Here is a 115,343-nt window from a genome sequence, read left to right as displayed (position 1 = left end):
GACAATTGCGAGCCCTATGCGCTGTCGGAAGCCATTCACGGCTACTCCTCCGCGGACGGCCTGCGGGTTCTCGATATCGGGTGCGGCAACGGATACGTGCTCTATCAGTATGCGCGCCACGGCGCCTCCGTCGCCGGCGTCGACCTGACAAAGACGGCGGTCGAACTCAGTCGCAAGCGATTTGAGCTCGGCGGCTTGAAAGGTGAGTTCCTGCAAGTCGATGGCAACAAGCTTCCATTTCCGGACGGTCACTTCGATATCGTCTGCTCCATGGGTGTACTGCACCACGTGTCGGATCCACGTCCGATGGTCGAGGAGATTTTCCGGGTCCTGCGGCCGGGTGGCCGACTGATCGTGATGCTTTATTACCGCCACAGCTGGAAGAACCTGGTGTTGCTGCGATTGCGGCGCCTGTTTGACCCGCACTATCGCGGCAGGACCCAGCAGGAAGCGCTGAATATGAATGACGGGGATGCGTGCCCGCTTGCACTCGTCTACAGCCGCCGCGAGGCGGCCGCGCTGTTCTCGCGATTTTCGCAGTTCGAATTCATGCTGACGCAGTTGAGCTGGCGCCAGCTTTTCATTCTGCCTCCGCTGATCAAGTTGGCCGAACGCGTTCTGCCGCCTTCAAGTACGTGCTGGCCGTCGCGGGTCTTGGGCTGGAATTTGAATATCAAGGCGGTCAAACCGCCGACGACACAAGGAGTGCTTTGATGAGCAGTCAGACGTTCTCTGGCGCAAATGTTCTGGTTGTCGGAGGAGCCGGATTTGTCGGCTCGAACCTTGTGCGCCTGATCCGTGAGCAGAAGCCCGCACGGATCACCATTGTCGACAACCTGTTATCGGCCGACATCTCGAATGTACCGGAAGGCGATGACATCGACTTTCGCCTCGGATCGATTGCCGATGATGCGGTCCTGCAGAAACTCCCGGGCGATCTCGATTTCGTCTTTCATCTCGCCTGCTATCACGGCAATCAGTCCTCGATCGCCGATCCGCTGGCCGATCACGCCAACAACACGCTGACGACGCTGAAGCTGTTCGAGCGGTTGAAGGACATGTCCTCATTGCGCAAGGTGGTTTACGCCGCAGCGGGTTGCGCGGTTGCGGAGAAAACCTTCGATGGCGCGACGGCGACGACCGAGGACGCGCCCGTGTCCCTGTTCCACGATAGCCCGTACTCGATCTCGAAGCTGGTCGGCGAGATGTATGGCAACTACTATTTCACGCGTCACAAGCTGCCGTTCGTGAAGGCGCGGTTCCAGAATGTCTATGGACCCGGCGAAATTCTGGGCGCAGGGCGTTGGCGCGGCACCGTCCACACCGTCTGGCGCAACGTGACGCCGACTTTCATCTGGAAGGCCCTGCATGGCGAGGCGCTGCCGGTCGAAAACGGCGGCATTGCGTCGCGTGACTTCATCTTTGTTGAAGACATGGCGCGAGGGCTGATGGCCTGCGCGCTCAGGGGTGAGCCCGGCGAGATCTATAATCTGGCATCCGGGGCGGAGACGACGATCCGGGAGCTGGCCGAGCGCATCAACGCCCTGACCGGAAATCCGACGCCCATTGCCCTTGCGCCGGCGCGCGACTGGGATCGCTCCGGGCAGCGGTTCGGCGATCCGTCCAAGGCGGCAAAGCAACTCGGCTTCAAAGCCGATGTCGCCCACGAGGAGGGGCTTGCGACAACGATCGCCTGGACCAAGGCGCGCAAGGAAAAGATCCTCGGCTGCATGAAGCAGCACGAGCGTTTCATTCCACAAGTGAAGGCCTACACTTGACAATCAAAGCACTCACGATCGTCGGAGCCCGGCCCCAGTTCATAAAGGCGGCTGCGGTCAGCCGCGCCATCCGCGAGACCGACGGCCTCGAAGAGGTGATGGTGCATACCGGCCAGCACTTCGACACGGACATGTCGGATGTCTTCTTTGAGGAACTCGACATTCCCGCACCACGGCACCGCTTGAACATCAATGGCGGCGGGCATGGTGAGATGACCGGCCGCATGCTGGCGGCGATCGAGCCTGTGCTGATCGAGGAGAAGCCGGATTGGGTCGTGGTTTACGGCGACACCAACTCGACGCTCGCCGGTGCACTCGCGGCGGCCAAGCTTCATATCCCGATCGCACATGTCGAGGCGGGCCTGCGATCCTTCAATCGGCGGATGCCCGAGGAGGTCAATCGGGTGCTGACCGATCACCTCGCCGCGCTGCAACTTTGTCCGACCAGCGCCGCGGTAGAGAACCTCGCCAACGAAGGAATCCGGCAAGGCGTGCATCGGATCGGCGACGTGATGTTTGACGCGACTTTGTTCGCGACCGAGCGCGCAGAAGCCGGTTCGAAAATCCTGTCAGAGCTCGACTTGACGCCGAAGAATTACAGCGTCGCGACAGTGCATCGTGCCGAAAACACCAACGAGCCTGCCAATCTTCGCGAGGTCGTTGGTTTCCTGCAGCAACAGGCAAAGCGTTATCCGGTCGTCCTGCCGATCCATCCGCGAACGCGCCAGACCGCACTGCGCATGGGTATCGATTTCGACGGTCTCAAGGTGATTGGTCCTGTCGGCTATCTCGACATGGCAAAGCTGCTGCATGGCGCCTGCGAAGTCTTCACCGACTCCGGCGGTCTGCAGAAAGAGGCCTATTTTCACCGCGTTCCCTGCACGACGTTGCGGGACGAGACCGAGTGGATCGAGACCATCGCGCACGGCTGGAATCGCCTCTGGAAAGGCGCGGATTTTGGCGAGCGCAGTGCGATCGACGAGTATGGCGACGGACGCGCTGCGTTCCGCATTGCTGAGCTGCTTAAGAGCTAGGCGTCGTGGTCCTTCGGGATAGCCGCATGCGCGTGCTGGTCGGGTACGCGCAATACACCGACAGGCTGTCTTACTACGATGATTGGCTTGACGCATTCATCCAGGCGCCGCAGTTCGATGTCCTGGGTGTCAACGTCGCGGATCCCGCAGCAGGGGATAAACTGCAACGGCAGTTGCGCGAGGTCGACGCAGTGGTCCTGCTGCATTCGACCAATGGCGATACCACCGGCTATATCGAGCCGCACATCGAGGCGTTGGCGGGCCGCGCCGTCCCGCTGCTGACATTCGTCGGCAATGAGGTCAGCCTCCCGGGCTCGCCGATCGCTGAAAAAAGACGGCTGTTCGCCGCGCTCAAGCCGGAATTTGTTGCCACTCAACTTCTGATTGAGTCGGGGCGATTCCTGTTCGGCGATGTCGCGACCCGGGACGTGGTCGCGATCCCGCATGCGCTCAATCCATCCGTGTTCCGGTCGGGCAGGGCGGCCGGTGCGAGACGGCTTGATATCGGAGCGCGGGCGGTCCGCTACCTTCCTCACCTCGGCGACGACGATCGCAACCGGCTGATGCAGTGGTTTGCGGCAAACGGAGCGGCGCGCGGCCTGCAGGTCGACATCTCGGACCAACGGCTCAACCGCGAGGGGTGGGCCAACTATCTGAATGATTGCAGGGGAACCGTCTCGACCGAAGCCGGAACCTGGTTCCTCGAACGGGACGACGCGACCGTCAATGCGATCCGCGACTATGTGCTCTCGACGCGAAAGGGATTTGTGCTTCGCAACGATTCGGCGCTACGGAATCTGGGCCACAAGATGCCGTGGTGGCTCAAATCGATCGCGCGCCGTGTGATGCGACGAGGTCCTGTGCGGCATGAAGCTCTTGTCAATGAACAACTGGACTACACCGATATCTTCGAACGCTTCTTCGCCGACCGGGCGCGGCCGCTCCATCATGGCAAATGCATCAGCTCTCGGCATTTCGACGCCGCCGGCACCAAGACCTGCCAGATCATGTTTCGCGGCCGTTTCAATGACATCCTCAAGGCGGACGAGCACTATCTCGCGCTCGATCCGGATTTTTCAAACATCGATGCCGTGCTCGCTGTCTTCAATGATCCATCCAGGCGGCAACGCATCGCCGACGCAGCGTTCGAATTGGTGAGCACGCAACACACCTATCAGCAGCGGGTGCAGCAGGTCTATGACCTGCTTGCAGAGACGGCCTAGGCGCATCATCGGCATGTGCGGGATTTCCGGCATTCTCAGGCGCAACGGCGCCAGCCAGGGCGGCCTCGGCGATTGCATCGAGCGGATGACGGCTGCGCTCGCGCACCGCGGGCCCGATGCGGCTAGCCGGTGGATCGACGATGTAGCCGGTATCGGTTTCGGTCATCGCCGGCTCTCGGTGCTGGACCTGAGCGCCGCCGGCGCCCAGCCAATGCAGAGCGATTGCGGCCGCCTGACTGTCACGTTCAACGGGGAAATCTACAATCATCTCGATATCCGGGCCGAGTTGGAGAAGAGCGGAGCCGCGCCGAACTGGCGTGGGCATTCGGACACCGAAACGGTGCTGTACGCCATCCGCCTTTGGGGCGTCGCCGACGCGCTACGCCGCTTCAACGGCATGTTTGCCTTTGCGCTGTGGGATGCCCGCGATCAGTCGTTGACGCTTTGCCGCGACCGGTTTGGCGAAAAGCCTCTCTTCTACGGCTGGATCGGTTCCGACCTGGTGTTTGCGTCCGAATTGAAGGCCTTTGCTGCGCATCCAGGCTGGAGGCCGTCGGTCGACAAGGCAGCCTTGACGGCCTTCATGCGCTATTCCTACGTGCCGGCGCCATGGACGATCTGGCGGGGTTTTCGAAAACTCAACCCCGGTTCGCATGTCACCTTCACGCCTGCGGCTGCGTCCGGCGACCTGCCGCAGCCGGAATCGTACTGGTCGATGCGGGGGTGCGTACTCGCAGGACGACAGGAGCGCTACGCCGACGCGGGAGAGGCGGTAGCCGAGCTGGAGCGCCTGCTATCGCAAGCGGTCATGCGACAATTGCTGTCGGATGTTCCCGTCGGTGCATTTCTTTCCGGCGGAATCGATTCCTCGACGGTGGTGGCGCTGTTGCAGAAGCAATCGACTCGTCCGGTCAAGACTTTCTCGATTGGGTTCGCCGAGGCTTCATTCAATGAGGCGGCACATGCGAGCCGCATCGCCCGTCACCTCGGGACCGATCATACGGAGCTGACCGTCAGCCCTGCCGACGCGATCGGCATAGTCCCGAAACTGGCCGCCATGTATGATGAGCCCTTTGCGGATTCGTCGCAGATCCCAACGCATTTGGTGGCCGCGCTCGCCAGGAGAAGCGTGACGGTCGCACTGTCCGGCGATGGTGGCGACGAGCTGTTCGGCGGGTATAACCGCCATGTTTGGGCCACCCGAATGCATGCCGGCTTTTCCTCGCTGCCTTCGGCGGCCAGGAGAGCAGTGAAGGGTGCGATCGATCTTGTCGCACCGGAGCCGGCCAACACGATCGGAAATCTCGTCGGCAAGATCGGTCCCGAGCGCTACCGCACGCTTCGCGTGGGCGATCTCATGGCCAAGGTCGGACGCATTGCGGGAGCGGCAACCCCGGATGAAATGTATCGCTTGCTGTGTTCCGTGGAAGATCGTCCCGACAGCGTCGTTGTAGGCGGCATGGAGCGCGCAAGCTGGTTTGCCGAGGAGATGAATGAACTCTCCGAGCCAATCGACGCACTCGACCAGATGACGCTGGCGGACGCGCTCAGCTATCTGAGTGACGATGTGCTGCAGAAGGTTGACCGGGCGGCCATGGCGGTCAGCCTCGAAACCCGCGTGCCGTTTCTTGACCGGGACGTCGCGGAATTCAGTTGCCGCGTGCCGCCGTCAATGAAGGTCCGTGACGGTCAGGGCAAGTGGCTCGTCCGCCAGTTGCTCGATCGCCATGTGCCCCGAGAGCTGATCGATCGGCCAAAAACGGGCTTTTCCATCCCGCTCGATCAGTGGCTTCGTGGTCCGCTGAGGGAGTGGGCATCCGATCTGCTGGCAACCGAGAATCTCGGCCAGCGGGGCTGGTTCAATGCCAGGCGCGTCGGCGACGTCTGGGCTGACCATCTAAAAGGCCGGCGCAATCACGGGTCTTGGCTGTGGAATGTGCTAATGGCACAGTCATGGGCTGGCGCATGGTGCCGCTAACCCGCGAAGCCTTATTCGATGGCCGCAGGGATGGGATCCTTGCTGCGATCCGCCTTCTCCGGACCTGCGATCCAGATCAACCCACCGATCGCGCCCGCGACAAACGCCGTCACGCCGGTCAACAGGGACACCATCGTTCCGTCCGATTGCACCAAGCCGGCATATCCGAAAGCAACCATCATGGTTGCCTCGCGCAGGCCCCAGCCGGCAATGGAGATCGGAAGCATGGTGATCAACACTATCGGAGGAACCAGCAGGAAGACCTGCTCGAAATCGGCACTGGCAAGGATGGCGCGCGCCGCGCACCAGGCCACGACCGTCGTCGCCACGTGGACGGCAAGCGAGAGCACGACGATTTTCGGGCCGGTGCTGCGGCTGAACAGAACCCGATTTGCGATGACCGCGCATGCATGCACGTGCTTTGTCGGCCACCATGTCTTCAACCATTGCCACTGCAGGCGGCCTAGAATGAGAAACCCGAGGCCGGCCGTGATGGCAAGGGCATCAACCACGACGAGCGCTAAGCGGCCCTGATGGTTTGCGATCAGTTGGTAGCTCCAAGGCAGGCTCACCACGACTACCAAGGCAAGGGCGATCAGGCCGACCGCGCGGTCCACCAGGATGGAATAGGTAGCAAAGCGCCAGCCGGCGCCGGTACGGTGAACCAGCCACAGGCGCATCGCGTCGCCACCGATCGTCGACGGCAGCGTCTGATTGAAGAATGTACCAATCATGTTGTAGCGGAATGCCTGGACGAGGCCAAGCGGCGCGTTGCAAAAGCGGGAGATTTCCTGCCATCGCAGCGAGCCCAGCAAAATCTGGAAGATGAGCACAGCAACGGCAAGCGCCATCCAGGCGAAGAACCAGCCGGCGCCGCTTTGCAGGAAGCGCACGCGGACCTCGCCGAAATCGATGCTGCGGAGCGCGAAATAGAGCAGCAGCCCCGAAATCAGGATTCGTGCAGAAAAGGACAGAAAACCGCGCATTCTGGGCCAGGCTGGGGCTTTTGGGAGAGGCAGGGCGACGCTCAAAGTTAGACGTGTATTAGGGCCTAGGACGCGGACTAGCAATACCGTCTCCTTTGCTATTGCGATCGTTGCGCCCCAGAGGCTAAGAAGCCTCGACCGTTCAGGAGGAAGATTTCGGTGAAGCATGGGCGCAAGATCGCCGTCGTCGGGCTGGGTTATGTCGGATTACCGGTTGCGGTATCATTTGCGCGATCCGGCACCCCGGTGGTCGGCTTTGACATCGACAAGGAGCGCGTTGTCGAATTGAAGCAGGGCAATGACAGGACGCGCGAAGTGGAAGCTGATGAACTGAGTCACAGCTCACTCCTGTTCACGAGCGATCCCGCAGCACTCAAGCAATCTGACTTCTACGTCGTGACCGTACCGACGCCGATCGATGAAGCCCGCCGACCGGATCTGCGCGCGATGATTTCGGCATCGCGTTCGGTGGGTAGCGTACTGAAGAAGGGTGACATCGTCGTATACGAATCCACCGTATACCCTGGCGCCGTGGAGGAGGACTGCCTTCCCGTCCTCGAACAGGTTTCGAGCCTGAAGGCGGGTACGGATTTTGCGGTCGGCTATTCCCCGGAGCGGATCAATCCTGGCGACAAGCAGCACCGTTTCGAGACGATCATCAAGGTCGTGTCCGCGCAGGACGCCGAAACGCTGGACATCATCGCGGCTGTCTACGGGTCGGTCGTGACCGCCGGCGTTCACCGGGCGCCGTCCATCAAAGTGGCCGAAGCCGCTAAGGTGATCGAGAATACCCAACGCGATCTGAACATCGCCTTCATGAACGAACTGTCGTTGATCTTCCAGGCGCTCAACATCGACACGGCGGACGTGCTCGCGGCGGCGCGCACCAAGTGGAACTTCATGCCGTTCCAGCCCGGGCTCGTCGGCGGCCACTGCATCGGCGTCGATCCGTACTACCTGACGTTCCGCGCCGAGAAGGCTGGCTATCATCCCGAGGTCATCCTGGCCGGCCGGCGGATCAACGACGGCATGGGGCAGCGCGTGGCGCGCGAATGTGTCCGCCGCCTGTTGCTGCGGAAAACCCATGGCGGCGTGGTCACGGTGCTCGGCCTGACGTTCAAGGAGAACGTGCCCGATACGCGCAATTCGAAGGTAATCGATATCGTCCGCGAGCTTCAGTCGTTCGGCCTGACTGTCCAGCTCCACGATCCGATGGCTGACGCCGCCGATGCAAAGCACGAATATGACGTCGCACTGACCGAGTTCGATGCCCTGCAACCCGCCGATGCTATCGTGCTCGCCGTTGCGCACGACCTCTATATCGACGGGGGCTGGTCGTTGATCCAGCGGCTGCTCCGCGGCGGCAGCGGCATTGTGCTGGACGTGAAGACCAGGCTCGATCGCGCGTCGAAGCCCGCCGATATCGAGCTGTGGCGACTGTGAGATCGGGGAACTGATGCCGACAGATGCAGTACTGGTGACTGGCGCCGCCGGCTTCGTCGGATTTCACGTGGCCGAGCGACTGCTGTCCGAAGGACGCAATGTCGTCGGTTTAGACAGCATCAACGACTATTACGATCCGAAGCTGAAAGACGCGCGGCTCGATCGTCTCAAGCAACATGCCAATTTCACGTTCGTGAAGCTTGATCTCACTGATCGGGGTGGCGTCAAGGCGCTGTTCGAACAGCACCGCTTTGCGTACGTGGTGCACCTCGCCGCCCAGGCCGGCGTGCGCTACTCGATCGATCACCCGCACGCCTATGTCGACTCCAATATCGAGGGGTTCATCAACGTGCTTGAGGGCTGCCGGCATCATGGCGGCCGGCACCTGCTGTTTGCGTCCTCGTCATCGGTCTACGGCGCGAACAGCAAGCTGCCGTTTTCCGTGCACGACAACGTCGATCATCCGATCAGCCTCTATGCGGCCTCAAAGAAGGCCAACGAGCTGATGGCGCATACCTACAGCCATCTCTACCGATTGCCGACCACGGGCCTGCGCTTTTTCACGGTCTATGGCCCATGGGGCAGGCCCGACATGGCGATATTCCTTTTCGCAAAGGCGATCATTGAAGGGCAGCCGATCAAGCTTTTTAACCATGGCCAGATGCGGCGGGACTTCACCTATGTTGATGACGTCGCGCATGCCATTGTTCGCGTTCTTGGCCGCCCGCCCAAAGGCAACTCGGCTTGGAATTCCGAATCACCCGATCCAAGTTCGAGCGCGGCGCCCTGGAAAATTTACAATGTCGGTAACAATCGGCCCGAAGATCTGATGCACGTCGTATCGGTGCTCGAGAAGGCACTGGGAAAATCGGCAAAGCGAGAGCTGCTGCCGATGCAGCCGGGCGATGTTCCTGCAACCTATGCCGATATCGAGGACCTCGCTAGCGACATCGGCTTCAGGCCATCCACGACGATCGAGGAGGGCGTCGGCCGCTTCGTCAAATGGTATCGTGACTATCACGGGATCTGAGCCCGGCAGGCGCCCATGACCCGATGAATCATTTCTCTGATTATGTGCGGCGGTGCCGGAACGCGGTTGTGGCCGGCCTCGCGCGAGGTTCGGCCGAAGCAATTTCTGCCCCTTTTCGGTAAGCGCTCGACTTTCCGGGCGCTCTGACGCGCGTTTCGGACGCCGCGCTATCTACGCGCCCGATCATCATCAGCAATGCGGCCTAATCGCTTCCTGTGCTAAAACAACTCGCCGAGATCGGCGCAGAGGCCGACGTTCCGCTGGAGTCGGCGCGGCGAAATTCCGGTTCCGCCATTGTGGTGCGCGACTCCGCGCGCGTCACCGTGAACGGCGGTCTGGCCAGGTCGGAAGGGACACCTGCTCGCCGGCAGTCTGCTGTGGTGGTCTGCCGCTAACCGCTCGTCTTCCGCTTGAGCCGAGAAGTGGAGGTCGCCTCAGAACTCGCGGACGCGGTCGATCACCTCGTCCAGCTGCGCGCGGGTGATCTCGGCAAACATCGGCAGAGACAGGATCTGCCCTTGGTCGTTCGACGCATGCGGAAACTGTTCCGCGCGATAATTGAAGCGGCTATAGGCTTCGAGCAGCGGCAAGGCGGTCGGGTAGTGGATCGCGGTCTGTATGCCATGCGCGTTCAGATGCGCGGCGAGCGCGTCGCGCCGCGGATGCTTGACCGTGTAGAGATGATAGACGTGGCTGCGGTCGGGCGCGGTCTGCGGCACTGTCACGTCCTCGATCTGATTGAGGCCCTCCTCGTAGACCTTCGCGGCATCCTGCCGTCCCTTGGTCCAACCCGGAAGATGCGGCAGCTTGGCCGAAAGGATCGCCGCCTGCATGCCGTCGAGGCGGCTGTTGATGCCCTCGATCGGGTGCTGATGTTTTACGAGCCCGCCGTGTCGCGCCAGCTTGGTCATGTGTTCGGCCAGTCGCGCATCGTTGGTCACGACGGCGCCGGCATCGCCCATCGCGCCGAGATTCTTGCCGGGATAGAACGAATAGGTCGCGATCGCACCAAAAGTGCCAACCTGCTGGCCTTTGTAACGCGCCAGGTGCGCCTGCGCGCAATCCTCGATAATCCAGAGCTTGTGCTTGCGCGCGATTGCCATGATCGCGTCCATGTCGGCGGGCTGGCCGTAGAGATGCACCGGGATGATGCCGACGGTGCGCGGCGTGATCGCGGCCTCGATCGCGGCCGGATCGATCGTGAAGGTCACCCCGTCAGTGTCGCAGAACACGACGGTCGCACCTGCATGAGTGATCATCGCCGAAGTCGATACCCACGAGTGCGCCGTGGTGATGACCTCGTCGCCCGGCTGGACGTCGAGCGCCTTCATGGCGAGATAGAGCGCATCAGTCCCGTTGGCGCAGGACACGCAGTGCTTGACGTCGACAGCATCTGCAAAGGCCTTCTCGAAGGCGTCGACATAGGCGCCGCGAATGAACGAACTATCGCGGATCACGCCGGCGATGGCAGCATCGATCTCGCCCTTGATCGTCTGATACTGCATGTTGAGGTCAGCAAATGGTACCGGCATCGTCGTTCCTATCGCTTCGGCTTCAGAAGGGGGCCGGGGTTTCCCGCATGAACTCCGCTAGCTTCCGTGATGTCGTTTGTCACCCTTCACACGCGCGCCGCAGTCCACGTCGCGGATTCCGACCTTGAGCCGTTCCCGTTCGTCACGCGACGACACCGAGACGGCTGCGGCGCGGCGTGAAGCGCAGAGGTACTTCCTGCCCCGTTTCAATGGATTCGTAGAGCGCGGAAATCAGTTCCAGGCTCTTGCGGCCCTCGAGCCCATCAACCAGCGCCGCGCGCTGGTTGGTCAGGCAATCAATGACATGCTGATAATATGCCTGGTGACCGAAGCCGTAGACATTCGGCGGGTTGACCGAAAACTTCTCGATCACGTCCTTGTCGGAGGCAAGCTCGTCGACAAAGCGCCAATGCCGGATCTGGTTGACCGCGAAGCCTGCGATCTCGACCGTTCCTTTTTCGCCGAGGATCGAAAGCGAGCCCTCGAGATCGGTCGGGCGTATCGCAGTTGTGGCCTCGATGATACCGAGTGCGCCGTTCTTGAACTTTAGCGTGGCGACGGCAGTGTCCTCGGTCTCGATCTTGACGAGCGCTGTCGTCGAACGTGCGTGCACACTCACCACGTCGCCGAAAAACCATTCCAGCATGTCGATGTGATGGCTCGCCTGGTTTGTCAGCACGCCGCCGTCATAGGCCCAGGTGCCGCGCCATGCGTCCTGATCGTAATAGTGCTGGTCGCGGCACCAGCGAACGCGCACGGTGCCGAGCACGAGCTTGCCGAACCGGCCGGCCTCCAGCGCCTCGCGCGCCTTGACCACGGGAACGTTGAAGCGGTTCTGCTTGACGATGAACAGCTTGACGCCGGCCTCGTCGCAGGCGCGGATCATGTCGTCGGCGTCCTGCAGCCGCAACGCCATCGGCTTCTCCACCACGACATGCTTGCCGGCTTTCGCACAGGCGATGACGTGCTGCGGATGCATACCGCTCGGGGTCAGCACTGCGACCGCATCGATGTCCTTCCGCACCAGGAACTCGTCGATATCAGTGTGCGCCGGCACGCCGAACTTACCGGCGATAGCCTCGGCGCGCGCGGGAACGGAATCGCAGACGGCTACGAGCGAGGCGCCGTGGATCTGGCCGCCACCCAGGAGATCGGAGTGACGCTTGGCAATGCGCCCGCAGCCCAGTAAGCCGAACCTGATCATCAACGCTTCCTTTGGCCGTCGCCGTTCGGCGGGTAGAAATGGCGGGAACCGCTGGCGGTATAGACCAATGTTGCCCTCAAGCAAACCCCGCAAATACCCCTTGATCAACTGCTTTTTGACGAGGCGCTAGGAGCTCTATTCTCATTCTTGCGACCTGCGCGCGACTGCTATTTCTGCTAGCAGTTCGTTTTGGAGTCGGTCACTCCGTGATGTTCATTTGCTATCACCAGTATTGCTGGGGCCGATCGCAGCCGATCGGGCCAAAATGGCGCAGTGCCGGTGGAAATCGTTGCTAGCCGGCCGCAAGGCCGCCGGAGCCGGTCGTATGGGGGGCGGCACCTTGATTGAAGCGGATCGATGCTTTCGCGTCAGCCTCGATCGCCTGAACGAAATAAACATTGAAATCCCCGGGAAGGCCGTTAGCATTCGACTGGGTGGCCTTTTTCGTTTTAACGTCCCGTAGCTCGCGAAAAAGCGGCTGATGCACGGCGGTCCTGGCAAAAGGTCTAAACCCCATTGATGAGCGCAAGAGGGATGACGGTATCCCGACCTTTGGTGGAATGGAAGCGACGCAAGCTAATGGAAGCCTGGGCGCCTACTGCGAGCCAAGATCTGCTGGTAGGGTCGTGCCGATACGGTGGAAGGCCAATACGTTAAGGTCTTCAGTTTCGAAGCGGCCTCTTGAGCCCCTTGGGCCGCCTCCAGCCAGATTTGGCTTACAAACTTGCCTAATGCACGTGCCCGAGTCTCCGTTGTCGGACAGTCCGGTATGCTCTAACACACCGGGTAAGCACCACGCCGATCGATTTTTGCGAGTTGACATATGCCCGCCGTCGCTACCCCACCATCGAACTCGTCCACATCGCCGCACAAAGAAGCCATCCGCAAACTTCACGACGAGCTTGCGCCGGAACGCAATCGCTGGCTTCGCAAGGCGGCATTCTTCCATAGCGAGGACCTTCTCTATCTCAAGTTTCTCATTCCAACTGGCAGCCGGATTCTCGAACTCGGCTGCGGTACCGGACATCTCTTAGCTGCCCTGAAGCCTTCCCACGGCGTCGGTGTCGACATAAGTTCCGGAATGATTGAGCAGGCTCGCCAATCCTATCCTGATTTGACCTTCCTTCAGGGCGACATCGAAGACCCAACATTCATCAACTCGCTGTCGGGGCCATTCGATGTCATTTTGATAATGGATACGCTTGGCGTGCTTGGCGACTGCCAACAAACATTCGCCAACCTTCATCAGCTATGCGGCCGCGAGACACGATTGATCGTGGTGTATTTCTCGCATCTCTGGAAGCCAATCCTCAAGCTTGCGGAACTCGTTCGGTTACGTAAACCCCAACCGCCACAGAATGTGTTTTCGCCGCAGGCCGTCCATGATCTCGTGGCGTTGGCTGACTTTGAAGCAGTCAAAGCCGAGTTAAGGATGTTGTCACCGTTATGGCTGCTGGGTATTGGACGTTTTCTGAACAGATTTGTCGCGCCGGTTCCTGGACTTCGCTCTTTGTGCTTGCGGCATTACACGGTCTGCCGCTCGCTTGTTAACAAGGATGACGGAATCCATTCGGCGACGGTCGTCGTCCCGGCGCGCAATGAGCGCGGCAATATCGAGCAAGCGGTGCTCCGCATTCCGCAATTTTGCGACGATATCGAAATCATTTTCGTTGAGGGGCACTCTCGGGACGGCACGTGGGAAGAGATTCAGCGCGTCATGTCCGCCTATCCCCAACACAACATCAAGGCAATGCGCCAGCCCGGGAAAGGCAAGGCCGACGCTGTTTTCGCGGCCTTCGATGTCGCACAGGGCGATGTGTTGATGATCCTCGACGCCGATCTCACCATGCCCCCGGAACAACTCCCCAAATTCTGGGAAGCAATCCGATCGGGAAAGGGCGAGTACATTAACGGCTCACGCCTCATCTATCAGATGGAGGACGAGGCGATGCAATTCCTCAACCTTATCGCCAACAAGCTTTTCTCTATTATCTTTACGTGGCTGCTATCCCAAAGATTCACTGATACTCTGTGCGGCACCAAGGTGCTCCGCCGCAGTGACTACGAGAAGCTCAAGGCGGGTCGCGCTTACTTTGGTGATTTCGACCCCTTTGGAGACTTCGATATCATTTTCGGCGCATCGAAACTTGGCTTAAAGGTAGTGGAAATCCCAATTCGCTACGCCAACCGCACCTATGGCGAAACTCAGATTTCGCGGTTCCGGCATGGTGTTTTGCTGCTCCGGATGGTGGCTTTCGCGTTCTTTCGAATCAAAGCATTGTAGTCCCAAATGTCTGACGCTTTAGACAGCTATCGTTCGGCCTGGAACACAAAGCCGGTTCTCCGCTTGGTGTACGATGACTTTTACAACCGGATCGCGGGCATGTGCCGACCGGGAACCACGATTGAAATCGGCAGTGGCATCGGCAATTTGAAGGAAAAAATTGGAAATGTAATTTCCACCGACATTCAGTTCGCGCCTTGGCTTGATTGCGTCATGGATGCTCAAACCCTGCCGTTCGCGGCAAAGACTGCCGACAATATCGTCATGGTGGATGTCCTGCATCATGTTGAGTATCCCACCGCTTTCTTTGCCGAGGCAGACCGCGTATTGCGTCCGGGCGGACGGATCATCATGGTCGAACCCGCAATCACTTGGGGGAGCAGCGCCTTTTACCGGCTCTTGCATCACGAACCGGTAGTGATGTCTGCCGATCCGCTCATTGTCGGCGCGCCGGATCCTAAACGGGATCCTTATGCAGCCAACCAAGCCATCCCAACACTTCTTGCGACGCGGGACCGCGAGCGATTCCATCGCCAATTTCCAAGGCTACGGATCGACCGCGTTGACTGGTTTTCCCTGCTCGCATACCCGCTGACCGGCGGCTTCAAGCCTTGGAGCCTTGTATCCGAAGCGGCCGCTAGACGGCTGCTCCGAGCCGAACGGGCCATTGAGCCGCTGATCGGACGGGCGTTGGCTTTCCGAATGATGCTGGTGGTTGAAAAAAGCGATACCGCCGGTGACTAGAGGTCAGAGCCACACTTGCTTGCAATCAGATTTTTCTAGGCCTTGGCAATGACATTGATGCTGGCCCCATCGCGTGTGGAGTTCGTAATCTCGTCGATACCCAACTCGCGCCAAGCAGTATCCCGCTCATCATAAAAGCGGTATCCAAGCGGGATGAAAAAGCTAAACAGTTCGCGCAATGATTTTCCGTGCTCTTCCAGGACGTATGGCGCAATTTCCATCACGAATACCGGCCGATCACGGCTCAGCATTTTCTCGGCTCCAGCAAGCACTTCGCATTCGTATCCATCTACGTCGAGCTTGACGAGCGAAACCCGCAAGTCGCCATTCTCGGCAAGCAATCCATCCAGACTACGCGTCGGCAAGCCATCGGTTGGCATCGGTTGGCCAAGGTGCTTTTGATGGAAATCCTTACCGCCGGTTAGCGGCCAGCTTGAATAGATTTTTGCCGGAGCTGAATCGGCATTGGCCGGTCCGACAAAGCACTGGACCGCGGTCACCCGCTCGGGCAGACCCGGATTGAGCGAGAGATTGCGCTGTAGCTTACGAAACGCGAAAGTTGTCGGTTCGAACGCAAAAACCCGACCTTCGGGTCCGATCAAGCGCGCCATATGTAAAGTATGCGCGCCCACATTCGCGCCAATATCAAGTACGGTTGTCCCGGGCCTGACCAGTCGCGTGAGCGCTTTCGAAGTGGACGGCTCGTACCTTCCAAGGTAGATGGCGAAGTCGATGCCTTCGGCCAGATCCAGTTCGAAACGATTGCCGTTCCGATTCACGATGCAGCGGTCAGATTGTCCAACGACAGCGCGCGCCCCGCGCACGAAGCGGTAAGCAATTTTTGCAAGCGCGATTTTTTGCTTGGTTTTCATGAGTTACGGCGCCCGGTCGAAAGAAACATTGTACCTTGCGCTTCTAGAGCCGACTTTGATTTGCGAGGCGGCCATAAGTGCTCGGTTGGTGCGAAAGCTCGATCGTGAATATTCCATACACTGCCCCCTCATTTGCATAGCGGTTCAAAAGCAGATGCGATGTCTTTGGCGAGATAGCCATTGGCTTGAATGCAAATTTCTTCCTTCGGTGTTGTCCCATCCACCATTCCTGCAATAACGTTCTGCTTGGTCGTTGCCACCGCGACGATCACCGCCATCGCGATCACTGCCATCCGCGCGACGCACGAAACGGCGACGCTTCGAAGTTGCGCCAGCGCCACTCCGAACGCCAGCAGAATCCACGGATCAACAAAAATCGAATAGACAGATGCAAAGGCGCCGTAACGAATATTGTCAATCCCGACCAGCAAAGATGTGAATGAAAGCAACAGAAGAAGTTGCCACGTCACCTGCCAGCGACGGTAGATGGCAAGGATGACCGCGCTGCCTGCGGTTATCCAGAACAGCAATCGATACGGTGATCCGAGCGGATTGCCGCCGAACCACTCCGCCACGATATGCTTGCCGATCGCCGACACTATTGCCGTCGCGGCAGAGCCGAGCTGGTTCGGATCAGGTGTTCGGACATCCTTCTGGACCAAAAAAGCCGTCATGTGCTCGATGGGATTGGCATCGATTGGGAATAGCGCGGGATGCGGGCGGATAAACAGCAGCGACAATCCCACTCCAAATCCAAAGCAAACGAAGGCGGCCCCGATATTGGTTTGGCGAGAATCGACAGAAAACCACCGGCCATAGACCATCATACAGAGCGTGCAGTAGGCGATGATTGCTGGGATGTATGCATAACTAAGCGGCCCCAGTTTTCCGACCGCCAACAGGAACGCTATCCAGGCCGGCGCCACGAGCACAAGAAGGGCCGCTTGCAATTTATAAAGTTTGGCCGTGCTCCATTCGCGGGCTACTCCCTCGCCGGTCAGGTATGGCCTGCCGAACACGACCGCGAGCGCCGGAATCGCAAATAGCGTGAAAATGGCATGCACTTTGGTATTGTAGGACAGACTAGCCAACAGCCCCGCCAGTCCGAGCAAAAGATGGGTGTTCCAGCCTGGCAATCGGCCAGCGAGGTAGAGGGCAACAAACGTCAGCCATAGGAAAAACGTCGCCAACAATTCCGTGCGAAGAACGATGGTCTGAGCAGACAGGCCTTGGCTAAAAGCAAACATAAGCCCAACAAGCAATGCCGCAAACCAATCATGGGTAACGCGCCAAACTGTCAGGAAGAACGCCGTCGAGAAAGCCAGACCCGTAACAAGACTGAACAAGCGTCCAACGTTCACCAAATCTGCGAAGGCAGCGAGTTGATCCGGCGATGTACGCAAGGCGGATAGATTATAGATCGGTACCGCGTTTACGAGGTAAGCGAGTCGATAGACGACCGACAACAACGAGTAATAGATATAGCCATGGTGCGCTGTGTCGCCCTGTGCGAGACCATCAGCTAACAACAGCGCCTGATAGCTGAATACGATGTCGGCATCCGGGTGAGAGAACGGGGCTCCGCCCCAGCGTTGATAATATGGGACGACCAGGGTGGCGATTGTGACTGCAAGCACTCCGGCCGCAGCTTTCGCCATCTTGGCCGCGGTCGGAGCGAGCATTAACGTGGCCTCCAGCTCATTCAAAAAGGGTGCGTCGGCTGAATAACAATGATTGGCATTCAACACCACCCCTGACGCATCTCGGGTAAAAAAACCTGCGGTTCGAGCGGATTCGTTGATTGGGCGTCATTCTTCGGTGGCAAGTCTATCCGGGACAAATTCGCCTGCAAGCTAGGGCTCGCCGCAGCCTTTGGTAGCAGTCGCCAGACTTGACTATTCGGATCACAACTGTCTCTGCTAATTCATTGATGGATTAGGACAGGTATTCAAATGGGAATGCTCCGTGATGCGGCCCGCCGACTGCCGGCGCCGGTCAAGCAGCTCATCCGCTCTGCATTGCCGGTTCCGCCCGCAACACCCGCGGAGCCGGCTCAGCCGGCGAAAGAGGACAAGACCCGTACTTACGTTGCTGCCGGAGCAGCGCCGACCCACAGTATCCACAACCTTGGGCCTCTCTCCGCCTTGTGGTTGCGAGAGACCATCGCGGCCTATAGCAACGGCTCTGAGGCCCAGCAGAACGCCACCAGCGTGGCCGTCTTCAATGAGGTCTCAAAGTACCCCGGCGGCGCCGGCGATATCCTGACGCCCTACGTTAAAGCCAGGTACGGCAAGCACCCGTTGTACAGGCAAATAGCCGCCGCCCATATGCTTGGGACCGGTGACCATCGCGCGGCGTTCGATGCGCTGCAGGCCTTGGCCATCGACCGCAAGACACCGTTTGATGCAGCGATGGCGGCGTGGCCGTTGATGAGACCGGCGGGCCGTGAGCGAGAAGCGCTCGACTACCTTGACCGGCAATGCGAGATTTTCCCCGATGATCTCGTCTTGCGCGTCCATCTGGCGACCGCGCTTTATTGCACCCGACAGACCGCACGCGCGACGGATGAAATCACCCGCATCAAGGACGGGCTGGACGCGGTCCTGTCCGACGGCTACGGGCAGCACCTTGTTGAACTGCGTGCCGAACTCGACAAGGCGCTGCGCGACAAGACCATCTATCGCCGCTTCAACTTCGATGAGACTTCGTACCGCGAGGATCTGATCGACAACCACTGGGAGCCCTACTTCCATTGGATGACGACCCAGAGCGAACACGTCATGTTCGGCTGGCTCAACCGGTTCTTCGCGAACAAGCTTGCCGACCTCGGTAGCGGGATCGATGAGGTCTACAATTTTGGCGTGATGTGTGCCCAGCCGGATTCCGAGGCCGCCACGAAATTGCCGGGCACCAAATTCATCGGCGTAGACCGGCAGCGAACCACGGCCGCGCTCAACAAACTTGCTTATCCACTCCCAAACATGACGTTCTTCGGCGACGAGATCGAGAACGTCTTGGCGAGGCTGGCAATCGGCCCGACGCGCTCGTTGTTTCACGCGCGCACCACAACCCTTTGCTACCCGGAGAAGGTGCGCCAGCTCTATCGGACGTGCGCTGCAAAGGGCTTCAGGCGAATCGGGCTGTTCGAAAACATCGCGCTCAGTCACGACAGCTATCGCTTCTATGACATGGGCGGCGACATCGAGAACGCCTCGACGATCTACAAGAGCGACCAGTTCATCCACGACTATCGGGTGCTGTTGGAAGAGGCTGGCTACCGGATCACGAAGGAAGAGCGGATGTTCTCACCGCTCATCACGCCATTCAGTGAGATAGATTTGGGCTCCGTTCATGTGTATCTGGAAGCAGAGTTGAACTCGTGAGCGTATCGTTTGCGTTCAATTACGGCGCTAATTCCCTCTTTCTGGGAGGCGGCAGCCAGGCTGCCTTGGCGGTGGGGCACTTAGCCAAGGCGGCAAAGGCGCAGACGGCGTTCTGATCATCCAGTACGCGCGTTGATCTTGCAGCGCTTGAACCGCTGCTGCGGGGTTGGTGCACGCTGTTCATCGCCGATAGGACTGGTAGGCAATTTCTAAAGTCAGGACCTACTTCGTCACTAGCGCGTACAGATCGAGCCCGACCCAAGGACCTAGCATTTCCACCCTCAGGCGGCGAGGAATGCGGTCAAAATACCGATGTTCACCCATGTTTGTTCGAAAGACGTCGCATCGGGAGAATTCGGCAAGCATCTTGGTCAGCACCGCCTTTGAGACCATGGCGGTTTCCGGTGCGGACTCGCCGGCGGCGTTCGTGTCGTACTGTGAGGCTCCCTGCCTGCTCAGGTGCAGCGGCGCACTGCCAGCAAGTGCATATCGGAACGTGGTGATCGGGAACTTGATCCAACGAATATAGTTCGTCGCGTCATAGACCATGATCGTCGCGCGACCGCCGGGCTTGAGAACGCGCCGGACTTCATTGATGCCACGCTGCAGGTTACCCGTGTGATGAAGGCAACCGATCGTCACAACATGATCGAAGGTGTTGTCCGGGAAGGGAATGTCAAGCGCTGAGCCTTCGATAGCCCGCCCTGGCAAGTGCGCTATATCGAGCCGATGATTGACCCAATGAACGGGCCCGCTCGCTATGTCGAGTCCGGAATAGTCGGTACCGGATGCAGCGAGCCGTTGCGAGACGGACCCGTAACCGAGTCCGATTTCAAGCACCTTCTTGCCAGCGAGCTCGCTGAAAGGAATGAAGCGGTCGAGGTAATAGTAAAAGCCGAAAAACCAGTCGTCGTATTTCTGGAGGGTTTCGGAGTCATGGCCGCGGAGCCCAAGACGGGTTGCGGCAACCGATCCGCATAACTCGTCCCAGAATTTCCGGTTGCTGACATCGATGGTTGCCTGGCTGCCCGTCATAAGGCCCAACGTAGAGCCGCAATCAAAAGATGGTCAAGATAGAAAGATTCGCAAATCCGGGCGCCGGGCTGTTTCGGAGCTTCGCAGGAGAGTAGGGCGCCAATCTCAGGCGGGCGTAACGGAGCCACCTATTTGACCGCGGTCATGTAGATGTCGAGGCCGCCGATGCGCGGCCAGCAGGTGAGCAGGAGGTCATTGCGCGTGCGACGCTGGAACGGCCAGTCCGTGGTTATGTTCTGGCGGATCGCCTTGAAGCTTCCGAAGCGGCGGCACATGTGCCGCAGCGAGGTAACCGAAACGACATCGAGATGCGGGGCGACCTCGCCGGCCAAATTGGCGTCATAGATGCCGCGGTCCTTCGGTCGCGTGTCGAACGCGCCGCGGTGCCCGAATCGTTCACTCAACCACAGCCCAGCCGTCGCGCGCGGAGCGTCGTGCCAACGCCGGAACGAATAGGCGTTGTACACCATGACGATCAGCCGTCCGCCGGGGCGCAGCATCCGGTAACACTCGTCGATTCCTTTCGCCAGATCTCCGGTGTGATGGAGGCACCCAATCGTCACTATCATATCAAAACGATCGTCTGGAAATGGAGCGGAGAGAACAGATCCCTGTTGCGCCGTCTGGTCTCGCCCAATCTGCCGCAGCCGATCGTTTGCCATCGCGACCGGGCCGAGCGCGATGTCGAGGCCGGTGTAAGTCCCGCTCCGTTCCGCGAGGCGCTGGGCCACCGTTCCGTAGCCGAGGCCAATCTCAAGTACGTCCTTGTCGCCCACTTCATGGAACGGGATCAGCAGCGGCAGATACGGATAGTGGCCGAAGAACCAGTCGTCGAACCGCTTGAGTGAGGCTTGCGAGCTATCCGTGACGCCGAGCTGCTTCGCCATCTCCGAGCCGCACAGCTCGTCCCAAAAGCGGGCGTTTTTCTCGTCCAAGGCAGCTACCGACATACTTCTAGGATGGCATATTGGTTGCTGTCGCGTCAATTGACGGCGTGCGTCAAATGCGTTCGCGCTCACCTTCGATCTCCCGGAACTTGCAGCCAAGATCCGGCGGGTCCGGGAGCCTGGACAACGCAACGTCCACAAGCAGGCCGATCGTCCAGGCGCGATCGGCGATTCGTAACGCCGGTTTTCCAACTCGCTGGTGAGGACGGTTACACGAGGTGGAATTCAGACGGGATGAACTTGAACCCGTCGATATGCACGCCCGCCATATCTGCAGCCAGTACGTCGAAGGCCTCGTGAACCGCAGGGCCTGCATGAGGGCTGACGAGAAGATCAAATTGCCTGATCAGCGCTGCATTTCCATCTATTGCTGCGGGCGTGGCAAGATTGGAGAAGTGGAAGCTGTCAGACGCGACCGTGGCGGCGGGAGCCGAGTAGTTGACCTGAGAAGTCGTCACGTTTCCGGCCGCGTTCTTGTAGGTCACGGTTGTGGTCCACGAGAACAGATCATGCGGGTCGTAGTTATAAATGATCTGGCTGCCGTCGCGCTGGACGTAAGTCACGCTGGTTCGGCTGCCGGTGTCGTCGAAATTCCAAACGATGCTGCTGTAGCTGTGTTGTCCGAGAACGTCGTACTCGTACAGCACCGATGAGTTGTCAGCATATTGGTATATAACCGTGGTGCGGCGATTCTGCGCATCCAGTTCCCAGATATCAGCCAACGTCGATGTTTGGCTTCCCACCGAATAGTCATAGATCTTGTGGGTTCCATCATCGAAATCATAGGTGATGGAGATCGGTCGATAGGGATTGTTGTAATAGTGAACCTGGATGTCGGCATAGCGCTCTTGATTAGTTACGTCAAAGTCGATCGCACGATGCGTGCCATCGTCATTATTATAAGTTACCGACGTGGTGCGACCTTGCGTATCGACGATCGTCACGAGATCGGTCCAGGCGTAGCGATTGAGTGGATCGTATTGATGTAAATTCTTCGCTCCGCTGTCGTAGACGGTGTTGATTTCGTAGATTCTGTTCTGATCGTCCAGAATGGTTGTGATTGATGACCAGGGATTGTTGCCGGAGTCGGTCTGGACGACGGCATGGGTTGACGGCGGGATGAGCTGGGCGCCGGTATACGTGCCGTCGGAAAACTGAAAATACTCGATGCTGATGGCCGTGTCCGTGCCATCGGGCGATCCGGCCCGCGCGTCGGTCAGCGTGATGGTGCCATTCTGGTTGAACGTGGCCAGATATTGTAAGCTTGTTCCGGACAAGATGAGCGTATCGGTCCCAGCGCCGCCATCGATGACGTTGTTGGCGCCATTCTCATAGATGATGTCGTTGCCGCCGCCGCCGATGGCGTTTTCGATGATGGTGCTAAGTGCGATCGAAACATTCTTCGTCAGCGCGCCGACGTTGGAGAAGGTCCCGGGACGAAGGTCGATGAGCTGGTTGGAGGAATAGCCGGACAAGTCCAGCGTGTCGTTGCCGCCGCCATCCCAGATCGAGAACACAACCTGCTGGGTCGAAGAGGTGAGCTGGAAGGCCGCATCGGCATTACTATGGAACCCGTAGGTCGTGCCGCCGGTGGCAAAACTGGTGTTGGCGCCGTAAAGCCTCTGGATGGCAGCGATGTCGTCGAGCAGCGGAGTCGAGGCATAGACCGTTTGACCGTTGTAGACGTGGTTCGCTCCCGTGTTGAAGGCATTGAAATAGCTCATCACGCTGTACTGCCGGGTATCCTCCACATATTGCGCGCTGTTGCCATAGGTGATGGTCTGGCCGGGCCCGGCGTTGTAATCTCCGGGGTGCTCGAGCCCCAGCGCATGGCCAATCTCATGGATTATCGTAATGAGATCGTATGAGCCGGGGCGCAGGTTGGTCGTGCTTTGATAGGCCGTGTTAAGCCAGACATCGCCTTGGAAGCTGGTGGCGCTCTGATTGTTCGACGATGGGTAATAGGCGAACGCCTGCGCACCGTCGGTCGTCGAACGATAGTTGCCGAACAGGATCGTCGCGCTGTTGGTGTAACCCCCGGCGTTGACCTCCGTGAACGAGATATTCGCGACGTTCGACCACATTCGCATGGTGGATTCGACGGCGGCCATTTCCTGGGCGGTGAACAGGCTGAAGGTGCCTGCTTCGTTACTGGACGAGTTATAGGTTGGGGCGCTGGCGCGGAAGCCGAAGGTGATTGGTCCGACGGCGGTCCCCAACGATCCGCTGCCCCAGTGGAGATTGTCACGGGTGATCCGCGCCCCAGCCTGTGTCGGATCGAGATTTGCAGTCGGAGCAAAGCTACTGACGCCGCCGTCAGTTGCGGCGGCCACATGGAGGGGGTTGCCGCATTGTTCGCACATCTAGGTTGCTATCCTAGCCCAACGAGGCCGAAAACCGCAGTGCCACATTACCACACCGAACTTTTTGTTTGCGTCGATATTCGCTCGCTTGGCTCGGACCGGAAGTGGGCAAGGTCACTGGAGCAAGTGTGCGAACCGTTATTTTCTCAGGGCGCGGTATCGAAACCATTAACGCGAGCTGGTCGATTCAATCGAGTATTCGAGGTGGAACGGCGGGGCGGCGTGACTTCACCTGCGTCAATGACGTCGCGCGAACCACCGTTCGCCTACTGGGTGGTCCGCCCCAGGGGGCCCGGTCTGGAATTCCGAAGCGCCCGATTCAAGCTTGAGCGCGACGCCGTGGGAAATCATAATATCGGCAACAATCGGCCGAAGGCATCTTGCACGTGGTAACGAGCGGCGCTGGGAAATCGGCAAAGCTGGAACTGCTGCCGATGCATCCGGCCAAAGATCCCGCTCGCGACGTTGGGTTCAGGCCATTCACGACGATCGAGGAGGGCGTCGCCCGCTTCGATGTCGTGACTATCCAGAATCTGAGCCCGGTAGGCGCCCATGACTCGACGAATCAGCCTCTGATCATGTGCGGCGGTACCGGAATGCGGTTGTGGCCGGCCTCGCGCGAGGTTCGGCCGAAGCAGTTTCGGCCGCTGCACGGCAAGCGCTCGACCTGTTCAGGACACTCTGACGCGCGTTTCGGATGCCGCGCCGTTTGCGCGCCCGATCTATGCGCCTACATCTTCCGTTTACGACGCCAACACCAAATTGCCATTTTCGGTCGATGACAAAGCGGAACATCCGGTGAGTCTCTATGCAGCGACGAAAAAGGCCGATGAATTGGTGCCGAATTCCTGGAGCCATCTGTAGTGGGGTCCGGTGAAGGGAATTACGGTTTTTTTACCCCGTTTGGGCCGGGGAGCCGGCTGGATATGGCGATTCTTCCTGTTTACAAAGGCGATTATGGCAGGCACGCCGATCAAACTCTTTAACCATGGCAAGATGCAGCGCGACTTGACCTATGTCGACGAGTGACGCATGGCATATTGCGGCTGATCGATTACGTGCCCGGGAATGCCGAGGTCGGCGGCGCGCCTGTGCGAATCTACAATATCGGCAACAACCGGCCGGAAGGCCTCTTGCTCGTCGTGGCGGTTCTGGAGAAGGCGATGCGCCGCGCGGCGACAAAAGAGATGTTACCGACGCAGCCCGGAGATGTGCTGGCGACCTATGCCGATATCGACGATCTCATGCGCGACGTCGATTTTCGGCCGCAGACATCGATCGAAGACGGTATAGCCAAATTTGTCGCCTGGTATCGCGACCACTACGAAGCTTGAGGCACCGATGAACCGACGAATCATTCCCCTGATCATGTGCGGCGGCGCCGGGACCCGGCTGTGGCCGGCCTCGCGCGAGGTTCACCCCAAGCAATTCCTGCCGCTGTTCGGAACGCGCTCGACGTTCCAGGACACCTTGATACGGGTTTCCGACGCGGCGCTGTTCGAGCGTCCTGTCATCATTACCAACAACGCCTATCGCTTCATGGTGCTCGAGCAACTGGCGGAGATCGGCCTGGAGGCCGACGTGCTGCTGGAGCCGATGCGGCGCGATTCCGGGCCTGCGATCGCGGCCGGCGCCGCCTTCGCGCAGACGCGCGACAAGGATGCGATCATTCTGGCGCTGGCGGCCGATCACGTCGTGCGCGACACCGCAGCCTTCGTCGCCGCCTGCCGCGAGGGGCTTAACGCTGCGCAAGCCGGGCACATCGTGACCTTCGGCGTGCAGCCCGAGCGTCCCGCCACCGAATACGGCTACATCAGCCCCGGCGATGTCATCTCGGGACAGGTTCGCGCGGTCGCAAAATTCGTCGAGAAGCCCGACGCGGAAACGGCGGCGGGCTATGTCAAATCGGGCTACCTCTGGAACAGCGGCAATTTCATGTTCCGCGCCGCGGTGCTGCTCGACGAGTACCGCAAGGTCGATACCGCCAGCGTTCAGGCCGTCGCCGATTCCGTCGCCAACGCCGGCAGCGACCTCGGCTTCATCAAGCTCGATACCGATACGTTCGCTTCCGCCAAGTCGATCTCGATCGACTATGCGGTGATGGAGAAGACCTCGCGTACCGCCGTGGTGCCGGTCGCCTGCGGCTGGTCCGATGTCGGCTCCTGGCATGCGGTGTGGGAATTGTCCGACAAGGACGGGCAGGGCAATGCCGCGCGCGGCGCCGCCGTGTTCGAGGATTCACGCAATTGCAACGTGACGACCGACCGTGCGCTGGTCGCGCTCGAAGGCGTCGATGACCTCGTGGTGGTCGCAACGCAGGACGCGGTGCTGGTGTCCAGGCAAAAGGACGCCAACGGATTGAAGCGGCTGGTCGCGACATTGAAGAACGTGGCGCCGCAAGTGACCGAGGACCATATCAAGGTGCACCGGCCCTGGGGCTCCTATCAGTCGGTCGACAATGGCGAGCGTCACCAGGTCAAGCGCATCATCGTCAAGCCGGGCGGGCGGCTCTCGCTGCAGAAGCACCATCACCGTTCCGAGCACTGGATCGTGGTGCGGGGCGCCGCGCGCGTCACCGTCAACGAACTGGTCAAGACCGTGCACGAGAACGAATCGATCTACATCCCGATCGGCGCGGTGCACCGGCTGGAGAATCCCGGCAAGATCCAGCTGGAGCTGATCGAGGTGCAGACCGGCAGCTATTTCGGCGAGGATGACATCATCCGCATCGAGGATGACTATCAGCGCACGTAGTCTAGGCGGGAGGACGACAGCTCGCGAGATCGCATTCCCCTTGCGCGCGGAGACCGCCGCATTGGTCATCGATGCCGGCATCACAGCCCAGGCCAGTCTGCCATCAGGAACACGGCCGCCACCAGGCGGTGGTGCGGATCCAAGGCAAAACAACCCGTGCCACTACCCGTGCGCGACCATTACATGGCGCACGGCCGTGTAGTCTTCCAATGCGTAGAGCGACATGTCCTTGCCGTAACCCGACTGTTTGACCCCGCCATGCGGCATCTCGTTGGTCAGCATGAAATGTGTGTTGATCCAGGTGCAGCCATATTGCAGCCGAGCCGCCGTCGCCATTGCGCGTCCCACGTCCTTCGTCCATACCGACGAGGCCAGCCCATAGTCGCTGTCATTGGCCCAAGCGACCGCATCATCGACTTCTGTGAACCGCGTCACCGACACCACCGGCCCAAAGACTTCACGCCGCACGATCTCGTCGTTTTGCAGTGCGCCCGCGACGACGGTCGGCTGGTAGTAGAAGCCGTTGCCCCCACCGACCTTGCCGCCGGTCGTGATGGCGACATGTTTGAGTTCCGACGCACGCTCGACAAAGCTTGCGACACGATAGAGCTGACGCTGAGAGATCAAGGGGCCAATCTCGTTTTCGGTGTCGTCCGCGCGATCGTACTTGATCGTTGAAACGGCAGACGAGAGATCCGCAACCAGCTTGTCGTAAATCCCCTTGCCGGCATAGATGCGGCAGGCGGCTGTGCAATCCTGGCCGGCATTGTAGTAGCCGAAGGCGCGCAATCCGGTCACCACCGCCGCGAGATCGGCATCGTCGAAAACGATGACGGGGGCTTTGCCGCCAAGCTCCAGATGTGTGCGCTTCACCGACTTTGCCGCCGCCTGCAACACCTTCTTGCCGGTTGCGACGTCGCCCGTGATCGAGATCATGTTGACCTTGGGGTGGTTGATCAGCGCGTTGCCGACCGTCTCGCCGCGCCCGAGCACGACGTTGACCACACCTTCGGGCAAGATGTCTGCCAGGACTTTGGCTAGTTTGAGCGCTGTCAGCGGCGTCTGCTCGGAGGGCTTGAACACCACCGTATTGCCTCCGGCGATGGCTGGCGCGAGCTTCCAGGCCATCATCATCAGCGGATAATTCCACGGCGCGATGGATGCGACGATGCCGATCGGGTCGCGGCGGATCATCGACGTGAAGCCTGGGAGATATTCTCCGGCGATTGCCCCGGGCATGGTACGGACTGCGCCGGCGAAGAACCGGTAGCAGTCGACGATCGCGGGCAGTTCGTCGTTGAGCACGGCGTTGATCGGTTTGCCGCAGTTGAGCGCCTCGAGCTTGGCAAACTCGCTAGCCTCCGCCTCGATACGGTCGGCGATGCGCAAGAGATAGGCCGATCGCTGTGCAGGTGTCGTGCGCGACCAGGTCGCAAACGCTTTCTCGGCGGAAAGGATTGCGGCCTCGATCTGCTGCAGCGAGGCCTCGGGCATCTGCAGCACAATCTCTCCGGTGCGCGGATTGAAGATCGGCTCTTCGGTTTCGGCTCCCTTTTCGAGCTTCGAGCCGATCAGCATCGACATATCCATGGCCCAGTCTCCTTTCTGCATTTTTTATTTGCCCGCGCCCGAGACTTGATCGCCCTCGCGCGTCACGTAGTAGGCGGCGACGATCGGGATCAGCGTCACGAGCACCACAACCATCGCCACCACGTTCGTGACCGGCCGCTGACGCGGCCGCACGAGTTCTTCCAGCATCCAAATCGGCAGTGTCTGTTGCTGCCCAGCCGTGAAGGTGGTGACAATCACCTCGTCAAACGACAGCGCAAAGGCCAACATCCCGCCCGCGAGCAGCGCCGTACCGATATTCGGCAGAACGACATGGCGGAACGTCTGAAAGCCGTCGGCGCCGAGATCGTACGATGCCTCGATCAGCGAGCCGGACGTGCGGCGGAAGCGCGCGACCGCGTTATTGTAGACGACGACCACGCAGAACGTGGCGTGGCCGAGCACGATGGTCCACGTTGAGAACGGAATATCCATCAGCGAGAAGGCCGACCGCAACGAGATACCGGTGATGATGCCGGGCAACGCGATCGGCAGGATGATGAGGAGTGATATGACCTCGCGGCCGAAAAAGCGCGAGCCGCTCACCGCAGCAGCGCACAATGTTCCGAGCACGATCGCGATCAGGGTTGCGATCGCCGCGACTTTCACGGACACCGTCAGCGCCTCCCAAACGTCGGGCCGATTCCAGGTTACCCCGAGCCACTGTGTCGTAAAGCCGGGCGGCGGCCATTGGTAGGTTTTGTCTTCAGTGGTGAATGCGTACACAAAGATCAGGAGAATCGGCATGTGCAAGAACAGAAGGCCGCAGGCGGTCGCCACCTTCAGCCCGAACGGCGCGGATGCTTCGCGATCAGATCGCATCGAACGCCCCCATGCGCTTGGCCATCCACAGATAGAGGCCCATGACCACGATCGGCACGACAGTGAATGCGGCGGCGAGCGGGATGTTTCCGGCTGTTCCCTGATGGGCGTAGACAGCCTGTCCGATGAACAGGTGCGAGGTGCCGATGATTTTCGGAATGATATAGTCGCCAAGCGTCAGAGAGAACGTAAAGATCGATCCTGCGGCGACGCCCGGCAACGCCAGCGGGAAGATCACGTTCCAGAAACTACGCCCTGGCGAGGCTCCCAGATCGGCCGACGCCTCGATGAGGCTCACGGGAATGCGCTCAATTGACGCCTGGATTGGCAAGATCATGAAAGGCAGCCAGACATAGACGAAAACGATGAACGTGCCCGTGGACGACACCGACAACGAGTTGCCGCCGACGATCGGCAGCGCCAGCCAGGCCTCGAGCAGGCCCGTCAGGTGCAGCTTTGCAAGAGCCCAGTTGAGAATGCCTTCCTTGGCGAGGATGAGTTTCCAGGCATAGATCTTGACCAGATAGCTCGACCACAGCGGCAGCATGATTCCGAGATAGAACAATGCCTTCCACTTGCCGCGGGCGTACCGGGCCGCATAGTAGGCGATTGGAAACGCGACGACGGCGGACGCGATCGTCACCAGCGTGGCCATCACGACGGTACGAATCATGATGTCCAGGTTGGAGGGCTGCAGCAGTTCGCCGTAGGTTTTCAGCGTGAACTCACGCTTGATCATCCCCGAATATTCATCGATCGCGAAGAAGCTCTGCAGCAGAAGCGCAAACAGCGAGCCGAGGTAGACAATGCCGAGCCACAGAACCGGCGGCAGAAGCATGAGAAACAGCAGCAGCTTCGGCTTGCGCCAGAACAGATCGGACAGGGCGCCCAGCACGCCGTTGCGCGCGGCGAGAACCGCCGGCGGGCTCCGATCGCTCAGCGCAACCGAATCGCTCATGCGTCGGCCTCCATCACATGGAGTGCGTTGGCGCCAAAGGAAAGGACGACGTCCGCTCCCTGCTCTGGCACGGTCACGCCGGCCGGTACCGTCGCATGCAGCCGCAATCCTTCCGCGTCCAATCCGAGGCGCGTCGCCGCGCCGATATAGCTCACCGACACCACGCGCGCCGGGATGCCTGTGCCGTTGGTCTGGGTGCTCACGCGGATCGCCTCCGGCCTTAGGCTTCCCCAGCCGTCACGCTGGCAATGCCGTTTGACGAAGTCCGGAGGCACAACATTGGAGGAGCCGACGAAATCGGCCACGAACCGGGAAGCCGGGCGAGTGTAGATGTCCTGCGGCGTGCCCACTTGCATGATGCGGCCATCGTTGAAGACTGCGACGCGATCCGCCATCGACAGAGCTTCGCCCTGGTCATGCGTCACGAAGATGAAAGTGATCCCGAGCGATTTCTGCAGTGCCTTCAGCTCTTCCTGCATGTTCTCGCGCAGTTTCAGGTCGAGCGCGCCAAGCGGTTCGTCCAGCAGCAGCACCTTGGGTCGGTTGATGAGCGCACGCGCGAGTGCAACGCGCTGGCGTTGCCCTCCGGAAAGCTGCCCAGGCTTACGTGTGCCGTAGCCCGGCAGGCGGACGAGCGCCAGCGCGTCCTCCGCAATCCGTATCCGCTCTGTCTTGGAGACACCTTTCACCTTCAGTCCGTAGGCCACATTGTCCAGCACATTCATATGCGGGAACAGTGCGTAGTCCTGGAACACGGTGTTGACGTTGCGCCGATACGGCGGAACGCCCTCGGCGCGTTCGCCGAAGATCGAAATGGCGCCCGCGGTTGGCTGTTCGAAACCAGCGATGAGGCGAAGACAGGTGGTTTTACCCGACCCGGATGGCCCGAGCATGGCGAAGAACTCACCGGGCTGTACCTCCAGGTCGACCTGGTCGACCGCTTTAACGCTGCCGAAATGGCGCGATACCTTCTCGAATGAAACGGCGGCGATCATGCTTTGCCCGCGTTGCTTGTATGATCCGGCGCTCGGCCTATGGCGCCCGTCGGTGGCCAGCACGCGCTTGTGATCTCGTGGCCAGTCGCGGCAACCCTTGAGGGTTCGTCGCGCCTGGCCACCTTTGCCGCGGAGCACCGCGGCATCAGGCTTCAACGCCCTCCGATGACGCCGATGTAGTCCGAGACCCAGCGGTAGTAGGGCACGCACTTGTCGTCCTGCGTCGCGCATTTCGTTGTTGGCGTCGTCCAGAAGCGAACCTTCGAGAAGTTGTCGAAGCCGTTTGTCGAGCAGCCCTCTTTGGTCTGCATTCCGCGTCCGTCCGTGCACGCCGCCGGAACCGCCGGATTGGCTCCGAACCAGGCCGAGAGGTCGCTCTGCAGGTTGGATGCAAGCGAATGCTCAATCCACATGTATGAGCAGTTCGGATTACGTGAGTCGACGTGCATCATGGTCGTGTCGGCCCACCCGGTGACACCCTCGTCCGGGATCGACGATGCGATTGGTTGATTCTGGCTCTTGAGCAGGTTGACCTGGAATGGCCACGAGCCCGACGCGACAACGCCTTCGTTCTTGAAATCGTCGATTTGGATGAAGGCATCGTGCCAATACCGGCCGACCAGCTTGCGCTGTGCGCGCAAGAGTTCGAGCGAGGCCTTGTACTGCGCTTCGTTCAGCTCATAAGGGCTCTTGATGCCAAGATCGGGCTTGTGCGTCATGAGATAGAGCGCCGCGTCTGCAATGTGGATGGGGCCGTCATAGGCCTGAACGCGCCCCTTGTTCGGTTTGCCATCCGGCAGCGCCATCTCCTCGAATACCACCTTCCAGCTCTTCGGCGGGTCCTTGAAGACTTTGGTGCTGTACATCAGAACGTTCGGCCCCCACATGTAGGGAACGCCGTAGTGCACGCCGTCGACAGTATGCCAAGGCGCCTTCTTGAGGCGATCGTCGACCGTTCCCCAGCTCTTGATGAGGCTGATATTGATCGGTTGCACCCGCTTGCCGGCAACGAGCCGCAATGAGGCGTCGCCGGATGCGGTCACGAGGTCGAAGCCGCCTTCATTCATCAACGCCACCATCTCGTCGGAGGTGTTGGCGGTCTTTACATTGACCTTGCAACCGGAAGCTTGTTCGAATTTTGTAACCCAGTCGAACTTCTTGTCAGTCTCGCCGCGCTCGATATAGCCCGGCCAGGCGACGATGGTGAGTTGCCCTTCGGCCTTCCCGATTTCCTTGATTTGCGCCGCGGACGGATTTGCAAACGCCAGCGCCAACGTAACGCCACTCAGCAATGCGAGTTTCGACTTCATCAACACCTCCCAGGTCCAGGCGGCTGCATTCTCGAGGCAGCACGGTCCTCGCACGGAGCGTGTCGGCAAATGGAACCTTTCGCAAATTCATTTATCAGGGGGCCGGTTTCGCTTTTTCCGATAACGCGCCGTCATGGTCGCTGCCGTGCGCCGCGCTGGCCCTGCGCTATACCTATGAAATCGCGCGCGTTTTGCGTGAGACCTGACCCGCGCCGCCACGTCATGCCGATTTGAACGACCGGCAGGGAGCCGGAGACGTCGCGCGACTCGATGCGATCGCCTTCCAGAGACCAGGGCCGGTAGACAAGATCGGGCAGCAGTGCGAGTCCGGCGCCCGTGGCGACCAGGCTGCGCACCGCCTCGACGGATCGCGTGCGGAAAGCAACCTTGGGGCGGCTTCCGAATGCGGCGAGCAGTTTGCCCGTATTCTCCTCCACCTCATCGATTGTCAGCATGATAAGGGGCTCGGAGATAATGTCTGCAAGCGCGATGCTGTCGGCGCTTGCAAGTGGATGTCCGAGCGGCAGCCACAAACGATAGGGCGAGACTTCGACGATCTCGGCGTCGATGGCGAGGCGGTCGCGCAGGTTGGACACCACCATGACGGCAACATCCAGCTCGCCGCCGATCAGGAGGTGCTCGAGGTAGTCGCCGTTGTCTTCGATGGCGTGGACCTCGACCGACGGAAACGCACGGCGATAGCGCGCCAGAAGATCCGAGAGCACGTAGCCGGCGACGAGCGAGGTAACGCCGAGCTGCAGGCGGCCACCGCGGTTCGAAGCTTGCTCGGAGAAGCTCCTGCGTGCATCGGAGATATCAGTCAGGATGCGCGTCGCGTGGCGCAGCAGCTGATGGCCCTTGTGGGTGATGGACAGGCCGCGCGGATGACGCTCAAACAGCTTGACGTTGAGATCGGCCTCCAGCTCCTTGATCGCCTCGGTGACGGACGATTGCGAGATCGACAGCGCTTGCGCGGCATGGGAAACCGTGCCGGCCTCGGCCACCGCGACAAAGAACTGGAGCTGTCTGATCGTGAAGGCCATGACGGGATTAAGCACCAATATTGCCGCGGAAGAAAGCTCCAGCCGCGAGCGGCAGATCGACGACCACAGCATCAATGCGAGGAATGGCGCCATGCTCTGGTTAGCCAAAGCTGTCTGACCATAGGGAAGCGGGCTGACCACGAAGTCCATCGTGGCGCCTGAGAAAACCGTCAAAGAGCAAAAAAAGGCGTGATCGAGAAAGCGGGTTTATCGTCCCTAGTGCAAACTTGGTTCTGATCGAAGCAGAACCGAAGGACTACTGAACGTCCCGCACGACGCGAAAACCGTTGGCGAAATAGCGCACGTCGAGATCGTAGCGGTAACGCGCCGCCGACGTGACCGTATTGGCCTTGTTGGCGAACGATCCGCCGCGCAGCACGCGCTGACGGCATTGTCCTTGCGTCCAGGCGGAGCCGTCCTTGGGCGCATTCTTGTAATTGTCGTTCCAGCAGTCCTCGACCCATTCGTAAACGTTTCCGGATGTGTCGTAGAGCCCGAAGCCGTTTGGCCGGTAGGATCCGGTCCGCATCGTCCGGCGCAGCGAGTCGCCGCAATTGTCGCAATTGGCGTTCGACTTGCCGACTTCTTTGCCCCACCAGTAGGTGGTCGTGGTGCCGGCGCGCGCCGCATATTCCCACTCGGCCTCGCTCGGCAGGCGGTAGTTGCGGCCGGTCTTCTGCGTCAGCCATAGAACAAACGCCTTGGCGTCCTCCCAGCTCACGTCGATGACCGGCTGATCGCCGCGACCCCAGCCGCGATCGTCCGGCCGGTGCCTGCATTTGCCGTCCGAGACGCACGCATCCCACTCGGCGAAACTGGTTTCGCGCCGTTCGATCGCGAAGTTCTTGGCGATGGTGACCCGGTGCGGCGGTCCCTCGTACGGGTTGTCCTTGCCGCCCATGTCAAACTCGCCTGATGGCACCACCACCATTTCCGGGCAATCCGGACAGTCGCGGAACAGCTCGCCGGGTTCGGGCGGCGCTGCCGACTGGGCGGCGGCCGGTCCGGCAGCGAACAGAAATATCAAAAAAGCAAAAAATCTGAACATCGTACCCTCGGCCTCAATTGCGCCGGTCGTCTTGCGCACCGCCCGTGGTCCATCGTGCCCGCAACACTCCATAAAATCAAAAGTCGCAGTGTCGCTATCGTCAGTTAGTTTTATGGTAATATAATACTCCCGCTCGCCTGATCCCTTCTGCAAATCGATGAGAGCTTGTGCGCAGGGCGTGGTCGGCCCGCGGCAGGGGACGATATTCAATAGGTTAAATCCAGTGTACTATTTCACAGACGTATTACAGTTCTTGAGTTATTTGAGATTTTGGCCGCCGGCCCGTCCTGATTTTAGGAGGCGTGTGTGTTCTCGAAAGTATCGACCGGAATTGCTGTTTCGCTTTTGATGCTGGCAGGAACGATCGGAACGAGCCACGGACAGCAAAAGCCGGTTGGCGGTCCTAATCCATCGCCCCCCGGTGCGGCGGTTTACTTTGTTGGTCTTAAGGATGGTCAGACGGTACCGACCACCTTCACCGTGAATTTTGGCCTCAAGGGCATGGGCGTCGCGCCCGCCGGCTCCGACAAGGCGAACGCCGGACACCACCATTTGCTGATCGACACCGAGCTGCCGTCGCTCGATCAGCCGATACCGAGCGACTTCAATCATCTGCATTTTGGCGCGGGGCAAACCGAGGCCGAAGTGACCTTGCCGGAAGGCGAACACACGCTGCAGCTGGTGCTGGGCGACAAGGACCACATTCCCAATACGATCCCGCTGATTTCCGAGCGCATCAAGATTCGCGTGGTTGCGGCCGCTGCGATGCCCGCGGCGTCGACTGCGGCGGCGGCGCCCGCCACGACCACACCCGCCAGCACGGGCCGCAAAAAATCTCCTGATGGGGCCAAGGTATATTTCGTCTTTCCGAAGAACCGCGGCTACGTCACGCCGACGCCGGTCATCCGTTTCGGCCTGATCGGCATGGGCGTTGCACCCGCCGGCTTCGAGAAGGTCAACACCGGTCACCACCATCTGTTGATCGATACCGACGTGCCGAACCTCGATCTGCCGATTCCAGCCGACTTCAATCATCTGCATTTCGGCGCCGGCCAGACCGAAGCCAAGATCACGCTGCCGCTCGGCAAGCATACCCTGCGATTGCTGCTGGCCGACGAGCTCCACATCCCGCACGATCCGCCTTTGCTGTCGGAACCGATCACCGTCACGGTCACCGCCAGCGGCCGTCCGCCTGCAAAGAAGAAGTATCGCAAATATCGTCGCTACTACTAAAGGGGGGCAGTTCCGGAGCCTGATATGAGCACACGTCGTCCGATCTGGATTGCAGCTCTGTATAGTCTCGTGCTGCTGACCTGTTCGATCAGCGTTGCGAAGGCTGACCGGCGCGTTGCGCTGGTGGTAGGCAACTCGAACTACAGCAATGCGAGCCTGTTCCTGGCCAATCCGAAGAACGACGCCACGGACGTTGCCGCGGCACTCCGCGGGGTCGGTTTCGAAGTGTTGCAGGCGATCGACGCCAACAAGCGCGACCTCGACCTGAACATGGCCAAGTTCGCGAGGCTGGCGATCGACGCGGACGCCGCGCTGTTCTATTACGCCGGCCATGCCGTGCAGTATCAGGGCCGCAACTACCTGATGCCGACCGACGCCGAAGTCGAGGACGAGATCAGCTTCCGTTACCAGATGACGCCGCTCGACGACGTGCGCGCCGCGCTCGACCGCGGCGACGGCGTCAAGATCGTGATCCTCGATGCGTGCCGCAACAATCCGGTCGTCAACGCGCTTCGCCGCAAGAAGAAGTCCGGCGACAGCCGCGCCGTCGATGCGGTGCGCGGCGGGCTCGCCAAGATCGACAAGGCCCAAGGCATGGTGGTGGCCTATTCCACCGCGGCGGATGAAGTCGCCGCCGACGGCGATGGCCGCAACAGCCCGTTCACCAGCGCCTTCCTGAAGCGGCTCAAGGAGCCCGGCCTCGAAATCGAACAATTGTTCCGCCGCGTCGCCGCCGACGTCAACGCCCAGACCGGCGGCCGCCAGCGCCCGGAAACCTATGTGTCGCTGCTGAGCAATTACTATCTCAACCAGACCGACCGGATCGCGTTCGACAAGATCAAGGACTCGCCCGATCCCGCCGTGCTGCAGGACTTCATCGCCAAGTTCTCGACGTCGAGTTACGTGCCCGAGGCGCAAAACCGCATCCAGCGCATCGAGGCCGCCATTCGCGAACGCCAGAACCAGGAGGCCCGGCAACGCGAAGCGGCAAGGCTTGCGGAAGAACAGCGCAAGGCCGAACGCGAAGCCGCGCTGCGCAAACTGGCCGAGCAGGAAGAGGCGCTGCGCAAGCAGGAGACCCTTCGCGCGCAGGCGGCAGCCGAGAAAGTCCGCAAGGAGCGCGAGGCCGCCCAGGCGCAGGAAGAGCAGCGCTTGCGGCTCGTGGCCGAAAAAGAGCGCAAGGAGCGGGAAGCTGCAAAGGCCCAGGAAGAGCAGCGCGTGAAGCTCGCGGCCGAGCGGGAACGCAAGCTGCGTGAAGAGGCTGCGCAATTGCTGGCCGAGCAGGCCCGGACCAAGATCGCCGCCATCGACCGGAAGGAGCCGACCAGTCCGTCGCTCGCCGGCATATCGACCGACATCCGGACGCTGCCGCCGCCGACTGAGGCCGCGCCGTCGTTTGCCGACCCCTGTGATCGCGACGGGGCGATGCTGGCGCAGTTGCGCAGCAACCCGTCGCTCGAGGCGGTCACCGAATTGGAGCGGAGCCTGAGCTGCGAGAAATTGCGTGCCCAGATCCTGCGGTTGCGGGAAAGCCTGTCGGCGGTCGCCAATGTGGCGCCGGCCATCGCTGCCCAGAGCAAGCCGATCGTGGAAAAAACTGCGCCGCCGCCGGCCGTGGTTATTGCGCCGCCGCCGCCGGCTGCGCCGAAACAGGAAGCTGCCCCGAAGCCGCCGGAACCGCCGAAGGTTGCCGTTGCGACTGTCGCGCCGGCACCCGAATGCAAAAAGGACGAAGCCAGGCTTGCCAAGATCCGCGCCAACCCCTCGCACGCCGATCTGGCCGCGCTGGAGCGTGACCTCGGCTGCGAGCGGTTGCGCCCGCAAATCGTGCGCTTGCGCGAGAGCCTGCCCAAGGAATCGGCGAAGGAGGCGACGAAACCGGACGAGCCGGCGGTTGCCGCTAATCCGCCAACCCTTCAATCCGCTCAGTCCGCGCCATCAGGGGCGAAGCCGGCGCAGCCCGCGCCGATTGTCCAGGTCCGAAGCTGTGACGAGGAGAGGGCCACCTTGGCCAAGCTGCGCGCCAGCCAGTCACGCGAGGATGTGGTTCGATTCGAGCGCGAACTCGCCTGCGAGCAGTTGCGGCCTCAGGTCATCCGGCTGCGGGAAAGCCTGTCCGGCGGTTAGTCCGGACGGGCTCCCACAGCCCTCGGCCAAGCACTTAATTCCTCCATATTGCGGTGGCCTAAGCCCCCTATGAGCCCCGCCAATGCGCCTCTGTCGGTGTTCTCCGGGCTGTAACTCTTTGAATCAAAACGTGTCCGGATAGAGAGGATGGCGTTCGCCACATTTGTGGCGGCGTGCTAGAGAACCGCCGGGGCAATACTGGGGGATTGGTTTGTTGGGGTCTACAATATGAGTTCCAAAGGGTCCGGGTCGGATACGAAAGCCGGCGCCACGCCTGAATTGCGCGTTGGCGTGATCGGTGCCGGCGTGATGGGCAGCAACCATGCCCGCGTGCTGGCGGGGCTGCCTGGCGTCAGGCTGGTCGGCATCGTCGATCCGCTGCCGGAACACCGCGCGCGCGCCACCGAATTCGCAGGCTGCCGTGCTTTCGAAAGCCTCGAAGAATTGCTGGCCGAGGGCGTCGATGCGGTCACGATCGCGGCCCCGACCCATCTGCATCATGAGGTCGCGCTCGCCTGCATCGCGCGCAAGATCCATATTCTGGTCGAGAAGCCGATTGCGCCCACGGTCGAGGAGGGGCGGGACATCGTCGACGCCGCGCAGCGCGCCGGGGTCACGCTGATGGTCGGCCATGTCGAGCGCTTCAATCCGGCGGTCGCGGCGATCAAGCAGGCGATCTCGGGCGAGGACATCCTTTCCATCGGCATCACGAGGGTCGGGCCGTTTCCGCCGCGGATGTCGAATGTCGGCGTCGTCATCGATCTGGCCGTGCACGATATCGACCTGATCCGCTGGTTCACCGAATCCGACATCGTCGAGGTGCAGCCGCAGCTCTCCAGCGCGATCGCCGAGCGCGAGGACATCGCGCTGCTGCAGTTCCGCACCGCCTCGGGCGTGCTCGCCCATATCAACACCAACTGGCTGACGCCGTTCAAGGCGCGCAACGTCACGGTCGCGACCCGCGGCAAATATGTGATGGGCGACCTGCTCACGCGTCAGGTGACGGAGTGCTTCGGCTTCAAGCCCGACGGCAGCTATTCGATGCGTCATCTGCCGGTCGGCCATGACGAGCCGCTGCGCGCCGAACTGATCGCGTTCCTCGATGCCGTCCGGTCAGGCAATGTGCCGGCTGTTACCGGCGACGAGGGTGTGGCCAGCCTCGAAATCGCGATCCGCTGCCTCGAAGCGCCGGCCCGGCCCGCGGCTTCCTCCGCGCGCAAGGGTCCACGCCGCGTCGCCGGCTGATCTTGACCGGCAGCCAGTCGGACCAATCAATAAGAGGGTTACATGAACCAACATATGCCAGCCCAATCCATCGCGTTCACTGACATCGTCGCGCAGCGGCGCAGTCTTGGAAGCCGCATCGACGATGCCGTTGCGCGGGTATTGGAGCATTGCCAATTCATCAATGGGCCGGAAGTCGCCCGTCTGGAGGCAGATCTCGCGGCTTACTGTGGCGCGAAGCACGTGGTGGCGTGCGCGAGCGGAACGGATGCATTGCTCATGGTGCTGCTCGCCAGGAAAGTTGGCCCAGGCGACGCCGTGTTTTGCCCGTCTTTTACCTTCTGTGCGACGGGGGAAGTCGTTGCACTTCTCGGCGCGACCCCGGTTTTCGTCGACGTAAACGAAGAGACATTCAACATCGACATCGCTTCGTTGAAGGACGGGATTTCTGTCGCGAAGAAAATGGGACTCAAGCCAAGGGCAATCATTCCGGTCGATCTGTTCGGGCAGCCGGCCGACCATGACGCGCTTGCCGAGGTCGCCGAAGCAGAGAAATTGTTCGTCCTCGATGATGCTGCCCAGAGCTTTGGCGCATCGTACAAGGGACAACCGCTGGGGACGTTCGGTCTTGCAACCGCGACCAGCTTCTTTCCCGCCAAGCCGCTGGGCTGCTATGGCGATGGAGGCGCGATCTTTACCGATGATGCCGAACTGGCGGAGACATTGCGAAGCGTACGCGTGCACGGCCAGGGGTCCGACAAGTACGACAACGTCAGACTCGGGCTGACGGCGCGAATCGATACGATTCAGGCGGCGATCCTGATTGAAAAGCTGAAGATATTTCCCGGCGAGATCGCGGCCCGGGACGCTGTTGCCAAGCGCTACAATGCGGGGCTGGGCAATATGGTGATCGTGCCTCGCGTGCAGCAGAACTGCACCTCGGTATGGGCGCAATACACGGTTCGCCTTCCAGGCGGCGGTCGCGATGAGGTAGCCAGCGCGCTCAAAGCGCAGGGCATTCCGACAGCGATCTATTATCCGAAGTCGTTGCACCAGCAGACGGCCTATCGCAACTTCCCGGTGGCCGAAGCTGGCCTGGCGGTCAGCGAGAGGCTTTCCGGCGAAGTGCTCAGCCTGCCGATGCACGCCTATCTGGATGAAGCGACGCAGGACCGGGTCATCGCAGCGGTGCGCGGCGCGGTTTCTGCCTGAGTTGGCGCGATAGCATTCGCGTGAAGAAGGCGCGTCGATACAAATATAGTTCTCGGTTCTGATGCAATCAGAACCGAATATGCGCTAGAAGCGGCTCATGCTTGGGCGCATTTTCACCGTCGGCGGCTATACGCTTCTTTCGCGCGTGACCGGTTTTGCGCGCGACATCATGCTCGCGGCGATCCTCGGTGCCGGGCCGGTCGCGGACGCGTTCTTCGTGGCGCTGCGGCTGCCCAATCATTTTCGCGCCATCTTCGCCGAAGGCGCCTTCAACGCCGCGTTCGTGCCGGCCTATGCCCATCTTCACGGGCAGAACGCAACCTCGGCAAAATTGTTCGCCGATCGCATCTTCACGCTGTTGTTCGGCGCCCAGATCGTGCTGCTCGTGCTGGCGTGGCTGTTCATGCCGCAGGTGATCGGCCTCCTGGCGCCGGGATTCTCCGACGATCCGGCGCGCGGCGAACTGGCGATTGCGCTGACGCGGATCACCTTTCCATATTTGCTGCTGATCACGCTGGTGACGCTTTACGGCGGCATGCTCAACGTCATGCATCGCTTTGCCAGCGCGGCGGCGGCGCCGATCTTTCTCAATCTGTCGATGATGGCGACATTGGCGCTGGCCGCGTTCTTTCCGGGCGCCGGCTATGCCGCCGCGTGGGGCGTGCTGATCGCCGGCATCCTCGAATTCCTGCTGCTGGCGGGCGATGCGGCAAAGAACGGCATCCTGCCGAAATTCAGCATGCCCCGGCTCGATAACGACGTCCGCGCCTTCTTCCGCGCGCTGGGGCCGGCGACCATCGGCTCGATGGGAACGCAGGTGGCGCTGTTCGCCGACACCATCATCGCGACGTTTCTCGCCGCCGGCGCGTTGTCGGCGCTGTATTATGCCGACCGCCTCAACCAGTTGCCGATCGGCGTGATCGGGATCGCGATCGGCACGGTGCTGCTACCGGAAATGTCGCGGCGGTTGACGGCGCAAGACCATGCCGGGGCCGCCAAGGCGCAGCGGCGGGCGTTCAATTTCACGCTGTTGTTTTCGATACCGTTCGTCGCCGCGTTCCTCACGGTGCCTGACGTGATCATGCGCGCGATGTTCGCGCGCGGCGCGTTCTCGAAAGCCGATGCCGCGGCGGCGGGCGCGACACTGGCGGCTTATGCCGTCGGCCTCATTCCCTTCGTGATGATCCGCAGCGCGGTCGCCACCTTCTATGCCCGCAAGGACACCGCGACGCCGGTCAAGGCAGCGCTGACCGGCGTTGCCGTCAACGTCGCCCTGAAAGTCGCGCTGATGGGGTCGCTCGCCCAGATCGGCCTCGCGCTCGCCACCGCGATCGGCGCCTGGGTCAATCTGCTGCTGGTACTCGGTTTTGCGGTGCGAAGAGGATTTCTCGAGCTGGACCGCGAGTGGCTCAGATCGCTCGCCAAGTTCGCGATATCCGGCGTCGTGCTTGCTGCAGCCCTTTGGCTGACCGCGTATTTCGCCAACATTTATTTCGCGCAATTGAGCTCATTCCGCGACGAGCTCGCATTGCTGTTACTTATGGTCAGCGGCATCTTTGTCTATGGTGTTTCGATCCTCGTCCTGTTCGGCAGAGGCTGGATTTTCTCGCTGATCCGCGGCTAAACCCGTTTGCGCTTGCCGGCGAACCACGCCAATATGGCGCGAATACCAATCAGGCTATTGGAGATACGATGGCAGCTCCCATCAAGTTCGGCGTCGGTCATAGCGTCCGCCGCAAGGAAGACGATGCGCTCATTCGCGGCAAGGGCCGCTACACTGACGACGTCTCGCCGTCTTCCGCGATGCATGCGCTGATGCTGCGCTCGCCGCATGCGCATGCGAAGTTCACCATCAACGTCACCAAGGCCCGCGGCATGCCCGGGGTCGGCGCGGTCCTGATCGCCGACGACGTCAAGGATCTCGGCGATCTGCCCTGCCTGTTCAATTTCGAAGTCGATCCGTTTACCGGACCTCCGTACCCGATCCTCGCCAGGGATGAAGTCCGCCACGTCGGCGATTCCATCGCCTTCGTGGTCGCCGACACCATCGACCATGCCCGCGATGCGATCGAGGCGATCGAGGTCAACTGGACGCCGCTGCCGGCGGTGGTCGGCCTCGTCAACGCCGTCAAGAAAGGCGCGCCGCAGGTCTGGCCCAATCACGCCGGCAACTTGCTGTTCGACGTGCCGATCGGCGACAAGGCGGCAACCGAGGCTGTGTTTGCAAAAGCGCATGCGGTCGCCGAAGTGTCGATCGTCAATCCGCGCGTCATCACCAACTTCATGGAAACGCGCGCCGCGGTCGCCGAATACGACGCCAAGAAGGATCATCTGACGCTGACGATTGGCAGCCAGGGCAGCCATCGCCTGCGCGAGATCATCGGCGGGATGGTGCTCAAGATGCCGCTGGAAAAGATGCGCGTGATCTGCCCCGACGTCGGCGGCGGCTTCGGCACCAAGCTGTTTCCTTACCGCGAATATGCGCTGATCTCGGTCGCGGCGAAACGGCTGAAGAAGACCATCAAATGGACCGCCGACCGCTCCGATCACTTCGTGGGTGACGCGCAGGGGCGCGACAACGTTACGGTCGCGAAGATGGCGCTCGCCGAGGACGGCAAGTTCCTGGCGATGGACGTCGACCTGATGGGCGACATGGGCGCGTATCTGTCGACCTTCGGTCCCTACATTCCGCATGGCGGCGCCGGCATGCTGCCCGGCCTCTACGATATCCAGACCTTCCACTGCCGTGTCCGCACCGTGTTCACCAACACCGTGCCGGTCGATGCCTATCGCGGTGCGGGCCGCCCCGAGGCGGCTTACGTGATCGAGCGGCTGGTGGACGCCTGCGCACGCAAACTCGGCATGACGCCCGATGCGATCAGGCGCAAGAATTTCATCCCGCCGAAGGCCCTGCCATACAAGACCGTGACCGGCAAGGTTTACGACTCCGGCGATTTCACCGCGCATATGAAGCGCGCGATGGAAGTCGCCAACTGGAAGGAGTTTCCCAAGCGCGCCAAGGCCGCCAAGAAGGCCGGGCTGGTGCGCGGCATTGGCCTTGCAAGCTATGTCGAGATCTGCGGCACCATGGGCGACGAGACCGCCAATGTGGCGCTCGATCCCAATGGCGACGTCACCATCCTGATCGGCACCCAGTCGAGCGGGCAGGGCCATCAGACCGCCTATGCGCAGTTGATCGCCGAACAGTTCGGGCTGCCGCCCGAGCGCGTGCACATCGTGCAGGGCGACACCGATAGAGTTGCCACCGGCCTTGGCACCGGCGGTTCGGCCTCGATCCCGACCGGCGGCGTCAGCGTGCAGCGTGCGGCCCACGACCTCGGCGGCAAGTTGAAGGAGATCGCGGCCGAAGCACTGGAAACCAGCGCTGCCGACCTCGAGATCAGCGACGGCCGAATCCGGATCGCCGGCACCGACCGCTCGGTGAGCTTCGCCGATCTGGCGAAACGTCCTGATGTCGATCCGTCAAAGCTGAATGCGAGTGCGACCTTCAACCAGGCCGACGGCACCTATCCGAACGGCACCCATCTGGCCGAAGTCGAGATCGATCCGGCCACCGGCATCATCAAGATCGTCAACTACGTCATCGTCGACGATTTCGGGGTGACGCTCAATCCGCTGCTGCTCGCCGGCCAGGTCCATGGCGGCGCGATGCAGGGGATCGGCCAGGCCCTGATGGAGCAGGCGGTATTCGGCAGCGACGGCCAGCTCGTCACCGGGACCTTCATGGATTATGCGATGCCGCGCGCGGCCGACGGCCCGTCCTTCCACTTCGAGACCCACAACGTTCCCTGCACCACCAATCCGCTCGGCGTGAAGGGCGCGGGCGAGGCCGGTGCGATCGGCTCCTGCCCGGCGGTGGTCAATGCGATCGTCGAGGGGCTGTGGCGCGAATACGAGATCGACCACATCGACATGCCGGCGACCGCCGAGCGGGTCTGGATCGCCATCCGGGAGGCACAGCGCCGGCATAACCTCTGATATTTTGTCGCAGCTGGAATGATTCTAAGTTTATGGTGTTATGAGGCCTGGGCGCGGTCCGTGGGGACCGCGCGCTGGTTTGTGTCATAAACAAAGGGATATGGCGAATGAAACGGGTTTTGGTGGTTGCAGGAGCGCTTTTGCTCAGTGTCGGCGCCGTTATGGCACAGCAGGACGTGGTCAAGAAGGACCAGGACGTCATGAAGGCCACCGGCCGGGCCTTGGGCGGCGTGCTGTCGCCGATGTTCAAGGGCGAGAAGCCCTATGATCAGGCCGCCGTCGATGGGGCGATCAAGACGCTCGAAGATACCGCAAAGAACCTGCCGACCATGTTTCCGGCGAGCACCAAGGGCCTGAAGGCCGACGGCGACTACAGCGCCTCGCCCAAGATCTGGGAAGACAAGGCCGGCTTCGATGCCAAGATCGCAGACTTCGCCAAGGCGGTGAGCGATGCCAAGGCCAAGATCAAGGATGCCGATACACTGAAGGCGAATTTTCCCGGGATCGGCAAGGCATGCGGCGGTTGCCACGAGACCTACCGCGTCAAGAACAGCTAGGCTTTCGGTTGGATCAGACAGGAAGAGGCGGGACGCGTGACGTGTCCGGCCTCTTTCTTTATTCGCCGGCGCGCTCATCAATTCGGTGTGACGCCTGCTACATCGCCTCGGTGTGAAGCTTGCTTCATCACCGTGAGTTGTCGAAACTTCATGGAAGCTTCCGGCCCAAATTGCGTACATACTGGCCGCCATACTGCAACGACCGATGACGGATTGGTGAATGCTGAAACGACTGTTCCTTCTGGCCGTTTTGGCCGCCATCGCCGGGCTTGGCATTTTCTGGTGGCTGACCATACCGGCGGTGGTCGGTGCGAGTTCATTGCCAATCTACACACCTAACCTCGCCAACGGTCTCACAGCGTTCAATGCCGGCGGATGTTCGTCCTGCCACGCCGTGCCGAACCAGCCCGATCGGCTCAAGCTCGGCGGTGGATTGCCGATTCCGTCCCCGTTCGGCACCTTCAACGTTCCCAATATCTCGTCCGATCCCAACGACGGCATCGGCCGATGGAGCGAGGCCGATTTCGTCACCGCCATGCTCAAGGGCACGTCGCCGTCAGGCTTCCATTATTTTCCGGCGTTTCCCTACGCCTCATATGAGCACGCGAAGGTCGAGGACATCAGGGACCTCTTTGCCTATCTGAAGACGTTGGCGCCGGTGGCCGGCAAGGCGCGCGACCATGACGTGCCGTTTCCGTTCAACATCCGCCGCAATGTCGGGGTGTGGAAATTCCTGTTCACGGACGGCAAGCCGTTCACGCCGGACGCCAGCAAATCCGCGCAATGGAATCGCGGCGCCTATCTCGTCAACAGCCTCGGTCATTGTGCGGAGTGCCACAGCCCGCGCAATTTCCTCGGCGGCATCATCGACGCGCAGCGTTTTGCCGGCGGGCCAAATCCGGAAGGCGAGGGCTGGGTGCCCAACATCACGCAGAAGCGGATGTCGGACTGGAGCGCGAAGGATTTCGCCTACTTCCTCGAGAGCGGGATGACGCCGGAGGGCGACACCGCCGGCGGCTCGATGGCGCGCGTGATCCGCAACACCTCGCAATTATCGCCGGAGGACCGCACCGCGATGGCGGAATATCTGAAATCGCTGCCCCCGGTAGAGGGACCGCCGCGGCCGAAGAAGCCGGAGAAGTCCTGACGCGTTTCTCGATGCGAAGTGGCAATTGCATCCGCGAGCGAGCTGCGCTCCCTCTCCCGCTCTTGCGGGGGAGGGCTGGGGTGGGGGTCTATCCACACGACGCAATCCCCGAGTGGAGAGAGCCCCCACCCGGCGCTATGCGCCGACCTCCCCCGCAAGCGGGAGAGGTGACTGAGCCAACCGCGATACCGGTGACATTACATCACTCGAACGTATTGACCATGCCGGCCTTGGCGAGCGCGGCCTTGCGTGCGGCCATCCACTCCTCGGTGAGTTTTGCCGGATCGGAAGCCGGGCTGCCCTTCATGTAGTCGGTCCACGCCGCGATCAGGACTTCCTGCCGCTTGAGCAGTGCGTTGTTGTGCTTCTCCTGGTCGTCGCTCCAGGCGCCCACCTCTTTGAGCGCCTTGACCGCGCCCTTGTGCGTCGGCACCGCCCAGTTCTTTGCCTGCGCCTTCACCGCAAGCCCGCTGGCGCCGGGCGCGTTGTCCTTGAAGCCGTCATAGCCGTCGATCATCGCCTTGGTCAGCATGTAGACCTCGTCTTCGGACTGGCTGCCATAGACGCTGTAGATCGGATACGGATAGGTGCCGACCTCGACCGGCTTTTCCTTGGAAAATTCGCCTGCGCCGCAGGTTGCCTTGTGCTCGGTGAAATACGGGCCGACCTTGCGCATGCGCTCCCATCCTGCCTTGTCGGAGAATGGCATCGCGGGCCAGGTGATGCCGCGCGGCGATGTCTGCAGCTCCTTGGCGGGCCCTGAGATCGTCGAACCGAATACCGCATCGGTGTCGTTGTTGATGATGCCTTTCCACATCGCGTTGTTGCCCGCGAACTCGACGATCTTGACGTCTTTTGCCGTCAGATTGGCGAACGCCAGCACGGCAAGCGCATTCTGGTTGAGCGCGGGAGAACCGACCACGAAGCCGATACGCTTGCCTTTCAGGTCGGCATACGTCTTGACGCCGAGGTCGGCGGCGACCGCCAGCGAAAGGCCGTTGCAGTCGATCGAGCTCAGCGTGATCTGGATCGGCTGCGGTCCCCATTCCCGGGTGGCGAATTCGAACACGCCTTCCTGGGCGAAAAAGACCCCGACGCCCATCGCCGAGATGCTGGCGCGGTTGAGGCGCAGCGGTTGCAGGCGGGCGACGTCGTTGCCGGCGGGCAGCACGCGCGCATCCGAGCCATACTTGTCCTTGAACATCTTGCCGACGGCAACCGTGATGTTGAAGCCGGAGGTGCCCGTGTCATACGCGGTCATCGTCACGTTGGGCGGCAGTTTCACCTGTGCGACCGCCGTCGATGCCGCGACCGCGGTTCCGGTCAGCGCGATGGCCGCAAGCATCATCTTCGGATTGATCATTCATCCCTCCCGTTGCGGCTGACGTTGCAGCCTTGAGACGCTTGTCGCCGATGTTTCCTTGCCCGCGAGCGGACGTCAGCTGGAAACAGGCACTGCGGTTTGGCGCGAATGCTCGCGGATTTCCGCGCTTACTGCAAGGCAGAAGCAGGGGGTACCGATCCGCGTCAGCTTGACGCGTTGCGTTGTCCGAAACGGCGGAGGGTGGCGGCAGGTCCTGATTTGAACCAACTCGCCGTGCCAGTCATTCGCGACCAGATCGAGCCCGCGCCTTTGCACTGATTTCGCGTGGCAACGTTCTAGTCGGAAAGAAAGCGCACCGATCGGGTGGCGATCGCGACGGTCACGGCGGTGCCCACCTCGTGCAGCGCGTCGCCGGCGTGGAAAGGACAATCGACCGCGATATCTGCCGAGCCGGCCCGCACGCCATAGCGCACGCTGGCGCCGAGGAATTCGCGGTAGGTTACCGTGCCGTCGGCGATCGTCCTGTCCGGTCCTGCGCTTTGGCCCGCACCGACGATCGCGCAATCCTGCGGCCGAAACACCATGCGTGCACCCGGGGCCACTTTCCGGTCCGCAGCAATCGGTATCTTCGGGCCGCCGGCCACCTCAAAGGCGCGCGAGACGCCGTCGCCGATCACGCGGCCTTCGACAATGTTGGCCGTGCCGAGAAAATTCGCCACGAACAAATTGGCCGGCTGTTCGTAAAGGTCTTTCGGCGTGCCGACCTGCTGAATGACGCCCTGATTCATCACCGCGATCCGGTCGCAAACCGTGTTGGCCTCTTCCTGGTCGTGGGTGACGAAGATGGTGGTGAGTCCCAGCCGTTGCTGCAGTTCGCGCAGCTCGCGGCGGACCTGTACGCGCAGCTTGGCATCGAGATTGGACAGGGGTTCATCGAGCAGCAGGAGCTTCGGTTCGACCGCGATGGTGCGCGCCAGCGCCACGCGCTGTTGCTGCCCGCCGGAGAGCTGCGCCGGGCGGCGTTGATCGAGGCCGGTGAGTCCGACGAGTTCAAGTGCGGCCGCGACCCGCGGGCCGATCTCGGCGCGCGGCACGCGCTTTTCCTCGAGGCCGAACGCGACATTGCGCGCCACCGTCATATGCGGCCACAGCGCATAGGACTGGAACACCATGCCGATGTCGCGCTTCCATGGTGGCAGAGCGGAGATATCCTTCTCTCCGACCAGCACGCGGCCACTGTCGGCATGGTTGAAGCCGGCGATCAGCCGCAGCAGCGTGGTCTTGCCGCAGCCGGAGGGACCGAGAAACGCAAAGAACTCGCCGGGGCGGATGTCGAGATCGATCGACTTCAAGACGTGATTGTCGCCATAGGACAGATTGACCTGTTCGATCCGAACCCCGACGGCCGGTACGGCGAGCGCTCGATTGGCGGTTGCGGCCGTCATGGTGCTGATAATCCCGACATGAAAATCAATGTCCTGCTTGCGGCATGGCGCGCCCACGCTCGATCACGAAATGCGACAGGACCGTGCAGACCGCGACCAGCAGCACGGCGATGACCCCCAGTGCGGCGCCGGGGCCGCGGCCCGCCGCCGATTGCATCAGCACGTACAGGCCATAGGCCAGCGGCGCATCGGAGTTGGATTGCACCAGCATCAGCGTCGCCGACAGTTCGACGGCGGCGGTAGCAAAGCTTGTGACGAAGCCGGCCAGCATGCCGCCCATCATCAGCGGCGTCACGATCCGGCGCACGGTGCGCAGCTTGGTGGCGCCGAGATTTTCGGCGGCTTCTTCCAGCGATACCGATATCTGCTGCAGCGCTGCGTAGCAGGCGCGCAGCGCATAGGGCAGGCGGCGGATCGCCAGCGCCAGCACGATCACGATCCACAGCGAGGCCAGCGGCGTGCCATCCCACAGTTTCACGCCGTAAAACGCCCGCAAATAACCGATGCCGAGCACGATGCCGGGGACGGCCAGCGCGGCCGAGGCCGCCCAGTCCAGCGCGTCGCGCCCGATCAGTCTGGTGCGCAACACCAGATAGGCGATTGCCGTGCCGAGCACGACGTCGATCAGCCCGGCCAACGAGGCATAGATCAGCGTGTTCTTGATGTAGAGCGAGCTCTCGCCGAAAATTCGCGCGTAATGCGCCATTGTATAGCCGTCCGGCAGCGGCGAGAACGACCACACGGTCGAGAACGACAGCAGCAGCAGGCCGGCATGCGGCGCCAGCACCAGCAGCAGGATCAGCATCACCGTCAGATAGGCGAGCACGCTTTCATACGGCCGCAATTTGCGCCGGGCGAGCCCGCCGCCGCCGCGCTGCACGGTCGAGTAGTCGATGCCGCGGGTCGCCAGCGCCGAGAGTGCCATCGCCGCGACGGAGGCCACGATCAGCACCACCGCGATCACATAGCCCATGGGATCGGCGATCCCGATCGAGGTGACGCGCAGATAGGCCTGCGGCGCCAACATGTCCTTGACGTTCAAAAGCAGCGGCGTGGCGAGATCGTCGAACACCTTGACGAACACCAGCGAGGCGCCGGCGATATAGCCGGGCATCGCAAGCGGAAACACGATGCGGCGGAACAGGCGAAATCCGGACGAGCCGAGATTTTGCGCGGCTTCCTCCATCGAGGCGTCGATGTTGCGCAGCGCCGCCGAGAGGTTGATCAGGATGAACGGAAAATAATGGATCGACTGCACGAAGATGACGCCGTTCAGTCCCTCCATGAACGGGATCTTGAAGCCGAACCAATCATCCAGCAGCAGGTTGACGCTGCCGTTGCGGCCGAAAAACAGCTGCATCGCCACCGCGCCGACGAATGGCGGCATGATCAGCGGCAGAAATCCCAGCGTCTGGATCAGCGCCGTGCCGCGAAAGGCAAAGCGCGAGGTGATGTAGGCGAGCGGCAGCGCCAGGATCGATGCTCCAACCACGGCCATCGCCGAGACGTAGAACGAATTCCAGAATGAACGCAGGAACAAGTCAGTGCGGAAGAAATCGGCGAAATTGACCAAAGTAAACGCGCCGCCGCCCTTTTCGGTGAACGCAACATAGATCACGGTAGCGGACGGCCACACCAGAAACAGCGCGAGAAAAACCGCAATACCGAGCGCCAGCGCGATCTGCCCCGGCGTTGCGGAAAGCCTTGCGCGTGCACGCCCGGTAGGGAGGGCGAGGCTCATGGGCGGTGTCCCCACAACGTCGCCCCGGCGAACGCCGGGACCCATAGCCACTGGCGTCTGTGTTTGAAGAAGGTCGCTGACACCGAAGTTTCACAGCGAGGCCGCGGCGTATGGGTCCCGGCCTTCGCCGGGACGACGCTGAGAGGGCGCCCAAGTATCACTTCGCCAGCTTCGCCGCTTCCTCGGCTTTGGCCTGCGCTTGCGCGTAGCGTTCCTTGGCGAAAACAGCCCATTGTTGTTCCAGTTCGGCCTGCCGCGCGCCTTTCTGCTTGCCGCCGGTGAATGCGCTTGCCGTCTCCTTGGCGGAGGCTGCGGTTTCATCGACCGGCATTGCGGCGATCAACTCGCGCGCCTGCGTGATGAGCGCGCGGGCTTGCGCATTGTCCTTCCTGGCAAGCGCGGCTTCAGCCTCGTGGATCGCCTTGGTTGCGGCCTTCAGCGAATCGAGCTGGAACGAAATCAGCTGGTCGAACAGCACGTCGACGACATCGTTGCGCGCTTCGGACTTGGCGACGTCGAACTTGATCATCGCGTTCAGCCGCGGATCCTTGAAGGGGTTCGGGTAGTCCGCCGGCGCCTTGGCATAGACGTCGGGATTGACGGGGAGGCGGCGGATGCCCGGCTCGAACAGCACTTGCTGCCCGGCCGGCGAGAGCAGGAATTCCACGAAAGCTTCGGCCGCCGCCTTGTTCGGCGCGTTGGCGACGATGCCGACATTGGCCGGCACGATCGTCGTCACCGTCGGATAGATGAACTTCACGGGGAAGCCCGAGGCCTGCGCCGAGAACGCGAAGAAGTCGATCACGATGCCGTAGCCGACCTGCCCGGAATTGACCGCTTCCGGCACCCCGAACGAGCGCTCGGTGATGTTGCGGAAATTGCCGGCCATCGCCTTGATGGTGCCCCACCCCTTGGCCCAGCCTTCGCCCTGCAGCACGGCTTCGACGGTCAGGTGCGTGGTGCCGGAACGCGAGGGGGCGGCGATCGAGACATGGTCGTAATAAACCGGCTTGGCGAGATCCTGCCATTCCCTGGGATCGGGCAGCTTGTTGGCCTTCACGTAGCGCTCGTTCCACATGATGCCGTAGCCGGACGCGGCAAAGCCGAAATAGAAACCGGCGGGATCGTTGATGGGAAATTGTCCGATCTTCTCGGGAATGCCTGATGCCCTGGGCGTGTATTTCTGCAGCAGCCCCTTGCCCTTGAGCACCTCGAACGCATCGGGCGCCGAAGCCCAGAACAGATCGACCTGGTTGCCGGACCTGGTTTCCTCCAGATATTTCACGCCGGCATTGGTGTTTCGGTTCTGCACTTCCAGCGTCACGCCCGGCGTCGCCGTCTCAAACGCCTTCTTGACGGGGTCGGTGACGTCCTTGGCGAAGGAGGTGACGACCGTGACCTTGCCGGCGGGCGCCTGCGCGAACGCCGCGGTCGAGACCAGCGCTGCGCAAAGCGACAGCATCAACAGCCGATGCATCATGTTTCCCCGTTTGCTTGTTCTTGTCGTTGCCGGTGGCCGCGGAAGCGGGCGGGGGCCTAGCTGCCGCCGAACGCCTTGAAGGTGATGATGGTGTGGGTGTCCTGGATGCCGGGAATGACCTGCACCTTCTCGTTGACGAAATGGCCGATGTCGGTGGCGTTGTCGACGTAGAACTTGACCAGCAGGTCGTAATCGCCGGCGGTGGAATAGATCTCCGAGGCGATCTCGGCTTCCGCGAGCGCATTGGCGACCGCATAGGACTGGCCGAGCTTGCATTTGAACTGGACGAAGAAGGGAACCATGGTGTGTCTCCGAAAATGTTGCTCTCAATATAGCGTTTTCGAGCGAAGTGGATACCGGTTCACGCCAGGAAAACGCGTCAGAATCAGAAGGCCAAAAATGCGCCGCCGTGGCAAGCCAACTTGCTGGGAATAGCGGGCCGCGCTAGGACAGTTTATGGCTCCGAACTCTCCCATTCCACGAGGCAGGTGATGACGCCGATCGCGCTGACCATCGCCGGCTCCGATTCGTCCGGCGGCGCCGGAATCCAGGCCGACCTGAAGACGTTTGCCGCGCTCGGCGTCTATGGCGCCTCTGTGATCACGGCGCTGACGGCGCAGAACACGACCGGCGTCAGCGGCATCCATCAGGTGCCGGCGGAGTTCATCACCGCCCAGATCGATGCGGTATTTTCCGATCTCGCCGTCGGCGCGGTCAAGATCGGCATGGTGGCGCAGCCCGCCAGCATCGATGCCATCGTCGCGGGGCTGACGCGCTGGTCGCCGAAGCATGTCGTGCTGGATCCCGTGATGGTCGCGACATCAGGCGATCGCCTGCTGGCTGCGGAAGCCGTCGATGCGCTGCGCACCAGGCTCATTCCGCTCGCCTCGGTCATCACGCCCAATCTGCCGGAAGCCGCGGCCCTGCTCGATGAGCCGATTGCGACGGACGAAGCCGCGGTCGAGAATCAGGGCAAGCGGTTGCTGGCGATGGGCTGCCGCGCGGTGCTGATCAAGGGCGGTCACGGGCAGGGCGCCGAGAGCACCGACTATTTTATCGACGCCGGGAAGACCATCACGTTGGCAGCACCGCGCGTCGCCACCAAAAACACCCACGGCACCGGCTGCTCGCTGTCGTCGGCGATTGCGTCGGGCCTCGCGAAGGGCGAGGACATGGAGACCGCCGTCCGCAACGCCAAGGCCTGGATCAGCGCGGCGATATCAGCCGCGGACCGCTTCAGCGTCGGCCGCGGGCACGGCCCGGTGCATCATTTTCACAAATATTACTGAAGCTGTTTGAGTGAGTAGCCCGCATCAGCGCAGCGACATGCGGGTATCTGTGGCATCGCTGCTCTCATCCGGGCTGCATCCTCAGTCGCTGTCTTTCTTCATCTTGGCAATCAGCGGGCCGAGCAAGTTCGAAAAATCATCGCTCCACGGGGCTTGACCAGGCGCAGGCTTCTCGACGTCCCAATCCTGCAGCAATCCAAGGTCGATATCATTCCGCGCCAGCACCATGACCGTCGAGAACTTTATCATCGGGTCAAGGTTCGGCACCTCATCCTCATCATACAGCCGGGCGATCAATCCTTCGCTCGCCGCCGCGGTCGCGGCAACGACGCCGGATAGATCGAGATGATTATTGGATATGTGTGTCACGATAATGCCGTCTGGCGTGAGGCGGGACAGGTAGATCCGCAGCGCTTCCCGGGTCAATAAATGCACCGGAATGGAATCGGACGAGAAGGCATCGACGATAATGAGATCGTAACGGGCGTCGGTGGCATTGGCGAGCGTGAGGCGGGCATCGCCCAGGATGATGTTTGTCTCGGGTTTGCAATCGCGCAGGAAAGTGAAGCGGGCCGGGTCTTTGGCGATGCGGATGATATCCGCGTCAATTTCATAATAGTCGAGACGATCCTGTGGCCTCGCGAGGCAGGCGATCGAGCCTGCTCCCAGCCCGATCACGGCGATCCGGGCAGGGCCGTTTTTCTTGTTCTGCACGGCATCGACCGCTTCGGCGATCGGCGAGTCCGGATGATAGTACGTCGAAAGCACCGGCCTGCCGGTCACGGGTTTGCCGTCGTCCGTCGTGAGCCGCTGGGCGCCGTGTAATTCCATGCCGTGACGCAGCGCGCGGAAGCGGCCATCCTCGGTCACCTCGATCTTGTGAACCCCGAAAAAGCTGCGCACGGTCTCGAGATGCCGCACGTTCGGCGGATAGGCCCGCGTCACGATGAAAGCGGCGGCAAACAGCGCGGCGAGCCGGAGCGACGAGGAACTCGAGAACAGGGCGCCCGCCACCAGAAGCATGACGGCTGCCCATACCATCCAGTTCGCGACGGGCAGAACCGCAAAACCCTCGCGGAATCCCGGCAAGCTTGCCAGCAGCACAAGCGCGACAAAGCCAGCCACCAGACTGGCTTCCCTTGGCTTCGGCCACGAAACCACCGGGCGCGCCAGCGCAGCTGCGACAATCAGAATCGGGTATTCCGCGATCCAGGAGAAAATCTTCGGCGCGATCAGCCCTGAGAAGATTCCCCCGAGCACGCCGCCCAGCGACATGCAGAAATAGAACCGCGTGAGATAGGCCGGCTGCGGCCGCGTCGCCGCCACCAGGCCGTGACAGATCATCGCCGTGACGAAGAACGTCAGCAGATGCAGCCCGACATCGACGACGAGCCATGTGCGGATTTCGAGCGCCAGCGTCAGCACGATCAAGGCCAGCAGCGCCGGCTGCGCCTTCATCCAGGTCGCCTGCGCGATATGGTTTCGCTCGCTGAACACCAGGATGAAGCTGATCAGATAGAGCGACAGCGGCAGCACCCACAAAAACGGCGCCGCGGCAATATCGGTGGTGATGTGCGTCGTCACGGCAATCATCAGCGCCGACGGCACGAAGGCAAGCGCCACCCAGTAAACCATTCGTCCCAGTGCAGGCGCCGCCGCCGTTGCCTGCGCCTGCGCCTGCGAAACGGGATTGTCGTGGTCGCGATTGAAAAACACCAGGCTTCCGCACAGCGCGATCAGGGCAACCAGCAGGTAGTAGCCGTAGCGCCACACGCCATTCTGAAAGCTCAGCGTCGAGAGCGGCTCCGCCAGCAATGGGTAGGCGAACAACGCCAGCAGGCTGCCGACATTGCTCGCCGAGTAGAGAAAATAAGGATTGCTCGCTTGAGCAAGACCGGAGCGGGCAAACCATGCCTGCAGCAGCGGACCGTTGGCGGACAGCGCGAAGAACGGAAAGCCAAGCGAGACCGCAAACATACCGAGCAGGAAAAGCTCCTCGTGATCGGCGGGCGGCTGGTCCCAGCCATTCGCGACCGAGAGCGGGACGAATACGGCCCCTCCCAGCATCACGCACAGATGGATCGCGAGTGCCCATCGGCCCCGCACCAGCCGTGTCAGCAAATCGGCATAGGCGTAGCCCACCAGCAGCACGCCCTGGAAAAACACCATCGCCACCGACCACACCGATGGCGAACCGCCAAATCGCGGCAGCACCATTTTCGTAAACAAGGGCTGCACGGCAAACAGCAGCGTGGCGCTGAGAAAAATAGCGGCGGTGTAGAGCGCAATGACCAGGGTCGAACGGCTGGCCGAGGCGGTCACAAGCGCCGGTTTGACGTGATCGGCCATGTAAATGCTTGGTTATCGAGCGCCGCTTTTGCCGGGGCAATCTCGAAGGAATGGATCAAGTATGAAATAGAAACCGGGGAGATCAAAGGGTTAATCGGCAGCCAAAGCGTGCCTCCGCGCTGCCCCAACGACGGCAGAAAGGCACCGGCCAATCGACCGTTTTGTGCCTCATTGCTGGCGCACCGTCGATGCCGTGCAGAGCGGCCAGGCGCCCCGGCTTTCCTTGTCCGAATGGCCCATTGGCGGGACCATGCCCGGCACCTATAATTCGCCGCCTGTAATTCAAGTGAATCGCGACGCCGCCAACGTGCGGACCAGCCGCAAATATCCGGGAGAGAAATGCCGTGAGACAAAAAAACCTGCGCTACGCCATATTGACCGTTCTGGCGGGCCTTTCCATTGCCGCAAATTCGGCCCAGGCCCAGACATGGCCGGATAAGCCGATCACGTTCGTGGTGCCGTTCGCGGCCGGTGGCGGCACCGACGCTTTCGCGCGCCCGCTCGCAGCCCAGCTCGACACCCAGCTTGGCAAGCGCGTGCTGGTCGAAAACCGCGCCGGCGCCGGCGGCACGGTGGGCGCCTCCGCAGCGTCCAAGGCCGCCCCCGATGGCTACACCTTCTTCATGGGCGCGGCGCATCACGCTATTGCACCCTCGCTCTATCCCAACCTCGACTACGACATCGAGAAGGATTTTGTCGCGGTTGCGCTGATCGCGCGTCCGCCGCAGGTGATCGTGGTCAATCCCGACAAGGTCGCCGCCAAGACGCTTGCCGAATTCATCGCGTTCAACAAAGCGAACCCGGGCCAGTTGAACTACGGCTCCGCCGGCGCCGGCACCACGCATCATCTCGCGGGCGAGTTGTTCAAGATCCTGACCAAGACCAACCTCCAGCACGTGCCCTATCGCGGGGCGGGACCTGCGATGCAGGATCTGATCGCCGGCCACGTGCCTGTCGTGTTCGACGGCATGGGCTCGTCGGCCGCGCCGATCAGGGCCGGGCAGCTGCGCGCGCTCGCGGTCGCCGCCCCGAAGCGGGTGGCGGCTTTCCCCGACCTTCCCACCGCCAAGGAAGCCGGTCTGCCTGATTTTGAAGTGGCGACCTGGTACGGCCTGTTCGCGCCGAAGAACACGCCGCCGGCGATCGTCGAACGCATGATCAAGGAGCTGCGGCAGGCGATGCAGGTGGCTGCGATCAAGGAGGCCTGGGAGCGCAACGGCTCTGATGTCCCTGATGTCACGGGCCCTGCATTCGCGAGGATGGTGTCAGACGAAGTCGTGCGCTGGCGGAAGGTCGTGAAAGAGGCCAATGTGAAGCTGGACTAACGAGCGTTTCCCTTGCTCCTTTCCTTGGCTCCAATGCGGGCACCGTTGAACGGTGCCCGCCCGCCCGCCGTGGATGGCGCGGTGCGCGGAAGTAGCGCTTCCACGCATCCCCCAAAGTTCGCTAAGATGAGGACTGAAGGCTGCGGAGGCCTCGCTGCCCCGCGCCAATACATCTGCAATTCCAGGGAGTGATCACATGAAACGCCGTACGTTCCTCAAAGGCGGCGCCGTGGCCGGCGCGACGACGCTGGTTGCGGCACCCGCGATCGCGCAAGCCGCGCCCGAGATCAAGTGGCGTTTGACCTCGAGCTTTCCAAAGTCGCTCGAGACCATCTACGGCACGGCGCAGACCTTTGCCAAATACGTTGCTGACGCCACCGACAACAAATTCCAGATCCAGACCTTTGCGGCCGGCGAGATCGTGCCCGGCCTGCAGGCGCTCGATGCCGTGAGCACCGCGACCGTCGAGATGGCGCAGACCCCGCTCTATTTCTACATCGGCAAGGAGCCGGCGCTCACCTACGCCACCGGCGCGCCGTTCGGCATGAACCATCGCCATCAGCATTCCTGGTGGACGTTCGGCGGCGGCGCTGATCTCTGCAACGAGGCGCTGAAGCCGTTCAAGGCGCATGCGATCCTGTGCGGCAACTCCGGTACGCAAATGGGCGGCTGGTTCCGCAAGGAGATCAAGACCGTCGATGATCTCAAGGGCCTCAAATTCCGCATCGCCGGCATGGGCGGCCATGTGCTCGCAAAGCTCGGCATCGTGCCGCAGCAGATCGCCGGCGGCGACGTCTATTCGGCGCTCGAGAAAGGCTCGATCGATGCCGCCGAGTTCGTCGGTCCTTACGACGACGAGAAGCTCGGCTTCTACAAGGTAGCAAAATACTATTATTACCCCGGCTGGTGGGAAGGCGGGGCCATGCTCCACATGATCGTCAACGACGAAAAGTGGAATGCGCTCCCCAAGCAATACCAGGCAGTGCTCAGCCAGGCCGGCGCGGCGGCGGGCGCGTGGATGATCGAAAAATACGACAGCGTCAATCCGGCCGCCCTGAAGCGGCTGATCGCGGGCGGCGCCGAACTGCGCGCGTTCCCGCAACCGGTCATGGAGGCCTGCTACACCGCCACGCAGGACCATCTGAACGAAATCGCCGAGAAGAGCCCGCTCTTCAAGAAGACCAAAGAGAGCCACGACGCCTACATGAAGGAAGTGCTGTTCTATACGCAGATCGCGGAGAACTATTACGACAACTATCTGCTCAGCAAGATGCGCAGGGGCTGAGTGCGGGCGCGCGCTCGTCCTGTGAATCCGGATTATTGGTGCGCCGGTGAGCAGGTCCATTCGCCTGACAACTAAAGGGACTGGGAACGATTCTCCGTTCCGGGCGTCGATCTTCGACGTGCCGTGGAGAACTCCGATGATCGACGAAGGTATCGATGCAAAGCTAAACCAGGCCAAGGAGGCCGTTCAGGCGGCTACTCAAACGGTCAAGGAAACTACTCAATCGGTTGCCGACGCCATCGAAGCAGGCCGGCAACCGGGTGCGCCTCTTGACCGCTTGGCTCGCTGGGCTCGAGAAGCGCCCCTGCACGCCGTCACTGTCGCGTTCTTGGTCGGTGTTCTGCTTGGGCGTCGCCGTGGGTAATAGACACTGCGCCTTTCCTCGGTCGATCGCGCAAGTTGGGTGGCGACCTCGGCGACCGCCTCTCGACGATGAACCGGTGAGCTGCCCAATCCGCGCGCGGGGAAGGCTCACTCTGCTCAAGGATTGCATCGTCAGGACCAAGGTCTCTGAAAGCAGCGACGAAGGGCGAGCAATGTCCAAGCCTCGGGCTTCCCGCATCTGCCCCCGACGCGCGCCGACGACGATCGATAAAATTTTACGCAAATTGATAAGTGGCGAACAACCGCTCCGGCAAAAACCGGGCGATGTTAAACCCGGTCTTTATCGCGCACGTGCATCCTCCTGCAAAAGGAGGCGCGAAAAGCGATGCCCATTTTTCAGTATTTTTACGTCGTAGGATCGGCACTGTTCGTATTGTTGTTTGTTTCCGATGCTTGCCTGCGCGACAGCGAGAGCGATTCACGCTTCGACGGGTCGCTCTATCAAAGCGCCATCTACGCACCCCGAGCGGTGGAAACCCTCACCGAGCCGCGCTTCACGCAGGATGCGACGCCGGCCGACCGCGTCCGGGAAGTGTTTGCCCAGTTCGTGCCCAACGAAGGCAAGCGCAGCAAGCGCTACTCTTCGGCGGCGACGCGCGGGACGTAGAATCTTCCGCGCGCGTAACGCGGTGCGCGCGATCCAATCACGCGCACCGACGCAACAGCTATCGTCAGGCCACGGCCTCGATCGCATTGCCGTTGACGCGTGTCTCGTCCTTCAAATTATCGACCGTCACGTGGGTGTCGTACCAGGTCAGGCGAGGGCGCGCCCCGAAGCGTTTGGTCAATTCCGCCACGCGTTCCTCCGTGAACCAGGCTTCCGCCGATTGGCGGCTGTCCCAGAGATAGACGCCGCCGGTACCGGTTTCGCCGTTCAGGTAGTCCTTGCGGATCAAACCTTTTGTGGAGAGGCCGCGGTAGGTCGGCGCGCTCGACGTGCCGCCCGTGATTGCCTGTTCCTCGGTTCGCTTCGGCAGGTCGAACTGAACGACAACGATGCAATTGGCCATGGCGGTTTCCTCAGGTGCGGTTGAGCGGATGGGGTAGCGGCAGGTGCAGTCCGCGCGCTTGCAGTTTAACCTAGTTGCCGAGCTTGATGCCGGCGTCCTTGATCACTTTTGCCCATTCGGGCGTCTCCTTCCTGATGACGGCCGCAAACTCCGCCGGCGTATTGCCGACCATCTCAAGCCCGAGTTCGTCGAATTTCCTGCGCACCTCCGGCAGCGCCAGCGCCTTGACGGTTTCGCCGTGCAGCTTGTCGATAACGTCCTGTGGCGTGCCTGCCGGCGCGAGCAGGCCGAACCACGGCACCGCCTCGAAACCGGGAAATCCGGATTCCGCCATCGTCGGCAGGTCGGGCGCCAGCGCCGAGCGCTTGACCGAGGTGATGGCCAGCGCGCGTAATTTGCCTTCCTTCGCCAGCGGCACCACGTTCACGATATTGGCGAACGACATCGCGATGCGGTTGGCGAGCAGGTCGGGCATCAGCGCCGTGGTGCCACGATAGGGGACCGACGCGATGTCGACATGCGCCATGTATTTGAACAGTTCGGCGCCGAGATGCTGCGACGTGCCGACGCCGGCATGGCCATAGGAGAGTTTGCCGGGCTGCGCCTTGGCGAGATCAACCAGTTCGGCCACCGTCTTGACCGGCACCTCGGGCGGAACGGCGAGCACGTTCGCCGCGATGAACACCTGCGAGATCGGCGCAAAATCCTTGACCGGGTCGAACGGCAGCTTGTCATACAGGCTCGGATTGATGACGAGCGCCGAGTTGCCGCCCATCAGCAGCGTGGTGCCGTCGGCGGCTGCCTTGGCGACGCGTTCGGTGGCGATGTTGCTGCCGGCGCCTTGCAGGTTCTCGACCACGAACGGCGTGCCCCAGACCTCGGCAAACCGTTCGGCCAGAATGCGCGCCGCAAGGTCCGGTGCGGTGCCGGGCGTGAAGCCCACCAGGATCTTCACCGGCTTGCTCGGATAGCTGGACTGCGCCGATGCCGCCTGCGCCGTCAGCAGCACCAGCAGCGCGGCGGACAGGCTCGCTACGAACTTCATCGTTTCCTCTCTCGTCCTGCATGCCGGTTTGCGCGGTCATTGCCGCAGGATCTGGAGGAAGTGTGACAGCAGCAGCCGCTGCCGACAAGTCGCCCGCATGAGCGGATGCGATATGCGGCGGGGATGCGACACAAGACCCGGATATCGCGTTGCTCATCCGGGCTACATGCCACACGAACGGTCGGCTCCCTCCCCCCTTGCGGGGGAGGGCGGGGGAGAGGGGTTCACTCGGGCAGTCCCGATGACGCCACCCCTCTCCCTAACCCTCTCCCGCAAGGGGAGAGGGAACGGAGAGAGCGCGGCAAATTGGCGCGACGGGCAAATCAGTTCCGATTTTCGGAAATCATGTCAAGCCCCAGAATAAAAAATATTTCTGTTTACCGGAAGTAAAATCAAGTGCATATGTTTGGCCATCCCGTCCCACTTAGAGGGCGTCGGCCGTCGTCACGGACGTTGGACGGGTTGCGGTGGACGCTGGTTTGCGCTGAGACGATGGCGCGGACGGGCGTACGGCAAAACCGTGTGGTCCTGGCACCCGTCGCCGGCGTCAAGCTGTCGGAGAAGCGTGAGCGGAAACGATAGCGACGGAGTCAACCAAGAACTCCTCTCCGGGGAGAGCACGGCATAAGCCGTAAAGCCATTGCGCAGGGAAGGCCGGGTGTTCCCCGCTGCCCTGTATGCTCGTGTGCAGCCTACTTAGTGCTAACCGCACACGGGACCGCGGGTGCAGCGCGCACCCGGTCTTCCCTGCGCCCTCATTTTCGGGGGCAAGGAAATTTCTGGCAAAGCTCGGGCGCGATGCGCCGCGAGAATGCGGACGTGCATCTAATAGGGCGACATGCGGCCACACATTCGCTGTCGTCCCGGCCTTGAGCCGGGACCCATACGCCGCGGCCCATCAATTGGAGCGCTGGCGTTAGAGACCTTCTGCAAACAACATCCGCCGCGGCGTATGGGTCCCGGCGTTCGCCGGGACGACGAACCAAATAGGCGATCCGATTGTACGCATCCGGGCGATGACCGTAAATCCACGTGACTTGCCGTCGTTTCCCTGTCGCATCGCGCTGCTATCCGCTTTTGCAGGGGCGCGTCATCGATTCGCGTGGGGCTATCAGTCGCGTCGGTTGTCATCGCCCTGTCACAGGGATCTGTTAGGTGCACGGCATGGGTAGTGACTCCTCGAGTGAAGAGAGCCCGGAGCGGCGCTTTCGCACTTTGTTTATCTCCGACGTCCATCTCGGAGCCCGCGGCTCGCAAGCCGACCGGTTGCTGGACTTCCTCAAAAGCCACGACGCCGACACCATCTATCTCGTCGGCGATATCGTCGACGGCTGGGCGCTGAAGTCCAACTGGTACTGGCCGCAATCGCACAACGACTTCGTGCAGAAAATGCTGCGCAAGGCGCGCAAGGGCGCCAAGGTCGTCTACGTGCCGGGCAATCACGACGAGTTCCTGCGCAACTATTACGGCACCCATTTCGGCGGCATCGACGTGGTGGAAAACACCATTCATGAGGGCGCCGACGGCAAGCGCTATCTCGTGATCCACGGCGACATCTTCGATCTCGTGGTGCAGAACGCGCGCTGGCTCGCCCATCTCGGCGACAAGGCCTATGATTTCGCCATTCAGATGAATCGGCTGGTCAACTTCTTCCGGCGCATGTTCGGCGTGCCCTATTGGTCGCTGTCGCAATGGGCGAAGCTGAAGGTCAAGAACGCGGTGAATTATATCGGCGCGTTCGAAAAGACCCTGGCCGGCGAAGCGCGGCGTCATGGCGCCGATGGCGTGATCTGCGGCCATATCCACTACGCCACCATCCGTGACGAGCACGGCATCCGCTACATGAACTGCGGCGACTGGGTCGAAAGCTGCACCGCGCTGGTCGAGCACGAGGACGGCCGGTTCGAAATCATCACCTGGGCTGATCCGCAGCGCCGGCTGGCGCCGGTTCCCCGCGTCGCGGCGCGCGCCGCATGACGCATATCCTGGTCGCGACCGATGCGTGGCATCCCCAGGTTAACGGGGTGGTGCGGACGCTGACCATGATGGCGGAGGCCGCCAAAGGCTTCGGCGTCGATGTCAGCTTCCTGACGCCGCAATCGTTTCGCACCTTTGCGATGCCGAGCTATCCGGATTTGCAGCTCGCGCTGCCTTACCCGGCGAAGATCGCGGCGCTGATCGAAGCGGCCAAGCCCGACAGCATTCACATCGCGACCGAAGGTCCGATCGGCTTGCTGGTTCGACGCTATTGCCGCAAGCACGGGCTGCCGTTCACCACGAGCTTCCACACGCGCTTTCCGGAATACGTCTCGGCGCGCTCGCCGATTCCGGAAAAATGGGTCTGGCGCGCGCTGCGCTGGTTTCACCGGCCGAGCCAGGCGGTGATGGCGGCAACACCGGCGCTGGCAGCTGAATTGCGCCAGCGCGGATTTCGCAATGTGGTGCTGTGGTCGCGCGGCGTCGACACCTCGCTGTTTCATCCGCGCACCGCCGACCTCTGTCTGCCGCAGCCGGTGTTCCTCAGTGTCGGCCGCGTCGCGGTCGAAAAGAACCTCGAGGCATTCCTCGACCTCGATCTGCCCGGTACCAAGCTTGTTGTCGGCGATGGCCCGGCCCGTGCGGCGCTGGAGCGGAAGTATCCGGATGCCGTGTTCCTGGGCTCCCGGCACGGCGAGGAACTGGCGGAGATTTATGCGGCCGCCGACATCTTCGTGTTCCCCAGCAAGACCGACACCTTTGGCCTGGTGCTGCTGGAAGCGCTCGCCAGCGGCGTGCCTGTTGCCGCGTTTCCGGTCACCGGTCCCCGCGACGTGATCGGTGCGGCGCCGGTCGGCGTCCTCAGCGAGGATTTGCGTACCGCCTGCCTGGAGGCGCTGCAGATCCCGCGGCAGGCCTGCGTGGAGTTCGCCGCCGGCCACACCTGGCAGGCCTCGGCGCGGGTTTTTGTCGACCATGCGCTCAATGTCCGGGCCTTGGGGCCCGAAGGCGAGGTGGTCGAGTTTGTGGAAGACCCGCATTTCGCCGCCTGACTTCACCGGATTGCGTCTTGCCCGCCCATCCACGGACGCGATACAAAGTGGTCATGACGGATCAAGCCTCGATGGTACCGATTGGTGCCGCAGATATCGATGCGGCGGCGCGGGTGGTTGCGCCCTTTGCGGTGCGAACGCCGCTGCTGTCGTTCCCGGTTCTCAACGAACGCGTCGGAACCAAGGTCTTTCTCAAGCCGGAGATGCTGCAGCGGACCGGTTCTTTCAAGTTCCGCGGCGCCTTCAACAAGCTCGCCTCGATCCCGCAGGCCGAACGCGGCGGTGGTGTGGTCGCGTTCTCGTCCGGCAACCACGCCCAGGGCGTGGCGGCGGCGGCGCAGATCCTCAACATGCAGGCGACCATCGTGATGCCCAAGGACTCGCCGCTGACCAAGCGCGAGCGCACCAAGGGCTATGGCGCCGAAGTCGTGCTCTATGACCGCGACAAGGAAGATCGCGAGGCGATCTCCAGGGACATCGCGAGCAAGCGCGGCGCGACCCTGGTGCGTCCCTATGACGATCCCTTCGTGATCGCGGGGCAGGGCACGGCGGGCCGCGAGATCGCGGAGGATATGACCGCGCTCGGCCTGACGCCCGACATCGTGGTGGCGCCGGCCTCCGGCGGCGGGCTGATCGCGGGCGTTGCGACGGCCATCAAGGCGCGCTTTCCGCAATCGACGCTGATTGTCGCCGAACCCGAGGGCTATGACGATCACGGCCTCTCGCTGCGCGCTGGCCATCGCGAAGCCCATCATGCGGCCGATCGCACCATCTGCGACGCGCTGATGGCCGCGATCCCCGGCGTGATGACGTTCTCGATCAACAGCAAGCTGCTGGCCCAGGGCGTGGTTGCCTCCGACGCGGAGGTCGGGGCGGCGGTGGCGTATGCCTATCGGGAACTGAAGCTGGTGGTCGAACCCGGCGGCGCCGTCGGCCTCGCCGCCTTGCTGGCCGGCCGGATCGATGTACGCGGCAAGAACGTCGTCATCGTTCTCTCCGGTGGCAATGTTGACGCCGACCTGTTCGCCAAGCTGGTCGCCTGACTGGGTGCGGCAGGACGCCGCAGGTCGCGACGGCTCAGCCCGGCCCGGTAGCGAGAACCGCCAAATCCCGTGATTCCCGAGTGCTTGCGCATTAGTCCAACCGGTGGCCGGGCCGGAGTCCAACCCATTGCTGTGGTAGTGTTGCACCGCAGGTACACGCGAGTTCCCCAAACGAAGGTAAATTGTTCCCACTGAGGAACAGTTGAACGAACCTTGTGGGGCTTGGAATGAATATCCGGAAGAGCGGTCTGTGGATCACCGCGACGGCGCTCGGCGCGATGATCCCGTTTGCAACCGCCCTGGCGGCCGACATGCCGGTGAAGGCCGCGCCGATCGTGGCCGCGGCTTACGATTGGTCCGGCGTCTATCTCGGTGTGCACGCCGGCTATGGCGGCGGCATGAAGGATTGGGACGCGCGCAACGCTGATTTCGTCGCGCGCGGATTCCTCGCCGGCGGTCAGGTCGGCATCAACAAGCAGATTTCCAGCTTCGTGTTCGGCCTCGAACTCGACGGTTCATGGGCCGATATCAGCGGTTCGCAGTTTGTCAGCGTCGGCAGCGCGGCGCTTGGCATCACCAGTTCCCAAACCGCCAGATCGAAGATCGACGGTCTCGTGACCATTGCAGGGCGCGCGGGCCTTGCGGCCGATCGCTGGTTCGTTTTTGCCAAGGGTGGCATCACCGTGGCGCACGAGCGTCATTCGATGGATGCTTCCGCGACCGGATTTGGCCAGGCCGGAACGGCTACCGCCGGCGGCAACGAGATTCGCTATGCGCCGATGGTCGGCTTCGGCGCCGAGTACGCGCTGGGCGGCAACTGGTCGGTCAAGGGCGAGTACAACTACATCCATCTGGACACCACGACGACCACGTTGAGGGGCACCGCGACGCAGGCCGGGCTCACCGCTCCGTTCAGGGCCGATGCGCAGATCGAAGAAGCGATCCATGTCGTCAAGGTCGGCGTCAATTATCGCTTCGGCGGCGTTGCAAAGGACCCGTCCTACGCGCCGGTGCCCGCCGCGCCGGGCACCAACTGGTCGGGCGCCTATATCGGTGCGCAGGCGGGCTATGGTTTCGGCCGCAAGCAATGGCCGGACCTTGGACAGGCCGTCGCTCCTGTGACCAACCTGCCGCAGTATGACATGAAGGGCTGGCTGGCTGGCGGCACCGTCGGCGTTAATGCGCAAGCCGGGCGCTTCGTGTTCGGTGTCGAAGGCGAGTTGCTGGGCACGGATATCAAGGGAAGCCAGACGATTGCGCTTGCCGCTCCCGGTGTCACCCAGACCCTCAACTATGACAGCAAGATCGACTGGCTCGCGCTCGCAACCGCCCGTGCCGGCTTCGTCGTTGGCGACCGCCTGATGTTCTACGGCAAGGGCGGCCTTGCGATCGCACAGGAGAAGCACAATTTCAGCTTCGCCTCGGTTGCCGTCCCGGGTCCGGGCGGTATCGGGGCTAATGTATCCGCGAAGGCCGTGCATACCGGCGTGGTGGTGGGCGCCGGCGGTGAATACGCGCTGGGCAACAACTGGTCGATCAAGGCGGAATACGACTACATCAAGATGTTCGCACAACAGGTCACGGCCACCGGCACCGTGAATTTCAACATCCCGGGCGTGCTTGTCGGTACCGGCGGCGGAGCTTTTCAGGGCAGCAAGCTGACCCAGGATCTGCACCTCGTCAAAATCGGCGTGAACTATCATTTCAGCCCGCTGCCGACCGTGGTCACCGCGCGCTACTGATCGGCGCTCTGAACTCTTCAGCGAAAGGCCCCGGCATCGACCGGGGCCTTGTTGCATGATCGTGCGATCAGCGCCTGAATCCGCCGCCACCAAACGAGCGGCCACCGCCAAACGAACCGCCGCCGCCGAATGAGCGGCCACCACCGAACGAATGCCGCGAGTGAGCATACGAGCGCCCGCCGTACGAATGGTGCGAGTGAGAAGAGTGGCGATGGCTGGCGTAGTGGTGCCTGGAGTAATGGTGCCGATTGTCGCTCATCCGATGGGATCTGCTGTGGTCGTGGAATCGGCTCTTGCCATGCATGTGATTGGCATGCGCGTGGCCGTTCATCCTTGAGGAAGTGTGGGTGAACCTGCCCGGCCTGTGGCCGTGCATCGAGGCGGACGCATTCATTCCCTTTGCCGATGAGGCCAGGGATGGCGCACGATGGCCGTGCGAAAAGCCATGTCCATGGTAGCCCGCGTGCTTCGTCATGCGGTTGAACTGCATCAGCGGAACGTGTCTGGGCTGCGATTGCAGCCTCAATGCGGTGCGCGCATACGGACTGTCGGGGAAGCGGTCGCGGAACGACCTGTAGCCGCCAGATGTGTTCGTGAGCACCGCCTTGTGCCACGCATATGACTGCCGGTAGTTGCCAAGCAGCACGCGAACGCGATCGGACAGCGGGTCGGACGGATACAGCTGAATGAATTCTTCATAATGTTCGGGCGAACCTTCCGACAGGACGTAATCATAGGCCTGACGCACCGAACGCGAAGGCAGGTTCGACGCCATCTGGACCACCGGGCCGCGCTCGGGCGCGCGGGTTGCCGCAACAGCCGTATCGCCGAAGAAATAGAAGTCGTTGGTCAGCGACGAGCTTTCCCACGGCGTCTGCCGGCCGCCGGTGGCGTTGTTCACTTCGAGACGAACGCGCTTGAACAATTGCTCGATCGGCAGATTGGGTTGGCGCGCGATGTTCAGGAACGCCGACGTATAGGGGCTGTGATTGCCATCGCCATCATGGGCTACCATGCCCGGCGCCGTCGAATATCCGACGATCGAGCCGGCCGGCGCATCGACCATTGCAAGGCCGCGCCCGGAATCGTCGACGTCGGGAAAGGGATTGTTGCGGCAGGCGTCGAGCACGACGATCCGCATCCGGCTCGAGATGGTTTCCAGCGTTCCCATCAGGTCGACCAGACGCAGCGAATTGCTGTCGAGATCCGACAGCTTGGAAATTCGCGCATCGATCGGCAGCAGGTAGTTCTCGCCCTCGAGCTGCACGCCGTGCCCGGCATAATAGATCATGGCGACGGCATTGGGTCCGCGATTGGAAACCCGGTCGATAAAATCCTCCACCGCCTTGAGCATGTCGCTGCGCGTCAGATCGGTCGCCGTCGTGACGTCAAAGCCCGCCGTGTTGAGGAGCTGCGCTACCGATCGCGCATCGTTGCTCGGATTGGCGAGCCGCGGCGCGATCTGGTAGTTCGCGTTGCCGATCACGAGGGCGACCCGCTGCTCGGCCGGCAGCGATCGAACGCCTTCGCTGATGGCGGCGTTCACGGCCTCGGCGAAAGCGGTGCCGGTGTGCGCCAAGCTCAGCAGGCTGCCCAACAGACCGGCGCAAAGCGCCAATGATTTGAACCCTGGCATGGGTGTCCTCCATCCAATCTCAAGGCGAGATGTCCGGCGGACAGGCTAGTTTGGGGCGTGGGTGCTGTACGTGACCTTGGTCACTGTTCGATTTCGTGAGCCGTGGAGGTCGGCTTCATGAGAAGAACGCGATCTTCTCGGCCTGGCTCATGCGCCGGATCGGGGCCAGCGGATCATTGGCCGCGACAGGTCTGCGCACGATGCCGCTGGCGATGATCGATGAGCCGAGCGAGACTTCCAGCGCCGGTTCCGGCATGGCTGCGGCAACGGGCTGAGGCGGTGGTTGAACCGGCGGCGCGACCGGTGCGGACATCATCGGCTCGGGCAATGCAGCGATGATTTCGGGCGGGGCCGGAAGCGGCTCGATAATCCGAGCCTCCTCAATAATCGGTTCCGCAAGCCGGGTTTCCTCAACCATGGGCATTGCGACGTGGGCTTGCTCGATCTCCGGTTCGACGAACTCATCGTCGTCGATGGGATCGGGCGCGCCCATCTCCATCGCGATCATGTCGAGGACCGCCTCGTCATGGGCGTCGGCAGCCTCGGCGGTGAGTTCAATCCCGGCGGTTTCGACTTCCTCCAGCGCGGCGTCGGCCTGGGAGACCACAGCTTCGACGACCATAGCTTCAGCGACCATAGCTTCAGCGACCATGGTTTCAGCGACCATGTCTTCAGCGGCCGGAGCTACAGCGTCGGTCGAAAAGGAACTGGTTGCTGCCTGGGCTTCCGAGGCGGGCGCTTCCTCGATGATCGCGGCGACCGCCGGGGTTTCATCCTGCGCCACCGGCGTGAGCGCGGCAACATACGCCTCAGCAATTGGTGTCTCGGCAACCGCCGCCTCGGCAACCGGCGCGGCTGTCTCTTCATCACCGAATTCTGCGATCCGTCCGGCAAGCGAGGCGAACGCGGCCTCCAGCGCCACCTTGGCCTCGTCGGAGGAGATTTGCTCGGCGCCCTTCTCGATGACCTCCACCTGCGAATCGATCAGGTCGCAGATTCGGCTGTCATTGCCGATTTCCCGCAAGCGCCAGGCGATTTCGCGAATCACCCGCGCGCCCTTGCGCACCGGCGCCAGCTTCTCGTTCAGCGCCAGCCCATCGATCGCCCCCATCGCCGAGGTCTGCGCCGCTTCCAGCGCCCCGCGAATCGCAATCAAGGCCTCGACTAATTTGGCCTCGGCGAGGCTATTGTCCGCGACGGCGTCCGCCGCCGCTCGCTGTGCGTTGGCAGCTTCGCGCTGTGCGTTGGCAGCCTCGCGCTGGATGGCAAGGCTCTCTTCCTTCTGCGCGGCAAGGCTTTGCTCGATCCGCGCCACCGCATCGAGCACCATGCTGGTGTCGGCGTTGCGGTTGCGCTTGGCGTACTCGCCGAGAAACCAGCGGCCCCGCGAAGTCTCCATGAAGGCTTCGCTGATCGCAGCATAGTCTTCCTCGCCCGGCAGCGCGGCGCGTGCTGAGATCGGCGAAAGGGCGAATGCTTCGTCGGCCATGCTAAACTCTTCGCGCAAATCACCGCGCGTTGCGATAACGAAACAACACGATATCGGGCGAATCGCAATTGAATTGATGCCAAGCGAATCACAAATCCCCACCGCATCTCAAGTTGCATCGAAGCGATTCGCGGCGCGGCTGGCGCTGTTCTACGGCGCGACGTTCGGGACGATGGGCACCCATCTGCCGTTTTTCACGCTGTGGCTGAAGTCGGTCGGCATCGACGCCTCCTGGATCGGAATCATTTCCGCGGTTCCTGCGGTGACGCGATTTACCGTGCTGCCGTTCGTGACCGGTGCCGCCGGGCGGCGCTATTCGCTGCGCGCGGTCCTGATCGTCACCGCGACCGCCACCGCGCTCGGCTTTGCGGTGATCGGCACGCAATATCTGCCGCTCGCGGTGCTGCTCGCTTATGCCGTGACCTGCTGCCTGTGGACCCCGATGGTGCCGCTGACGGATGCCTATGCGCTCGGCGGGGTGGCGCGCTATGGCCTGAATTACGGACCGCTAAGGCTGTGGGGTTCGGCCGCCTTCGTCGTGGGCGCATTGATCTGCGGCCTGCTGGTCGATTTCATTGCGGCTAGCCAGCTGATCTGGGTCATTGCGGCGGTGGCGGCGCTCGGCGCTGTCGCGAGCCTCGGGCTGCAGCCGCTGGACCGGCCAAAACCGCAGGCGACCGCGGTGCTTGGCGCGAGCGCCTTGCTGCGAGATCCCGGTTTCCTCGCCATCATCGTCGCAGCCGCCCTTATCCAGGGCAGCCACGCCGCCTATTACGCCTTTGCTTCCATCACCTGGCAGGCGTCCGGCCTGGACGGGCTGACCATCGCCGGCCTGTGGGTGCTGGGCGTGCTCGCCGAGATCGTGGTGTTCGCGCTCTCGCCGCGTTTCACGCTGGCGCCGGCGCTGCTGGTGGTGATCGGCGCGCTCAGCGCGGTGGCGCGCTGGCTGATCACCGCGCAGGAGCCCTCGGTCGTGGTGTTGTCGTTGGTACAGCTCGCGCATGGCCTGACCTATGGACTGACGCAGGTCGGCGTCATGGGACTGCTGGTGCGTCACGTGCCCGGCCATGTGATGGCGCGCGGGCAGGGCTATCTCGCGGCCTGCGGCGGCATCGTCAGCGGCACGGCGTCCGTCGTGTCGGGATTGGTCTATGCGGGCTATGGGCAGCGGGTCTATTACGTGATGGCGGCGATGGCACTGCTGGCCGCGATCGTGATGTGGCTGGCGCGGCACCGGCTGGCAGCGTTTTCAAGCGAAGTGGACACCGGTTCGCGCTAGCAAACGCGTCAAAATAGAATCTACCGCGTCAGCCCCAGAGCGCGGCTTCCGGCGGATAGACCAGGCTGCCTTCGTAGCGCAGCCCGTCCTCGCGGTCGCGCGCCAGCAACAGCGGGCCGTCGAGATCGACGAAGCGCGCGTGTTGCGCTAGCAGCATTGCAGGGGCCATCGCGAGCGAGGTGGCAACCATGCAGCCGATCATGATTTCGAAGACGAGTGCGTGCGCGGCATCCGCCATATCAAGCGCTTCTGTCAGTCCGCCTGTCTTGTCGAGCTTGATGTTGACGGCGTCATAGCGTTCGCGAAGGCCGCTGAGCGAGGCGCGGTCATGCACGCTTTCGTCGGCGCACACCACAATGGGTCGCTTGATGCGCGCCAGCGCGGCATCATTGGCGGCCGCAAGCGGTTGCTCGACCAGCGTCACGCCGAGTTCGGCGCAGGCGTGCAAGTTCCGCTCGAGATTGTCCGAGGTCCAGGCCTCGTTGGCGTCCACGATCAACTCGGATTCGGGGGCGGCCTTGCGGACGGCCGCGATCCGCTTCTCGTCGCCGTCGCCGCCGAGCTTGATCTTGAGCAGCGGGCGGCGCGCGGCCTTGGCGGTGGCTGCCGCCATCGCCTGCGGCGTTCCCAGCGAAATCGTGAAGGCGGTGGTGCAGGCTCGCGGCGCCGGCCGGCCGAGCAGGGTCCAGGCGCGCTGGTTCCTGCTTTTGGCCTCAAGGTCCAACAGCGCGCAATCCAGCGCGTTACGGGCGGCGCCTGCTGGCATCGCGGCCTGCAGGGCGGTTCGGTCCAATCCCCTGGACAGCGGTTCCTGCATCGCCTGAAGGGCAGCCAGGGTCGTTTCCGCAGTTTCGCCATAGCGGGGATAGGGAACGCATTCGCCGCGCCCGGTATGGCCGCCATGGCTGACTTCGGCCACGACGGTAACCGCTTCCGTCTTGGCCCCCCGGCTGATGGTGAACGAGCCGGCGATCGGCCAGCGCTCGATACGGGCGACAAGCTGTCGGGCAAATTCCTGGGATCGGCCGGAAGTCATTTTAAAATCTGGCAATTTCTGAACCGCGCGCTTGCTCGCCGCAACCAACTATGGCTGGTTAGGGACAGATTCTACAAGGCAATGCGGCGTGCCGGACCATACCTTTTGCATCATTAGCGGGCGGGCCAGGGGGCGGGCATCGTGAGCGCAGACCCGACACTGGAGCGGATAGCCCAGGGTAACGGGCTTGCGCTGTGCGCTGCCGGTTCGTGGACGGCCCGCTTTGCCCCGGTGCTCGAGAAAATGGTGGCCGATGCCGAGAAGCTTCGTGGCAGCCGCCCCAACATCTTCATCGACGTCTCGCAGGTGTCGAAACTCGATACGTTCGGCGCCTGGCTGATCGAACGGCTGCGCCGCAGCCTGACCGATGGCGGAATCGAGGCCAAGATCGCCGGCCTGTCGGCGAACTATTCCAGCCTCGTCGACGAGGTGCGCCGGGTCAAAGCCGAACCTGCCGTTCAGACCCGTTCAGTGACGATCACGGGCATGCTGGAGCAGATCGGCCGCAGCGTCGCCGGCATCGGCGGCACTCTGGTCGGATTGATCGAGATGCTCGGCGCGGTGCTGGCAGCGGCCGGCCATGTCCTGATTCGTCCCCGCGGTTTCCGCCTGACCTCCACCGTGCATCATCTGGAGCAGGTGTGCTGGCGCGCGGTGCCGATCGTGGTGCTGATCACGTTCCTGATCGGTTGCATCATCGCACAGCAAGGCATTTTCCATTTCCGTCAGTTCGGGGCCGATATTTTCGTGGTCGACATGCTCGGCGTGCTGGTGCTGCGCGAGATCGGCGTGCTGCTGGTGGCGATCATGGTGGCGGGGCGTTCGGGCTCAGCCTACACCGCCGAACTCGGCTCGATGAAAATGCGCGAGGAGATCGACGCACTACGCACCATGGGTTTCGATCCGATCGAGGTCCTGATCCTGCCGCGCATGCTGGCGCTGGTAATGGCGTTGCCGATTTTGGCTTTCCTCGGCGCGATGGCCGCACTCTATGGCGGCGGCCTCGTGGCGTATCTCTATGGCGGCGTCGAACCAGAAGCCTTCCTGCTGCGGCTGCGCGACGCGATCTCGATCAATCATTTCATCGTCGGGCTCATCAAGGCGCCGGTCATGGCCGCGGTGATCGGCATCGTGGCCTGTGTCGAGGGGCTTGCGGTGCAGGGCAGCGCCGAATCGCTCGGACAACACACCACGTCGTCGGTGGTGAAGGGAATTTTCCTGGTCATCGTCATGGATGGCGTGTTCGCCATCTTCTTCGCATCGATCGGAATGTGACCATGGTGGGCGAGATTTCCGACGCCATCATCCGGGTCCGCGACATCACCGTGCAGTTCGGCAAGACGCGGATTCTCGACGGGCTCAATCTCGACGTGAAGCGCGGCGAGATCCTGGGCTTTGTCGGTCCGTCGGGTGCGGGCAAATCCGTGCTGACGCGCACCATCATCGGCCTCGTCCCCAAGGTCGCCGGCCGCATCGAAGTGTTCGGCGTCGATCTCGACAAGGCCAATACGGCGGAGCGGCGCGGTGTCGAACGGCGTTGGGGCGTGCTGTTCCAGCAAGGCGCGCTGTTTTCCTCGCTTACCGTGCGGCAAAACATCCAGTTCCCGGTGCGCGAATATCTCAACCTCTCGCAGCGCCTGCTCGACGAGGTCATGGTGGCCAAGCTCGGCATGGTGGGCCTGAAGCCCGAAGTCGCGGACAGGTTTCCGTCCGAGCTTTCCGGCGGCATGATCAAGCGCGTGGCGCTGGCGCGCGCGCTCGCGCTCGATCCGGAACTGGTGTTCCTGGACGAGCCGACCTCGGGCCTCGACCCGATCGGCGCCGGCGATTTCGACGAGCTGGTCCGCACCCTGCAGCGTACTTTGGGGCTGACCGTTTTCATGGTAACCCACGACCTCGACAGCCTTTACACGGCTTGCGACCGTATCGCCGTTTTAGGGAACGGTAAGATCATTGCAGCAGGATCAATCGCCGACATGCAGGCCTCGCAGCATCCATGGCTGCAGCAATATTTTCACGGCAAACGCGCCCGCGCTGTGATGGGCTAGAGCGTTTTCGAGCGAGGCGGGTACCGTTTCGCGTGAAGAAAACGCGTCAAAAGGATAAAATCGGGCGCCTGGTTCTGATCAGAACCGAGCCCTAGTACCGGAGTAATTCGAGTTATGGAAACGCGGGCGAACTACGTCCTGATCGGTGCCTTCACCCTGGCGGTGATCGCGGCGGCGTTCGGATTCGTACTCTGGTTCCAGAGTCTGCACACCACCAAGGCGCGCAGTCCGCTGCGGGTGATTTTCGAAGGCCCGGCGACCGGCCTGCGCAATGGCGGCAGCGTCAATTTTAACGGTATCCGGGTAGGAGAAGTTGTCCGCGTGAAGCTGGACAACCCGCGTCGCGTCGTCGCATTGGCGATGGTCGAGAACAACGCCCCGATCCGCAAGGACACCCTGGTCGGCCTCGAATTCCAGGGGCTGACCGGCGTGGCTGCGATCTCGCTCAAGGGCGGCGAGGAGGGGGCGCCTCCCGTGCCGCTGGACGAGGACGGCGTTCCGGTTTTGACCGCCGATCCGGCCGCGCTGCAGGACGTCACGGAGTCGATCCGCGCCACGTTGCAAAACGTCAACCGGATCGTCGCCGACAACCAGGAGTCGGTGAAGAACTCGCTCCGGAACCTCGAGACGTTCACGGGTGCATTGGCGCGCAACTCCGAGAAGATCGACAACGTCATGCTCAAGGTCGACGGCGTGATGCTCAAGGCCGACAATCTCATGCTCGGCCTCAACACCATCGCGGGCGGTGCCAACGGCGGCGAGTTGAACCTGATGGTGAAGTCGATCAAGGAACTGGCTGACGATCTCGACAAGCGCACGGGTGCGCTGATTTCCGATGGCCGCCGGACGCTCGCCGACATCAGCCGTGCCGTGAACAATTTCGACCGCAATCCGAGCCGGGTGATCTTCGGCGGCGGCAACAACGCCGCGCCGGCCGAGCCCGCGGCAGCACCGCCGCCGGCCAGACCGGCCGCGCCAAGGCCGCCCGCCGCGGCAGCAGCGCCGAGTGGGCAGAAGCGGCAGTAATTGTAGATCGCTATATCGCCGTGAGCGTCGTCATTGCGAGCGAAGCGAAGCAATCCATCTCGCGGCAGACCGGATAGTGGATTGCTTCGTCGCTTCGCTCCCTTGCGCAAACGCTTCGCGTTTGTCGCAGGCAATGACGAGCGGAGAGGGCCATCAGCTTATCTCCGCTCAAAACAAAACGGAGGCCGCGAGGCCTCCGTTTTTTTATCCCGTATGCTTGGGCCGAACCGTTACCCCAGCCGTCCCGCCGCATGCGCGAGCAGGGTGTAGACGAGGCCGGTCTCCGAGGTCAGATGGCCGCGCAGCGCCTGCGGACCGCGATCCTCGCGGGCAACCTCGTCGAGCAGGCGTTCGAACTCGGCGATGTAGCGATCGACCGTCTGCTTGAAGGCACGGTCGGCGCGGTATTTGCGGGCGACCTCATCGAACGCCTTCTGGCCGGCTGGCGTGTAGAGCCGCTTGGTGAAGGCCTTGCTCTCGCCGCGCTGATAGCGATCCCACATCTCGGCCGCGAGATTGCGATCCATCAGCCGGCCGATGTCGAGCGACAGCGATTCCAGCGGATTGGCAGGGGCCTGCGGCGCGCGCGGGCGGGGAGCCTCGCGTCCGCTCGGACCACCGGCGTCGGTGCGGCTGAGCAGGTCGGACAGCCATCCGTCGCGGCCGCCATCCTGGTTGCTCGCCGGGCTGACCGGCGGGGCCTCGGTGCGGCGCGTCGCCGGCATGCCGAGATCCGGCGGCGGCAGGTTCGACGCGCTGCCGGTGTCGCGCACGCGCACGTCATTGCGGGCGCCGCCAGCGGCTGCTGCCATCACGGGTTCTTCCTGGCGTTGCACGCTGGCGCGGCTCGTCGTCATGACGTCGAGGCCGCGGCCGTGATGGGCGACGATCCGGTTGAGTTCGGCCAGCGCCTCGATCTGGTCGACGATCACCTTGCGCATCTGCGCGGTGTTGTCGGCGGCTTCCTGCGGCATTTCGAGCACGCCACGGCGCAGTTCGTTGCGGGTCGCCTCGAGCTCATGATGCATCTCGGAGGCCATCTGCTTCATGGCCACCACCATGGCGCCGAACTTCTCGGTCGACTGCTTGAACATCGCGTCCGTTTCGGCGTTGCTCTGCTGGTACAGTTCGTTCATGGCGTCGATGGTCTGGTGCCGCTCGTTTTCGGCTGCGACACGAACCGCTTCGAACTGACGGCTGATCGCGGCAGAACCGGCGCCGGCGGTTTCCGCCACCACGCGGGCGATGTCGCGGGCGCGTTCCTCGGCGGCGGCAAGCGATTCATCCAGCAAGCCGGTGAAGCGCGACAGCCGCTGATCGAGGTCGGTGGTGCGCAGATCGATGGTGGTCACCAGCGATTCAAGTTGCGATTTGCGTTCGGCGACAGACGTCGTGGTGGTGCGGTTGGCCTGTTCGACCGCCGTGGCGGCATCGACCAGCGCCTTGCCGTGGGTTTCGAACTCGCTCGACAGCGAGCCGAGATCCTCCAGCGCCTTCGAGGTCTTGGCGTTGAAGGTGGTGAGCTGGTCTTCCAGGGTCTGGGTCGCAACGCCGTTGCGCGAGGTGACGTCGTTCATGGCGGACACGAAGTCGGCCACGCGGGTTACCAAGGCGCGCTCCAGCGAGTTGAGGTTGTCGTGAGCGCCGGTCAGCACTTCCTGCAGCAGGATGTTGCCCTCACGCAACCGCTCGAACAGCGCGACGGTGTCGGTGCGCAGGATCTTGCTGGTCTCCTGCATTTCGGTGACGGCCGCGATCGAAACCTGACGCGACTGGTCAATGGCCGAACGCGACGACTGTTCGAGATCCTTCAGCGACTTGGCCACCGCGCCGGTTGCCATATCGCCCGCGGTGGTGATCGTGCGGGCGACTTCCGAGCCATGGGTCGCCATCGATTGCGAGAACGCCTGGCCCCTGGTCTCGATCGACTTCAGCGAGTCGGCGGTGACGCGGTCGAGCTCGGTCGTGAGCTGGGTGGTCTTGGCGCTGAGCGCCTCGACCAGCGAACCACGGCGGCTGTCCACGATCTGCGCCAGACGATCGGTCTGCTGCTGAACGTAGGTGACGATTTCGTCGGTCTTGCCGGTCATCGTCGAGCCGAAATTGCTGCTGGCCGACAGCACCGAGCGCTCGATGTCGGCCGAGGTCGTCTTGACCTTGGAGCTGACTTCGTTCGACGCGGCGACGAGCGCACTCTGTGCGTTCTGCGCGCTGGCCTGGATCGCGTTCTGCGCGGTCTGCGCCGTGGTCTGGATGTTGTCGGTGGTGGTGGCGGTGACCGCAGCGAGCGAACGCTCGATGTCGCTGGCGATCGCCTTGATCTGGCTTGCGGCGTCGGCCGAGGTCGCGGCGAACGAGCTCTGCGCTTCGCGCGCGGTGCCGAGGATCGCGGCGGCGGTGCCGGCCCCGACCGCGCTCAGCGTGCGTTCGACATCGATGGCCAGCGACTTGACGTGGTCGGCGGCTTCCGTCGACGCGGTCGTGAGCGCGCTCTGCGCTTCACGGGCGCCTGATGTGATCGACTCGGCGGTGGCATTGCCTGCCATCGAGAGCGAACGTTGCATGTCGGCTGCCAGCGACGCGACCTTGGTCGCGACATCCGTCGATGCGGTGAGGAGGGCGTTCTGGGCTTCGCGTGCACCCGATGTGATGGACTCGGCCGTGGCAGTGCCGGCGGCAGACAGCGAACGCTCGACATCGGCCGTGAGGGACTTGACCTGGCTGGTTGTATCCGCGGAAACGGTGACGAGGGTGTTCTGGGCTTCGCGTGCACCTGACGTGATGGCCTCGGCCGTGGCGGTACCGGCGGCCGACAGCGAGCGTTCGACGTCGGCAGCGAGCGACTTGACATGGCTGGCTGCATCCGCGGACGCGTTGATGAGGGTGTTCTGGGCGTCGCGGGCACCGGCGGTAATCGATTCGGCGGTGGCGGTGCCGGCGATCGACAGCGAGCGCTGGACGTCGGCGGCGAGCGACTTGACCTGGTTCGCCGCATCCGTGGACGCGTTGACCAGCGTGCTCTGCGCCTCGCGGGCGCCGGCGGTAATCGATTCGGCGGTGGCGGTGCCGGCGATCGACAGCGAGCGCTCCACGTCGGCGGCCAGCGACTTGACCTGATTGGTGGCCTCCGTGGAGGCGGCGATCAAGGTGCTCTGGGCTTCGCGGGCGCCGGTCGTGACGGCTTCGGCAGTGGCGCTTCCGGCGGCCGACAGGGCACGTTCGACGTCGGCGGCGAGCGACTTGACCTGGCTTGCCGCGTCCGCAGACGCCGTAACCAGCGTGGTCTGGGCTTCGCGGGCGCCGGAAAGCACCGACGCAGCGGTGGCGTTGCCGGCGGCCGAGAGCGTGCGCTCGACGTCTTCGGCCAGCAATTTGATCTGGGACGCCGCTTCGCTGGAAGCCGAGACCAGCGAGGTCTGGGCCTCGCGGGCGCTGGAGAGGATCGAGTTCGCGGCCCCGGTGCCGACGGCGGTGAGGGAGCTTTCGACCTCGGCCGATGTCAGCCTCAGCTGGGCGCCGACATCGGACGAAACCGTGAGCAGCGCCTGCTGCGCGGTGCGCGCGCCGGTCTGGATGGTCTCAGAGGTGTTGACCACGAGGTTGGTGAGCGAGCGCTCGGCGTCCTCGACATGCGACCTGATGCCCGAGGACAACAGTTCGGCGCGCGCCATGAGATCGTCGCTGGCCTGGCGGCCGCTGCTTTCGATACGGCCTGCCACGGCTTCGACGCGCGAGCCGAGCAAATCTTCGAACTGGGCGACGCGCATGTCGATGTCGGTGGCGATGGCGCCGACCCGGGTTTCGACGCCCTGGTGGATGTCCAGGAACCGCGCCGCGATGGTGTCGGTCAGGTGCGCGCTGCGGCCATCGATGGTCTGGGTCACGTTGGTGAGGCGTTGGTCGACGGCTTCGACCGCCTGCGCGGTGCCGACGGCCAGCGACGTGGTCACGGTGGCGAGGCGCAGGTCGATGGCTTCGACGGCTTGCGCGGCGCCCGTTGTCAGCGACGTGGTCACGGTGGAGAGGCGCTGATCGATGGCTTCGACAGCTTGCGCGGCGCCTGTTGTCAGCGACGTGGTCACGTTGGTGAGGCGCAGGTCGATGGCTTCGACGGCTTGCGCAGCGCCCGTTGTCAGCGACGTCGTCAGGTTGGTGAGGCGCGAGTCGATCGACTGAATGGCCTGCGTGGTGCCTCCGGTCAGCGACGAGGTGAGTTCGGTGAGACGCGAGTCGATCGAGTGGATCGCCTGCGCGGCACCGTCGGTCAGCGAACTTGCCAGTGTGCCGAGGCGATCATCGATCGTCTCCGTGACGGACCTGGCGCGGGTGTCGAAGGTCTGCTCCAGCGCTTTCAGGCGGCCGTCGACGGTCTCGTCGAACGACCTGATCTTGGTGTCGAGCGAGTTGTCGAGATGGTTGACGCGCGTGCTCAGCGTGGTTTCGAACTGCAGCAGGCGCTGATCGAGCGAGGCGGTGATCTCGCCGCTGTTGGAGACCAGGCGGGTGTCGAAGGTGTCGACATAGTTCTTCAGGCTCTCGGCGATGTCCTGCGTCCGCTGGCCCATGCGGTCGACGATCTCGCCGCCGAAGGTTTTGACGGTGCGGTCGAATTCGGAGATGTGACGGGTGATCAGGGCGCCGAGCGTGCCGGAGTCGCGGGCGAATTTCTCGACCAGTTCGCTGCCCTCGTTCTTCACCAGTTCGTCGAACGCGCTCATCTGCAGCGAGAGGCTGTCATGCGCGGTCTCGGTCTGGCTGACGACCTTGGCGACCAGCGAGTTCACGGTCACGTCGAGCGCGTCGCTGGCCTTGTCGCCGGAGGTCATGATGCGGGTTGCCAGGCGGTTGCCGGCCTCGTCGATCTTGCTGACGAGATCGCCGCTGCGCAGCTCGAGTTCGAGCAAGAGCGAGTCGCTGGAATTCTTCAGGGAGTCGTGGACCTGTTCGGTGCGGTCGGAAATGCCGTCGACGATGGTCGAGGAACGCTGCTCGAACTCGCCGGTGATGCGGTCGATGCGCTCGTTCAGCATCTCGTGGACGCGATCGGCCAGATCGACGAACTCGTCATGGACGTGGCCGGTCTTGAAGTTGAGGCTGGTGGTCAGCCGTTCCGAGGCGTCGAGCACGGCGCGCGTGGTCTCGGCGCTGGCTTCCTCGAGGCGGTCGAGCAGGTCGCCGCCGCGCTCGCCGAGCGCGAGGATCATGTTGTCGCCGGCGTGGCTCAAGGCGGTGGTGATGTGGGCGCCGCGCTCTTCCAGCGCGCCGGTGATGCTTTTGGCGACTTCGTCGACGCGCGATGCGATCGCGTCCGAGATCAGCGCGATGTCGTGGCGCAGGTCGATCTGCACGCCGGAAATGGCGCTGCGAACCTGCTCGGCCTGGCCGACCAGATTGTCGCGCTGATGCGCGATGTCCTGCAGCAGCGCGCGGATGCGCACTTCGTTGTCGGAATAGGCACGCTCCAGCGCCGCGACCTCGTTGGCCACCAGCGTCTCCAGTTCGCCGGCGCGCGCGATCGCGCGTTCGACGCCGTCGCCCATGGCAGCTACTTCGCGGCGGATCGCCTGGCCGACCGTCACCATCGAGTCGGAGGCGGCACCTTCGGGCTCTGAGAAGCGGATCGCGACCTGCGCCATCGATTGCGCGATCATCCGCATTTCCTGGCCGCGCCAGGCAAGGCTCGCGAGGAAATAAAACAGCAGAACCGGCGCAAAGAACAGCGCGGCGAGGCCACCCAGCACCAGCACGCCGCCGCTCTGTCCCATTGCGGCCTGCAGCGAAGGCAGGAACGCGGCGGTCAGCAGCGCGCAGCCGACGATCCAGACGCCGGCGAACACGGTGGCGAGCGTATAGACGCCGCGGGCGGGGCGGCCCTTCTGGATTGCCTGGAGAATTTGTCCGATGGTTTCGCGGTCATCATTGGCGGCGCGACGCGGGGCGCGCGGCTCTTCGATCGGATCGAAGACCTGGCGGTCACCGCCAGAACGCGCATCAACGCGCGTATCGAACGGGGTTTCGGAATAGGCTGGGGGCGTGGACGAAATGCTTGATGGCGAAAGGTCGTTGTTGCCGATCGAATTGCGATTGGGATCGACAGTGGTGTCACTGATGTTCAGCGCTTCCTGAATGGCGGAAAGCGCGACTTCGGTGGGATCTTTGACCTTCTTGGGATTGTTCGCCATGTTCAGTCGAGCCCTCTTACTTTTTTACGCGTCCAGCTGGTCTTGCAAACGCCCCCGCAAGCCCAAACCAGATCTTTGCCCCCACGCGGACGCAACCGCGCCCCGTCGGCGGCTTGTCCGCTACATCCGCAAACATCCTATTGGTTGAGTGATGCGAATGAAATGGTCGCGATTAAGACATTCTTAATCATCGTTAACAGCTTTGTGGCTTAAGGCCTTACGGATACTCGAAATTCCCGTGGGAGGCTGTCCTTTGCGGCAACTCCTCGGCGAAAAGTAGGCGAAGTTGCGGCAATTCCGGTGAACGTTCCATTAACCAGTTTCGTGATTGGGTGGCCAAAACGGCCCTGGCCGGATCGGTCCGGCAGGGAGATGTGGGTCAGGGGTCAGGCCATGCCGCTTCACCTTGAACGGGTACAATGGATGCCATCGCCGCCGCTCGCTCCCGATGACGGTCCGATCGATTTCGAACACCTTAAGCGCATGACGCTTGACGACGCCGGCCTCGAACAGGAGGTGCTGGCAATGTTCGCGGCCCAGTCGGCCAAGCTGATGGCCATGCTTGCCACCGTGCCGGCAGATGCCGATGCGCTGGCCCATACGCTGAAGGGTTCGGCCCGCGCGATCGGCGCCTTCGGTGTGGCGGAAGCCGCCGCCCGGCTGGAGGCGGTTCTTGCTGATGGTGCCGATCCGTCCCGGCTCGTTGCCGAACTCGGCGAGGCTATTGCGGGCGCGCGGGCGGCGATCGAGGCGATCCTGCGCCGGTCCTGACGCGGGCCTGTGATTTGACGCCGGCCAAAACCCCGCCAAATTAGCCCCTTAGGTTTTCGTCCCGACCGCTGGCGCTGTGCGGATCGACCCGTTATAGGACTGCCGGGGACCCTCCTACCTATACCGGCAGCACGAGCGATCATGGCCAAAATCCACTTTGTCGACCATTCCGGCGAAAAACGAACCATTGAAGTCGAAAACGGCGCGACCGTGATGGAAGCCGCGATCCGCAACGCCATTCCGGGCATCGAAGCCGAATGCGGCGGGGCCTGCGCCTGCGCGACCTGCCACGTCTATGTCGAGGAAGAATGGCGCGAGAAGGTCGGCTCGCCCACGCCGATGGAAGAGGACATGCTGGATTTCGGCTTCGACGTACGGCCGAATTCGCGCCTGTCGTGCCAGATCAAGGTTTCCGACGAACTCGACGGCCTCGTGGTCTCGACGCCGGAACGGCAGGCGTAGAGCCTGCTCCGGCTCTGCCAGATGGTTCAGCGCGCTCCGGCGCGCTCCCTTTCGACCAGTCCCTCATCGACCGCATAAACCGCGCAGTCGGCGCCAGGCTTTGCGCATGCGGCAAGGGCTGCGTCCTGCGCCGCGACGGCGGACCGCTGCCCGGCGCGGTAGCCGAAGCTTCCGGTCGGGGACACCGCAAAAGCCTTGTGAGGGCTCGCGGACAAATAATCTGCAAAGGCCGAACGACCTTTCTCACCCAACCGGGGCGGCGGCGACAGCGCTGCCGGAAGCGGTGCTGCGGCCAGTTCCCGCGTTCCCAGATTCTGCGCGTGCAGGAAGCGATCGACCATCGGGGTCCAGAGCGGAATGCCCCTTGAGAAGAGCGTGTGGCCGTCGTCGCGGAACGCCGGAGCGTCAATCAATTCAGCGCGGCCGCCGGCGCCGGTGAATGCTGCGTGCATCCGGTGCGCGAGGTCGGGGCGAAAGAACTTGTCGTTCTCTGCATAGATCCACAGCATCGGAATTCGCGACGTCCGGCCCAGAGCCGCAAATGCCCGCACCAATGCCGCCTCGTCGCAGACATCGTCATCGGCACGTGAACCGCGCCCGCCGGCGAAGCTGATCGCTGCGACGAGGCCGGGCGGCGCAGTGGCGGCGAGCGCGATGCTGGCAAAGCCGCCCGCCGAGGAGCCGACCGCGATCATGCCGTTGGTGGAAACGTCGGTACGGCCCTGCATGGCCCGGATCGCGGCGGCCAAATCTTCGGTAGACGCCCGGGCCGATCGCAAATAATCACGATTGGCGCAGCGGCCGTTGCTCTCGGCATACTGGCCGCCGGAGTCGCCATAGCCTCGCCGCATCACGACCAGCGCCGCGAAACCGCGCCGCGCGAATTCGATCGCCTGCCGGTACATTCCATATGGCGACATGGTGGCTCGCGCGGTGGGATCGCGCGGTGCGCCGTGGCTGATCAGCGCCAGCGGAAAGCGTCCGCTGCCCGAGGGCCGCACCAGCATTGCCTCAAGGCCCGCCGTTTCCGCAGCCGCCATCGGAATGCGCAAATCCTCGCGAAAAAATCCATCGGCCGCGGCGGGCTGCATCGTCGCGGAGACGATCAACACCGCCAGCAGCGCGGCGCGCACTATCGTCCGTCCATTCCGCGCCGCAGCCAGCGCTGGAAGTTTCCGATGATCTCCTCGGTCAGCGGTGTCGGCTTTCGCGTCGCCTCATCGAGCAGCACCGATACCGATTGCGCCGAGGCGACGCATACTCCTTCGGAGAACACCACCTGATCGAAGGTCACGGAGGTGCGGCCGAATTTCACCACCCCGAGCCCCATCTCGATGGTGCCCGGCCAGCGCAGCTCGGCGCGAAAATGGATGTCGAGCCGGACCATGATCCAGCTGACGCCGTCCGGCATCAGCCCATAGCTGCGGTCCTTCATCAGCGTGACGCGGCCGGTTTCGAAATAGGTCGCATAAACAGCGTTGTTGACGTGCTGGTTGGGGTCGAGGTCGGCGAAACGCACATTGTCGGTCAGCCGGTAGGGGAAATCCTCCAGGCGCGGCGTTGAATCGAGGCGGGCAGGGGCGTTCACGGGGCGGTCTCCGAACGTTTCACGTTGTTACAGCCCAGTTATCCTGCTCCGGCAAGGGGTTGAGGCGAAGGCCACCTGCCATATTATGGCTTTCCTGTTCCACCGGCGTTGGCTAGACAGACGCTGCCCCAGAAGCGCCGCCCAGGCCATCGGCTTGGTCCAACCGAAAAGAAGCTGAGATGAGCGAAGCGATCAAAACCGATGTGCTGATTATTGGTGCAGGTCCTTGCGGACTATTCGCCGTGTTCGAACTGGGCCTCCTCGATATGAAGACGCATCTGGTCGACATTCTCGACAAGATCGGCGGCCAGTGCGCCGAGCTCTATCCGGAAAAGCCGATCTACGACATTCCCGGCATTCCCTTTGTCACCGGCCAGGGCCTCACCGACGCGCTGCTGGAGCAGATCAAGCCGTTCAATCCGACCTTTCACCTCAACGAGATGGTGGAGACGATCGAGAAGATCGGCGATCCGCTCTTTCGCGTCACCACCGACGCCGGCCAGGTGTTCGAATGCAAGGTGGTCGTGATCTCCGCGGGCGGCGGCTCGTTCCAGCCCAAGCGCCCGCCGGTGCCGGGCATCGAGGCCTATGAGGGCACCTCGGTGTTCTACGCGGTGCGCAAGATGGAGCAGTTCCGCGACAAGAATATCCTGATCGTCGGCGGCGGCGATTCCGCACTCGACTGGACGCTCAATCTGCACCCCATCGCCAAGCACGTGACGCTGCTGCACCGGCGCGATGATTTCCGCGCCGCTCCGCACAGCGTCGAGCAGATGCGCGCACTGGTGGCTTCCGGAAAAATGGACCTGAAGATCGGTCAGGTCACCTCGCTTGAAGGCGAGGGCGGCAAGCTCTCGGGCGCCATGATGAAAGGCAACGACAACGCGGTCTCGAAAGTCGAGTGCGATACGATACTGCCGTTCTTCGGGCTGACCATGAAGCTCGGACCGGTTGCGAACTGGGGCGTTGCGCTCGAGAACAACCTGGTGCCGGTCGAAACCGCCGCCTTCGAGACCAACGTATCCGGCATTTTTGCGATCGGCGACATCAACACCTATCCGGGCAAGCTGAAGCTGATCCTGAGCGGATTCCACGAGGGCGCACTGATGGCGCAGAAGGCGCACCGCTACGTCTACCCGGACAAGCGCCTCGTCTTCCAGTACACGACCTCGTCTTCGAGTCTGCAGAAGAAGCTCGGCGTCAACTGACAGAGGGCGCCTCTGACGAAAGTGTTTGACTAAGAGTTCGACTGACGTTCATTTTACAGCAAGCGCCCCTGAGCTGTCCCATTCGGAGAGCACCGTGAAACGTTGGTCGAACCGAGTGAGGCGGTGCGCGGTCATCTTGTTTTTGTGCCCCCTGCTGCCGGCGGGTAACGCCGTCGGTGGCGAGAGTTCGGACGCCACCATCAAGGTCGGCGTCCTGCATTCGCTCTCCGGCACCATGGCCATCAGCGAAACCACGCTGAAGGATACCGTCCTCTTCCTGATCGACGAGCAGAACAAGAAGGGCGGCGTGCTCGGCAAGAAGCTCGAGGCCGTCGTGGTCGACCCGGCGTCGAACTGGCCGCTGTTTGCGGAAAAGGCCCGCGAGCTGATCACCAAGAACAAGGTCGCCGTCGTATTCGGCTGCTGGACCTCGGTGTCGCGTAAATCCGTGCTTCCGGTGTTCAAGGAACTGAACTCGATCCTGTTCTACCCCGTGCAGTACGAGGGTGAAGAGAGCGAGCGCAACGTGTTCTACACCGGTGCGGCGCCGAACCAGCAGGCGATCCCCGCGGTCGACTATCTGATGAAGCACGAAAAGGTGAAGCGCTGGGTGCTGGCCGGCACCGACTACGTCTATCCGCGCACCACCAACAGGATCCTCGAAGCCTACTTGAAGTCGAAAGGCGTCGCGCAGGAAGACATCATGATCAATTACACGCCGTTCGGTCATTCGAACTGGCGGACGATCGTGGCCGACATCAAGAAGTTCGGCTCGGCCGGCAAGAAGACCGCTGTTGTCTCCACCATCAACGGCGACGCCAACGTTCCCTTCTACAAGGAGCTCGGCAACCAGGGCATCAAGGCGAGCGACATTCCGGTTGTCGCGTTCTCGGTCGGCGAAGAAGAACTCGCCGGCATCGACACCAGGCCGCTGCTCGGCCATCTGGCCGCCTGGAATTATTTCCAGTCGATCAAGGATCCGGCCAACGAGAAGTTCATCAAGGCCTGGCAAGCCCATACCAAGAATCCGAAGCGCGACACCAACGATCCGATGGAGGCCACCTATATCGGCTTCAACATGTGGGTGAAGGCGGTCGAGAAGGTGAAGTCGACCGACGCCGACAAGGTGATCGACGCGCTGCCCGGCATCGAAACTCCAAATCTGACCGGCGGTATCGCGAAGATGCTTCCGAACCATCACATCACCAAGCCGGTGTTCATTGGTGAAGTCAAAATCAATGGTCAGTTCGACGTGGTGTGGAGGGCCCCGGGCCTGGTGGCCGGCGATGCATGGTCGAGCGAACTCGAGGGCTCCAGGGACCTGATCGGCGACTGGGTTGGCAAGAAGTGCGGCAACTACAATACCAAGACCAACCAATGCGGAGGCAGCCTTTGAAGCCGGTTGGCGTATCGAGCCGGTTCCTGGCTCCTGCCGGAGATGATTCCAACGAAAATATGACCGAATGGCCGCGGCTCGCTCGCCGCCGTCTCGCGTTCGTCCGTCCAGGCACTGGAACCGTCCGCGAAATGGCCTTAGTCTGCGGCCATTCATTTTGTGAATTAGTCAGGTGATGACGATGCGAAGTGCGCTTTCTGTGGTTCGACTGATATTGCCGATCGTGATGGGGCTTGCGTTCGTTTGCGAACTTGCTGCGCAAACGGCGGAGCCGTCAGCCGCCGGGCTGTGGCAAAAGGTCGAGAAGGGAAAGCCGGTCGGATGGTTTCTGGTGGTCGATCGCGACGGCATCTATGAAGGGGCGTTTGCCAAGCTTTTTCCTGAGCCGGGCGATGCTCCCAATCCGGTCTGCTCAAAATGCACCGACGATCGAAAAGATCAGCCGTGGCTCGGGCTCTCCTTCATCCGCGACATGAAGCGAGACGGACTGAAATACGAGAACGGCAATGTGCTCGATCCGCGCGACGGCAAGATCTACAAAGCCAAGATGACGGTCAGTCCCGACGGACAGACTTTGACCATGCGCGGCTATCTCGGCTTCTCGCTATTGGGCAAGGATGAGATCTGGACCCGGCTGCCGGATACTTCGATAGCAACCCTCGATCCGGCCATCATTGCGAAATATCTGCCGGCGCAAGCGGCGGCGATGAAGCAGCCCGCTCCGAAAGCGCCTGCGCCAAAGAAGACGACGACGCCCGCGCTCGCGCCGCCACCAGGAGCGCCGGCCCCGGCGCGTTAGTGGTGGCCGTTCGGCCGACGGGCTTCAAATCGCCGATTTCAGGTCGGCGAAAGCCTCCTTGAGGTAAACGGCGATAGGTCGCTTTCCCTGGTCGCGGTTCCAGTTATCGATCGCGAGACGTAGTGCTCCGATCGACATCATCGCGACGATGCGGAGCGCCGGCTGCCGCTTGGGCTGCGGCCACATCTGGCAGAGCGCGTCGAATACCGCTTGTTCTTTCTCTACATATTTCGCCTGGTGTCGTATGCGAAGCGCCTCGTTCGCGCACATCAGGCGTTCGATCACCCTGGTTTGCTTGTAGTCGGCCTGAAAGCGCAACGTCAGCTCCAGCAAGGCGTTCTTCACGGCGTTGAGGGGTGACTGTTTGGTCGATTGCTCCAGCAGTGCGGCTCGCAGGGTCTCGTTGAAACCGCCATCCTGCCACGCCAGCAGAATCTCTTCCTTGGACTTGAAGTAGTAGAAGAACGTTCGCCGCGAGATCCCCGCGGCCTCCGCGATCGCATCGAGCGTGGTGGCCTCGTAGCCGTGGGTCAGAAACAGTTTCAGGCCTTGCTCGGCGATGCGATGCAGCGTCTCGCGCCGCTTCCGCTCCCGCAGGCCTTCCTCCTTGGGGGACGTATTCTCCATGGCCTCTTGTGGCACGAATATATTTCCTTGCAAAATTACACCAAGTGCAATTACAATATTACACCCAGTGCGAATTGTGTTCAAGGTGAGGCAGCATGGAAAGCAGGATTGGCGGCGGTGCTTCGTTGCGGCGTGTTCAGTCCGCTGCAGTCGGTCAGGACGGTACAACCTGGCGGTCCCGACGGTCCGGCGAAGACGCGCCAGCGACCATCACGCGGCGGGGCCTCAGCGCCATGCTGCTCGCCGTCGCAATCACAGCCGCCGTTCCGGTCAAACCCGCGGCAGCGGAGGCCGTGGCGCCCGCTTTTCGCGTCGTTGATTTCGAGTGGGTCGACCCGACGCGTTCGCGGACCATTCCCGCGCGCCTGCACTGGCCCGCGAATATCGCGCCGGGAGCGCGCGTGCCGCTCATTGTGTTCTCCCATGGGATGGGTGGCTCCCGTCGGGGATATAGCTATCTCGGCAAATATTGGGCCGCGCGCGGCGTTGCCAGCCTGCATGTTCAGCACGCGGGCAGCGACTCGTCGCTCTGGGTCGGCAATCCCCTTACCGTCGTCGACCGTTTGCAGCGAGCGGCTCACGAGAGCGAGGCGCTTGCCCGGGTCTGGGATTTGCGCTTCGCGCTGGACCGCGTGCTGCTCGGCGGCGTCGGCCCCTACGGCGCCCAGATCGACCGTCGGCGTATCGTGGCGGCTGGTCATTCCTATGGCGCGAACACGGCGCTGCTTGCCGTCGGCGCGCGCGTGATGCGCGAAGGGCAGTGGGTCGAAGCCCGCGACCCGCGTTTTGCCGCGGCGATCGTGATCTCCGCGCCGCCGTTCTACGGTGAAACCGATCTGGCTTCGGTGCTGGGCAAAATCACGGTTCCGACCCTGCACGTGACCGCCACCAATGATGTCATCCAGATTCCCGGGTACTACTCGCCCGCAGCCGATCGGCTCGCGGTTTTCGACGCAATGGCCGCACCGCGCAAGCTGCTCGCCGTATTCGAAGGCGGGTCGCACAGCATATTCACAGACCGCTCGTTCACGGGCGGTCCGGCCCTCAACCCGAAAGTGAAGGCCGCCACGGCGGACCTCACGCTGGCTTTTCTCGATATGGCCTTCGACGGCAACGGTTCTGCGCTGACGCGTTGGAATGCGACATGGCAGCCTATTTTGGCGTCCGCGCCCGGTACCGTGCTTTCGCCTGTTTCGACCGCCCGTTCCCGGCGGGTGGTGCAGGGATCAACGATCGGCTTGCCGGCCACGCCATGAAATGGATCGTCGTCGCGGCGTTAGGCTGGATGGCCGGGGGCTGCACGGCCGTACAACTGGAGCGGTCCGGTTCGCTGGCTTCCTACGACAATCTGACCCCGTCCGACGGGCTTCTGACCAAGTCGCAGGTCCGGGTCAGCAAAGCCGAAGTTCTCGCGGCGAAGACCTTGCGGATCGAGCCAACCGCACTCACGGTAGCCGCCGCGCGCGTGCCTTTCTCCGACGAGCAGCGCAGCCTGATCAAGAATGCGGTCAGCAGAGCAATGTGTCTTGCGCTGAGCGAGCGCTTCCGGATCGTGGCGCCGACGGAGACGGCGGACTTGAGCGTCCGTGCGGTGATCATCCACGTGGCGCCGACCGATGCGACGGCCGCCGGCGTCTCCAAGGTCGCGAGCGTCGTGCCGTCGATCGTTGCCCCTGGTGTACCGATTCCCGTCCCGCGGCTTCCGATCGGACTCGGGAGCCTTGCCGTGGAGGCCGAGGCCCGTGATCGTAACGGAAGCCAAAAGGCCGCCATGATCTGGGCGCGTGGCGCGAATTCCTTTACCAGCTCGCCGCGCGTGTCGAGCGACGGCGACGCCTACGATCTCGCTTCTGCGTTCGGAGACGATTTCGGGAAATTGCTGGTCACGGCCGAGAGCCCGTTCGGAAAAATTTCGTCACCGCCATCGATCGCCAGCTTGCAGGCCTCCCTCGGTGGAGCGCCGAAGGAGGCGGCTTGTGAAGCATTCGGGCGAGCGCCGGGACTGGTTGGCATGATCGGACAGAGGATTGGCGTGCCGCCGGATTGGACCGACCGAGGTACGCCCGCGAACGAGATCAACCCTGAACCTGCTCCGCGTGATGACACGAAGGCAGTTTCTGCGCTGGAACGCTAACGCGTCCCCGGCAATCCCGGGATCGGCGATACCGGCTGCGAAATCACTTCAGGCACGGCGGCATCCAGTTGCAGCACGGCGGCCGCGGCCGGCAGTGCCGCGTCCGCCATCGCGGCGTGGCCTTCGGCGGTGGGATGCACGGCGCCGCCATACACCGCCGACAGAACCCCCCAGGTCGCGTCGTGGATGTCGGCAGGCTGCTGCGACGACGGCAAGCCCAGCGGATAGGTCATTGCCGCGAAGTAGCTGTCATTGGCGTCGCGGATCCAGCGCGCGCGCGGCAGATAGGCGCGATATTCGCCGGCGCTGCGGCCGCACAGCATTGGCTGGCTGGCGGCGGTGACGATATCAGGATCGAAGCTCTCGCCGCGCGCCGAGAAACATTGGCGATCGAATTCGGGATCGCTCTCCGCACGCGCGCAGAAACCGTGGTTTGCAAACGTCGCCTGATGCGCATCGACAAAGGTCATGCGGTCGGCGCGCGGGTTGCGGCACAGGATGCCGGATTGGCACAGCGCGAGCGCCTTCAGCTGCGGCAGGAATTCGCCCTCGACAAAGTTCGAGACGGCGGCGAGCCGCTGCGGCTCGGCGTTGAACGAGGGGTGGATGTCGAAGCCCGCCCGTCCGCCGGGGCAGGGCGCGCCGTTATTGGCCAGCGTCGGGTTGGCGTAGGAGGTGTAGACGACGCGCGACATGTCGCCGACCAGCGGCTTCAGCGCCTCGCGCAGCTTGGCGAACCCTTGCGGGAGGTCGCGCATCAACGCGCCGCGTGCCTCCTCGACCGATGCCAGCACGCCGCTGCGCCGGAACAGGGCGCGCTCCGTCGCCGTGTCCACGATCACGTCGGCGACGAGCCCCGAAAAATAAATGTCGTTGGCGCCGACAGACAGCAGCACCAGATCGAGCTTGCGGTCGGGCTGGCGGCTTTTGGCCGCCGTAACGGCTTCGCGCAATTCAGTGAGCTGCGCGTTGACCGTGCCGCGGCAGCTGCCCGATTTCGACGGCGGGCAGTCACGGGCGCGCTGCGAGCCGAACAGGCCGTCGGCGATGGTGGCGCCGGTGCAGGCCAGCGGCAGATACGTCACCGCGATATGCGGATGTTGGACGGCGAGCGCCAATGCGGTCCGCGTCTGGTAGCTGTAGAGCGAGCGGTGGCAGGCTGCATTGAGCCAGAGCGCGCTCTGCCGCTGCCACACGGCCATCGTATCCGGCGCTTCACAGGCTCGTCCGCCCTTATAGCCCGCGCGGCTTGGACGGTAATATTGTGAGGCGGCTGACCCCAGATAGGAGCGGAAGCAGAAGCCTTCATCTGACAGCGCGATAGGTCGGTCCGGATTTCCCTCGCCGGAGGCGATGCTGTCGCCGAGGCCGGCGATGAAGATGTCGCGCACCGAGATCTCGGTGGCGACGCGCTGGCCGCCGTCCGAGCCGGCGGAGACGTCGACGCTGGCAACGGTGGTGCGGCCATAGCGGACCCTGAAATTGACCGGCTCGGCGCAGTCGAAAGTGGATCCTTGCGGCCCGTCGCCGTCGTCGAACGACCAGGCGCAGGTGGCGCCGACCGGCACCTGTCCCGTCAGGCGGACGGTGATGGGATGATCGACCGGCGTCAGGTAGCTTTCCTTGACGTTGTCGCGGGTGCAGGGCTCGCTGACGCGGCCGGCCAGATCGATGCAAAGCCGGTTCACGGTGTTGCGCGCCCAGCCACGGCCGTCGCTTTGCAATCCCAGCGCCTGTTCCGCCGCCAGAATGCTGCGGCCGCGGCCGCTCTCTGCGTGCAGCTGAAAATCCCGTTCCTCGCGGAACAGGCGGAAACGGTTGCGGACCTCCCAGGAAATCTGCATGGCGCCTTGGGCGATTTGCGCTTCCGCAGGGGGAGGCGACAGCGTCGCCAGCGCGCCGGCGAGCAGCGCGCCTGATACTATCGATCGAGGTAAAATTCCGGCCATGGCGCGTTTGACGTTAGCGGTAAGGCAGAAATAAGAGAATGAGGCAGCGCTAGCTCAAAAGACCATATGACGCAGATAACGTCGCTGTTACCGGCATGTGGCATCGGGCGGGCGCCGTCAGTTGAACCATTTCTAGGACCGGGCGGATCTTGACCGGTTGCCGCCGCTTCCCGGCTGCGTTCCAGACCTTGCCCGGCACGAGCTTCGTCATCGACGGCGCCGCCGCGTCGCGCGATGCAGCGCTCGCCCCGGCGCGGTGAGGGCAGGGGCATCTTTCCGCAGCTCACGAAGGCCGCCGTGACGCGTCATTGGCGCGGATTTTGTGACACCTTCTCATTCAGCGCAGGGCACGCCCGGCAATTGTGTCACCCCTGCCACAGGTCCCCGTGATTGTGCAGCCGCGCCCGGCGCTTGGGAGTTCCGGCCATTGCGGCCACTGGGCATCTCTCTAACAGTGATCTGCCCGGAACGGTGTCCGGTGGCGGGATCGTACGATTCGGCCGGAATCGGGACTGGGAATGGGAATGAGCATACTGGCGCCAGGTGGCGCGCGAACCCGGCGGCTGGCATCGCTGCTGGGGGGGACGGCGCTGGTCAGCGTGGCGGCGCTGTCGATGTCGGTCACCGACGCGAGCGCGGCGTGCACGACGCTCTTCACGGGCGTCGTGGATTGCCTCGCCAACACAACCACCACCAACAACACGAACACCAATGGCGCCACGAACCCGTCCAGCGACCGGGTTCAGGAATTCAACAACTTCACCAACATCACCTCCACCATCGCCGCGACAGTCGACGGCTATGGCCTCCAGCTCTCGCTCACCAACGCCGGGTCCAACTCCATCGGCGTCATCAACAGCGGCACCGTCACGACCAATCAGAACGTCAATGCTCTGGAGCTTAATGGCAATGGCGCGCTGATCGGCTATATCGGCACCGGGACGGTCTCAACCACCACCGCCGGCGGCGGCAATGCCATGGCGTTTACGAACATCGGCGCCGGCGGCGTCACGGTCATTAACAACGGCGTCTTCAGCTCGGTCAGCAATTACGGCCTTTCGATCGACACGACGGGGGGCAGCACCGGCACCATCACCGCTACTGGAACCGGCACCATCTCCGGCGGCTTCGGCGGCATCTACGCAGCGGCAGACGGTGTCGCCACCGTCGATATCACCAGCGCCGGAGCTATCTCCGGCGGCAACGTTTCCAACGGCATCGGCATCTTGGCCGGCTCGGGCGGAGGAAATGTGCTCGTTGCCACCGGGAGCACCGTCTCCGGCTTCGACGCCATCATCGCAAACACCAGCGGCACCGGCACGATGACGGTCACCACCGGCGGTGCCATCACCGGCACCTCCGGTGTCGGTATCAGCACCGTCGCGGTTGACGGCGCCACCACGATCGATGCCGGACACGACGTGACCGCCGGCAGCGTAGCTATCCGGACATTCGGGAACGGCAGCGGATTGATCGACATCAATCACACCGCCGGGACCATTGCCGCCGGAACGATCGGCATCAACGCAGTTCAAAGCGGCAACGGCGCCATCGACATCAGCCAGACCGGCGGCGCGCTCAACGGCACGACCTGGGCCGTAAACGCATCGACGACGGGTAGCGGCAATGTGACCGTTTCGCTCACCGGCGGTACGGTCGGCAATGTCAGCGGCAATGTCATCAATACGTCGGCCACGACAGGCACGACCACGATCACCAGCGACGTCAACCTCACCTCGACTGGCCGCGGCATCAGCGCGGCATCGACGACGGGCACCATCAACATCAATGGATCCGGCGCCATCAGCGGCCTAATCCACGGCGTCGAAGCAACGGCAAGCGGCGCCGGCAACATCAATGTCACGAGCTCCGGAGCGATCGTCGGTGGCGCTGCCAGGGGAATCCACGCGCAATCGACCGGCGGCAACGTGCTCGTCGCGACCGGGAGCACCGTCTCCGGCGCCGACTACGGGATAGTGGCTTTCAGCAACGGCAGTGGCAGTGGCACGGTGACGGTCACCACCGGCGGCGCGGTCACCGGCACGAGTATTGTGGGTATCCTCACCAGTGCGGTGAACGGCACCAACTCAGTCAATGTCGGCCACGACGTGACGGGCGGGTTCAACGCTATCTTTTCGACCGGCAACGGCAGCGGACTGATCGACATCAATCACACCGCCGGGACCATTGCCTCCGGAACGACCGGTATATTCGCTCAACAAACCGGCACCGGCACCATCGACATCAGCCAGACCGGCGGCGCGCTCAATGGCACGGGCTACGCCGTAGCCGCTGAGATGCAGGGCGGCGGCAACGTGATCGTCTCGCTCACCGGCGGTACGGTCGGCAATGCCAGCGGCGATGTGATCGGTACTATCGCCACCACGGGCACCACTACGATCACCAGCAACGTCGGCCTTACCTCGACCGGCGGACACGGCATCAGCGCGACGTCGACGACGGGCACGATCAACATCGACGGAACGGGCGCCATCAGCGGCCAGAGCAACGGTGTCTCTGCATCGGCCACTGGCGCCGGCACCGTCAATGTCACCAATGGTGGCGCTATTGTCGGCGTGACCAGCATGGGCGTCGGCGCCGGTTCGTGGGGCGGCAACGTGCTCGTCGCCACGGGGAGCACCGTCTCCGGCGGCATCATCGGGATACGGGCCGTCACCATCAGCAGCGGCACCGTGACGGTCACCACCGGCGGCGCGGTCACTGGCACGAGCTTCGTGGGCATCTCCACCAGCGCGCAGAACGGCACCACGTCGGTCAATGTCGGCCACAACGTGACGGGCGGCAGCAACGGTATCCGGTCGTATAGCGTCGGCAACGGACTGATCGACATCAACCATACCGCCGGGACCATCGCCGCCGGATTGACGGGCATCGAGGCAGTTCATGATGGCAGCGGCACCATCGACATCAGCCAGACTGGCGGCGCGCTCAATGGCGCGACGAATGCCGTCTCCGCGGCGACGACGGGCAGCGGCAATTTGATCGTCTCGCTCACCGGCGGCACGGTCGGCAATGCCAGCGGCCACGCGATCCAAACGTCTGCGACGACCGGTTCGACCACGATCACTTCAGGCGTCGCGTTGACGTCGACGGCCCAGGACGGGATCAACGCCACCGCGACCTCGGGCAATATCGCGATCACCAACAGTTCGACCGTCACCGGCGCGACCAACGCGGTCTCCGGCAGCACCAGCGGTGCCTTCAACATCACCAACACCGGCACGCTCAACGGCAATGTGAACGTGACCGGCTCGAACGCGGCCTCGACATTCGCCAACAGCGGCTTCTGGAATGCCGGCACCGGCTCGTCGCAGTTCAGCGGCAGCCTCAACAACACCGGCACGGTCAATGTGCAGAACGGCGCGGCCGGGCAGGTGATCACGGTTGCCGGCAATTACTCCGGCAACGGCGCCTATCGCGTCGACCTCGATGCAGCCGGCAATGCCGATCGCATGAACATCGGCGGCACGGCCAACCTGACCGGCGGCTCGGTGAACGCGCGGTTCCTGCCCGGCGCCTATGTCAGCCGCAACTACACCATCCTGTCCGCGACCGGCGGGCTCGGCGGCACGACCTTCACCGGCGGATTGACGACCACGGCTCTGCCGGCAGGATTTACTGCGTCTCTGAGCTACACGCCGACCGACGCGCTGCTCGATCTGGCCGCGGTCCTCGGCATCAGCGGCAATTTCAGCCAGAACCAGCAGAATGTCGCCAGCACGCTCAACAACTACTTCAACAATGGCGGCGCGTTGCCGCCGGGATTTGTCACGGTGTACGGGCTTACGGGATCGTCGCTCGGCAATGCACTGACGCAATTGTCCGGCGAGGCGGCCACCGGTGCGCAGCAGGGCGCGTTCCAGCTCGGCAACGGCTATCTGTCGCTGCTGACCGATCCGTTCTCGACCAATCGCGTTAGGGCCGATGGCGCCATCGGGTTCGCGCAAGAGCCTTCCTCAGGCGGGCCGTCCTCGGCGCTGCCATCATCGGTGCGCTCGGCCTTTGCCGCCTACTCCAAGGCGCCGCCTGCGGCCTACGCGCCGCGCTGGGACGTCTGGGGCGCGGCGTTCGGCGGCGCCAACCAGACGCGCGGCGAGGCGGTGGTCGGCAGCAATGATATCTACACGCGCGCCGGCGGCGTCGCAGCCGGTGCGGACTATCGCATCTCGCCCAATGCGCTGATCGGCGCCTCGCTGGCCGGCGGTAACATCAACTGGTCGCTGACCGGCAACGGCATCAACGGCGGCGGCACCAGCGATACCTTCCTCGCCGGGCTCTATGGCAAGTACAATTCCGGACCGGCCTACCTGTCGGGCGCGCTGACTTACGCCAGCTACTGGACCTCGACCAACCGGACCGTGACGGTGGCGGGCCTCGACCAGCTCAAGGCCGACTACAGCGCCCGGGGCTTTGGCGGTCGCATCGAGGCCGGCTATCGCCTGCCTGTGGCTTACGGCAACATCGTCTGGACGCCCTATGGCGCCGTGCAGGGGCAGAGCTTCAGCACGCCCGGCTACGGCGAGACCGCGGTCACGGGCTCCAACCAGTTCGCGCTCAACTTCGCCAGTCGCATTGCGACCGCCTGGCGCGGCGAGCTTGGCGTGCGCCTCGACAAGACGATGCCGATCGACAATGGCAGCCAGCTCAACCTGTTCGGCCGGTTCGCCTATGCGCATGATGCGATCAGCAATCCCGCGGCGGCGGCCAACTTCACCGCGCTGGGTCTCGGCGCCGCCCCGTTCACCGTTTACGGCGCGAGGCCCTCGCGTGATCTCGCACTGACGTCAGCCGGTGCGGAGTGGCGGCTTGCCAACGGGGTCTCCTTCCTCGCCAAGTTTGACGGCGAGTTCGGCGATCGCTCGCAGACCTACACGGCCACGGGACGCCTCCGCTATACTTGGTGATGATCGTCAGCCCGTTTCCGGCTTCGGAGTGCTTTGGCCGCAGCCGTACAGCCGAATGTTCGGGAATCCCGGATAGCTGTTACCGTTTCGCTCGCTTGAGCGGCTGCCTGACCGGGACCTCCGCCGTGCGGGGCTGTTCCGTCATCTGGCGGCTGGCCTCCTCGTTCCGGCGGCGCTCGTACCAGGGTTTTAAGACGCTGAGCCAGAGCTCGCGCGTTCCCATGATCCAGATCGAGATGCCGAAGGGAATCAGGAAATACAGGATCCGGAACACCACCAGCGTCGCCAGCAATTGCTCCTTGCCGAACTGCGGCAGCGCCACCAGCATCGCGGCGTCGAACACGCCGATGCTGCCCGGTGCGTGGCTGGCGAAGCCAAGCAGTGTTGCGAGGATGAAGACCACCGCCAGCGAAACGAAATCGATATGGGGCTGCGTCGGCATCAACAGGTACATCGCCAGCGCGCAGAACCCGAGATCGACCACGCCGATCATGACCTGCAGCAGCGTCAGCCGCGCCGAGGGCAGCACCACCTTCCAGCCGTTCTGGCCGAGTTCGCGGCGGTTCTCGCCCATCACCAGCCAGAGGAAATAGGCCGCGATGCCGGCGAGGCAGCCGAGCGCGATCAGCCGGTTCACCGATGGCGGCAGCAGATCCATGGCCGTCGCCGCTTCGGGATGCCAGGCCATGCCGATGCCGAGCACGAACAGATTGCCGAGCCAGAAGGTCAGGCCCGAGAGGAAGCAGATCTTGGCGACATCGATCGCGGTCAGGCCGTAGTCGGAATAGATCCGGAAACGGATCGCGCCGCCGGTAAAGACGGTGGCGCCGATGTTGTGGCCGATGGTGTAGCTGGTGAAACTCGACAGCGCGGCGATGCGATAGGGCACGTGCGTCTTGCCGATGGTTCGCAGCGCAAAGAAATCATAGAAGGTCAGCGTGAAGAACGCGCCTACCACGCACAGCGCGGCCAGCGCGATCCGATGCGGCGCGATCTCCGTCAGTGCGGTCAGAATGATCGCAGTGTCGACCCCCTTCAGGGTGTTAACCAGATGGGTGACCGCAAGGATGATGATGAGGAGACTCGCAACGATCCCTAGCCGTTTCCAGCCGATCTTCTCCTTGAAGCCACGCCCAAGCGTGGTCAGCAGCCGATGCATTCATCCTCCCGGCGGGATGGCAAAAGAAAACCTGTCAAAAGCGGCGACAGGGACGGTCAGACGCACCGTGCGCGAAGACACATAAGCCAAAATCGAACCGTTGTGCAGCCCTTGACAAGCCTAGCTTCTGCGTTCGTTCGGCAGCCCTGTCATACGTCCTACATATGCGGCCGCGTTAACGATTGTGAGTCGCGGCCAGGCGTGTTCCCAACGCCCTTTTGTAAGCGCCGTTCCGCAGTTTGCCGGGGCCGCCCTGCGTAGATCGGCTAAAGGTGGGGCCGCCATTTTGCATTCCCAAGCCGAGGGACGGTTATTCGGAGGCATCACGACCATGAACGGCTTGTTCATCCCGAATTGCAGACATCTAATATTACGCTGAGAGACAACTCGTGAAAGCGCCGTCGCCGAAGAGCCCCGGGAACGCGGCCGAAAAGCAGCTTAAACGAGGCTTTTTGTGTCATGTCGACAAAACAGACGCATGCCCGGAAAGGTGCTTCCGCTGCGGGGACCGATGGGCAAGGCGGTCAATTGCCCGTCGATCGACGGCATCGTCCAGAAGCCTGACGAAGTCGTGGGCGAGGTCGTGGCCGTGCTGGATGCAACGCTGAGCCATGTCGCCTACGCCGCTGCGCTTGACGAGATCTCGCTATGGCCGTCCGTGTGTGGTAGCTGCCGCGCGACCACGCGCTGGCGGAGCCCACGGTTGGTCTGCGGGCCGCGAGCAGATTTGTCCGCTCCATTGAGGCAAAACGCCGCGCATGAAAATCGCGCGCGTGCTTGCGTCCGTGGCTGCGATCCTGGCCGCGTGCGGGTGCTCAGCTCTTGGGAATCACTTCGCCGGTTCGTCGTTTTGGGGCCGCGCTCGGTCGATACCGGAAATCACCGGGGTAATGGCGGGAACCCGCAACCGGCACGCGAGAACGCCAAGCATTCATTCACCATCGAACCAGACGAAACCGCGTCGGTTACCCCAAATGCACCATTAGCGTCGTCATTACAGACCTGTAGCAGGGGTCTGTGATGTATCAAGTTCTCAATTGCCTGGTCACCGAGCATGATTTGCGGCTGGTCGTTCTCGCCGGCATCATTTGCTGGCTGGCCAGCGCGGTAGCGATCAGCCTGTTTCATCGCGCCAGGGCGTCGCAGGGACGAACCCGCGCGATCTGGGTCGGCCTTGATGCTGCGGTCGGCGGCTGCGGAATCTGGGCCACCCATTTCGTGGCGATGCTGGCCTACGATCCCGGGGCGGGGGCCGGATACAATATTCCGGTCACCCTGCTGTCGCTGATCTTTGCGGTCTCGATCGCCGCGGTCGGCCTCAGCGTTGCCCTGCTCAACGACCGCCGGTCGACGCTCGCGATGGGCGGTGCGATTGTCGGCGCTGGCGTCGCAGCGATGCACTACACCGGCATGATGGCGCTCGAGCTTCCGGCGCGCATCGTCTGGTCGCCCGGCATCGTGCTGGCATCCGTTATGCTCGGGAGCATGTTCGCAGGCCTGGCGCTCGTTGTCGCCGCGCACCGGGATGACCGCAAATACACCTTGGCCGCCACGGGCCTGCTGACGGTCGCGATCGTTTCCCACCACTTTACGGCGATGGGGGCCGTTACGCTTGTTGCGGATCCCACCCTCGTCACCGACGAATTGACGATCTCGCCGGGCGCGCTTTCCTTTCTGACCGCGGTGGCCGCGTTCGCCATTCTCGGCATATCGTTCGTGGCGGCGTTGCTCGATCGCCGCTCAAGCAGCGAACTGCACCAGCAGAAGGTCCTGCTCGACTCGGCCATCACAAACATGTCGCAGGGACTTTGCATGTTCGATGCGGACGGCCGCATCATGCTGTTCAACCAGCGCTACAGCGAGATGATGGATCGGACCAACATGCCGCTGCAGGGCCGTTTGCTGGTCGACGTTCTGCGGGATCAGAAATCGATCGGAAAATGGGACGGCGATCCCGAAGAATTCTTCAACATTGTGGTGACCGCGGCGAAAGCCGGCGAGAGCCTGAACCGGGTCGTCAGCCGCAACGGACGTTCAATCCGCGTCGTCGATCAGCCCAAAGAGGGCGGTGGTTGGGTTGCAACCTTCGAGGACATCACCGAATGGCAGGCGGCCCAGGAGCAGATCACGCATATGGCGCGCCATGACGCGCTCACCAATCTGCCGAACCGGACGCTGTTCCGCGAGCAGCTCGAGAAGGCGCTGCGCCTCGCCAAGCGCAGCGATCAGCTCGCGGTGTTCTGCCTCGATCTCGATCATTTCAAGGAAATCAACGACTCGCTCGGCCATCCGGTCGGCGATGCCCTGCTGAAGGAAGTTGCCCGCCGGCTCGGCGAATGCGTCACCGAGCACGACACGGTGGCGAGACTTGGCGGCGACGAATTCGCGGTCGTGCAGTTCTGCAGCGACTGCGATCCGTCGGCGGTGGCCTTGCTCGCCAGCCACATCGTCGAGAAGATCGGGGAGCCCTACGATATCGGGGGCCACCAGCTCGTCGTCGGCGTCAGCATCGGCATCTCGCTGGCGCCCGAGGACGGCAAGAACCCCGACGAACTGCTGAAGAAGGCCGATCTCGCGCTCTATCGCGCCAAGGCGGACGGCCGCGGCACCTATCGCTTCTTCGAGAGCGGAATGGATGCCCGCGCCCAGGCGCGGCGCATTCTGGAACTGGATCTGCGCGCGGCGCTGCAACGCGACGAGTTCGAGGTCTATTATCAACCGATCCGCGACGTCGCCACCGACAGCGTCGTCGCGTTCGAGGCCCTTGTACGCTGGAATCATTCGTTGCGCGGCATGATCGCGCCGGCGAATTTCATTCCGCTGGCGGAGGAAACCGGCCTGATCATTCCGCTCGGCGATTGGGTGCTTCGGCAGGCCTGCGTTGACGCCGCAGGCTGGTCCGAGGATATCACCGTCGCCGTCAATCTTTCGCCGGTGCAGTTCAAGAATCCGAACCTGATCGTGTCCGTCAAGTCGGCGTTGCAGGCCGCCGGTCTTCCGGCGCATCGCCTCGAACTGGAGATCACGGAGTCGGTGCTGTTGCAGAACAGCGAGGCGACACTGGCGGTTCTGCACGAGCTTCGCGGCTTTGGCGTCAGGATCTCGCTCGACGACTTCGGAACGGGCTATTCGTCGCTGAGCTATCTGCGCAGTTTCCCGTTCGACAAGATCAAGATCGACCGTTCGTTCGTCACTGAACTGGCCACGCGCGACGATTCCATGGCCATCGTCCGCGCCGTGACCGGATTGGGCAAGAGTCTCGGGATCGTCACCACGGCGGAGGGTGTCGAGACGGAGGCCCAGTTCGATCTGCTGCGCCGCGAAGGATGCACGCAGGCCCAGGGCTATCTGTTCAGCAAGCCGCGTCCCGCCGCCGAGGTGGCCGCGATGCTGTCGAAGCCGCGCGCGCGCATCGTTGCCTAGTTCGCGAGTTTGAAGTTATGCCTTACGCAGCGCGAAGTGCGCGCCGCAGAACGCCATCACGGCGCCGAGGCATAACGCCGCAAGACCCGAGAGCACGCCCGAAATCGTCGGGATCGGGCTCGGCGCGGAGGCTGCCTGGCCGGCGCCGGCCAGGATCAGCACGCCGACCGCGATCAGGAACTGGCGCATCCGCTGCGGGATCTGCCCTGACACCGCGCTGTGCATCAGATTGGCGGTGAAATAGCCGCTGCAAAAACCGACGCTCGCAATCAGCCACCACGCAATGGCCGCGCCCGCGGGCATGAATTCACGGGTGTCGGATCGCCACAGGCCGCCGAGATCGAGGCCGTAGCGCGCGCCCAGCATGTGAACGGCAAGCGCCAGCAGCACCCCGGATATCATCGCGCCGGCCAGAATCAGGCGTCGCGGAAAATAGGTCGTCTCGGCCATGGCCTGCTTGTAAGGTAAAGCCGGCTGGCCGCGCAAGCTGCGCGCTCGGCCGCTACCGGGATTTTTCAATTGCCAACCTCGTTACCCAACAGGACGGAGACATCGGGCGAGAGCGCGCCCGAGACCCGCTACGTCTACAAGGCGTCGCTGATCGGATCGGCGCATGAATTCAAGCTGACCGATGCCGGCTTGTCCTGGCATATTTCGGGCAAGTCCGGTGTCTGGGGTTACGCCGACATCACGGCGATCCGCCTGAGTTACAAGCCGTCGTCGATGCAGTCCCGCCGTTTCCGCGCCGACCTCCAGGGCAGGGATGGTGGACGCATCACTATTCTCTCGACCACCTGGCAAACCGTCTCGCTGATGGTGCCGCAGGATCGCGACTATCGTGCCTTCATCACCGAGTTGCATCGGCGCATGGCGAACGCGGGCAGCAAAGCTTCGTTGATCGCCGGTATCGGACGGATCACCTACGCCGCGGCCCTTGCGATGGTGACGTTGCTCGGCATCGCGATGGCCGGACTTCTGGTGCGCGCGTTCGCGACCGGTGAATGGTACGGCGCGTTGTTTCTGGTTGGCTTCGTCGCGCTGTTCAGCTGGCAGATCGGCGGCTTCATCAAGCGCAACCGGCCGCGCAGTTACGACTTCGATCATTTGCCGCAGGCGTTGCTGCCATAGCTTCCGCAATCAAGCGCAATCAAATGTGACTTCGCGAAGCACGCCGCATGCGGCATCGTGCTAATGCGTTTCCCGCGGGTTGGATGAGCTTTGCTGCGAGAATGAAGTGACGGATCGAAGCGCGCGATGGCCCACCGAGGCCGAGATTGCCGCCATCAATGCGCAGCATTTGATCAGCACGCCGCTGAAGCCGGCCGATCTGCTGTTCGTGTTCGGAACCCGCGTCGATGTCAGGGAGCGCGTCGATGAAGCTTTCAGGCTTTGGCGCGACGGGTATTTTCGCTGCTCGATCGTCAGTGGCGGGATAACACCGGGATCGGAACGCTCGGAATGCGAAATCATTGCCGATGCGATGATCGCGCGCGGCATTCCCGCTGAAAAAATTCTACGAGAGGATCGCGCGAAAAACACCGGCGAGAACGTGATCTTCTCGCTCCCCGTGATCGACGCCGCGCTGGGGCTTGCGCATGTTCGCAGTGTGATTTGCCTCGGCAATACCTGGACCGCGCGCCGCTATCCGATGACGCTGCACCGGCACTGGCCGGAAGTGGAGAAAATGCTGGTCACGGTCGACAGTTTTGCGACACCGCGGTCGCTCTGGCACACCGATCCCGAATTCAGGCGGCGCATGCTCTTCGAATGGGACAAGATCGAGCCGTACAAGGCGAAAGGCTTCATCGCCGAGTGGCCGGTGAGGTGAGGGAGCTGGACCGACCTATTCGGTCGATTCGAAATCTTCTTCGCTCGCGCGCAGCATTCCCGCCAGCGTCCGCAGCGCCGCATCGAGCTGGTCGACGGGCGGCGCGGCCAGCGCCAGCCTGATTGCGTTCGGTGCATGTCCGGGGCTCACGGCAAAGGTCGACGAGGGCGTCAACGCGATGTCCCGGCGGGCTGCGGCGGCGACGAAGGTCTGCGACCGCCAATGGTGCGGCAGCGTCAGCCACAGATGGTAGGATTTCGGGTTGGCCTGCAGCTCGAAGCCGGCCAGCCGTTCGGCGGCAATGTGCTGACGCCGCTGCGCGTCGATGCGCTTGAGCCTGACGAGTTCGGACGCGGTGCCGTCGGCCATCATGCGTTGCGCGGCCGCGAAGGCGTATCCCGAGGCCGTCCATCCGCCGGAACGAACGGAAGCCATGATGCTCTCGCGCAAACGTGGCGGCGGCACGATGAAGCCGAGCGCCAGACCCGGCGCGACCTTCTTGGAAAGACTGTCGAGCACGACGCAGCGATCGGGCGCCAGCGCCGCCAGCGGAGCCTCGTTGTCGAGGAATCCATAGACCGCATCTTCGATGATGGTGAGATCGAGCTTCTCGACGACGCGCAGCAACTCGGTGCGGCGCGAGGCCGGCATGGTCATGCCCAATGGATTCTGAACCGTCGGCTGGATGTACAGCGCCGACAGATGCGCTTCACGATGGGCCTTTTGCACGGCGTCGGGACGCACGCCGTGCTCGTCCATCGTCAGCGGCACCAGTGTCACGCCGATCCGGGCGGCGATGCCCTTGATGAAGGGATAGGTCAGGGCCTCGACGCCGCAACGGCCGCCGGCCGGTACGATCGCGGCCAATGCGGCGGCGATGCATTGCCGGCCGTTGGCGGTGAAGACGATCTGCTCGGCGCGCGCCGACCAGCCGTTTTGGGAGAGGAAATCCGCCGCTATATTTCTTGCTGCTTGCGTGCCGGCGCTGGTGCCTTGCCGCAACGCGATTTCGAGGGCTTCCGGCCGCTCCAGTCCCTCAAGGCTTTTCGCAATCAGGGCCGCTTGCGTCGGCAGCAGCGGGTAATTGACTTCCAGATCGATGCGGGCGCCGCGTGGTTCGGTCAGCGTGGTGATTGCACGGGGCGCCTGTCCGGAAATGAACGTGCCGCGCCCGACTTCGCCGACCACGAGGCCGCGGCGTAACAATTCCGTGTAGACGCGGCTCGCGGTGGAGACCGCGATCTTGCGCTCATAGGCGAAACTGCGCTGTGGCGGCAGGCGATCGCCCGGTTTGAGCCCGCCATTGGCGATCTCGGAGGCAACGGAATCGGCAAGCCTGAGATATTCGAACTTTGACATAATTGCACCGAGAGCAATGTTTTACTTGCACCGAGGAATGTACCGGATCATTTTGAACCTATCAAGCCTGAGATTGCACTGAGGAGAGTGCAAACAATCAGACCTTAAGGCGCTGCCGCTGATTCCCAGCGATTGCGTCGGCGGCATCGCCTTGCCGCGTGAAAGCCAACTGGAGAAGACCAATGACCACGATGTCCCAAGCCGCAGCCCAGCCTGCAATTTCCCTCAGCTCGGGTGGATCTTTCCGCCGGCTCGGGATTTGGGCGCATGCAATCGTCGCGTATCTGGATCGCCGGGCGGCGGTCAAAGCGCTACGGCAGCTGGACGATCGTGAGCTCCGCGATATCGGAATAACCCGCAGCCACATCGAGCAGGCGGTTTGGGGGCAGGTCGATCCGGAACTCGGGCGGCTTCGGTAAGGGCCCGCGCGCCTCGACCTGCACGATAAAAACACATGCGACCCGGTCGATCGAGCGAGTCGCAGTGTGACCGGGAATCGCGCTCCGTCAGTGCCGGACCACCAGCACCGAGCATTTGGCGTAGCGCACCACATGGCCGGCATTGGAGCCGAGAAAATAGGTCCGCATCGCCGGCCGATGTGACGTCATCACGATCAGATCAGCCTTGATTGCCGCGGCCTCTTCCAGGATCTCGTGATAGATTCCGCCTTGCCGCACCACGGCGGAAATGCGCGACGCCTCGATGCCGGATTCCTGCGCCACGATCGCGAGCGCTTCTTCCGAGGTCTGGCGCTGCTGGGCGTCGAAATCGGCCGGCACATATTCCGCCAGCATCACCGGCGTCATCGGCATCACGTTGAGCAGTCGCACCGTGCCGCTCCAGGTCTGCGACAGCGTCGCCGCGGTCGCGATCGCAGGCTTCGCCAGATCGGTGTCGGCGAGGTCGAGCGGCACCAGAATGGATTTGAACATCCGCGCCTCCTGTCAGCCACGAGCCTAGCATGACGGCGACCGGATGTCCGCCCGGCCTCCTTTCTTTGCATGGGGTTGTTTTCGCGATTTTATGTTTGGGCTAGTCGTCCGAAGTCTGCTTCAGCAATTTCGGGCTGGTGAAGCGCACGAGGTTGCCGCCGCGAAACGCCACCTCGTTCCAGTCCTTGATTGCGAAGTCGAGGATCGCAAGGCCGCTGGTCGGTAGATTGTGCTCGAGTGCTTTCTTCGCGGCCGCGTCGCCGCCGCCGGAAAGCGCCAGCGCCAGTTCATGCATGCCGGGATTGTGGCCGATCACCATCAGCCGCTTCGGATCGCTGGCTTCGGCCATGCGAATGGCCCGCAGGAGATGCGTTGGGTCCGCGCCGTAGAGTTCGGCCAGGAACTCGACCTGCGGCGGGGCGAAATCCTTGGCCGCATCCTGCATCGCCTGCCGGACGATCTCCCAGGTCTGCAGCGTCCGCACCGCGGTTGAGACCAGAACCATGTCGGGAACGGGCAGGTGCCGGCCGATCCAGCCACCGACGGCGGCGGCGTCCAGCCGGCCGCGGTCGTCGAGACGGCGGTCCTGGTCGTGCCCCGAGGGCGCGTCGTGTTCGGTCTTGGCGTGACGCAGCAGCATCAAACGGCGCATGGGCAGCAATCTCGATTCGTTTCGGCCTGAATTAATCTACAGGCTCATGCTCAGGACAAGGTGACAAGCGCCGCAGCGGTCCGTAAGAAAACGCCATGGCAGAGACTTTCACAAGTGCGACCAACGGTCCGGACGACGACGCGCCGTTTCGCTCGCGCCTGTCGTTCGACCTCGATGTCGATATCTGCGTGGTCGGAGCGGGCCTTGCCGGCCTGACCGTGGCACTGGAGGCCGCGCGTCTTGGCGCCAGCGTTGCCGTGCTCGAGGGCCGGCACGTCGGCTGGAACGCGTCCGGCAACCAGCTCGGCACCGTCATGCCGGGCTACAGCCTTCCGATCGGCGAGTTGATCGAGCGTGTCGGTCTTGAGGATGCCCGCGAACTCTGGGCGCTGTCGAAGCAGGGCGCTGATTACATTCGCGCCGTAGCGACCGAAGAGGCGATGCCGGGCATTGCACTGACCGACGGGGCGCTGGAAGTCTCCAATGTCGATGCCGGCGAAACGCTGATCAGCCGGCTGCAGACGCTGAGCGAGGATTTCGAGACCGAAGTCGAGGGCTGGCAGGTCGATCGGGTGCGCGATCAGCTCAAGACCGGGCACTATTTCCACGGCATCTATTACCCCAAGGCGTTTCAGGTCGACGGCCGCAAATATGTCCATGGCCTGGCGGCGCTCGCAAGGCGGGCAGGGGCGCGCATCTTCGAGGACACGCCCGTGGTCAGCATCGATCCTTCGGGCATTCGCAAGCGCATCGTCACGCCGTCGGCGCGGCTTCGCGCATCGCACATCGTGCTGGCCGGCAACATCCATCTCGGGGCGCCGTTGCGGCGGCTGTCGGAAACGCTTCTGCCGGTTTGGCGCTATGCCGCCGTGACCGAACCGCTCGGCGCGCGGCTCACTGACGTCATCAGCTTTCAGGGATCTGTCAGCGACAGCGACGGCATCGATCATTTCCGGATCGTGGAGGGCGACCGCCTGATGTGGGCCAGTCCGGAAACGACCTGGAACGCGCGGCCGCGGCGCTTCGGCGCGGCCATCCAGCAGCGAATCTCCACCATTTTTCCAAAGCTCGGCAAGGTCGGAATATCCGATGTCTTCGGCGGCGCCGTCGGTGTGACCGTCCACGGCATGCCGCAGATCGGCCAGTTGCGGAAAGGATTGTGGGTCGCCTCCGGCTTCGGCCGCCAGGGGATGAACACCGCGGCGATGGCGGGGCAATTGGTGGCGCGCAGCATTCTGTGGGGTGACGAGCGCTGGCGGCTGTTTTCGCCGTTCGAGCTGGTCTGGGCAGGCGGCACGACCGGGCGGGTCGCCGGTCACCTGATCGGCATGTGGGGGCGGGGAAGTTCAGCCGCCGCGGGCGCGCTGGCCCGTTACCGGGAAGGGATGCGCGCCAAGGAGCGGATTCGCGAGGCGCGGGTGGCCGAGGCCAGCCGGCAGGCCGGAACCAGGCCGCCGCTCCGTCGCCGTCCGCCGCCGGGTCCGTCGCGACCGGTCCGCCCGCAGCCGCCGTCGGAAGCCCCGGAGGGGGTAACGGCACCGGTCGTGGCCTCGCAGGAAAGTGAGCGAATTCGGGACGGATCCGTGTAACTTCCGCACGTGCGCGCCGTATTTGATGGCGAACCACCTTGTTCCGCCTCGCACGGAGACATCAGATGATCGACCGCCGTATCCTGCTCGCATCTGTGGCCGGCCTGTTCGGCCTTGTGGCCTTCCGCTGGTTGCGTACGCCGGCGCAGGCCGCCGGGAAGTTCGAGATCGAAAAGACCGACGCCGAATGGCGCGCGCAGCTGACGCCGCAGCAATACGAAATCCTGCGCAAGCACGGCACCGAGCGTCCGGGCTCGAGCCCGCTTCTGAAAGAGCACCGCAAGGGCATCTTTGCCTGTGCCGGTTGCGACCTGCCGCTGTTCGCCTCGGAGACGAAATTCGAGAGCGGCACCGGCTGGCCGAGTTTCTACCAGCCGCTCGACAACGCGCTCGGCAAGACCGAGGACCGCACCTACGGCATGCTGCGCACCGAGGTGCATTGCAGGCGTTGCGGCGGCCATCTCGGTCACGTCTTCAACGATGGACCGAAACCGACGGGGTTGCGCTATTGCATCGACGGATTTGGAATGGTGTTCCACCCGGCGTCGTCGTCGCCTTCGTGACGCTTGCGCCCGGCAAATGTTGCCCGCCCGGCAATTGTGCCCCGGTCTTCGGATCGGGGTTTTTTGCTTAAGCCATTGGCATATATGGATTTCTGTATTTGGCACGACGCTTGCGACATCTTCTCCCGACGCGGCCTGCAATGACGTGAGACCGGCGAGCCGCCCGGATCGAATTTGGAGAACATGTCATGGGTATCTTCGGCGCTCTTACGACAGCCGTCGGCGGCCTCCGCTCGCAGTCGTACGCACTGGAAAACGTCTCGGGCAATATCGCGAACTCGCAGACCACGGCGTTCAAGCGCGTCGACACCAGTTTCCTCGATCTGATTCCGCAGACCGCATCGACCCAGCAACTGGCGGGCGGCGTCACCACGCAATCGCGCAGCACCAACTCGGTGCAGGGTGACGTCCAGACGGCCTCGGTCGCGACCTTCATGGCCATCAACGGCGCCGGTTTCTTCGCCGTGCAAAAGCCCGGCACCTTCACCGACGGCACGCCGGTGTTCGACGGCGTCGACCGTTACACCAGGCGCGGCGACTTCCAGATCGACAAGAGCGGCTATCTCGTCAACGGCGCCGGCTATTATCTCCAGGGTGTTCCGATCGACCCGACCACTGGCAACCCGTCGGGCAGCTCGCCGCAGGTTCTCAAATTCCAGAACGACTTCCTGCCGGCGCAGGAAACCACCAAGATCGATTATCGCGCCAACCTTGCCTCGTATCCGTTCACGACGCGACACGATACGTCGGTGCAGGGATCGGAACTGATCGCGCCAGGATCGTTCAGCGCAGGACACAATCCGCTGGTGGTAGGGACGCCTCCGGCGCCGTATACCGACTCCTATACCAACGGCACCGTGCAGAGCAACAAAGCGACGCCATCGGTTTTCAATACTGGCGCGACACAGCTTTCGGGCGCGGCGGGCACCAACTCGATCTCCGCTAACTTTGCCGCGGGCGACACCATCACGATCAACGGCACCGTGGTCACCTTCGTGGCGGCGGGTGCCGTCGGCAATCAGCTCAACGTTACCGACGACATCGATGACTTGCTCGCCAAGATCGACTCGATCACGGGAACCGCGGTCCCGTCCACCATCACGGCCGGCTCGATCAGGTTACACACCGGAACGACGTCCGACCTCACGGTCACCAGTTCGAACTCCACGGCATTCGCAGCCCTCGGCTTCACCGGCGGCACCGCGACCGCGACGCGCGGCGGCGGCGGTACGATCGGTACCGGACAGGTGGTCGGCAACGACAACTCGACCTTCCTCGATCAGAGCATCGCCGGCGGTGCGGTGACTACCTACGACGTGTCAGGCGCGCCGGTGAACCTGCAGTTCCGCTGGGCCAAGACCGACAGTTCCTCGCTCGGTGCGGGCCACACCGATACCTGGAACATGTTCTATCAGGTCAACGCCAACGCGACCGGCACGCAGGTCGCCTGGCAGAACGTCAACACCAATTTCACTTTCTCCGCCTCCGGCCAGATGTCGCCCGCGATACCATCGATCACGCTGACCAACGCCGTCGTCAACGGTATTTCGCTCGGCAGCCCCGTCATCAACTTCGGCACCGGCGGTGTGACCCAGTTCGCCGATGCCAACGGCAACGTCCAGGTCAACCAGATCCAGCAGGACGGTTTCCCGGCCGGCCAGTTGCAGTCGGTCGGTGTCAGCACCAACGGCCGCATCGTCGGCAACTATTCCAACGGTCGTAACCTCGATCTCGCCGAAATCTCGATCGCGACCTTCAACGGCACCAACTTCCTCAAACGCGTCAACGGCGGCGCTTTCGAGGTGACCGACGAATCCGGCGGCGCATTGTTCGGCAAGGCCGGAACCATCGTCGGTTCGTCGCTCGAAGGATCCAACACCGACATCGCCGACGAGTTCACCAAGCTGATCGTGACCCAGCAGGCCTATTCGGCCAACACCAAGGTCATCACCACTTCCAACACGATGGTGCAGGATCTGCTGAACGTGCTGCGATAACTACGCGGTCGTCCTCGATACGATTTGAGATGGGCATTTAGTCATGGGTTTGAGTCAAGCTCTCTCTACCGCGATGTCCGGCCTGCGCGCGACGCAAGCCTCGCTCGCGCTGGTCTCGTCGAACGTCGCCAACGCGGAGACGCCGGGTTACGTCAAGAAGACGCTCAACCAGGTCGCGGGGACGACCGGAGAGTTCGGATCGAGCGTCCTCATCAACGGCGTCAACCGGCAGCTCGATCAGTATCTGCAGACCCAGTTGCGTACCGAGAACTCCGGCGCGTCTTACTCCACTGTCCGCTCGACCTATCTCGCCAATTTGCAGAACGTCTATGGCAATCCGGACGAAAGCGGCACCATCGAGAACGCGTTCAACACCCTGTTGACGGCGATGCAGAACCTTTCGACCAGCCCGGACTCGCAGTCGGCGCGTATCGGCGCTGTCGCCGCGGCGCAGGCGATGGCGCAGCAGCTTAACTCGACGACGCAAGGCATTCAGAACCTCCGTGCCAACGCCGAGAGCGGGATCAACGACTCCGTGATCAGCGCGAACAACGCCATGGCCCGGATCGCGGCGATCAACGTCCAGCTGCAGAACAACGGCCAGACCGACGCTTCGACGGCCTCGCTGCTCGATCAGCGCGATCAGTATATCGATCAGCTGTCGCAGCTGATCGATATCAGGACGGTCACCAACAATCTCAATCAGGTGACGATATTCACCAATTCCGGCGTGCAGCTGGTCGGCACCGAGGCGTCGCAGCTGAGCTTCAATGCGCAGGGCACGATGACGCCCAACACGCTGTACAGTAACGATCCAACGAAAAACAACGTCGGCACCATCACCATCAACTTTCCGCATGGCGGCAGTTACGACATGGTGTCGACCAATTCGATCCGATCCGGCAAGATCGCCGCCTATCTCGAACTGCGCGACAAGACGCTGGTGCAGGCACAGGCGCAGATCGATCAGTTTGCGGCGTCGATGTCGAGCGCGCTGTCGGACAAGACCACGGCCGGCACCGCCGCTCCCGGATCGGTTGCGCCGCAGGCCGGTTTCGATCTCGACCTGGCCGGGCTGCAGTCCGGCAACGTCGTTCGCGTCACCTACAAGAACAACATCACCGGCGTCACGCACAATCTTTCGATCATGCGCGTCGATGATCCGGGCGTGTTGCCGCTGACCAACGCCGCAACGCTCGATCCCAACGATGAGGTTCTTGGCGTCGATTTCTCCGCCGGCATGGGCTCGGTCATTTCCCAGCTCAACGCCGCGCTTGGAGCGACCGCCGACCTTCAGTTCTCAAATCCATCGGGCTCGGTGTTGCGGGTGCTGGACGACGGCGCGCCGAACCGCTCCGACGTCACCGCTGCGTCGGTCACCACGACCATGACATCGCTCACCAGCGGTAACGTGCAGCTGCCGTTGTTCACCGACAATGGCGCGCCTTACGGCGGCGCGATCACCGCCAACGGCTCGCAACAGATCGGATTGGCCGCCCGCATCAGCGTCAACACCGCGTTGCTCGGCGATCCCTCGCGCACCATCGTCTATTCCACCAATCCGCTGACCGCCGCCGGCGATACCGCGCGTTCAGACTTCATTCTTACGCAATTGTCGTCGGGGTCCTATCGCTACTCGCCGACGACCGGCATCGGCACCACGGGGGCACCGTTCACCGGCACGCTTACCAACTTCGCCAGGCAGTTCATCAGCCAGCAGGGCGAGGCGGCGAATGCCGCCAAGCAACTGGCGGACGGCCAGAACGTCGTGCTGAACACCCTGCAGAACAAGGTGAGCGCGACGTCCGGCGTCAATATCGACGACGAAATGGCGCATCTGCTGGCGCTGCAGAATGCTTACTCGGCCAATGCGCGCGTGATGTCTTCCATCAAGCAGATGTACGACACGCTGATCCAGTCCATGTGAGGATTTCATGTCTATCGATGGCGTTAGTGGTAGGACATCCTATATCGGGACCTCGATCATCGGGCTCCGCAATCAGCTCAATGAGCTGACGCAGCAGCTTGCGAGCGGCAAGGTCTCGACGACCTATGCCGGGCAGGGCGCCGATCGAGGGTTTGCGCTCAGCCTGCGCGCGCAGGTCAGCAGCATCAACGCGTTCGCCAACACCGCGACCAACGTCAATACGAGAATCGGCGTTCTCAACCTGGCGCTGCAGGGCATGACCAACATCGGCACGTCGGTCAAAAGTGCGGCGAGCTCGTCCACCATCGTGCTCAACGATAACGGCCAGACTTCCGGGCAGATCACGGCGCAGGCGGCGTTCTCCAACGCCGTCTCGCTGCTCAACAGCCAGTCGGGCGACCGCTATCTGTTTTCGGGGCGCACCACTGACAAGGCTGCGACGGTGTCGGCCGACGTGATGCTCGCCGGCTCGGGAACGCAGGCCGGGTTGACGCAATTGATCAACGAACGCCGGCAGGCGGATCAGGGCGTCGGCAATATGGCCCATCTCACCGTCTCGTCGCCGCCGGCGACCACGACCGTCACCAGCCTTGGCGAGGACGGCTCGTCGTTCGGGTTGAAGCTCGGCGCCATCACCTCGTCGCTGACCGGCGCGACCGTGACGCAGCCGGCCGGCGCGCCGCCGTCTGCAACGATCGATCTCGGCGCCGTCAATCCGAATAGCGGCGACAAGATTTCGTTCAACTTCAATCTGCCAGACGGTACCAGCGAGACGATCTCGCTGACCGCGACCACGACGAGCCCGGCGCCGGCAGGTTCGTTCCTGATAGGCCTCGACACCGTCGCGACCACCGCGAACCTGCAGGCTGCGCTGACGTCGTCGATCCAGACGCTCGGCGATACCGCGCTGGTTGCGGCATCGGCGATCGCCGCGTCGGATAATTTTTTCAACCCATCGGCAACGATCACGGGAAGCGCCGTCAACAACCAGGCGGCGGTCCCGGCGCCGATCACGGGCGCCACGCTGTTGTCCGGTGCCGCGGGAACGGATTCGGTGGCTCCGAGCTTCGCGGCAGGCGACACCATCACCGTCAACGGCACGCCGATCACGTTCGTTGCCTCCGGCGCGACCGGCAACCAGGTCAACATCACCGACAGCGTTCAGGCGCTGCTGGCGAAGATCGATTCGATTTCCGGTGCCACGACGCCGTCGACCGTCAGCGGCGGAGTAATTGCGTTGCATGGCGCCGACAACGAGAATCTCTCGATCAGCAGCTCGAACACGACGGCATTCGCGGCGCTTGGCTTCAATGCTCCGGCAACGGCTGCGCCTGCGCCGTTGCGCGTCAACGGCCCGCCGTTCGCCACCGCTACGAACCTGATCGGCGGCACTCCGGCCAACACGGTGTCGTGGTACACCGGTGAAGTCGGCGCCGATTCCGCGCGCGGCACCGCGATCGCGCGCGTCGACCAGGCCGTCACGGTGCAATACGGCGCACGCGCCAACGAGGAGGCGCTGCGCTATCAGCTGCAGAATATCGCGGTGTATGCCGCGGTCACGACCAACGCCAACAACCCGAATTCGAAAGCGCAGATCAATGCGCTGCAACAGCGCATCTCGGCAAACCTGGCGCCGCAGAACGGGCAGCAGTCGATCCAGGACATGCAGGCGGAAATCGCCGGCGCGCAGACCGCGATCAAGGGCGCGACCGATCGTCAAACCCAGCTCAAGGGAATGGCGCAGACGATGCTCGACTCGATCGAGGGGATCAATGCGGACGAGGTGGCGACCAAGATTCTGGCGCTGCAAACCAACCTGCAGGCGTCGTATCAAACCACCTCGATGCTCTACCAGACCACGTTGACCAAGTTCCTGCCGATCTGATCGAAAGGCTTGCAACTCAAGCAAAAAGGCCTCCTTGCGGAGGCCTTTTTCGTCTGGCGCAATTGCGATGCTCAGGCGGACTGGCGGCCGGGATCGTTCTGGAGCTTTCGTGCGCTTTCGAGAATCTGCTCCTCATGGGCGATCAGCTTTTTCGATTCCTTCAGCGCGTGATAGAGGTCACCGTTCAGGATGTAGTTGTTGATCCCCTCGATGAAGGGCCATGCACTCGGCATCGTGGTCAGGATGTCGCGCACCAGGCTGAAATAGGTCGGGTGATGAGCCATCGGGTCAGGCGACAGGTACATCAGCTGCACCGCGAGATAGATCAGCTTGGCCGGGGTGTCGGAGGTCTCGGGGGTCAGGATATCCTTTTCGCGCAGGATCGGAATCCTGTCGCCGTCGATCAGGAGCCTCGCGCGCTGGTCGGTATTGGTGACCACGCAGGCGCCGATGATGATTCGCTCGTGCGGCTTGAGCTCGACTTTCAGGGCCATGCCTGTTCTCCATTGACGCTTGTTGCGCGAGTTCTGGGTGCCCGCCGGCAGATTCGGCATCCTTTCTGATGATGGTTAACCAATCGTAAATCGGCCGGTGGTCCCTGCGTTACCGGGCGTTGCGGAGCACGCCCCGTAAGAACCCGGGATCGAAGCCCGCGGCGGCCATTAATTCGAAATTCACCCTCTATTATGCGGCGCTTATCGATCGGATTCATTTTTTCTTAGAGACTTGGTTTCAGAGTGAGCCGTCGCCCGATCGAGAGGTCGGGATAGTGGCTCGTCTTAATTTCACACCAGAAAGGTATGAAACATGTCCGGTATTGTTCTTTCGGCCTCGGTTCGCCAGAACCTTCTCTCGCTGCAGTCGACTGCTGATCTGCTCGCAACCACGCAGTCTCGCCTCTCGACCGGTAAGAAGGTCAACACGGCGCTCGACAATCCCACCAACTATTTCACCGCCGCCTCGCTCGATAGCCGCGCCGGCGACATCAACAACCTCCTCGACAGCATCGGCAACGGCGTGCAGGTCCTGCAGGCCGCCAACACCGGCATCACCTCGCTGCAGAAGCTCGTCGACTCCGCCAAGTCCGTCGCCAATCAGGCGCTGCAGACC

Annotated in this window: 90 protein-coding genes and 2 pseudogenes (1 of these 92 running past the window's edge); 54 read left to right on the top strand and 38 right to left on the bottom strand. The window is 62.7% G+C overall.

Features of this window, described 5'->3' with window-relative positions; translation table 11 throughout:
• The 5 genes in view from JQ641_RS27280 to asnB are tightly spaced (at most 26 nt apart) and all read left to right on the top strand, a layout consistent with a single transcriptional unit that may run on beyond the window.
• Nucleotides 1-714, top strand: partial view of a class I SAM-dependent methyltransferase gene (locus JQ641_RS27280; protein ID WP_211998965.1) — the 3' portion only. The gene continues 135 nt to the left of window position 1, outside the view; only the last 714 of its 849 coding nucleotides appear in the window; its start codon lies beyond the left edge, outside the window; its stop codon occupies nt 712-714.
• Nucleotides 714-1,778 (top strand): NAD-dependent epimerase/dehydratase family protein, encoded by a 1,065-nt coding sequence (locus JQ641_RS27275; protein ID WP_211998964.1) that lies wholly within the window; start codon nt 714-716, stop codon nt 1,776-1,778. The genes JQ641_RS27280 and JQ641_RS27275 overlap by 1 nt, the downstream gene beginning before the upstream one ends.
• Nucleotides 1,775-2,812 (top strand): non-hydrolyzing UDP-N-acetylglucosamine 2-epimerase, encoded by a 1,038-nt coding sequence (wecB, locus tag JQ641_RS27270; RefSeq protein WP_211998963.1) that lies wholly within the window; start codon nt 1,775-1,777, stop codon nt 2,810-2,812. The genes JQ641_RS27275 and wecB overlap by 4 nt, the downstream gene beginning before the upstream one ends.
• Before the next feature lie 26 nt (nt 2,813-2,838).
• Entirely contained in the window at nt 2,839-4,035 is a 1,197-nt protein-coding gene (locus tag JQ641_RS27265; RefSeq protein ID WP_211998962.1) for a glycosyltransferase family protein, read from the top strand.
• A 13-nt stretch (nt 4,036-4,048) separates the two neighbouring features.
• Nucleotides 4,049-6,013, top strand: a complete 1,965-nt coding sequence (gene asnB, locus JQ641_RS27260; RefSeq protein ID WP_211998961.1) for an asparagine synthase (glutamine-hydrolyzing) — start codon at nt 4,049-4,051, stop codon at nt 6,011-6,013.
• Nucleotides 6,014-6,024: 11 nt separating this feature from the next.
• Here the strand turns inward: asnB and JQ641_RS27255 are convergent, their stop codons facing one another.
• The gene (locus JQ641_RS27255; RefSeq protein ID WP_211998960.1) at nt 6,025-6,999 is read right to left on the bottom strand and encodes a lysylphosphatidylglycerol synthase transmembrane domain-containing protein; all 975 of its coding nucleotides are present in this window, start codon (nt 6,997-6,999) and stop codon (nt 6,025-6,027) included.
• A gap of 159 nt (nt 7,000-7,158) precedes the next feature.
• Between JQ641_RS27255 and JQ641_RS27250 the strand changes: the two genes are divergently transcribed.
• From JQ641_RS27250 to JQ641_RS27240, 3 genes and pseudogenes are all read left to right on the top strand, one after another.
• Nucleotides 7,159-8,442, top strand: a complete 1,284-nt coding sequence (locus JQ641_RS27250) for a nucleotide sugar dehydrogenase (protein WP_211998959.1) — start codon at nt 7,159-7,161, stop codon at nt 8,440-8,442.
• 13 nt (nt 8,443-8,455) lie between these two features.
• Complete coding sequence (locus tag JQ641_RS27245; RefSeq protein WP_211998958.1) at nt 8,456-9,472, top strand: NAD-dependent epimerase; 1,017 nt, start codon at nt 8,456-8,458, stop codon at nt 9,470-9,472.
• Nucleotides 9,473-9,514: 42 nt separating this feature from the next.
• Nucleotides 9,515-9,768 (top strand): annotated as a pseudogene (locus tag JQ641_RS27240) (sugar phosphate nucleotidyltransferase); the annotation flags it as partial.
• 138 nt (nt 9,769-9,906) lie between these two features.
• Here JQ641_RS27240 and JQ641_RS27235 read toward each other — a convergent pair.
• The 3 genes from JQ641_RS27235 to JQ641_RS27225 form a co-directional block, all read right to left on the bottom strand.
• The gene (locus tag JQ641_RS27235) at nt 9,907-11,004 is read right to left on the bottom strand and encodes a DegT/DnrJ/EryC1/StrS family aminotransferase (RefSeq protein ID WP_211998957.1); all 1,098 of its coding nucleotides are present in this window, start codon (nt 11,002-11,004) and stop codon (nt 9,907-9,909) included.
• A 142-nt stretch (nt 11,005-11,146) separates the two neighbouring features.
• On the bottom strand, nt 11,147-12,208 hold the full coding sequence (locus tag JQ641_RS27230; protein ID WP_211998956.1) for a Gfo/Idh/MocA family protein: 1,062 nt from the start codon (nt 12,206-12,208) through the stop codon (nt 11,147-11,149).
• A 292-nt stretch (nt 12,209-12,500) separates the two neighbouring features.
• Nucleotides 12,501-12,695, bottom strand: a complete 195-nt coding sequence (locus tag JQ641_RS27225) for a hypothetical protein (protein WP_211998955.1) — start codon at nt 12,693-12,695, stop codon at nt 12,501-12,503.
• Between the two features lie 336 nt (nt 12,696-13,031).
• Here JQ641_RS27225 and JQ641_RS27220 point away from each other — a divergent pair, with 336 nt between their 5' ends.
• Together JQ641_RS27220 and JQ641_RS27215 are read left to right on the top strand one after the other, a co-directional pair.
• Nucleotides 13,032-14,492 carry a glycosyltransferase gene (locus JQ641_RS27220; RefSeq protein ID WP_211998954.1) on the top strand — a complete coding sequence of 487 codons (1,461 nt, stop codon included), beginning with the start codon at nt 13,032-13,034 and terminating at the stop codon, nt 14,490-14,492.
• Between the two features lie 6 nt (nt 14,493-14,498).
• Nucleotides 14,499-15,236, top strand: coding sequence for a class I SAM-dependent methyltransferase (locus JQ641_RS27215; protein WP_211998953.1), 738 nt, complete (start codon nt 14,499-14,501; stop codon nt 15,234-15,236).
• Nucleotides 15,237-15,271: 35 nt separating this feature from the next.
• Here the strand turns inward: JQ641_RS27215 and JQ641_RS27210 are convergent, their stop codons facing one another.
• Complete coding sequence (locus JQ641_RS27210; protein WP_211998952.1) at nt 15,272-16,108, bottom strand: FkbM family methyltransferase; 837 nt, start codon at nt 16,106-16,108, stop codon at nt 15,272-15,274.
• A gap of 128 nt (nt 16,109-16,236) precedes the next feature.
• Complete coding sequence (locus JQ641_RS27205) at nt 16,237-17,790, bottom strand: hypothetical protein (protein WP_211998951.1); 1,554 nt, start codon at nt 17,788-17,790, stop codon at nt 16,237-16,239.
• A gap of 270 nt (nt 17,791-18,060) precedes the next feature.
• Here JQ641_RS27205 and JQ641_RS27200 point away from each other — a divergent pair, with 270 nt between their 5' ends.
• The gene (locus JQ641_RS27200) at nt 18,061-19,491 is read left to right on the top strand and encodes a hypothetical protein (RefSeq protein ID WP_211998950.1); all 1,431 of its coding nucleotides are present in this window, start codon (nt 18,061-18,063) and stop codon (nt 19,489-19,491) included.
• Nucleotides 19,492-19,713: 222 nt separating this feature from the next.
• On the opposite strand, the gene JQ641_RS27195 is transcribed toward JQ641_RS27200, so the two are convergent.
• The 3 genes from JQ641_RS27195 to JQ641_RS27185 form a co-directional block, all read right to left on the bottom strand.
• Complete coding sequence (locus JQ641_RS27195) at nt 19,714-20,526, bottom strand: class I SAM-dependent methyltransferase (protein WP_211998949.1); 813 nt, start codon at nt 20,524-20,526, stop codon at nt 19,714-19,716.
• Between the two features lie 128 nt (nt 20,527-20,654).
• On the bottom strand, nt 20,655-21,545 hold the full coding sequence (locus tag JQ641_RS27190) for a class I SAM-dependent methyltransferase (RefSeq protein WP_211998948.1): 891 nt from the start codon (nt 21,543-21,545) through the stop codon (nt 20,655-20,657).
• A gap of 137 nt (nt 21,546-21,682) precedes the next feature.
• Nucleotides 21,683-23,836: a M10 family metallopeptidase C-terminal domain-containing protein gene (locus JQ641_RS27185; RefSeq protein ID WP_211998947.1), complete on the bottom strand. Its 2,154-nt coding sequence runs from the start codon at nt 23,834-23,836 to the stop codon at nt 21,683-21,685.
• Between the two features lie 578 nt (nt 23,837-24,414).
• Here JQ641_RS27185 and JQ641_RS27180 point away from each other — a divergent pair.
• The 3 genes and pseudogenes from JQ641_RS27180 to JQ641_RS27170 form a co-directional block, all read left to right on the top strand.
• Nucleotides 24,415-24,559, top strand: a pseudogene (locus JQ641_RS27180) (sugar phosphate nucleotidyltransferase); the annotation flags it as partial.
• A 317-nt stretch (nt 24,560-24,876) separates the two neighbouring features.
• Nucleotides 24,877-25,170 carry a Rossmann-fold NAD(P)-binding domain-containing protein gene (locus JQ641_RS38760; protein WP_211998946.1) on the top strand — a complete coding sequence of 98 codons (294 nt, stop codon included), beginning with the start codon at nt 24,877-24,879 and terminating at the stop codon, nt 25,168-25,170.
• A 7-nt stretch (nt 25,171-25,177) separates the two neighbouring features.
• Nucleotides 25,178-26,590 carry a mannose-1-phosphate guanylyltransferase/mannose-6-phosphate isomerase gene (locus JQ641_RS27170; RefSeq protein ID WP_211998945.1) on the top strand — a complete coding sequence of 471 codons (1,413 nt, stop codon included), beginning with the start codon at nt 25,178-25,180 and terminating at the stop codon, nt 26,588-26,590.
• Between the two features lie 162 nt (nt 26,591-26,752).
• On the opposite strand, the gene JQ641_RS27165 is transcribed toward JQ641_RS27170, so the two are convergent.
• The 6 genes from JQ641_RS27165 to JQ641_RS27140 form a co-directional block, all read right to left on the bottom strand.
• A complete protein-coding gene (locus JQ641_RS27165) occupies nt 26,753-28,180 on the bottom strand; it encodes a gamma-aminobutyraldehyde dehydrogenase (RefSeq protein ID WP_211998944.1) in 1,428 nt (475 codons plus the stop codon).
• 24 nt (nt 28,181-28,204) lie between these two features.
• The gene (locus JQ641_RS27160) at nt 28,205-29,020 is read right to left on the bottom strand and encodes an ABC transporter permease (RefSeq protein ID WP_211998943.1); all 816 of its coding nucleotides are present in this window, start codon (nt 29,018-29,020) and stop codon (nt 28,205-28,207) included.
• Nucleotides 29,010-29,978, bottom strand: a complete 969-nt coding sequence (locus JQ641_RS27155; protein ID WP_211998942.1) for an ABC transporter permease — start codon at nt 29,976-29,978, stop codon at nt 29,010-29,012. Before JQ641_RS27155 ends, JQ641_RS27160 begins: the two co-directional genes overlap by 11 nt.
• Nucleotides 29,975-30,973 (bottom strand): ABC transporter ATP-binding protein, encoded by a 999-nt coding sequence (locus tag JQ641_RS27150; protein WP_211999018.1) that lies wholly within the window; start codon nt 30,971-30,973, stop codon nt 29,975-29,977. Before JQ641_RS27150 ends, JQ641_RS27155 begins: the two co-directional genes overlap by 4 nt.
• 152 nt (nt 30,974-31,125) lie before the next feature.
• Nucleotides 31,126-32,283, bottom strand: a complete 1,158-nt coding sequence (locus JQ641_RS27145; RefSeq protein ID WP_211998941.1) for an ABC transporter substrate-binding protein — start codon at nt 32,281-32,283, stop codon at nt 31,126-31,128.
• A gap of 131 nt (nt 32,284-32,414) precedes the next feature.
• Nucleotides 32,415-33,326: a LysR family transcriptional regulator gene (locus JQ641_RS27140; protein ID WP_211998940.1), complete on the bottom strand. Its 912-nt coding sequence runs from the start codon at nt 33,324-33,326 to the stop codon at nt 32,415-32,417.
• Between JQ641_RS27140 and JQ641_RS38530 the strand changes: the two genes are divergently transcribed.
• Nucleotides 33,316-33,444: a hypothetical protein gene (locus JQ641_RS38530; protein ID WP_283815222.1), complete on the top strand. Its 129-nt coding sequence runs from the start codon at nt 33,316-33,318 to the stop codon at nt 33,442-33,444. The genes JQ641_RS27140 and JQ641_RS38530 overlap by 11 nt on opposite strands.
• 138 nt (nt 33,445-33,582) lie before the next feature.
• Here JQ641_RS38530 and JQ641_RS27135 read toward each other — a convergent pair whose 3' ends face one another.
• Nucleotides 33,583-34,374: a formylglycine-generating enzyme family protein gene (locus JQ641_RS27135; RefSeq protein ID WP_249150734.1), complete on the bottom strand. Its 792-nt coding sequence runs from the start codon at nt 34,372-34,374 to the stop codon at nt 33,583-33,585.
• Between the two features lie 306 nt (nt 34,375-34,680).
• On the opposite strand from JQ641_RS27135, the gene JQ641_RS27130 reads away from it, so the two are divergent.
• The 8 genes from JQ641_RS27130 to JQ641_RS27095 all read left to right on the top strand — a co-directional run bounded on the left by JQ641_RS27130 (nt 34,681) and on the right by JQ641_RS27095 (nt 45,873).
• Nucleotides 34,681-35,607, top strand: a complete 927-nt coding sequence (locus JQ641_RS27130; RefSeq protein ID WP_349628628.1) for a DUF4399 domain-containing protein — start codon at nt 34,681-34,683, stop codon at nt 35,605-35,607.
• 24 nt (nt 35,608-35,631) lie between these two features.
• Nucleotides 35,632-37,734: a caspase family protein gene (locus tag JQ641_RS27125; RefSeq protein WP_211998939.1), complete on the top strand. Its 2,103-nt coding sequence runs from the start codon at nt 35,632-35,634 to the stop codon at nt 37,732-37,734.
• 228 nt (nt 37,735-37,962) lie between these two features.
• On the top strand, nt 37,963-38,979 hold the full coding sequence (locus tag JQ641_RS27120) for a Gfo/Idh/MocA family protein (RefSeq protein WP_211998938.1): 1,017 nt from the start codon (nt 37,963-37,965) through the stop codon (nt 38,977-38,979).
• A 42-nt stretch (nt 38,980-39,021) separates the two neighbouring features.
• A complete protein-coding gene (locus tag JQ641_RS27115; RefSeq protein WP_211998937.1) occupies nt 39,022-40,170 on the top strand; it encodes a DegT/DnrJ/EryC1/StrS family aminotransferase in 1,149 nt (382 codons plus the stop codon).
• Between the two features lie 97 nt (nt 40,171-40,267).
• Nucleotides 40,268-41,794: a murein biosynthesis integral membrane protein MurJ gene (gene murJ, locus JQ641_RS27110; protein ID WP_211998936.1), complete on the top strand. Its 1,527-nt coding sequence runs from the start codon at nt 40,268-40,270 to the stop codon at nt 41,792-41,794.
• A gap of 68 nt (nt 41,795-41,862) precedes the next feature.
• Complete coding sequence (locus JQ641_RS27105) at nt 41,863-44,169, top strand: xanthine dehydrogenase family protein molybdopterin-binding subunit (protein ID WP_211998935.1); 2,307 nt, start codon at nt 41,863-41,865, stop codon at nt 44,167-44,169.
• Nucleotides 44,170-44,276: 107 nt separating this feature from the next.
• The gene (locus JQ641_RS27100) at nt 44,277-44,726 is read left to right on the top strand and encodes a c-type cytochrome (protein WP_211998934.1); all 450 of its coding nucleotides are present in this window, start codon (nt 44,277-44,279) and stop codon (nt 44,724-44,726) included.
• A gap of 220 nt (nt 44,727-44,946) precedes the next feature.
• Nucleotides 44,947-45,873 (top strand): c-type cytochrome, encoded by a 927-nt coding sequence (locus tag JQ641_RS27095; RefSeq protein ID WP_211998933.1) that lies wholly within the window; start codon nt 44,947-44,949, stop codon nt 45,871-45,873.
• Nucleotides 45,874-46,075: 202 nt separating this feature from the next.
• Here the strand turns inward: JQ641_RS27095 and JQ641_RS27090 are convergent, their stop codons facing one another.
• The 5 genes from JQ641_RS27090 to JQ641_RS27070 all read right to left on the bottom strand — a co-directional run bounded on the left by JQ641_RS27090 (nt 46,076) and on the right by JQ641_RS27070 (nt 52,165).
• On the bottom strand, nt 46,076-47,218 hold the full coding sequence (locus JQ641_RS27090; protein ID WP_502755001.1) for a TAXI family TRAP transporter solute-binding subunit: 1,143 nt from the start codon (nt 47,216-47,218) through the stop codon (nt 46,076-46,078).
• A 314-nt stretch (nt 47,219-47,532) separates the two neighbouring features.
• Nucleotides 47,533-48,642 carry an ABC transporter ATP-binding protein gene (locus JQ641_RS27085; protein ID WP_211998931.1) on the bottom strand — a complete coding sequence of 370 codons (1,110 nt, stop codon included), beginning with the start codon at nt 48,640-48,642 and terminating at the stop codon, nt 47,533-47,535.
• A gap of 25 nt (nt 48,643-48,667) precedes the next feature.
• Nucleotides 48,668-50,383: an ABC transporter permease gene (locus tag JQ641_RS27080; RefSeq protein ID WP_211998930.1), complete on the bottom strand. Its 1,716-nt coding sequence runs from the start codon at nt 50,381-50,383 to the stop codon at nt 48,668-48,670.
• 157 nt (nt 50,384-50,540) lie between these two features.
• The gene (locus JQ641_RS27075; RefSeq protein ID WP_211998929.1) at nt 50,541-51,863 is read right to left on the bottom strand and encodes an ABC transporter substrate-binding protein; all 1,323 of its coding nucleotides are present in this window, start codon (nt 51,861-51,863) and stop codon (nt 50,541-50,543) included.
• Between the two features lie 56 nt (nt 51,864-51,919).
• On the bottom strand, nt 51,920-52,165 hold the full coding sequence (locus JQ641_RS27070; protein ID WP_192737765.1) for an Lrp/AsnC ligand binding domain-containing protein: 246 nt from the start codon (nt 52,163-52,165) through the stop codon (nt 51,920-51,922).
• Nucleotides 52,166-52,351: 186 nt separating this feature from the next.
• Between JQ641_RS27070 and thiD the strand changes: the two genes are divergently transcribed.
• A complete protein-coding gene (thiD, locus tag JQ641_RS27065) occupies nt 52,352-53,152 on the top strand; it encodes a bifunctional hydroxymethylpyrimidine kinase/phosphomethylpyrimidine kinase (RefSeq protein WP_349628627.1) in 801 nt (266 codons plus the stop codon).
• A gap of 81 nt (nt 53,153-53,233) precedes the next feature.
• Here the strand turns inward: thiD and JQ641_RS27060 are convergent, their stop codons facing one another.
• Nucleotides 53,234-55,501 (bottom strand): fused MFS/spermidine synthase, encoded by a 2,268-nt coding sequence (locus tag JQ641_RS27060; RefSeq protein ID WP_211998927.1) that lies wholly within the window; start codon nt 55,499-55,501, stop codon nt 53,234-53,236.
• 344 nt (nt 55,502-55,845) lie between these two features.
• Between JQ641_RS27060 and JQ641_RS27055 the strand changes: the two genes are divergently transcribed.
• The 4 genes from JQ641_RS27055 (at nt 55,846) to JQ641_RS27040 (ending at nt 59,102) form a co-directional block, all read left to right on the top strand.
• Nucleotides 55,846-56,826: a Bug family tripartite tricarboxylate transporter substrate binding protein gene (locus tag JQ641_RS27055; RefSeq protein WP_211998926.1), complete on the top strand. Its 981-nt coding sequence runs from the start codon at nt 55,846-55,848 to the stop codon at nt 56,824-56,826.
• Between the two features lie 196 nt (nt 56,827-57,022).
• Complete coding sequence (locus tag JQ641_RS27050; RefSeq protein ID WP_211998925.1) at nt 57,023-58,111, top strand: TRAP transporter substrate-binding protein; 1,089 nt, start codon at nt 57,023-57,025, stop codon at nt 58,109-58,111.
• 136 nt (nt 58,112-58,247) lie between these two features.
• Nucleotides 58,248-58,475 (top strand): hypothetical protein, encoded by a 228-nt coding sequence (locus JQ641_RS27045; RefSeq protein WP_211998924.1) that lies wholly within the window; start codon nt 58,248-58,250, stop codon nt 58,473-58,475.
• Nucleotides 58,476-58,820: 345 nt separating this feature from the next.
• Nucleotides 58,821-59,102 carry a hypothetical protein gene (locus JQ641_RS27040; RefSeq protein WP_211998923.1) on the top strand — a complete coding sequence of 94 codons (282 nt, stop codon included), beginning with the start codon at nt 58,821-58,823 and terminating at the stop codon, nt 59,100-59,102.
• 64 nt (nt 59,103-59,166) lie between these two features.
• On the opposite strand, the gene JQ641_RS27035 is transcribed toward JQ641_RS27040, so the two are convergent.
• Nucleotides 59,167-59,505, bottom strand: coding sequence for a monooxygenase (locus tag JQ641_RS27035; RefSeq protein ID WP_211998922.1), 339 nt, complete (start codon nt 59,503-59,505; stop codon nt 59,167-59,169).
• A 70-nt stretch (nt 59,506-59,575) separates the two neighbouring features.
• A complete protein-coding gene (locus JQ641_RS27030; protein ID WP_211998921.1) occupies nt 59,576-60,550 on the bottom strand; it encodes a Bug family tripartite tricarboxylate transporter substrate binding protein in 975 nt (324 codons plus the stop codon).
• Nucleotides 60,551-61,714: 1,164 nt separating this feature from the next.
• Between JQ641_RS27030 and JQ641_RS27025 the strand changes: the two genes are divergently transcribed.
• The 4 genes from JQ641_RS27025 to JQ641_RS27010 all read left to right on the top strand — a co-directional run bounded on the left by JQ641_RS27025 (nt 61,715) and on the right by JQ641_RS27010 (nt 66,364).
• Entirely contained in the window at nt 61,715-62,527 is an 813-nt protein-coding gene (locus JQ641_RS27025; protein WP_192737752.1) for a UDP-2,3-diacylglucosamine diphosphatase, read from the top strand.
• Complete coding sequence (locus JQ641_RS27020; protein WP_211998920.1) at nt 62,524-63,579, top strand: glycosyltransferase family 4 protein; 1,056 nt, start codon at nt 62,524-62,526, stop codon at nt 63,577-63,579. Before JQ641_RS27025 ends, JQ641_RS27020 begins: the two co-directional genes overlap by 4 nt.
• A gap of 53 nt (nt 63,580-63,632) precedes the next feature.
• Nucleotides 63,633-64,622, top strand: coding sequence for a threonine ammonia-lyase (locus JQ641_RS27015; RefSeq protein ID WP_192737750.1), 990 nt, complete (start codon nt 63,633-63,635; stop codon nt 64,620-64,622).
• A gap of 227 nt (nt 64,623-64,849) precedes the next feature.
• Nucleotides 64,850-66,364 (top strand): outer membrane protein, encoded by a 1,515-nt coding sequence (locus JQ641_RS27010; RefSeq protein ID WP_211998919.1) that lies wholly within the window; start codon nt 64,850-64,852, stop codon nt 66,362-66,364.
• A 67-nt stretch (nt 66,365-66,431) separates the two neighbouring features.
• Here JQ641_RS27010 and JQ641_RS27005 read toward each other — a convergent pair whose 3' ends face one another.
• Both JQ641_RS27005 and JQ641_RS27000 read right to left on the bottom strand, forming a co-directional pair.
• Entirely contained in the window at nt 66,432-68,000 is a 1,569-nt protein-coding gene (locus tag JQ641_RS27005; RefSeq protein WP_211998918.1) for a caspase family protein, read from the bottom strand.
• A gap of 115 nt (nt 68,001-68,115) precedes the next feature.
• Nucleotides 68,116-69,489, bottom strand: a complete 1,374-nt coding sequence (locus JQ641_RS27000; RefSeq protein WP_211998917.1) for a hypothetical protein — start codon at nt 69,487-69,489, stop codon at nt 68,116-68,118.
• A 76-nt stretch (nt 69,490-69,565) separates the two neighbouring features.
• On the opposite strand from JQ641_RS27000, the gene JQ641_RS26995 reads away from it, so the two are divergent.
• On the top strand, nt 69,566-70,768 hold the full coding sequence (locus JQ641_RS26995; protein ID WP_211998916.1) for an MFS transporter: 1,203 nt from the start codon (nt 69,566-69,568) through the stop codon (nt 70,766-70,768).
• A gap of 28 nt (nt 70,769-70,796) precedes the next feature.
• On the opposite strand, the gene dgcA is transcribed toward JQ641_RS26995, so the two are convergent.
• The gene (gene dgcA / locus JQ641_RS26990; protein ID WP_211998915.1) at nt 70,797-71,804 is read right to left on the bottom strand and encodes an N-acetyl-D-Glu racemase DgcA; all 1,008 of its coding nucleotides are present in this window, start codon (nt 71,802-71,804) and stop codon (nt 70,797-70,799) included.
• A 141-nt stretch (nt 71,805-71,945) separates the two neighbouring features.
• Between dgcA and JQ641_RS26985 the strand changes: the two genes are divergently transcribed.
• From JQ641_RS26985 to JQ641_RS26975, 3 genes are all read left to right on the top strand, one after another.
• Complete coding sequence (locus tag JQ641_RS26985; RefSeq protein WP_211998914.1) at nt 71,946-73,079, top strand: MlaE family ABC transporter permease; 1,134 nt, start codon at nt 71,946-71,948, stop codon at nt 73,077-73,079.
• A gap of 2 nt (nt 73,080-73,081) precedes the next feature.
• Complete coding sequence (locus JQ641_RS26980) at nt 73,082-73,852, top strand: ABC transporter ATP-binding protein (protein ID WP_211998913.1); 771 nt, start codon at nt 73,082-73,084, stop codon at nt 73,850-73,852.
• A gap of 114 nt (nt 73,853-73,966) precedes the next feature.
• Nucleotides 73,967-74,878 carry an MlaD family protein gene (locus JQ641_RS26975; RefSeq protein ID WP_211998912.1) on the top strand — a complete coding sequence of 304 codons (912 nt, stop codon included), beginning with the start codon at nt 73,967-73,969 and terminating at the stop codon, nt 74,876-74,878.
• 230 nt (nt 74,879-75,108) lie between these two features.
• On the opposite strand, the gene JQ641_RS26970 is transcribed toward JQ641_RS26975, so the two are convergent.
• The gene (locus JQ641_RS26970; RefSeq protein ID WP_211998911.1) at nt 75,109-81,060 is read right to left on the bottom strand and encodes an apolipoprotein A-IV repeat region-like domain-containing protein; all 5,952 of its coding nucleotides are present in this window, start codon (nt 81,058-81,060) and stop codon (nt 75,109-75,111) included.
• Nucleotides 81,061-81,453: 393 nt separating this feature from the next.
• Here JQ641_RS26970 and JQ641_RS26965 point away from each other — a divergent pair, with 393 nt between their 5' ends.
• Together JQ641_RS26965 and JQ641_RS26960 are read left to right on the top strand one after the other, a co-directional pair.
• Nucleotides 81,454-81,831, top strand: coding sequence for an Hpt domain-containing protein (locus tag JQ641_RS26965; RefSeq protein WP_211998910.1), 378 nt, complete (start codon nt 81,454-81,456; stop codon nt 81,829-81,831).
• A gap of 141 nt (nt 81,832-81,972) precedes the next feature.
• Complete coding sequence (locus JQ641_RS26960; RefSeq protein WP_192737738.1) at nt 81,973-82,293, top strand: 2Fe-2S iron-sulfur cluster-binding protein; 321 nt, start codon at nt 81,973-81,975, stop codon at nt 82,291-82,293.
• A gap of 26 nt (nt 82,294-82,319) precedes the next feature.
• On the opposite strand, the gene JQ641_RS26955 is transcribed toward JQ641_RS26960, so the two are convergent.
• Entirely contained in the window at nt 82,320-83,426 is a 1,107-nt protein-coding gene (locus JQ641_RS26955) for an alpha/beta hydrolase family protein (RefSeq protein WP_349628626.1), read from the bottom strand.
• Nucleotides 83,426-83,881: an acyl-CoA thioesterase gene (locus JQ641_RS26950; protein WP_192737736.1), complete on the bottom strand. Its 456-nt coding sequence runs from the start codon at nt 83,879-83,881 to the stop codon at nt 83,426-83,428. The genes JQ641_RS26955 and JQ641_RS26950 overlap by 1 nt, the downstream gene beginning before the upstream one ends.
• Nucleotides 83,882-84,060: 179 nt before the next feature.
• Here JQ641_RS26950 and JQ641_RS26945 point away from each other — a divergent pair, with 179 nt between their 5' ends.
• The 3 genes from JQ641_RS26945 to JQ641_RS26935 all read left to right on the top strand — a co-directional run bounded on the left by JQ641_RS26945 (nt 84,061) and on the right by JQ641_RS26935 (nt 87,284).
• Entirely contained in the window at nt 84,061-85,089 is a 1,029-nt protein-coding gene (locus tag JQ641_RS26945) for an NAD(P)/FAD-dependent oxidoreductase (RefSeq protein WP_211998909.1), read from the top strand.
• Between the two features lie 136 nt (nt 85,090-85,225).
• Complete coding sequence (gene urtA / locus JQ641_RS26940) at nt 85,226-86,485, top strand: urea ABC transporter substrate-binding protein (protein ID WP_249150733.1); 1,260 nt, start codon at nt 85,226-85,228, stop codon at nt 86,483-86,485.
• Between the two features lie 181 nt (nt 86,486-86,666).
• Nucleotides 86,667-87,284 (top strand): DUF2147 domain-containing protein, encoded by a 618-nt coding sequence (locus JQ641_RS26935; protein ID WP_211998908.1) that lies wholly within the window; start codon nt 86,667-86,669, stop codon nt 87,282-87,284.
• Between the two features lie 24 nt (nt 87,285-87,308).
• Here the strand turns inward: JQ641_RS26935 and JQ641_RS26930 are convergent, their stop codons facing one another.
• Nucleotides 87,309-87,911, bottom strand: a complete 603-nt coding sequence (locus JQ641_RS26930; protein ID WP_211998907.1) for a TetR/AcrR family transcriptional regulator — start codon at nt 87,909-87,911, stop codon at nt 87,309-87,311.
• Nucleotides 87,912-88,144: 233 nt separating this feature from the next.
• Here JQ641_RS26930 and JQ641_RS26925 point away from each other — a divergent pair, with 233 nt between their 5' ends.
• Together JQ641_RS26925 and JQ641_RS26920 are read left to right on the top strand one after the other, a co-directional pair.
• Complete coding sequence (locus JQ641_RS26925) at nt 88,145-89,167, top strand: alpha/beta hydrolase family protein (protein WP_211998906.1); 1,023 nt, start codon at nt 88,145-88,147, stop codon at nt 89,165-89,167.
• The gene (locus tag JQ641_RS26920; protein ID WP_211998905.1) at nt 89,164-90,045 is read left to right on the top strand and encodes a DUF3313 domain-containing protein; all 882 of its coding nucleotides are present in this window, start codon (nt 89,164-89,166) and stop codon (nt 90,043-90,045) included. Before JQ641_RS26925 ends, JQ641_RS26920 begins: the two co-directional genes overlap by 4 nt.
• Here the strand turns inward: JQ641_RS26920 and JQ641_RS26915 are convergent.
• Complete coding sequence (locus JQ641_RS26915; protein ID WP_211998904.1) at nt 90,042-91,994, bottom strand: SGNH/GDSL hydrolase family protein; 1,953 nt, start codon at nt 91,992-91,994, stop codon at nt 90,042-90,044. The genes JQ641_RS26920 and JQ641_RS26915 overlap by 4 nt on opposite strands.
• A gap of 524 nt (nt 91,995-92,518) precedes the next feature.
• Between JQ641_RS26915 and JQ641_RS26910 the strand changes: the two genes are divergently transcribed.
• Nucleotides 92,519-96,919 carry an autotransporter domain-containing protein gene (locus tag JQ641_RS26910; protein WP_211998903.1) on the top strand — a complete coding sequence of 1,467 codons (4,401 nt, stop codon included), beginning with the start codon at nt 92,519-92,521 and terminating at the stop codon, nt 96,917-96,919.
• Between the two features lie 79 nt (nt 96,920-96,998).
• On the opposite strand, the gene JQ641_RS26905 is transcribed toward JQ641_RS26910, so the two are convergent.
• Nucleotides 96,999-98,078 (bottom strand): lysylphosphatidylglycerol synthase transmembrane domain-containing protein, encoded by a 1,080-nt coding sequence (locus JQ641_RS26905; RefSeq protein WP_211998902.1) that lies wholly within the window; start codon nt 98,076-98,078, stop codon nt 96,999-97,001.
• A 1,020-nt stretch (nt 98,079-99,098) separates the two neighbouring features.
• On the opposite strand from JQ641_RS26905, the gene JQ641_RS26900 reads away from it, so the two are divergent.
• The gene (locus JQ641_RS26900) at nt 99,099-101,501 is read left to right on the top strand and encodes a bifunctional diguanylate cyclase/phosphodiesterase (RefSeq protein WP_211998901.1); all 2,403 of its coding nucleotides are present in this window, start codon (nt 99,099-99,101) and stop codon (nt 101,499-101,501) included.
• A 15-nt stretch (nt 101,502-101,516) separates the two neighbouring features.
• Here the strand turns inward: JQ641_RS26900 and JQ641_RS26895 are convergent, their stop codons facing one another.
• On the bottom strand, nt 101,517-101,951 hold the full coding sequence (locus JQ641_RS26895) for a hypothetical protein (protein ID WP_211998900.1): 435 nt from the start codon (nt 101,949-101,951) through the stop codon (nt 101,517-101,519).
• A 69-nt stretch (nt 101,952-102,020) separates the two neighbouring features.
• On the opposite strand from JQ641_RS26895, the gene JQ641_RS26890 reads away from it, so the two are divergent.
• Nucleotides 102,021-102,629: a hypothetical protein gene (locus JQ641_RS26890; protein WP_211998899.1), complete on the top strand. Its 609-nt coding sequence runs from the start codon at nt 102,021-102,023 to the stop codon at nt 102,627-102,629.
• Nucleotides 102,630-102,735: 106 nt separating this feature from the next.
• Nucleotides 102,736-103,329 carry a YdcF family protein gene (locus JQ641_RS26885; protein WP_211998898.1) on the top strand — a complete coding sequence of 198 codons (594 nt, stop codon included), beginning with the start codon at nt 102,736-102,738 and terminating at the stop codon, nt 103,327-103,329.
• Nucleotides 103,330-103,344: 15 nt separating this feature from the next.
• Here JQ641_RS26885 and JQ641_RS26880 read toward each other — a convergent pair whose 3' ends face one another.
• On the bottom strand, nt 103,345-104,688 hold the full coding sequence (locus JQ641_RS26880) for an aminotransferase-like domain-containing protein (RefSeq protein ID WP_211998897.1): 1,344 nt from the start codon (nt 104,686-104,688) through the stop codon (nt 103,345-103,347).
• A gap of 182 nt (nt 104,689-104,870) precedes the next feature.
• Here JQ641_RS26880 and JQ641_RS26875 point away from each other — a divergent pair, with 182 nt between their 5' ends.
• The gene (locus JQ641_RS26875) at nt 104,871-105,107 is read left to right on the top strand and encodes a DUF1127 domain-containing protein (protein ID WP_211998896.1); all 237 of its coding nucleotides are present in this window, start codon (nt 104,871-104,873) and stop codon (nt 105,105-105,107) included.
• An 87-nt stretch (nt 105,108-105,194) separates the two neighbouring features.
• Here JQ641_RS26875 and JQ641_RS26870 read toward each other — a convergent pair whose 3' ends face one another.
• The gene (locus JQ641_RS26870; RefSeq protein WP_211998895.1) at nt 105,195-105,620 is read right to left on the bottom strand and encodes a universal stress protein; all 426 of its coding nucleotides are present in this window, start codon (nt 105,618-105,620) and stop codon (nt 105,195-105,197) included.
• Nucleotides 105,621-105,720: 100 nt separating this feature from the next.
• Nucleotides 105,721-106,272: a SixA phosphatase family protein gene (locus JQ641_RS26865; protein ID WP_211998894.1), complete on the bottom strand. Its 552-nt coding sequence runs from the start codon at nt 106,270-106,272 to the stop codon at nt 105,721-105,723.
• A 95-nt stretch (nt 106,273-106,367) separates the two neighbouring features.
• Between JQ641_RS26865 and JQ641_RS26860 the strand changes: the two genes are divergently transcribed.
• The 5 genes from JQ641_RS26860 (at nt 106,368) to JQ641_RS26840 (ending at nt 114,233) form a co-directional block, all read left to right on the top strand.
• Nucleotides 106,368-107,861, top strand: coding sequence for an NAD(P)/FAD-dependent oxidoreductase (locus JQ641_RS26860; RefSeq protein WP_211998893.1), 1,494 nt, complete (start codon nt 106,368-106,370; stop codon nt 107,859-107,861).
• Between the two features lie 65 nt (nt 107,862-107,926).
• Entirely contained in the window at nt 107,927-108,424 is a 498-nt protein-coding gene (gene msrB / locus JQ641_RS26855; RefSeq protein WP_211998892.1) for a peptide-methionine (R)-S-oxide reductase MsrB, read from the top strand.
• Nucleotides 108,425-108,612: 188 nt separating this feature from the next.
• Nucleotides 108,613-110,421, top strand: a complete 1,809-nt coding sequence (locus JQ641_RS26850; protein ID WP_211998891.1) for a flagellar hook-basal body complex protein — start codon at nt 108,613-108,615, stop codon at nt 110,419-110,421.
• Nucleotides 110,422-110,464: 43 nt separating this feature from the next.
• On the top strand, nt 110,465-112,348 hold the full coding sequence (flgK, locus tag JQ641_RS26845) for a flagellar hook-associated protein FlgK (protein WP_211998890.1): 1,884 nt from the start codon (nt 110,465-110,467) through the stop codon (nt 112,346-112,348).
• Between the two features lie 7 nt (nt 112,349-112,355).
• Entirely contained in the window at nt 112,356-114,233 is a 1,878-nt protein-coding gene (locus JQ641_RS26840; protein ID WP_211998889.1) for a flagellin family protein, read from the top strand.
• A 71-nt stretch (nt 114,234-114,304) separates the two neighbouring features.
• Here JQ641_RS26840 and flbT read toward each other — a convergent pair whose 3' ends face one another.
• On the bottom strand, nt 114,305-114,727 hold the full coding sequence (flbT, locus tag JQ641_RS26835; RefSeq protein ID WP_192737716.1) for a flagellar biosynthesis repressor FlbT: 423 nt from the start codon (nt 114,725-114,727) through the stop codon (nt 114,305-114,307).
• Nucleotides 114,728-115,040: 313 nt separating this feature from the next.
• Here flbT and JQ641_RS26830 point away from each other — a divergent pair.
• The coding region (locus JQ641_RS26830; protein WP_502754997.1) for a flagellin N-terminal helical domain-containing protein at nt 115,041-115,343 on the top strand (303 nt) is incomplete at its 3' end.

The sequence above is a fragment of the Bradyrhizobium sp. JYMT SZCCT0180 genome, from assembly GCF_018130165.1.
Lineage (GTDB): Bacteria > Pseudomonadota > Alphaproteobacteria > Rhizobiales > Xanthobacteraceae > Bradyrhizobium.
This window is presented reverse-complemented; position numbering and strand designations above follow the sequence as displayed.

Excerpts from the sequence above, each read along its gene's own strand:
- asnB (WP_211998961.1), top strand. The coding sequence starts at position 4,049 with ATGTGCGGGATTTCCGGCATTCTCAGGCGCAACGGCGCCAGCCAGGGC.
- JQ641_RS27145 (WP_211998941.1), bottom strand. The coding sequence starts at position 32,283 with ATGAAGTCGAAACTCGCATTGCTGAGTGGCGTTACGTTGGCGCTGGCG.
- JQ641_RS27025 (WP_192737752.1), top strand. The coding sequence starts at position 61,715 with ATGGGTAGTGACTCCTCGAGTGAAGAGAGCCCGGAGCGGCGCTTTCGC.
- JQ641_RS27010 (WP_211998919.1), top strand. The coding sequence starts at position 64,850 with ATGAATATCCGGAAGAGCGGTCTGTGGATCACCGCGACGGCGCTCGGC.
- JQ641_RS27200 (WP_211998950.1), top strand. The coding sequence starts at position 18,061 with ATGGGAATGCTCCGTGATGCGGCCCGCCGACTGCCGGCGCCGGTCAAG.
- JQ641_RS26895 (WP_211998900.1), bottom strand. The coding sequence starts at position 101,951 with ATGGCCGAGACGACCTATTTTCCGCGACGCCTGATTCTGGCCGGCGCG.
- JQ641_RS26905 (WP_211998902.1), bottom strand. The coding sequence starts at position 98,078 with ATGCATCGGCTGCTGACCACGCTTGGGCGTGGCTTCAAGGAGAAGATC.
- JQ641_RS27105 (WP_211998935.1), top strand. The coding sequence starts at position 41,863 with ATGGCAGCTCCCATCAAGTTCGGCGTCGGTCATAGCGTCCGCCGCAAG.
- JQ641_RS27015 (WP_192737750.1), top strand. The coding sequence starts at position 63,633 with ATGACGGATCAAGCCTCGATGGTACCGATTGGTGCCGCAGATATCGAT.
- JQ641_RS27195 (WP_211998949.1), bottom strand. The coding sequence starts at position 20,526 with ATGACGGGCAGCCAGGCAACCATCGATGTCAGCAACCGGAAATTCTGG.
- JQ641_RS27090 (WP_502755001.1), bottom strand. The coding sequence starts at position 47,218 with ATGCTTGCGGCCATCGCGCTGACCGGAACCGCGGTCGCGGCATCGACG.
- JQ641_RS27235 (WP_211998957.1), bottom strand. The coding sequence starts at position 11,004 with ATGCCGGTACCATTTGCTGACCTCAACATGCAGTATCAGACGATCAAG.
- JQ641_RS26860 (WP_211998893.1), top strand. The coding sequence starts at position 106,368 with ATGGCAGAGACTTTCACAAGTGCGACCAACGGTCCGGACGACGACGCG.
- JQ641_RS27085 (WP_211998931.1), bottom strand. The coding sequence starts at position 48,642 with ATGACGGCCGCAACCGCCAATCGAGCGCTCGCCGTACCGGCCGTCGGG.
- JQ641_RS27020 (WP_211998920.1), top strand. The coding sequence starts at position 62,524 with ATGACGCATATCCTGGTCGCGACCGATGCGTGGCATCCCCAGGTTAAC.
- JQ641_RS27170 (WP_211998945.1), top strand. The coding sequence starts at position 25,178 with ATGAACCGACGAATCATTCCCCTGATCATGTGCGGCGGCGCCGGGACC.
- JQ641_RS26980 (WP_211998913.1), top strand. The coding sequence starts at position 73,082 with ATGGTGGGCGAGATTTCCGACGCCATCATCCGGGTCCGCGACATCACC.
- JQ641_RS26935 (WP_211998908.1), top strand. The coding sequence starts at position 86,667 with ATGCGAAGTGCGCTTTCTGTGGTTCGACTGATATTGCCGATCGTGATG.
- JQ641_RS27095 (WP_211998933.1), top strand. The coding sequence starts at position 44,947 with ATGCTGAAACGACTGTTCCTTCTGGCCGTTTTGGCCGCCATCGCCGGG.
- JQ641_RS27070 (WP_192737765.1), bottom strand. The coding sequence starts at position 52,165 with ATGGTTCCCTTCTTCGTCCAGTTCAAATGCAAGCTCGGCCAGTCCTAT.
- JQ641_RS27215 (WP_211998953.1), top strand. The coding sequence starts at position 14,499 with ATGTCTGACGCTTTAGACAGCTATCGTTCGGCCTGGAACACAAAGCCG.
- JQ641_RS27035 (WP_211998922.1), bottom strand. The coding sequence starts at position 59,505 with ATGGCCAATTGCATCGTTGTCGTTCAGTTCGACCTGCCGAAGCGAACC.
- JQ641_RS26870 (WP_211998895.1), bottom strand. The coding sequence starts at position 105,620 with ATGTTCAAATCCATTCTGGTGCCGCTCGACCTCGCCGACACCGATCTG.
- JQ641_RS26925 (WP_211998906.1), top strand. The coding sequence starts at position 88,145 with ATGCTGCTCGCCGTCGCAATCACAGCCGCCGTTCCGGTCAAACCCGCG.
- flbT (WP_192737716.1), bottom strand. The coding sequence starts at position 114,727 with ATGGCCCTGAAAGTCGAGCTCAAGCCGCACGAGCGAATCATCATCGGC.
- msrB (WP_211998892.1), top strand. The coding sequence starts at position 107,927 with ATGATCGACCGCCGTATCCTGCTCGCATCTGTGGCCGGCCTGTTCGGC.
- JQ641_RS27075 (WP_211998929.1), bottom strand. The coding sequence starts at position 51,863 with ATGATGCATCGGCTGTTGATGCTGTCGCTTTGCGCAGCGCTGGTCTCG.
- JQ641_RS27230 (WP_211998956.1), bottom strand. The coding sequence starts at position 12,208 with ATGATCAGGTTCGGCTTACTGGGCTGCGGGCGCATTGCCAAGCGTCAC.
- JQ641_RS26865 (WP_211998894.1), bottom strand. The coding sequence starts at position 106,272 with ATGCGCCGTTTGATGCTGCTGCGTCACGCCAAGACCGAACACGACGCG.
- JQ641_RS26900 (WP_211998901.1), top strand. The coding sequence starts at position 99,099 with ATGTATCAAGTTCTCAATTGCCTGGTCACCGAGCATGATTTGCGGCTG.
- JQ641_RS27000 (WP_211998917.1), bottom strand. The coding sequence starts at position 69,489 with ATGGCCGACGAAGCATTCGCCCTTTCGCCGATCTCAGCACGCGCCGCG.
- dgcA (WP_211998915.1), bottom strand. The coding sequence starts at position 71,804 with ATGACTTCCGGCCGATCCCAGGAATTTGCCCGACAGCTTGTCGCCCGT.
- JQ641_RS27155 (WP_211998942.1), bottom strand. The coding sequence starts at position 29,978 with ATGAGCGATTCGGTTGCGCTGAGCGATCGGAGCCCGCCGGCGGTTCTC.
- JQ641_RS27030 (WP_211998921.1), bottom strand. The coding sequence starts at position 60,550 with ATGAAGTTCGTAGCGAGCCTGTCCGCCGCGCTGCTGGTGCTGCTGACG.
- JQ641_RS26910 (WP_211998903.1), top strand. The coding sequence starts at position 92,519 with ATGAGCATACTGGCGCCAGGTGGCGCGCGAACCCGGCGGCTGGCATCG.
- JQ641_RS27135 (WP_249150734.1), bottom strand. The coding sequence starts at position 34,374 with ATGTTCAGATTTTTTGCTTTTTTGATATTTCTGTTCGCTGCCGGACCG.
- JQ641_RS26840 (WP_211998889.1), top strand. The coding sequence starts at position 112,356 with ATGTCTATCGATGGCGTTAGTGGTAGGACATCCTATATCGGGACCTCG.
- JQ641_RS27210 (WP_211998952.1), bottom strand. The coding sequence starts at position 16,108 with ATGAAAACCAAGCAAAAAATCGCGCTTGCAAAAATTGCTTACCGCTTC.
- JQ641_RS26965 (WP_211998910.1), top strand. The coding sequence starts at position 81,454 with ATGCCGCTTCACCTTGAACGGGTACAATGGATGCCATCGCCGCCGCTC.
- JQ641_RS26995 (WP_211998916.1), top strand. The coding sequence starts at position 69,566 with ATGCCAAGCGAATCACAAATCCCCACCGCATCTCAAGTTGCATCGAAG.
- JQ641_RS26970 (WP_211998911.1), bottom strand. The coding sequence starts at position 81,060 with ATGGCGAACAATCCCAAGAAGGTCAAAGATCCCACCGAAGTCGCGCTT.
- JQ641_RS26930 (WP_211998907.1), bottom strand. The coding sequence starts at position 87,911 with ATGGAGAATACGTCCCCCAAGGAGGAAGGCCTGCGGGAGCGGAAGCGG.
- JQ641_RS27245 (WP_211998958.1), top strand. The coding sequence starts at position 8,456 with ATGCCGACAGATGCAGTACTGGTGACTGGCGCCGCCGGCTTCGTCGGA.
- JQ641_RS26915 (WP_211998904.1), bottom strand. The coding sequence starts at position 91,994 with ATGGCCGGAATTTTACCTCGATCGATAGTATCAGGCGCGCTGCTCGCC.
- JQ641_RS27185 (WP_211998947.1), bottom strand. The coding sequence starts at position 23,836 with ATGTGCGAACAATGCGGCAACCCCCTCCATGTGGCCGCCGCAACTGAC.
- JQ641_RS27120 (WP_211998938.1), top strand. The coding sequence starts at position 37,963 with ATGAGTTCCAAAGGGTCCGGGTCGGATACGAAAGCCGGCGCCACGCCT.
- JQ641_RS27165 (WP_211998944.1), bottom strand. The coding sequence starts at position 28,180 with ATGGATATGTCGATGCTGATCGGCTCGAAGCTCGAAAAGGGAGCCGAA.
- flgK (WP_211998890.1), top strand. The coding sequence starts at position 110,465 with ATGGGTTTGAGTCAAGCTCTCTCTACCGCGATGTCCGGCCTGCGCGCG.
- JQ641_RS26960 (WP_192737738.1), top strand. The coding sequence starts at position 81,973 with ATGGCCAAAATCCACTTTGTCGACCATTCCGGCGAAAAACGAACCATT.
- JQ641_RS26880 (WP_211998897.1), bottom strand. The coding sequence starts at position 104,688 with ATGTCAAAGTTCGAATATCTCAGGCTTGCCGATTCCGTTGCCTCCGAG.
- JQ641_RS27275 (WP_211998964.1), top strand. The coding sequence starts at position 714 with ATGAGCAGTCAGACGTTCTCTGGCGCAAATGTTCTGGTTGTCGGAGGA.
- JQ641_RS27140 (WP_211998940.1), bottom strand. The coding sequence starts at position 33,326 with ATGGCCTTCACGATCAGACAGCTCCAGTTCTTTGTCGCGGTGGCCGAG.
- JQ641_RS27100 (WP_211998934.1), top strand. The coding sequence starts at position 44,277 with ATGAAACGGGTTTTGGTGGTTGCAGGAGCGCTTTTGCTCAGTGTCGGC.
- JQ641_RS27045 (WP_211998924.1), top strand. The coding sequence starts at position 58,248 with ATGATCGACGAAGGTATCGATGCAAAGCTAAACCAGGCCAAGGAGGCC.
- JQ641_RS27080 (WP_211998930.1), bottom strand. The coding sequence starts at position 50,383 with ATGAGCCTCGCCCTCCCTACCGGGCGTGCACGCGCAAGGCTTTCCGCA.
- JQ641_RS27160 (WP_211998943.1), bottom strand. The coding sequence starts at position 29,020 with ATGCGATCTGATCGCGAAGCATCCGCGCCGTTCGGGCTGAAGGTGGCG.
- murJ (WP_211998936.1), top strand. The coding sequence starts at position 40,268 with ATGCTTGGGCGCATTTTCACCGTCGGCGGCTATACGCTTCTTTCGCGC.
- JQ641_RS27050 (WP_211998925.1), top strand. The coding sequence starts at position 57,023 with ATGAAACGCCGTACGTTCCTCAAAGGCGGCGCCGTGGCCGGCGCGACG.
- JQ641_RS27115 (WP_211998937.1), top strand. The coding sequence starts at position 39,022 with ATGAACCAACATATGCCAGCCCAATCCATCGCGTTCACTGACATCGTC.
- JQ641_RS27005 (WP_211998918.1), bottom strand. The coding sequence starts at position 68,000 with ATGCCAGGGTTCAAATCATTGGCGCTTTGCGCCGGTCTGTTGGGCAGC.
- JQ641_RS27060 (WP_211998927.1), bottom strand. The coding sequence starts at position 55,501 with ATGGCCGATCACGTCAAACCGGCGCTTGTGACCGCCTCGGCCAGCCGT.
- JQ641_RS26920 (WP_211998905.1), top strand. The coding sequence starts at position 89,164 with ATGAAATGGATCGTCGTCGCGGCGTTAGGCTGGATGGCCGGGGGCTGC.
- JQ641_RS27125 (WP_211998939.1), top strand. The coding sequence starts at position 35,632 with ATGAGCACACGTCGTCCGATCTGGATTGCAGCTCTGTATAGTCTCGTG.
- JQ641_RS27265 (WP_211998962.1), top strand. The coding sequence starts at position 2,839 with ATGCGCGTGCTGGTCGGGTACGCGCAATACACCGACAGGCTGTCTTAC.
- JQ641_RS26945 (WP_211998909.1), top strand. The coding sequence starts at position 84,061 with ATGAGCGAAGCGATCAAAACCGATGTGCTGATTATTGGTGCAGGTCCT.
- JQ641_RS27255 (WP_211998960.1), bottom strand. The coding sequence starts at position 6,999 with ATGCGCGGTTTTCTGTCCTTTTCTGCACGAATCCTGATTTCGGGGCTG.
- JQ641_RS26850 (WP_211998891.1), top strand. The coding sequence starts at position 108,613 with ATGGGTATCTTCGGCGCTCTTACGACAGCCGTCGGCGGCCTCCGCTCG.
- JQ641_RS27040 (WP_211998923.1), top strand. The coding sequence starts at position 58,821 with ATGCCCATTTTTCAGTATTTTTACGTCGTAGGATCGGCACTGTTCGTA.
- JQ641_RS26875 (WP_211998896.1), top strand. The coding sequence starts at position 104,871 with ATGACCACGATGTCCCAAGCCGCAGCCCAGCCTGCAATTTCCCTCAGC.
- JQ641_RS27150 (WP_211999018.1), bottom strand. The coding sequence starts at position 30,973 with ATGATCGCCGCCGTTTCATTCGAGAAGGTATCGCGCCATTTCGGCAGC.
- JQ641_RS27220 (WP_211998954.1), top strand. The coding sequence starts at position 13,032 with ATGCCCGCCGTCGCTACCCCACCATCGAACTCGTCCACATCGCCGCAC.
- JQ641_RS27205 (WP_211998951.1), bottom strand. The coding sequence starts at position 17,790 with ATGCTCGCTCCGACCGCGGCCAAGATGGCGAAAGCTGCGGCCGGAGTG.
- JQ641_RS26975 (WP_211998912.1), top strand. The coding sequence starts at position 73,967 with ATGGAAACGCGGGCGAACTACGTCCTGATCGGTGCCTTCACCCTGGCG.